Annotated in this window: 100 protein-coding genes and 1 tRNA gene (2 of these 101 only partly in view); 60 read left to right on the top strand and 41 right to left on the bottom strand. The window is 68.1% G+C overall.

From position 1 onward, the window contains the following. A protein-coding gene (locus VEC57_16520) for a tyrosine-type recombinase/integrase (protein HYC00739.1) crosses the window boundary here: on the bottom strand, nucleotides 1–181 show its beginning. 1,028 nt of this gene lie to the left of the window's left edge; the window shows 181 of its 1,209 coding nt (coding positions 1–181); the start codon lies at nucleotides 179–181; its stop codon lies beyond the left edge, outside the window. A gap of 303 nt (nucleotides 182–484) precedes the next feature. Then, entirely contained in the window at nucleotides 485–628 is a 144-nt protein-coding gene (locus VEC57_16525; GenBank protein ID HYC00740.1) for a hypothetical protein, read from the bottom strand. A 32-nt stretch (nucleotides 629–660) separates the two neighbouring features. Between VEC57_16525 and VEC57_16530 the strand changes: the two genes are divergently transcribed. From VEC57_16530 to VEC57_16540, 3 genes are all read left to right on the top strand, one after another. After that, nucleotides 661–1,026 carry a metalloregulator ArsR/SmtB family transcription factor gene (locus VEC57_16530; GenBank protein HYC00741.1) on the top strand — a complete coding sequence of 122 codons (366 nt, stop codon included), beginning with the start codon at nucleotides 661–663 and terminating at the stop codon, nucleotides 1,024–1,026. Further along, nucleotides 1,023–2,117, top strand: coding sequence for an ACR3 family arsenite efflux transporter (gene arsB, locus VEC57_16535; GenBank protein HYC00742.1), 1,095 nt, complete (start codon nucleotides 1,023–1,025; stop codon nucleotides 2,115–2,117). The genes VEC57_16530 and arsB overlap by 4 nt, the downstream gene beginning before the upstream one ends. Nucleotides 2,118–2,309: 192 nt before the next feature. Further along, entirely contained in the window at nucleotides 2,310–2,570 is a 261-nt protein-coding gene (locus tag VEC57_16540; GenBank protein ID HYC00743.1) for a hypothetical protein, read from the top strand. Nucleotides 2,571–2,739: 169 nt separating this feature from the next. Here VEC57_16540 and VEC57_16545 read toward each other — a convergent pair whose 3' ends face one another. The 4 genes from VEC57_16545 to VEC57_16560 all read right to left on the bottom strand — a co-directional run bounded on the left by VEC57_16545 (nucleotide 2,740) and on the right by VEC57_16560 (nucleotide 6,446). Further along, complete coding sequence (locus VEC57_16545) at nucleotides 2,740–3,660, bottom strand: hypothetical protein (protein HYC00744.1); 921 nt, start codon at nucleotides 3,658–3,660, stop codon at nucleotides 2,740–2,742. 128 nt (nucleotides 3,661–3,788) lie between these two features. Further along, the gene (locus VEC57_16550; GenBank protein HYC00745.1) at nucleotides 3,789–5,117 is read right to left on the bottom strand and encodes a DUF1329 domain-containing protein; all 1,329 of its coding nucleotides are present in this window, start codon (nucleotides 5,115–5,117) and stop codon (nucleotides 3,789–3,791) included. Nucleotides 5,118–5,356: 239 nt separating this feature from the next. Then, the gene (thrH, locus tag VEC57_16555) at nucleotides 5,357–5,959 is read right to left on the bottom strand and encodes a bifunctional phosphoserine phosphatase/homoserine phosphotransferase ThrH (GenBank protein ID HYC00746.1); all 603 of its coding nucleotides are present in this window, start codon (nucleotides 5,957–5,959) and stop codon (nucleotides 5,357–5,359) included. Between the two features lie 109 nt (nucleotides 5,960–6,068). After that, on the bottom strand, nucleotides 6,069–6,446 hold the full coding sequence (locus VEC57_16560) for an SgcJ/EcaC family oxidoreductase (GenBank protein ID HYC00747.1): 378 nt from the start codon (nucleotides 6,444–6,446) through the stop codon (nucleotides 6,069–6,071). A 201-nt stretch (nucleotides 6,447–6,647) separates the two neighbouring features. Here VEC57_16560 and VEC57_16565 point away from each other — a divergent pair, with 201 nt between their 5' ends. From VEC57_16565 to VEC57_16575, 3 genes are all read left to right on the top strand, one after another. Beyond that, the gene (locus VEC57_16565) at nucleotides 6,648–7,301 is read left to right on the top strand and encodes an MOSC domain-containing protein (protein HYC00748.1); all 654 of its coding nucleotides are present in this window, start codon (nucleotides 6,648–6,650) and stop codon (nucleotides 7,299–7,301) included. Between the two features lie 50 nt (nucleotides 7,302–7,351). Then, complete coding sequence (gene rmuC, locus VEC57_16570) at nucleotides 7,352–8,635, top strand: DNA recombination protein RmuC (GenBank protein HYC00749.1); 1,284 nt, start codon at nucleotides 7,352–7,354, stop codon at nucleotides 8,633–8,635. Nucleotides 8,636–8,704: 69 nt separating this feature from the next. Beyond that, nucleotides 8,705–9,895, top strand: coding sequence for a cytochrome P450 (locus tag VEC57_16575; GenBank protein HYC00750.1), 1,191 nt, complete (start codon nucleotides 8,705–8,707; stop codon nucleotides 9,893–9,895). Nucleotides 9,896–9,962: 67 nt separating this feature from the next. On the opposite strand, the gene VEC57_16580 is transcribed toward VEC57_16575, so the two are convergent. Together VEC57_16580 and VEC57_16585 are read right to left on the bottom strand one after the other, a co-directional pair. Then, nucleotides 9,963–10,532: a Uma2 family endonuclease gene (locus VEC57_16580; protein HYC00751.1), complete on the bottom strand. Its 570-nt coding sequence runs from the start codon at nucleotides 10,530–10,532 to the stop codon at nucleotides 9,963–9,965. A 127-nt stretch (nucleotides 10,533–10,659) separates the two neighbouring features. Then, complete coding sequence (locus VEC57_16585; GenBank protein ID HYC00752.1) at nucleotides 10,660–11,685, bottom strand: isocitrate/isopropylmalate dehydrogenase family protein; 1,026 nt, start codon at nucleotides 11,683–11,685, stop codon at nucleotides 10,660–10,662. 136 nt (nucleotides 11,686–11,821) lie between these two features. On the opposite strand from VEC57_16585, the gene VEC57_16590 reads away from it, so the two are divergent. Then, nucleotides 11,822–13,999, top strand: a complete 2,178-nt coding sequence (locus VEC57_16590) for a PQQ-dependent dehydrogenase, methanol/ethanol family (GenBank protein ID HYC00753.1) — start codon at nucleotides 11,822–11,824, stop codon at nucleotides 13,997–13,999. Nucleotides 14,000–14,013: 14 nt separating this feature from the next. Further along, nucleotides 14,014–16,167 (top strand): TonB-dependent receptor, encoded by a 2,154-nt coding sequence (locus VEC57_16595; GenBank protein ID HYC00754.1) that lies wholly within the window; start codon nucleotides 14,014–14,016, stop codon nucleotides 16,165–16,167. 67 nt (nucleotides 16,168–16,234) lie between these two features. Here the strand turns inward: VEC57_16595 and VEC57_16600 are convergent, their stop codons facing one another. Further along, nucleotides 16,235–17,482 carry an ATP-binding protein gene (locus tag VEC57_16600; GenBank protein HYC00755.1) on the bottom strand — a complete coding sequence of 416 codons (1,248 nt, stop codon included), beginning with the start codon at nucleotides 17,480–17,482 and terminating at the stop codon, nucleotides 16,235–16,237. 612 nt (nucleotides 17,483–18,094) lie between these two features. Between VEC57_16600 and VEC57_16605 the strand changes: the two genes are divergently transcribed. Together VEC57_16605 and VEC57_16610 are read left to right on the top strand one after the other, a co-directional pair. Next, entirely contained in the window at nucleotides 18,095–20,410 is a 2,316-nt protein-coding gene (locus VEC57_16605; protein ID HYC00756.1) for a DUF4215 domain-containing protein, read from the top strand. A gap of 13 nt (nucleotides 20,411–20,423) precedes the next feature. Next, a complete protein-coding gene (locus VEC57_16610) occupies nucleotides 20,424–23,246 on the top strand; it encodes a hypothetical protein (protein ID HYC00757.1) in 2,823 nt (940 codons plus the stop codon). Between the two features lie 76 nt (nucleotides 23,247–23,322). Here the strand turns inward: VEC57_16610 and VEC57_16615 are convergent, their stop codons facing one another. After that, a complete protein-coding gene (locus VEC57_16615) occupies nucleotides 23,323–23,712 on the bottom strand; it encodes a hypothetical protein (GenBank protein ID HYC00758.1) in 390 nt (129 codons plus the stop codon). Between the two features lie 176 nt (nucleotides 23,713–23,888). On the opposite strand from VEC57_16615, the gene VEC57_16620 reads away from it, so the two are divergent. Next, nucleotides 23,889–25,505: a hypothetical protein gene (locus VEC57_16620; protein ID HYC00759.1), complete on the top strand. Its 1,617-nt coding sequence runs from the start codon at nucleotides 23,889–23,891 to the stop codon at nucleotides 25,503–25,505. 4 nt (nucleotides 25,506–25,509) lie between these two features. On the opposite strand, the gene VEC57_16625 is transcribed toward VEC57_16620, so the two are convergent. The 3 genes from VEC57_16625 to VEC57_16635 form a co-directional block, all read right to left on the bottom strand. Continuing rightward, nucleotides 25,510–26,553 (bottom strand): DUF2804 domain-containing protein, encoded by a 1,044-nt coding sequence (locus VEC57_16625; protein HYC00760.1) that lies wholly within the window; start codon nucleotides 26,551–26,553, stop codon nucleotides 25,510–25,512. A gap of 275 nt (nucleotides 26,554–26,828) precedes the next feature. Then, nucleotides 26,829–26,993, bottom strand: a complete 165-nt coding sequence (locus tag VEC57_16630) for a hypothetical protein (protein ID HYC00761.1) — start codon at nucleotides 26,991–26,993, stop codon at nucleotides 26,829–26,831. 328 nt (nucleotides 26,994–27,321) lie between these two features. Continuing rightward, nucleotides 27,322–28,101: a hypothetical protein gene (locus VEC57_16635; GenBank protein ID HYC00762.1), complete on the bottom strand. Its 780-nt coding sequence runs from the start codon at nucleotides 28,099–28,101 to the stop codon at nucleotides 27,322–27,324. Between the two features lie 145 nt (nucleotides 28,102–28,246). On the opposite strand from VEC57_16635, the gene VEC57_16640 reads away from it, so the two are divergent. Continuing rightward, the gene (locus VEC57_16640; protein HYC00763.1) at nucleotides 28,247–28,495 is read left to right on the top strand and encodes a hypothetical protein; all 249 of its coding nucleotides are present in this window, start codon (nucleotides 28,247–28,249) and stop codon (nucleotides 28,493–28,495) included. A gap of 105 nt (nucleotides 28,496–28,600) precedes the next feature. After that, a complete protein-coding gene (locus tag VEC57_16645; protein HYC00764.1) occupies nucleotides 28,601–29,377 on the top strand; it encodes a hypothetical protein in 777 nt (258 codons plus the stop codon). 49 nt (nucleotides 29,378–29,426) lie between these two features. Here VEC57_16645 and VEC57_16650 read toward each other — a convergent pair whose 3' ends face one another. From VEC57_16650 to VEC57_16660, 3 genes are all read right to left on the bottom strand, one after another. Further along, entirely contained in the window at nucleotides 29,427–30,527 is a 1,101-nt protein-coding gene (locus VEC57_16650) for a ferritin-like domain-containing protein (protein ID HYC00765.1), read from the bottom strand. Between the two features lie 108 nt (nucleotides 30,528–30,635). Continuing rightward, nucleotides 30,636–32,015, bottom strand: coding sequence for a sigma-54 dependent transcriptional regulator (locus tag VEC57_16655; GenBank protein HYC00766.1), 1,380 nt, complete (start codon nucleotides 32,013–32,015; stop codon nucleotides 30,636–30,638). 148 nt (nucleotides 32,016–32,163) lie between these two features. Then, the gene (locus tag VEC57_16660) at nucleotides 32,164–33,657 is read right to left on the bottom strand and encodes an ATP-binding protein (protein ID HYC00767.1); all 1,494 of its coding nucleotides are present in this window, start codon (nucleotides 33,655–33,657) and stop codon (nucleotides 32,164–32,166) included. Nucleotides 33,658–33,798: 141 nt separating this feature from the next. Here VEC57_16660 and VEC57_16665 point away from each other — a divergent pair, with 141 nt between their 5' ends. After that, a complete protein-coding gene (locus VEC57_16665; GenBank protein ID HYC00768.1) occupies nucleotides 33,799–34,272 on the top strand; it encodes a hypothetical protein in 474 nt (157 codons plus the stop codon). Nucleotides 34,273–34,359: 87 nt separating this feature from the next. Here the strand turns inward: VEC57_16665 and VEC57_16670 are convergent, their stop codons facing one another. The 5 genes from VEC57_16670 to VEC57_16690 form a co-directional block, all read right to left on the bottom strand. Beyond that, on the bottom strand, nucleotides 34,360–34,629 hold the full coding sequence (locus tag VEC57_16670; protein ID HYC00769.1) for a hypothetical protein: 270 nt from the start codon (nucleotides 34,627–34,629) through the stop codon (nucleotides 34,360–34,362). A 117-nt stretch (nucleotides 34,630–34,746) separates the two neighbouring features. Next, nucleotides 34,747–36,603, bottom strand: coding sequence for a signal peptide peptidase SppA (gene sppA / locus VEC57_16675; GenBank protein HYC00770.1), 1,857 nt, complete (start codon nucleotides 36,601–36,603; stop codon nucleotides 34,747–34,749). 8 nt (nucleotides 36,604–36,611) lie between these two features. After that, nucleotides 36,612–38,009 carry a hypothetical protein gene (locus VEC57_16680; protein HYC00771.1) on the bottom strand — a complete coding sequence of 466 codons (1,398 nt, stop codon included), beginning with the start codon at nucleotides 38,007–38,009 and terminating at the stop codon, nucleotides 36,612–36,614. Between the two features lie 48 nt (nucleotides 38,010–38,057). Continuing rightward, complete coding sequence (locus VEC57_16685) at nucleotides 38,058–38,807, bottom strand: uracil-DNA glycosylase family protein (GenBank protein HYC00772.1); 750 nt, start codon at nucleotides 38,805–38,807, stop codon at nucleotides 38,058–38,060. A gap of 8 nt (nucleotides 38,808–38,815) precedes the next feature. After that, entirely contained in the window at nucleotides 38,816–39,694 is an 879-nt protein-coding gene (locus VEC57_16690; GenBank protein ID HYC00773.1) for a TIGR03620 family F420-dependent LLM class oxidoreductase, read from the bottom strand. Between the two features lie 118 nt (nucleotides 39,695–39,812). Here VEC57_16690 and VEC57_16695 point away from each other — a divergent pair, with 118 nt between their 5' ends. The 4 genes from VEC57_16695 to VEC57_16710 all read left to right on the top strand — a co-directional run bounded on the left by VEC57_16695 (nucleotide 39,813) and on the right by VEC57_16710 (nucleotide 44,637). Next, nucleotides 39,813–41,030, top strand: a complete 1,218-nt coding sequence (locus VEC57_16695; protein HYC00774.1) for an acyl-CoA dehydrogenase family protein — start codon at nucleotides 39,813–39,815, stop codon at nucleotides 41,028–41,030. Nucleotides 41,031–41,043: 13 nt separating this feature from the next. Further along, nucleotides 41,044–42,129, top strand: a complete 1,086-nt coding sequence (locus VEC57_16700) for an acyl-CoA dehydrogenase family protein (GenBank protein ID HYC00775.1) — start codon at nucleotides 41,044–41,046, stop codon at nucleotides 42,127–42,129. Between the two features lie 33 nt (nucleotides 42,130–42,162). Beyond that, nucleotides 42,163–44,136 carry a hypothetical protein gene (locus VEC57_16705; protein ID HYC00776.1) on the top strand — a complete coding sequence of 658 codons (1,974 nt, stop codon included), beginning with the start codon at nucleotides 42,163–42,165 and terminating at the stop codon, nucleotides 44,134–44,136. Nucleotides 44,137–44,352: 216 nt separating this feature from the next. Next, nucleotides 44,353–44,637, top strand: a complete 285-nt coding sequence (locus VEC57_16710; GenBank protein ID HYC00777.1) for a hypothetical protein — start codon at nucleotides 44,353–44,355, stop codon at nucleotides 44,635–44,637. 68 nt (nucleotides 44,638–44,705) lie between these two features. Here the strand turns inward: VEC57_16710 and VEC57_16715 are convergent, their stop codons facing one another. After that, a complete protein-coding gene (locus tag VEC57_16715; protein ID HYC00778.1) occupies nucleotides 44,706–46,352 on the bottom strand; it encodes an AAA family ATPase in 1,647 nt (548 codons plus the stop codon). A 78-nt stretch (nucleotides 46,353–46,430) separates the two neighbouring features. On the opposite strand from VEC57_16715, the gene VEC57_16720 reads away from it, so the two are divergent. The 4 genes from VEC57_16720 (at nucleotide 46,431) to VEC57_16735 (ending at nucleotide 52,986) form a co-directional block, all read left to right on the top strand. Beyond that, entirely contained in the window at nucleotides 46,431–47,540 is a 1,110-nt protein-coding gene (locus VEC57_16720) for an S-(hydroxymethyl)glutathione dehydrogenase/class III alcohol dehydrogenase (GenBank protein HYC00779.1), read from the top strand. A gap of 334 nt (nucleotides 47,541–47,874) precedes the next feature. After that, entirely contained in the window at nucleotides 47,875–51,021 is a 3,147-nt protein-coding gene (locus VEC57_16725) for an SMP-30/gluconolactonase/LRE family protein (GenBank protein ID HYC00780.1), read from the top strand. Nucleotides 51,022–51,415: 394 nt separating this feature from the next. Continuing rightward, on the top strand, nucleotides 51,416–52,042 hold the full coding sequence (locus VEC57_16730; GenBank protein HYC00781.1) for a GNAT family N-acetyltransferase: 627 nt from the start codon (nucleotides 51,416–51,418) through the stop codon (nucleotides 52,040–52,042). Between the two features lie 107 nt (nucleotides 52,043–52,149). Continuing rightward, complete coding sequence (locus tag VEC57_16735) at nucleotides 52,150–52,986, top strand: CDP-alcohol phosphatidyltransferase family protein (protein HYC00782.1); 837 nt, start codon at nucleotides 52,150–52,152, stop codon at nucleotides 52,984–52,986. Here VEC57_16735 and VEC57_16740 read toward each other — a convergent pair. Together VEC57_16740 and VEC57_16745 are read right to left on the bottom strand one after the other, a co-directional pair. Next, nucleotides 52,983–54,542: a DegQ family serine endoprotease gene (locus VEC57_16740; protein HYC00783.1), complete on the bottom strand. Its 1,560-nt coding sequence runs from the start codon at nucleotides 54,540–54,542 to the stop codon at nucleotides 52,983–52,985. The two genes, VEC57_16735 and VEC57_16740, sit on opposite strands and share 4 nt — an antisense overlap. 96 nt (nucleotides 54,543–54,638) lie before the next feature. After that, entirely contained in the window at nucleotides 54,639–55,253 is a 615-nt protein-coding gene (locus tag VEC57_16745; GenBank protein HYC00784.1) for a 2-hydroxychromene-2-carboxylate isomerase, read from the bottom strand. A gap of 235 nt (nucleotides 55,254–55,488) precedes the next feature. Here VEC57_16745 and VEC57_16750 point away from each other — a divergent pair, with 235 nt between their 5' ends. From VEC57_16750 to VEC57_16850, 21 genes are all read left to right on the top strand, one after another. Continuing rightward, on the top strand, nucleotides 55,489–55,674 hold the full coding sequence (locus VEC57_16750) for a hypothetical protein (protein HYC00785.1): 186 nt from the start codon (nucleotides 55,489–55,491) through the stop codon (nucleotides 55,672–55,674). A gap of 204 nt (nucleotides 55,675–55,878) precedes the next feature. Further along, nucleotides 55,879–57,384 carry an acetyl-CoA acetyltransferase gene (locus tag VEC57_16755; GenBank protein ID HYC00786.1) on the top strand — a complete coding sequence of 502 codons (1,506 nt, stop codon included), beginning with the start codon at nucleotides 55,879–55,881 and terminating at the stop codon, nucleotides 57,382–57,384. 56 nt (nucleotides 57,385–57,440) lie between these two features. Beyond that, the gene (locus VEC57_16760) at nucleotides 57,441–58,520 is read left to right on the top strand and encodes a PA0069 family radical SAM protein (GenBank protein HYC00787.1); all 1,080 of its coding nucleotides are present in this window, start codon (nucleotides 57,441–57,443) and stop codon (nucleotides 58,518–58,520) included. Between the two features lie 66 nt (nucleotides 58,521–58,586). Next, nucleotides 58,587–59,885 carry a diaminopimelate decarboxylase gene (gene lysA / locus VEC57_16765; GenBank protein HYC00788.1) on the top strand — a complete coding sequence of 433 codons (1,299 nt, stop codon included), beginning with the start codon at nucleotides 58,587–58,589 and terminating at the stop codon, nucleotides 59,883–59,885. A 297-nt stretch (nucleotides 59,886–60,182) separates the two neighbouring features. Then, the gene (locus VEC57_16770; GenBank protein HYC00789.1) at nucleotides 60,183–60,500 is read left to right on the top strand and encodes a transposase; all 318 of its coding nucleotides are present in this window, start codon (nucleotides 60,183–60,185) and stop codon (nucleotides 60,498–60,500) included. 403 nt (nucleotides 60,501–60,903) lie between these two features. Further along, a complete protein-coding gene (locus VEC57_16775; protein HYC00790.1) occupies nucleotides 60,904–61,173 on the top strand; it encodes a transposase in 270 nt (89 codons plus the stop codon). Nucleotides 61,174–61,258: 85 nt separating this feature from the next. Further along, nucleotides 61,259–62,020 (top strand): alpha/beta fold hydrolase, encoded by a 762-nt coding sequence (locus tag VEC57_16780; GenBank protein HYC00791.1) that lies wholly within the window; start codon nucleotides 61,259–61,261, stop codon nucleotides 62,018–62,020. Nucleotides 62,021–62,070: 50 nt separating this feature from the next. Further along, nucleotides 62,071–62,322 (top strand): glutaredoxin domain-containing protein, encoded by a 252-nt coding sequence (locus VEC57_16785; protein ID HYC00792.1) that lies wholly within the window; start codon nucleotides 62,071–62,073, stop codon nucleotides 62,320–62,322. A 103-nt stretch (nucleotides 62,323–62,425) separates the two neighbouring features. Next, nucleotides 62,426–63,274 carry a right-handed parallel beta-helix repeat-containing protein gene (locus VEC57_16790; protein HYC00793.1) on the top strand — a complete coding sequence of 283 codons (849 nt, stop codon included), beginning with the start codon at nucleotides 62,426–62,428 and terminating at the stop codon, nucleotides 63,272–63,274. A gap of 1 nt (nucleotide 63,275) precedes the next feature. Further along, nucleotides 63,276–66,653, top strand: coding sequence for a hypothetical protein (locus VEC57_16795; protein ID HYC00794.1), 3,378 nt, complete (start codon nucleotides 63,276–63,278; stop codon nucleotides 66,651–66,653). A 72-nt stretch (nucleotides 66,654–66,725) separates the two neighbouring features. Continuing rightward, the gene (locus VEC57_16800; GenBank protein ID HYC00795.1) at nucleotides 66,726–67,088 is read left to right on the top strand and encodes a hypothetical protein; all 363 of its coding nucleotides are present in this window, start codon (nucleotides 66,726–66,728) and stop codon (nucleotides 67,086–67,088) included. Continuing rightward, a complete protein-coding gene (tadA, locus tag VEC57_16805; GenBank protein ID HYC00796.1) occupies nucleotides 67,085–67,540 on the top strand; it encodes a tRNA adenosine(34) deaminase TadA in 456 nt (151 codons plus the stop codon). Before VEC57_16800 ends, tadA begins: the two co-directional genes overlap by 4 nt. 75 nt (nucleotides 67,541–67,615) lie before the next feature. Beyond that, nucleotides 67,616–67,705: transfer RNA gene (locus tag VEC57_16810), tRNA-Ser, on the top strand. A gap of 302 nt (nucleotides 67,706–68,007) precedes the next feature. Further along, complete coding sequence (locus VEC57_16815) at nucleotides 68,008–68,730, top strand: hypothetical protein (protein HYC00797.1); 723 nt, start codon at nucleotides 68,008–68,010, stop codon at nucleotides 68,728–68,730. Between the two features lie 62 nt (nucleotides 68,731–68,792). Further along, nucleotides 68,793–69,080: a hypothetical protein gene (locus tag VEC57_16820; protein ID HYC00798.1), complete on the top strand. Its 288-nt coding sequence runs from the start codon at nucleotides 68,793–68,795 to the stop codon at nucleotides 69,078–69,080. Next, complete coding sequence (locus VEC57_16825) at nucleotides 69,058–69,960, top strand: DUF692 domain-containing protein (protein HYC00799.1); 903 nt, start codon at nucleotides 69,058–69,060, stop codon at nucleotides 69,958–69,960. Before VEC57_16820 ends, VEC57_16825 begins: the two co-directional genes overlap by 23 nt. An 85-nt stretch (nucleotides 69,961–70,045) precedes the next feature. After that, nucleotides 70,046–70,867: a DNA-binding domain-containing protein gene (locus VEC57_16830; GenBank protein ID HYC00800.1), complete on the top strand. Its 822-nt coding sequence runs from the start codon at nucleotides 70,046–70,048 to the stop codon at nucleotides 70,865–70,867. A 69-nt stretch (nucleotides 70,868–70,936) separates the two neighbouring features. Then, on the top strand, nucleotides 70,937–73,909 hold the full coding sequence (locus VEC57_16835) for a hypothetical protein (protein ID HYC00801.1): 2,973 nt from the start codon (nucleotides 70,937–70,939) through the stop codon (nucleotides 73,907–73,909). Nucleotides 73,910–74,048: 139 nt separating this feature from the next. Further along, nucleotides 74,049–74,690, top strand: a complete 642-nt coding sequence (locus tag VEC57_16840) for an LON peptidase substrate-binding domain-containing protein (protein HYC00802.1) — start codon at nucleotides 74,049–74,051, stop codon at nucleotides 74,688–74,690. A gap of 51 nt (nucleotides 74,691–74,741) precedes the next feature. Then, a complete protein-coding gene (locus tag VEC57_16845) occupies nucleotides 74,742–74,978 on the top strand; it encodes a hypothetical protein (protein HYC00803.1) in 237 nt (78 codons plus the stop codon). A 64-nt stretch (nucleotides 74,979–75,042) separates the two neighbouring features. Continuing rightward, nucleotides 75,043–75,708, top strand: a complete 666-nt coding sequence (locus VEC57_16850) for an HAD-IA family hydrolase (protein ID HYC00804.1) — start codon at nucleotides 75,043–75,045, stop codon at nucleotides 75,706–75,708. A gap of 48 nt (nucleotides 75,709–75,756) precedes the next feature. Here the strand turns inward: VEC57_16850 and VEC57_16855 are convergent, their stop codons facing one another. Together VEC57_16855 and VEC57_16860 are read right to left on the bottom strand one after the other, a co-directional pair. Then, on the bottom strand, nucleotides 75,757–76,164 hold the full coding sequence (locus VEC57_16855) for an OsmC family protein (protein ID HYC00805.1): 408 nt from the start codon (nucleotides 76,162–76,164) through the stop codon (nucleotides 75,757–75,759). Nucleotides 76,165–76,182: 18 nt separating this feature from the next. Beyond that, entirely contained in the window at nucleotides 76,183–77,322 is a 1,140-nt protein-coding gene (locus VEC57_16860) for a CaiB/BaiF CoA-transferase family protein (protein ID HYC00806.1), read from the bottom strand. Nucleotides 77,323–77,638: 316 nt separating this feature from the next. Here VEC57_16860 and VEC57_16865 point away from each other — a divergent pair, with 316 nt between their 5' ends. Both VEC57_16865 and VEC57_16870 read left to right on the top strand, forming a co-directional pair. Next, the gene (locus tag VEC57_16865; GenBank protein HYC00807.1) at nucleotides 77,639–80,584 is read left to right on the top strand and encodes a DUF4215 domain-containing protein; all 2,946 of its coding nucleotides are present in this window, start codon (nucleotides 77,639–77,641) and stop codon (nucleotides 80,582–80,584) included. Nucleotides 80,585–80,822: 238 nt separating this feature from the next. Beyond that, nucleotides 80,823–81,668 carry a hypothetical protein gene (locus VEC57_16870; GenBank protein ID HYC00808.1) on the top strand — a complete coding sequence of 282 codons (846 nt, stop codon included), beginning with the start codon at nucleotides 80,823–80,825 and terminating at the stop codon, nucleotides 81,666–81,668. Nucleotides 81,669–81,786: 118 nt separating this feature from the next. Here the strand turns inward: VEC57_16870 and VEC57_16875 are convergent, their stop codons facing one another. Next, nucleotides 81,787–83,508, bottom strand: a complete 1,722-nt coding sequence (locus VEC57_16875) for a HAMP domain-containing sensor histidine kinase (GenBank protein HYC00809.1) — start codon at nucleotides 83,506–83,508, stop codon at nucleotides 81,787–81,789. Then, nucleotides 83,505–84,452: a PhnD/SsuA/transferrin family substrate-binding protein gene (locus VEC57_16880; GenBank protein ID HYC00810.1), complete on the bottom strand. Its 948-nt coding sequence runs from the start codon at nucleotides 84,450–84,452 to the stop codon at nucleotides 83,505–83,507. Before VEC57_16880 ends, VEC57_16875 begins: the two co-directional genes overlap by 4 nt. A gap of 194 nt (nucleotides 84,453–84,646) precedes the next feature. Between VEC57_16880 and VEC57_16885 the strand changes: the two genes are divergently transcribed. The 3 genes from VEC57_16885 to VEC57_16895 all read left to right on the top strand — a co-directional run bounded on the left by VEC57_16885 (nucleotide 84,647) and on the right by VEC57_16895 (nucleotide 87,779). After that, nucleotides 84,647–85,477 (top strand): enoyl-CoA hydratase, encoded by an 831-nt coding sequence (locus tag VEC57_16885; GenBank protein HYC00811.1) that lies wholly within the window; start codon nucleotides 84,647–84,649, stop codon nucleotides 85,475–85,477. A 132-nt stretch (nucleotides 85,478–85,609) separates the two neighbouring features. Beyond that, nucleotides 85,610–87,169, top strand: a complete 1,560-nt coding sequence (locus VEC57_16890; protein HYC00812.1) for a long-chain-fatty-acid--CoA ligase — start codon at nucleotides 85,610–85,612, stop codon at nucleotides 87,167–87,169. Between the two features lie 10 nt (nucleotides 87,170–87,179). After that, complete coding sequence (locus tag VEC57_16895) at nucleotides 87,180–87,779, top strand: 2OG-Fe(II) oxygenase (GenBank protein ID HYC00813.1); 600 nt, start codon at nucleotides 87,180–87,182, stop codon at nucleotides 87,777–87,779. Between the two features lie 17 nt (nucleotides 87,780–87,796). On the opposite strand, the gene gluQRS is transcribed toward VEC57_16895, so the two are convergent. Beyond that, nucleotides 87,797–88,792: a tRNA glutamyl-Q(34) synthetase GluQRS gene (gene gluQRS, locus VEC57_16900; GenBank protein ID HYC00814.1), complete on the bottom strand. Its 996-nt coding sequence runs from the start codon at nucleotides 88,790–88,792 to the stop codon at nucleotides 87,797–87,799. 78 nt (nucleotides 88,793–88,870) lie between these two features. Continuing rightward, entirely contained in the window at nucleotides 88,871–89,890 is a 1,020-nt protein-coding gene (locus VEC57_16905) for a YihY/virulence factor BrkB family protein (protein ID HYC00815.1), read from the bottom strand. Between the two features lie 190 nt (nucleotides 89,891–90,080). On the opposite strand from VEC57_16905, the gene VEC57_16910 reads away from it, so the two are divergent. Further along, nucleotides 90,081–90,812, top strand: coding sequence for a methyltransferase domain-containing protein (locus tag VEC57_16910; protein HYC00816.1), 732 nt, complete (start codon nucleotides 90,081–90,083; stop codon nucleotides 90,810–90,812). A gap of 4 nt (nucleotides 90,813–90,816) precedes the next feature. Then, on the top strand, nucleotides 90,817–91,179 hold the full coding sequence (locus VEC57_16915; GenBank protein ID HYC00817.1) for a DUF983 domain-containing protein: 363 nt from the start codon (nucleotides 90,817–90,819) through the stop codon (nucleotides 91,177–91,179). Between the two features lie 134 nt (nucleotides 91,180–91,313). Here VEC57_16915 and VEC57_16920 read toward each other — a convergent pair whose 3' ends face one another. From VEC57_16920 to VEC57_16930, 3 genes are read right to left on the bottom strand one after another with little or no spacing between them, the layout of a single operon-like run. After that, nucleotides 91,314–92,981: an MFS transporter gene (locus tag VEC57_16920; GenBank protein ID HYC00818.1), complete on the bottom strand. Its 1,668-nt coding sequence runs from the start codon at nucleotides 92,979–92,981 to the stop codon at nucleotides 91,314–91,316. After that, the gene (locus VEC57_16925; protein HYC00819.1) at nucleotides 92,963–93,775 is read right to left on the bottom strand and encodes an alpha/beta fold hydrolase; all 813 of its coding nucleotides are present in this window, start codon (nucleotides 93,773–93,775) and stop codon (nucleotides 92,963–92,965) included. Before VEC57_16925 ends, VEC57_16920 begins: the two co-directional genes overlap by 19 nt. Nucleotides 93,776–93,794: 19 nt before the next feature. Beyond that, nucleotides 93,795–96,668 (bottom strand): glycoside hydrolase family 9 protein, encoded by a 2,874-nt coding sequence (locus VEC57_16930; protein ID HYC00820.1) that lies wholly within the window; start codon nucleotides 96,666–96,668, stop codon nucleotides 93,795–93,797. A 207-nt stretch (nucleotides 96,669–96,875) separates the two neighbouring features. Here VEC57_16930 and VEC57_16935 point away from each other — a divergent pair, with 207 nt between their 5' ends. Next, the gene (locus VEC57_16935) at nucleotides 96,876–97,505 is read left to right on the top strand and encodes a histidine phosphatase family protein (protein ID HYC00821.1); all 630 of its coding nucleotides are present in this window, start codon (nucleotides 96,876–96,878) and stop codon (nucleotides 97,503–97,505) included. A gap of 10 nt (nucleotides 97,506–97,515) precedes the next feature. Here VEC57_16935 and VEC57_16940 read toward each other — a convergent pair whose 3' ends face one another. From VEC57_16940 to VEC57_16955, 4 genes are all read right to left on the bottom strand, one after another. Beyond that, nucleotides 97,516–98,307 carry an alpha/beta fold hydrolase gene (locus tag VEC57_16940; GenBank protein ID HYC00822.1) on the bottom strand — a complete coding sequence of 264 codons (792 nt, stop codon included), beginning with the start codon at nucleotides 98,305–98,307 and terminating at the stop codon, nucleotides 97,516–97,518. 88 nt (nucleotides 98,308–98,395) lie between these two features. Further along, the gene (locus VEC57_16945) at nucleotides 98,396–99,592 is read right to left on the bottom strand and encodes an LLM class flavin-dependent oxidoreductase (GenBank protein ID HYC00823.1); all 1,197 of its coding nucleotides are present in this window, start codon (nucleotides 99,590–99,592) and stop codon (nucleotides 98,396–98,398) included. A gap of 10 nt (nucleotides 99,593–99,602) precedes the next feature. Beyond that, a complete protein-coding gene (locus VEC57_16950) occupies nucleotides 99,603–100,259 on the bottom strand; it encodes a TetR/AcrR family transcriptional regulator (protein ID HYC00824.1) in 657 nt (218 codons plus the stop codon). Between the two features lie 145 nt (nucleotides 100,260–100,404). Continuing rightward, nucleotides 100,405–100,935, bottom strand: coding sequence for a hypothetical protein (locus VEC57_16955; protein ID HYC00825.1), 531 nt, complete (start codon nucleotides 100,933–100,935; stop codon nucleotides 100,405–100,407). Nucleotides 100,936–101,079: 144 nt separating this feature from the next. On the opposite strand from VEC57_16955, the gene VEC57_16960 reads away from it, so the two are divergent. From VEC57_16960 to VEC57_16970, 3 genes are all read left to right on the top strand, one after another. Continuing rightward, a complete protein-coding gene (locus VEC57_16960) occupies nucleotides 101,080–101,946 on the top strand; it encodes a DMT family transporter (GenBank protein ID HYC00826.1) in 867 nt (288 codons plus the stop codon). 134 nt (nucleotides 101,947–102,080) lie between these two features. Further along, on the top strand, nucleotides 102,081–102,824 hold the full coding sequence (locus VEC57_16965; protein HYC00827.1) for a DUF1043 family protein: 744 nt from the start codon (nucleotides 102,081–102,083) through the stop codon (nucleotides 102,822–102,824). A 79-nt stretch (nucleotides 102,825–102,903) separates the two neighbouring features. Beyond that, nucleotides 102,904–103,527 carry a hypothetical protein gene (locus VEC57_16970; GenBank protein ID HYC00828.1) on the top strand — a complete coding sequence of 208 codons (624 nt, stop codon included), beginning with the start codon at nucleotides 102,904–102,906 and terminating at the stop codon, nucleotides 103,525–103,527. Nucleotides 103,528–103,543: 16 nt separating this feature from the next. Here the strand turns inward: VEC57_16970 and ychF are convergent, their stop codons facing one another. Further along, complete coding sequence (gene ychF / locus VEC57_16975; GenBank protein HYC00829.1) at nucleotides 103,544–104,644, bottom strand: redox-regulated ATPase YchF; 1,101 nt, start codon at nucleotides 104,642–104,644, stop codon at nucleotides 103,544–103,546. A gap of 144 nt (nucleotides 104,645–104,788) precedes the next feature. Here ychF and VEC57_16980 point away from each other — a divergent pair, with 144 nt between their 5' ends. The 6 genes from VEC57_16980 (at nucleotide 104,789) to VEC57_17005 (ending at nucleotide 112,109) form a co-directional block, all read left to right on the top strand. Continuing rightward, entirely contained in the window at nucleotides 104,789–105,634 is an 846-nt protein-coding gene (locus VEC57_16980; GenBank protein ID HYC00830.1) for a hypothetical protein, read from the top strand. 44 nt (nucleotides 105,635–105,678) lie between these two features. Then, nucleotides 105,679–108,198: a TIM-barrel domain-containing protein gene (locus VEC57_16985; protein HYC00831.1), complete on the top strand. Its 2,520-nt coding sequence runs from the start codon at nucleotides 105,679–105,681 to the stop codon at nucleotides 108,196–108,198. A 295-nt stretch (nucleotides 108,199–108,493) separates the two neighbouring features. Next, complete coding sequence (locus tag VEC57_16990; protein HYC00832.1) at nucleotides 108,494–109,015, top strand: DUF4440 domain-containing protein; 522 nt, start codon at nucleotides 108,494–108,496, stop codon at nucleotides 109,013–109,015. Between the two features lie 74 nt (nucleotides 109,016–109,089). Next, nucleotides 109,090–110,241, top strand: a complete 1,152-nt coding sequence (locus VEC57_16995; GenBank protein HYC00833.1) for an acyl-CoA dehydrogenase family protein — start codon at nucleotides 109,090–109,092, stop codon at nucleotides 110,239–110,241. A gap of 5 nt (nucleotides 110,242–110,246) precedes the next feature. Further along, complete coding sequence (locus VEC57_17000; protein HYC00834.1) at nucleotides 110,247–111,050, top strand: enoyl-CoA hydratase-related protein; 804 nt, start codon at nucleotides 110,247–110,249, stop codon at nucleotides 111,048–111,050. A 153-nt stretch (nucleotides 111,051–111,203) separates the two neighbouring features. Continuing rightward, nucleotides 111,204–112,109: a DNA-formamidopyrimidine glycosylase family protein gene (locus VEC57_17005; protein ID HYC00835.1), complete on the top strand. Its 906-nt coding sequence runs from the start codon at nucleotides 111,204–111,206 to the stop codon at nucleotides 112,107–112,109. Nucleotides 112,110–112,145: 36 nt separating this feature from the next. Here VEC57_17005 and pfp read toward each other — a convergent pair whose 3' ends face one another. The 3 genes from pfp to pgm form a co-directional block, all read right to left on the bottom strand. After that, nucleotides 112,146–113,420, bottom strand: coding sequence for a diphosphate--fructose-6-phosphate 1-phosphotransferase (pfp, locus tag VEC57_17010; protein HYC00836.1), 1,275 nt, complete (start codon nucleotides 113,418–113,420; stop codon nucleotides 112,146–112,148). A gap of 74 nt (nucleotides 113,421–113,494) precedes the next feature. Beyond that, nucleotides 113,495–115,033: a long-chain fatty acid--CoA ligase gene (locus VEC57_17015; GenBank protein HYC00837.1), complete on the bottom strand. Its 1,539-nt coding sequence runs from the start codon at nucleotides 115,031–115,033 to the stop codon at nucleotides 113,495–113,497. 33 nt (nucleotides 115,034–115,066) lie between these two features. Continuing rightward, nucleotides 115,067–115,343 carry the 3' end of a phosphoglucomutase (alpha-D-glucose-1,6-bisphosphate-dependent) gene (gene pgm / locus VEC57_17020; GenBank protein HYC00838.1) on the bottom strand. Its footprint extends 1,370 nt past the window's final position, so the window shows 277 of its 1,647 coding nt (coding positions 1,371–1,647); its start codon lies off the right edge, out of view — the gene reads right to left on this strand; it ends in the stop codon at nucleotides 115,067–115,069.

Here is a 115,343-nt window from a genome sequence, read left to right on the forward strand (position 1 = left end):
CCGTCACCTCTCCGACGCGCCCGAGCACCATCAGCCGTGGCTGCCGTCGGTACTTGTAGCGAACGACGTAGGACGCACCTGCGGTCGTGCCGCGAACGCCGAAGCCGCGGACCTGCGTGTCCATCACGAGCTGTCCGGCTCTAACTGCCTCCGCTACTTCCTTCGTGATCGTGGTCTGCATGGTGTGCCTCCCGAACTGTTGCACCGAAGATGCAACGTCGAGTTACACCCCATGTCACACCTCTAGGATGGTGACAAGGGATTACGCATAGGTTGGTTCTGATGACGCCGCGTTGCACGGCGCTGCGACTGCGCAGCGTAAAACAAGGCGTTTGATGTGGTGTTACCGTGCGGCCGAGTGACACCGGATGACGGCTACAGCTACTCTTCGAGCGAGACGCCGAACCTCATGGAGTCACCTCAGCCGTCGGTCTGCTTGAGGCTACCTACCTTCGGCGCGATGACGACCAAAACCGCCCATCGTCTAAAACAGCATGTGACCGCCGATGGTGACGCTCGCGCTGTCTGCGCCGCCCGCACTGCCGCCGCCCGCACTGCCGCCGCCCGCGCTGCCGCAGCCCGTGCTGCCGCAGCCCGTGCTGCCGCAGCCCATGTCCCGTGCTTGCACGGATAAGGACATATAGATATGCGTATGTCGGTATGCCAAACGCCGCCGCCCAACTCGACGTCCGCCCCGTCTCGCGTCTGTTCAAAGCGCTCGCCGACGAAACGCGGATTCGCATCGTCGCACTGCTGTCGCACGGCGAGCTGTGCGTCTGCCATCTGGAAGCGGCTCTGGGCCTGTCTCAGCCGGCGGCATCCCGGCATCTCGCCGTCCTTCGCAACGCCGGAGTCGTCGACACCCGACGCGAAGGTTCGTGGGTCTACTACGGCTTGACGCGGCAAGCCGATCCGGCGTGCAGGCAGCAGCTGGAAGCGCTGGTGGCCGGATTCGCCAGGCGCACGGTGCTGCGCGAGGACGTCAAGCGTCTGCTCAAGGTTCGCGGGCCCGGAGCGTGCCGATGACACGGGCAGTGTCGACCGCCGCCGTCATCGAGCCGGCGCCGGCTCGTCTCGGCTTCCTGGACAGGTACCTTACCGTCTGGATCTTCCTGGCGATGGCTGCCGGCATCGGGGGCGGGTACTTCCTTCCCGGGATCGACGTCCTTCTGAACGAGCTCAGTGTCGGCACGACGTCGGTGCCCATCGCGATCGGTCTGATCCTGATGATGTACCCGCCGCTGGCCAAGGTTCGCTACGAAGACCTCGGCAGCGTGTTCCGCGACTGGCGCGTGCTCGGGTTGTCGCTCGTGCAGAACTGGGTCGTCGGGCCGCTCCTCATGTTCGCGCTGGCCGTGATCTTCCTGCCCGACAAGCCCGAGTACATGGCGGGTCTGATCATGATCGGCCTGGCGCGCTGCATCGCGATGGTACTGGTGTGGAACGATCTGGCGAGGGGAGACCCCGAGTACTGCGCCGGGCTGGTGGCGTTCAACTCCGTTTTCCAAATCCTGTTCTTCTCCGTCTACGCGTATGTGTTCATGACCGTGCTGCCCGGATGGCTGGGACTGCAGGGAGTCGCGGTCAAGGTCACGCTCGCGGAGATCGCGCAGAGCGTGTTCCTCTACCTCGGTATCCCGTTCCTGGCCGGCCTGGCAACGCGCGTGGCGCTGGTGCGGGCGCGGGGCGAGCAGTGGTACCAGCGCGAGTTCATCTCGAAGATCAGCCCGATCACGCTCATCGCGCTGCTCTTCACCATCGTCGTCATGTTCTCGCTCAAGGGCGAGACGATCGTGCAGCTGCCGCTGGACGTCGTGCGTATCGCCGTCCCGCTGCTTCTCTACTTCGTGGCGATGTTCGTCTTCGCGTTCTTCATGAGCCGCGCCGTCGGCGCCACCTATCCGCAGTCGGCGACCCTGTCCTTCACCGCCGCGTCGAACAACTTCGAGCTGGCCATCGCGGTTGCGGTGGCCACCTTTGGCATTCATCACGGGGCAGCCTTCGCCGCCGTCATCGGGCCGCTGGTCGAGGTTCCCGTCATGATTGCTCTGGTGAGCGTGGCGCTGTGGTTTCAGCGTCGGTTCTATCCGAATGCTGCGCCGGCGGCGCGAAGGTAGAGGCGGCCGGCGAAGCCGTGCGCAGCATCCGCGACGAGATAGGTGCCCGCGTGGCGGATTTGAGAGCCTCGAACGGCTGGAGCCGCACCGCCGTGTGATGCGCAACGACGTCGGCCTGTGTTGCGGTCGCCGCGAAACGCTTCCACTGTGGCGCCGATGACCGGCGAACCGCTCGCTCCCCACGTCGTATCCGTGATCGTGGCGCTACTCGCGTCGCTGTCGCCCCTTCGCGCATCGGCCGACACCGCATGCTGGACCATCCAGAACCCCGCCGAGCGCGCCGACTGCCGCGCGCGAGAGAGCAGGAACCCGGGCGACTGTACATTCATCGAGGACCGTGCGCGGCGGGAGGAGTGTCGCGCACGCGCGAGTGGTACCGCTGCCGACTGCAATACCCTGTCCTCGGAGTGGGAGCGGCAGAAGTGCCGTGACGCCGCCGGCGAGCGCCGCTGATCCGCCTGGATGTGTCCGTTCCAAGCATCGACTTCTCCTGGCAGGCACGCCAGGCAGGCCAGCCGCACGATATCTTCGGAGCGCCCGTCTGGTTTCTACTCGGCGGAGGCGTTCTGCGTCTTCAAGCTGATGTTCTTTCGCGGCAAAGACATCGTCGATCTCGACCGGATCACGGCAGGACCTCCCAGCTTCCGTTCGGCGCCTTGGCCACCAGCAGCCGCGGCGGGAAGGCGACGTAGAGCGCTGCGCTCGCGCACATCTGCAGCTCATCGCCCATGATCTTGCCGAACTTCTCCGGGTCGGGCGGATAGTAGAGGCCGCCCTTGGGTCCGCGCACCACCACTGCCGCGCTGCCGGTGGTCGCGAACTGCATCTTGGCGGCATCGACGGCGGCGATGCGCACGCCGGCCTCGTAAGCCTTCTCGAGGCACTTCTGCTTGCGCATCACGTCGGCCTCGAGCGCGGGGTTCTGCTTCAGGAACGTGTAGAGCTTGTCGAAGTCGGGCTTGTAGAGGTCCACACGCGCGGCCACCAGCGAAGCGAGCTCCTTCTTGTCCTCGTCGCTCAGCGAAGCCACTGGCGGATAGTGATGCCACTTCTGCTCGGTGGCGAAATCGGCCTGGAATTCGCGTTCCAGGACGATCCTCCCCTTCGCCTGCCTGGTGTCGACGCCCTCGTCGCTCTGATTGGTGATCGTGCCGTGGCCGAGGTCGCCGGTCCGGGTCTCCTCGTCGTTGACGGAGGCCCAGCGAAGCTCGGCCTTGTACGGCGTTTTCTCGTCGTTGGGAACGAACTCGACGCGGAACTTGTTCTTCCCGCGCCGCACCACCGACTTCGACGACTCCATCGAGACCCACACCGACGGCGCCACCTCGCGCTCGTCGAACAGCACGGGCACCTGCTGCTTCTCGACCGTGTCCTCCGAAATCGGAATGTCGTTGACGTACACGACGGCACGCCCCGGCACCGTCTCGACTTCATCCTTTTTGGTGTCGCCGATGAAAGGCGTGAACTTGAACTCGACGTTGACGACCTTGGCATGGGCCGGGGCCGTGCAAAGCAGGGCCATCAGCAGGGCGATTGTGCGCATCGGTGCCTCCATGTCTGCGCCGCCTGCGCCTCGGCAACGCAAGGCGGCGCGAGAACATAGCCCGCCGCAAGCCGCGGCGGCACCGCTTCCCGTTCTCCCCGCGCTGCGCGCGCGGGAGCCGTACGCGATCAGCGACCCGCGGAGATCAGCGACGGGATGCTGAACCAGCTCACGGGCACGGATTCGGGCGCGTCCATGCCGCGGTCCAGGTACCAGCCGGCCTCGTCAGGGAAGGCCATCCCGGGAATGGCTGCGCGCGTGCCGTGCCCGAGCTGCAGATCGAGCACCGTGAATCCGTACACGAACATGCGCTCTTCGGGATAGGTGAAGTCGACCTTGGGGTTGGGACGGTTCGAGGTGCGGATGTTGATCAGGACCACCTTCCACAGCTCGTCGTTGTGATCGTAGAGGTCGGAGTAGGGAATCATCTGCGCTTCGTCGTCGACGAAGATGACGCGCTTCGAGTAGGCGTACCCTTGCAGCTTGGACCGACCTTCGACGACCCACACGTTCGGCCGCACCTCCCAGTCCTCGCAGTAGGTGACGCCGCCGTCGTTCGGGCACACCTTCGGAGGAAGGTTCTTGCCGTGCAGCGAGGCCAGCATCGGCTTCTTGCCGATCATCTTCCAGTCCGACCAGGGGATCTGCCCGGCATAGCCGCCGAAGCTGTCGAGGTCGATGTCCTGGCCGAACAGCGCGTCCGACCGCTGCGCGCTCGAAAGACGGCGCACGCGCCGGATTGCCGGCGTGTACAGCCACGTGTCGTCCTGACGCGACGGGTCGATGTAGCGGAAGCTGACCGTGCCCACGCCTTTGAGATCGAACGGCTCGATCAGCGGGAAGAAGCCCGCCTTGTTGAAGACCTGGTCCGGGTTGTCCGCGATGATGGGGCGCGGGTCGTGATGCAGGCGGCCGAAGAAGCGCAGGTTGCGGCTCCAGTCGACGATGAAATGGCGCTCGACCTGGTATGTCGGCTTGCCATCCGCGTCCTTGTAGTAGGCGCCGGTATCCGCGTCGGGCAGATGCACGCCGAGGTCGTCAGTGAAGTAGGAGGTGCGGTTGAAGTTCCACATCACCTTGACCGCGGCCTTCGGATCGTTGGGGTCGACGACGGGGAAGGGCCGTCCGGCCACCCAGTTCTTCAGGTCGTTGCGCTCATCGAGCGTGGCCTGCGCCGAGTATTTCTCGGTCGCTTCCTGGTAGGCCTTGGGCACGGGAATCTTCTGATATGGAACGACCCGCAGCTCGCTGCCGTTCTCGACCGACGCGCGCACGCCCAGCGACATGTAGGCCGCGTACTTGTCCACGTTCGACTTGGTGATGATTTCGCCGGGCTGCGGCTCGGCACCGGCGGTGGCTGCCGCCTTGCCGCCTCCGGTCTGGGCCCATGCCCCGCCGACGGCGAGGAAAACGAAGGCGAGGGTGGTGACATGGGTCCACGATCTGGTCTTGGTCATGGGTAGAGATCCGCTCCCGACGGATTGAGGTCCGGTCTGAAATTCAAGGCCGATTGTAGATGGAACTTGTTCCACATCGCCTACGCCAGCCGCGTAGCTGGCGCAACGTGCGGGGTCGCGGCCGGAGCGGCAGGCGCCGTTTCGCTGCGGTGACCGCCAGGGCGCGGCCGTCGGCTCCAGGTCTTGGGGTGGTGCTGCCGCCGAATCAGCTCATCGCGTCCTCCGGCCCTGCCAACCGGTCAATCGAGCAGCAGCCGCATCAGCTCGCCGTAGTCCTCCGTGCGCGGGAACTGCGGGAACTCGTCGGCCACGTTCTGCGGGCAGCGGAACAGGACGCCGCGATCGGCTGCCAGGAGCATGGTCGTGTCATTGTAGCTGTCGCCGCTGGCATGGACGCGAAAGCCAATGTTCTTGAGCGCCTCGGTGGCCTTCCGCTTTCCATCGCGGATACGGAGCTCGTAGCCCGTGACGCGCCCGTCGTCGCTGACGACGAGGTCGTTGCAGAAAAGCGTGGGCCAGGAGAGCTGCTCCATCAGCGGCTGGGCGAACTGATAGAACGTGTCGCTCAGGATCAGGACCTGCGTGCGAGCGCGCAGCTCGTGCAGGAACTCGGTTGCACCATCGAGCGGCCGCAGCGAGGCGATGACGGCCTGGATGTCGGCCAGCTTGAACTTGTGCTTGTCCAGGATCGCCAGGCGCCCACGCATGAGCTTGTCGTAGTCGGGCTCGTCGCGCGTGGTGCGGCGCAGCTCGGGAATGCCGGTCTTTTCGGCGAATGCGATCCAGACCTCCGGGACCAGCACTCCTTCCAGATCCAGACAGACGATCAGTGGCGATGGCACGTTGCTCCTCCGTTGCCGCCGGCGGCGCGCGACCTTAACAGCCGCAGGTGGTTGCGCAACCGTCGCGCGTGGCCGTCGCCAGCTCGTGCGCAGCGACGGTCGCGGCGCATCAACCGCGCGCGAAAGGGTCGTCGACGACGAACAACCAGCTGCCGTCCGGCTGGCGGCGCACGACCTCGACCGCCTTGCCGTGCAGCTCAAGGACCGATCCATCGGGACCGTGTCCGTTCATCGTCCAATCGTTGTACAGGATGGCCAGGCCATCGCCCGCGGTGATCGTGCGTACGACGTTCATCCGGAGTCGCGGCCGCGTCGACACCATCGGTTCGAGCGCGTGACGGATGGCCTCGGGCCCCCGCGCGCAGCTCCCGTCCTGCTGAACCAGGACCCCATCCTCCTCGTAGAGCTGCACGAGCTCGTCGACGTCGCCTTCGTTGACGTACTCCGCGAACAGGGAGTCGCATTCTTCGGGTGTCTTGGCAGACATGGACATCCTCCTGATCCTGTCGCGTTGTAGTGCGGGAGGCGGGCGCGGGAAAGCATTTCCGCATCAGCCCCTCCTGCCGTTCTCAGGTACGGCGGCGGCCGCACACGGTCGAGCCGGAATGCGCGGTGCATTGCGTCATCAACGTTGATGCGACGGACCGGCCCAACTGGACCTGACGCCGCACCCGGGCTAGCGGGCCTGATGCGCATCGTCTCGGTCAACGTCGGCGGGCCGCGCCTGGTGCAGTGGCAGGGGCAGACGTTCGAAACGTCGATCTACAAGTCGCCCGTCCCCGGCCGCATCCCGCTTGGCACGCTCAACCTGGAAGGCGACAGACAATCCGACCTCAGCGTGCACGGCGGCCCCGACAAGGCGGTGTACGGGTATCCGATCGAGCACTACGAGTACTGGAAGCAGACGCTCGAGGTGGCCGAGCTGCCCATGGGAGCGTTCGGCGAAAACCTGACGCTCGAAGGCTTCCGCGAAGACGACCTGTCGGTCGGCGACATCCTGCGCGCCGGCAGCGCCGAGCTGATGGTGACCCAGCCGCGGATCCCGTGCTTCAAGCTCAACGCGCGCATGAAGCGCTCCGACATGGTCAAGATGTTCCTGGCCAGCCGCCGCTCCGGCTTCTACTTCTGTGTCCTTCGCGAAGGCGAGGTCGCCGCCGGCGACGGCGTCGACATCGTGGACAGGGCGACAGAGCGGATGAGCGTGCGGGAGCTGAACGACATCTATGCGAACAAGAGCACCGAGCTTGCGGTGCTGGAGCGGGCGATGCGGCTGCGCGGGCTGGCTCAGGTCTGGCGCGAGCAGATCGGGCGCGCGCTGGCGGCGGCTGGGGTCAAGAGCTAGCGCGGATCCTGGCGGCGTTCCTTACCGTGGCCGCTCAGGTACAAAGCGTCATGGCCGCAGACGTCCAGTCGGTTCTTGGCGCAATGTCGTCCGAGCGCGCGCTCGCCTTGGCCGCCGCGGCGGCACTCCTTGCCATGGCCAGCGCGGTCCTGCTCGTCCTGATCTGGCGGCGCCTGGGCCAGCGCCCGGACCTGGAGCGCACGCTGCGTGAAGAGCTCAGGGCCGCGCGTGACGAATCCGCGCGCCAGGCGCGCGACGCGCGCCAGGAGCTGCAGGCCAGCCTGACGAGCCTGAGAGGCGAGCTGACCGCCAGCGTCGAGATGGTACGCGGCGTGGTCGATCGCCGTCTCGGCGAGATCCGCGAGAGCAACGAACGCCGCCTCGATCAGATGCGCCAGACGGTGGAGGAGAAGCTCCACGATACGCTCGAGAAGCGCCTCGGCGAATCCTTCCGCCTCGTCAGCAGCCAGCTCGAGGCGGTGCACAAGGGGCTCGGCGAGATGCAGAGCCTGGCCGCCGGCGTCGGCGACCTGAAGAAGGTGCTGACGAACGTCAAGGTGCGCGGCACCTGGGGCGAGGTGCAGCTCGGCGCGCTGCTCGAGCAGGTCCTGACACCCGAGCAATACGCGCGCAACGTGACGGTTCGGGAGGGCTCGCGTGAGGTCGTCGAGTACGCGCTGCGGCTGCCGGGGCAGGGCGGGGACGCGCCGCTGTGGCTGCCCATCGATTGCAAGTTCCCGCACGAGGATTACGCGCGCCTGGTCGCGGCCGCCGAAGCCGCCGACGCCGACGCCGTGCAGCGGGCCACGCAGGACCTGCTGCGCGCCGTCAAGAAGTGCGCACAGGACATCCGCGACAAGTACATCCACCCGCCGCACACCACCGACTTCGCCATTCTCTTCCTTCCCACCGAAGGCCTGTACGCGGAGGTGCTGCGCAATCCGGGCTTCGTCGAGGAGATGCAGCAGAGCTGCCGCGTGGTGCTGGCGGGGCCGACCACGCTGGCGGCGCTGCTCAACAGCCTGCGCATCGGTTTTCGCACGCTGGCCATCGAGAAGAGGGCCAGCGAGGTCTGGCACGTGCTGGCAGCGGTGAAGGCCGAGTTCGGCAAGTTCAGCGGCGTCCTGGACAAGGTGAAGCGGCAGCTCGAGACCGCAACTCGCACGATCGAGACGACCGGTGCGCGCACGCGTGCCATCGAGAAGCGGCTGCGCGGCGTCGAGACTCTGCCCGGATATGACGTTGCGCCGTTGAGCGGCAACGGCGACGGTGCAGGGCCGGTCAGTGCCCGGCTCGAACACGAGGCGGGCGAGCCCGAGGAGTCGCCGGCGTGACGGCGCGCGCAGCACGCTCGTGCGCCTGGACGAAGCCGTAGTCCTCACGGCGAGCAGAGAGGCGCTTGAATGACGACCGTCGCATTCGATCCCACCGAGCTCGAGCACGTCGAGGACCCGTACCCGATCTTCGCGCGCATTCGCGAAGGCGGAGCAGTGCGGCGTCTGGAAACCGGCTTCTGGATGATCACCGGACATGCCGCCGCCCTCGAGGCGCTGCACCACCCCGAATGTCGCTCCAGCCCCATCGCGATGCGCTATCTCGACGGCCTTCCGCCCGGCGCTGCGCGCGACGAGATGAGCCATCGCATCAACTTTCTGGATCCGCCCGATCATCCGCGCGTGCGCGGCATCGTGTCGAAGGCGTTCACGCCGCGGCGCATCGCCACGCTGCGACCGTGGATCGAGCAGACTGCGATTCGCCTTCTGCAAGCACTGGACGGGCGCGAGGAGGTGGACCTCCTGCGCGAGTTCGCGCATCAGGTGCCGTCGCTCGTCATTTCCGAGCTGCTCGGCGTGCCGGTCGAGGACCGCGACAGGCTGACGGCGTGGAGCGACGAGGTCGCGCCGCTGCTCGCGCTGCAGGTGTCGCCGGAGCAGAAGGAGCGTGCGATCGCGGCCGCGGAAGATTTCCACGCGTATCTCGGCGCTCTTCTCGATGACCGCGCGCGCCGGCCCGGCGAGGACCTGCTGTCGGCGTTGCTGGCAGCGGAAGCGGAAGGTGAGCGGCTTTCGCGTGTGGAACTGCTCTCGCTGGCGGCAACGCTGTATTCGGCCGGCCACCGCACGACGCGGGACCTGTTCACCAACGGGATGTCGGTGCTCCTGTCGGATCCTCAGCGCTATCGGCGGGTGCTCGACGGTACGTGGACGATTGCGGCGACGGTCGAGGAGTTTCTGCGCTTCCAGACGCCGACACTGTTCGTCGTGCGCATACCGTTTTCGGCCGTGACGATCGGCGGCGTCGAGATCGGTCCTTACGAACCCCTGCTCATCTTCCTGGCCGCCGCCAACCGCGATCCGGCGGCGTACGAGCAGCCGGAGGATTTCCGTCCCGGCCGCGGCGGCCCTTCACCACTGTCGTTCGCGTTCGGTGCCCACTTCTGCCTCGGCGCTTCGTTGGCACGATCCGAAGCCGAAGCGATGCTCGCTGCCGTCACGTCGCATTGGCCCAATTTGCGGCTGGCACCGGACCGCGCGCTGCGCTGGCACCAGCGAGGCCCCTTCCGCGGCCTCGACGACCTGGTCGTCGCCGCGTGACTTCGTTGTTCTGCCTCGTGGCCAGGAAACCGGGACTCCGAACATGCAGACAGACCGACGCGCCGGCTCAGTACCCGGGGAAGAGATCGCTGATCGCGACGCGCGTGCCGGGGAGCCCCGCAAGCTCGACCGTCTCGCCCCGCTCGGCGACGATGACGGCGCGATACGTTGCGCTCCGCCGGTCGGGATGCAGATGAACCTCCACGCGGCGGTCGCGCAGATTGACGATCCAGTACTCGGTGACGTTCGCGCGGGCGTAGATCCGTGACTTCGTCAGGCGATCCTGAGGCAGCGAGGTGTCGGCTATCTCGACGACCAGCAGGGCGGTGGTCGGATGACGGTCGCGATAGCTTGCCGGCGTACCCTCGACAACTGCAAGGTCGGGCTGGGGTGCCGACCGTGAGCCGCCGATGAGAGGCATCTGGATGCGAATGGAAGCCCGATCACCGACGGCCGCACGCACGGAGCGGTCGACACACATCGCAACCGCCGCGTGCAGAGGTTCTCGAGGAGGAGAGGCGACGACGAGCCCCTCCAGAAGCTCGACGTGATCGGTCTCTTCAAGCAGTCCCTGCTGTGCCAGCCGGAAGTACCGTTCGACGGTGTAGCCGAGGTCGCGGTCCGCACGTTCCGACATGCCGCGATCGTAGCAAGGGGCGCGGCGGTCGAGAAGGGAACGGCAGTCCGAAATTACACGTGGGGCATCGCGATGATGTCACGTCGGGACATGCTGCCGACATCTTCAGACGTGACGGGACAGCGCATCACAGCCTGGCGATGACGGCGTCGGCGAATGCGTCGGTCCCGAGGCTGCCGCCTAGATCGCGCGTCTTTTCGCCATCGGAAAGGGCGCGGTTGTAGGCTCCCTTGATGCGCTCGGCCACCTGGCTGCAGCGGCCATCGCCGCGCGTCTCGGCCAGATGATTGAGCATCATCACCGCCGACATCAGCAGCGCCAGTGGATTTGCCACGCCCTGGCCGGCGATGTCGGGCGCCGAGCCGTGCACGGCTTCGAAAACGGAGTCGACGTCGCCGACATTGGCTCCCGGTACGACGCCCAGCCCACCGACCAGGCCCGCGGCGAGGTCGCTGACCACGTCGCCGTAGAGGTTCTCCATCAGCAGAACCTCGAAGCGCGTCGGGTCCTGCACGAGCTTCATGCAGCCGGCGTCGATGATCAGCTCCTCGTACTGCACCTGCGCGAACTTCTGCTCGTGCACCGCACGCGCACAGCGCAGGAACAGGCCATCGGTCAGCTTCATGATGTTGGCTTTGTGGAAAACGGTGACCTTGGAGCGCCCGCGACGGGCCGCGTAGGCGAAGGCATGCTCGGCGATGCGCGTGCATGCGCGCTCGGTCGCGACCTTGAGGCTGGTGACGACGCCCGGCGTGATCTCGTTCTCGACGCCGCTGTAGAGGCCTTCGGTGTTCTCCCGCACGATGACCAGATCCACCCCCGAAAAGCGCGTGGTTACGCCGGCCAGCGATCGCACGGGCCGCACGGCCGCGTACAGATCGAGCGTCTTGCGCAGGGACACGTTGATGGAGCGGAAGCCGGTGCCGACCGGCGTCGTGCAGGGCCCTTTCAGCGCGACGTGGTGCTGTCGGATCGCGTCGAGCGTTTCGGCAGGCAGCACGTCGCCATGCCTGTCGAGGGCGGCGATGCCCGCGTGCCGCTCGACCCAGCGCACCGGCGCGGCTGCGGCCTCCAGCACGCGCACCGTCGCATGCGCGACCTCCGGTCCGATTCCGTCGCCAGGGATCAGGACCACCTGATGAGTCTCTTCCATCGCGCGCCTATTCCGTTCTGACACGAACGACGCCGCGAGCAACGCGATCGCGACCGCCTTCATCGCCGCCTTGCCCGTTTGCGGCTGCGCCGTTACAGTCCGCGACCGGGCGCGGCGCGCCTTCCCAGGAGGTCTCATGTTCGAAGGCGTACGTAGCCGACGGCTGCTGCTTTCTCTGGCCTGCTCGATGCTTGCCGTGCTCATCGCTGCCGGCGCGATTCCGTCCGTCGTGCTCGCCGCCGGTGGTGATGCGCCGCCGGCCGCGGATGCGCCTGTTCCCACCGAGCCCTCCACGCCGCCCAAAGCGCCGGCGCAGCCTCCCTCTGCCGAGGCGGCGGCCGCGCTCGAGAAATTCGCGCTGATCGACGACACCAGGCTCGTCGCGGCCGATGCCGAGACCGGCGACTGGATCAGCCATGGCCGCACCTATGCCGAGCAGCGCTACAGCCCGCTCGACCAGATCAACACCGACACGGTCAAGGACCTGAAGCTGACGTGGTCCTTTTTCACGGGCGAAAAACGCGGCCACGAAGCCACGCCCATCGCGGTTGACGGCGTGCTGATCTTCACGAGCTCCTGGAGCATCGTCTTCGCCGTCGATGCACGCACCGGCGCCGAGATCTGGCGCTACGATCCCAAGGTTCCCAAGGACACCGCGCAGAAGGGCTGCTGCGACGTCGTCAATCGCGGCGTGGCTGCCTACAAGGGCCGCATCTACTTCGGCGCGTTCGACGGACGCCTGGTCGCGCTCGATGCCAAGACCGGCAACCTGGTCTGGGAGACGGTGACCGTCGATCAGAGCAAGCCCTACACGATCACGGGCGCCCCGCGCATCGTCCAAGGCAAGGTCATCATCGGCAACGGCGGCGCCGAGCTGGGCGTTCGCGGCTACGTCAGCGCCTACGATGCCGAGACCGGCAACATGCTGTGGCGCACGTACACGGTGCCGGGAAATCCTGCCGACGGTTTCGAATCGCCGGCGCTCGAGAAGGCGGCGCAGACGTGGAAGGGCGGCAACTGGTGGGAGATCGGCGGCGGCGGAACGGTGTGGGACTCAATGGCCTACGATCCGGAGCTCGACCTCCTCTACGTCGGCACCGGAAACGGCTCGCCGTGGGTGCGTCACATCCGCAGCCCCGGCGGCGGCGACAATCTCTATCTCTCCTCGATTCTCGCGCTGCGTCCGGACACCGGCGAGCTGGTCTGGCACTATCAGACCACGCCGGGGGACAACTGGGACTTCACGGCCACGCAGCACATCATCCTGGCCGATCTCACCATCGACGGACAGCCGCGCAAGGTGCTGATGCAGGCGCCGAAGAACGGCTTCTTCTACGTCGTCGATCGCACCAACGGACAGCTGATCTCCGCCGAGAAGTACGTGGAGGTGACGTGGGCCGAGCGCGTCGATCCAGCCACCGGCCGGCCCGTGGAGGCCAAGGGCGCCGACTTCAAGGACGAGCTGGCCATGCTCAAGCCCACGCCGTTTGGCGGACACAACTGGCAGCCGATGTCCTACAGCCCCAAGACCGGGCTCGTCTATCTGCCGGCACAGGAGATCCTCGGCGTCTATCGCATCGAGAAAGGCTTCGAGTACCGGCCCGGGCGCTGGAACACCGGCACCGACTTCAACGTGTACTCGATGCTGACGCCCGAGCTGGTGTCGGGTCATCTGCTGGCGTGGGATCCGGTCAAGCAGAAGGAAGCGTGGCGGCACCCGTACGCGATGCCGTGGAACGGCGGCACGCTGAGCACCGCCGGCAATCTGGTCTTCCAGGGCACGGCCGACGGCCGGTTCATCGCCTTCGACGCCACCACCGGAAAGGAGCTGTGGGAGGCACGCACGGCGACCGGCGTCGGCGCGGGCCCCATCACCTACGAGGTCGACGGCAAGCAGTACGTGACGATCGTTGCGGGATGGGGCGGCGCGTTCGGCCTGGCTGGTGGTCCGGCTGCCAGACAGGCCAACAACGATCCGCGCGGACGCGTGCTGACCTACTCACTGGCAACGCCGGAGCTGCCGCCGGCATCTGCGGTGGCCGAGCTGCTCGACAAGACCGACGAGTTCGCGCGCGGCGAACGCATCTACCACAAGTGGTGCGCGGTCTGTCACGGGGCCGCCGGGATAACGGGCAACGTCGGCATCCCTGACCTACGTCACACCAAGCTGCCGTACCCATCCTTCGATGCCGTGGTGCGACAGGGTCTGCTGGCCGGCGCCGGCATGCCCGACCTCGGACGCTGGGTCTCGGCCGAGGACACGCGTCTGATCAAGAGCTACCTGGAGAAGCGCAGAGAGCAGGTCGGCGACTGACCGTGGCGCATTCGATGGCCGTGCGCATCTTTCGTGGCCTCCTTTCTGCCAGCGTGTTCGCCGGTTTGGCCGTCGTCGCCGACGCGCAGGAGCCGCCGGGCGCTGCCAGCAGCACACCACGCGCCGCGCAGGAGATGTCCGGCCGCGCGCAGGAAGCCGACATTGGCCGCGTCACCATCACCGCCACGCGCATCGAGCAGGGCGTGGCCGATCCCGCGGCCAGCGTCACCGCTCTGAGCGAAGAAGAGGTGACCGCGTCGCCGGCGTTCACTCTCGACGACATGTTGCGTGTCGTACCGGGCTTCAGCCTGTTCCGGCGCACGAGCAGCCTGGTGGCGCACCCGACGGCGCAGGGGGTATCGCTGCGCGGCATCGGTCCAACCGGCGCCAGCCGCGCTCTCGTGCTGGTCGACGGCGTGCCACTCAATGACCCCTTCGGCGGATGGATCTACTGGGGAATGGTGCCGCTGGAGTCGATCAGCAGCGTCGAAGTCCTGCGCGGTGCCGGCTCCAGCGTCTGGGGCAACTACGCGATGTCGGGCGTCATCAACGTGGCCACGCGTGCACCAGTGCGCGACGACGTTCGCTGGACGATGGAGGCCGGGGAGCGTCACACGGCGAGCCTGCAGGCATGGGCTTCCCGGCGAGTATCCCCGCGCCTGGCGGTCGCCATGGACGGCCGTCTCTTTTCGACCGGCGGCTATCCGGTGGTGCGCGCGGATCAACGCGGCGCCATCGACGAGGCCGCCGGCTCCGAAGACGGCACCAGCAGCCTGCGCGTCGATGTCGCGGTCGGCCCGTACACGACCGCGCGGCTGCAGGCGCGCGGCTTTCACGAAGAACGCTCGAATGGAACGCCGCTGACGCGCAACGAGACGTCGGCGGGAGCGTTCCGTGCCGGCTTCGACAGCCGCCTGCCGGGAATGGGCCGCGTGCAGACCGACGTCTTCGCGACGACGCAGACGTTCGAGAGCACGTTCTCGTCGCAGGCCACCGACCGCAGCACCGAGACGCCGGCGCTGGATCAATTCGACGTTCCTTCCACGAGCGTAGGCGCCGCGTCGATCTGGTCGGGCCGGCCGCTGCCGGGACACGTTGCCGCCGTCGGGATCGATGCACTGTGGATCGAAGGCAAGACCCAGGAGCATTTCCGTTTCCTCGACGTCGCCTTCACGCGCCGGCGTGATGCAGGTGCGCAGCAGTCGTTCGCGGGACTGTTCGTCGAAGACCTGTGGTCGCTGACCGGGCGCCTGGACCTGACGGCCTCGGCTCGGCTGGACTACTGGTCGGTCCAGGACGGCTTCCGCCGCGAACGCGCGCGCGACACGGGCGACGTGCTCGTCGATCGCGACCTCGCCTCGCCCGACGAGCTCGTCATCAGCCCGCGGCTGGGCCTGGCCTACGCGGTCACCGACGATGTTTCGCTGCGCGCCGCGGCGTACCGCGGCTTTCGCGCGCCGACGCTGAACGAGCTGGTTCGCCCGTTTCGCGTCCGCAACGACATCACCGAGGCCAACGACGGCCTCGACTCCGAGAAGGTGCTCGGCGCCGAAGGCGGCGTGGACGTGGCGGCCGGGTCCGTGCACGCGCAGGCGACGCTGTTCTGGAATCAGGTCGAGGATCCGATCTTCAACGTCACCATCGCCGAAGGACCGGGCGACGTGCCGCCGTGCGGATTCGTGCCCGAGGGCGGGGTGTGCCGACAGCGGCGCAATCTCGGCCGTACGAGCATCCTCGGCGTCGAGACGGATCTGCGCGTCGAGCTCGGCGGCGGCTTCGAGATCGCGGCCGCCTACTTGTGGAGCGACGGCGAGATCGTGTCGGCAGCGGAGGCGCCCTCGCTCCTGGGCAACCGCATCCCGCAGGTGCCCGAGCACCAGGCCACCTTCGGCGTCTTCTTCGACCGCGCCGAGATCCTCACCGCGGGGCTGCAGCTGCGCTACGTCGGCGACCAGTTCGAGGACGATGCCAACGAGCGCGAGCTCGGCGACTACGTGGTTCTGGACGCGATGATCGCGCGCGAGCTCCTGCCGGGATGGGAGGTGTTCGTGAAGGCGGAGAACCTTTTCGAGCGCGAGTACGAGACCGGCGAGACGGCCGACGGCCTGGTCAGCATCGGTGCTCCGCGCATCGTCCGCGGCGGCATCCGCTACGCGTGGGCCGACTGAAGCGGCTCGCACACATCACGGTATCGACGATCGCCGCTCGCGTTCCTCGCGCGGCGATGCCGCACCATCACTCGAGGGTGAAATAGAACGTCGCGCCCTGGCCAGGACTCGATTGGGCCCAGACGCCGCCGCCGTGGCGTCGCACGATGCGCTTGACGCTCGCCAGACCCAGACCCTCGCCGCCGAAGTCGTCGGCCGGGTGCAGACGCTCGAACGTGCGGAAGAGCTTGTGCGCGTGCGCCATGTCGAAGCCGACGCCGTTGTCGCGTACGAAGAACGTCGGAACGTCGCTGCCGCGGCTGCATCCGATCTCGATGCGCGCCTGCTCGGTCCCGCGCGTGAACTTGCACGCGTTCGACAGCAGATGCTCGAGCAGCGTGTCCACCAGCGCCGGGTCGCCGCTCGCGCGCAGGCCCGGCTCGACGAGGAGCTCGATGCGGCGGCCGTGCTCGGCGCGGCGCAGCTCCTCGAAGATCCACTCGGCACGCGCACCCAGATCGATCGGGCTGCGCGTGACGGTGCTGCGTGTCAGTCGCGTCAGCTCCAGAAGCCCGTCCAGGAGGCGGCCGAGCCGCTGGCTCTGCTGGCGAATGGCGCGCAGGAAGTAGAGCTGCTCGTCGCTGATGCTTCCCTCCAGCTCCGACAGCAGGATTTCGGCAAAGCCGGACATGATGCGCACCGGCGCGCGCACGTCGTGGGAGACGGCGCGACACAGCGCATCCAGCTCGTCGCTGGCCTGCTCCAGCCGCATCTGGCGCTCGCTGACAGCCGTTCCGGCAGCAGGGACCTCGCCCGCCGCCTGCGCGCAACACCGAACGTCCTCGACGGCCTCGGTCTGCGCGGAGGCGTCGCGGAAGCATCGCCCGCTGCCGTCCAGTTCCTTGATGCGTGTGATGTCGTGGCCAGCGGCCAGGATGAATTGCGGCGCACCGGCGCCGTCGCGCAGCACTACGGCGGTGACGTCGAGCCAGACGATGGAGCCGTCGGGCCGAACGAACGCACGCGCATGCCGGTAGTGGTCCACGTTGTCGTCGAGGATGCTCTCGGCCAGCTCATAGACCGACATCCGATGGTCCGGGTGAAGAAGTTCGACAACCGACAGCTCGCGAAGCTCCGATGGGCTTCGGCCGAGCATCCGGCAGACGGCAGGATTGGCCAGGTGGAATCGACCGTCGAGCAGGAGAATGGCGAGACCGACGGGCGCCGCGGCGAACGCGAGAAGGAGCGGATCCTGCTCGGCCGTCCGTGAAGCGTCTTGCGAGCTGCGCGCGACGCGCATCCACTCCTCCAGGGCCCCCAACGATTGTTCGCGCACCCGCTACCTCCTCCTCCGTACTACCAGGAGACGCCGCGCGGCGGCTGCCGAGAGGCCGCCGCCGCATCACGCCCGAAAATTTTGAGCCCCGGCGACGCCGAGAGGAGCGACGTGGCCAGGGCTCTCAAAATGCCGGAAGGTCGATGTTCCGTCGCGGTCGACGTCTCTGCACCATCCGGTCGTTCATCGGCCGATCGTTCCCCCTTGGTCCTGGCCGCCGTGGCCCAGGGCCGTCGATGCGCGCGTCCCTTCGCCCATCGATCCGGTTCGATCGTCCGCCAAATGAAGAGCAATTCGGGTGCCAGTGCGGAAAGCGCTCGCAGGCACGTGTTGAGCGGGTGAAAGGCGCGCGCAGGTGGTCGCGCGGGTCGCGCGGTGCGGGAGACGTGCTGCGCGGTGCGGTCTCGATCCCGCAGATTGCTTCGCCGCTGCCGCTCCCCTCATTGGCGCACCCCCTGTGTCGGGGCGCACACCTTGATACATCACGAGACACTTTCGCCTTTCCCCACCCATGAGGCGCCCTTGGCCGGAAAAGCGGGGAAAAACGGGACACCCGCCGAACTCGCAAGATTTTTGCAGTACCGGAAGGCCGTCCGGCTAAAGGGGGTCCGAATGATCGACAGTCAGCTCTTCATCCGCGCTGCGAGCGCCGTCGCGGCCGTTCTCGCCGCCGCCGTGCTCGCGCCGCGAGCGCATGCTCTCGACGACAGTGAGATCCGATGCCGCGACCTGCTCGCCACTGCGGCCCGCTACGGCGCAGCCAACGTGATGAAGGCGCGGACCGAGTGCGTTCGCGGGCGGCTCTCCGGGCTGGTCAGTCTGAACGTCGACTGCCAGGCCGATCCGCCCGAGCTGGGAGGCACCGGCACCGGCGATCCCCGGATCGACCTCAAGCTGGCGCGCCTGCAGGAAACGATCGACTCCCATGCCCGTCGCCTGAGCAACTTCTGCGTCAGCGAGGATCCCGACAAACACGTCGATCCGGCGGACGTCCTCGATCCTGCCTCGGCATGCGGCGGCGCCGTCGACTGGAACGAGGCCGTCGAGTGCGCGGTGCTGCTCGGCAAGGCCGCCGCCGACTCCGTCCATGAACGCCTGGACATCGTTCCCGCATTCGCACCGATGTCGGAGGGCGACGTCGAGTGTCTCGGGCAGGTCGCCTCGCAGGCGCGCAAGACGCTGTTCACGCTGAACCTGTGGCGTGCGCGCTGCTTCCGCACCGACGACATGCTCGCCGAAGGCGGCGGCTTCTACGACTGCGACGCCAACATCGCTCCGCCGGGCGCGTTCAATTCCACGGGATGGCTCAAGGCCGACAAGCGTCTGGAAGTTCCCACCGAGACCCTCGGCCTGGTGCTGTACGCGCAGTGCGACAAGGACCTGGCGCTGCTCGGCTTCGACGCGATCACGCCCGACCACAGCGGCGGCGAGTGGGCCGACCGCCTCACGCTCGACGACGTCTTCGATTCTCTGAACGATTCGGTGGTTGCCGCGGTCACCGGCGTCATGGCCGAGCTGTTTCCGGTAGGCAACTTCTGCGGCGACGGCGTCATCGGCGGCACCGAGGCGTGCGACGACGGCAATCACGTCAGCAACGACGGCTGCGACCGCGACTGCTCGCTTCCGTTCTGCGCCAACGGTTCCATCAACGGCGGAGAACCGCCCGACCTGTCTGGCGAGGAATGCGACGACGGCAATACCGCCAACGGCGACGGCTGCAACGAGGCCTGCCTGGTCGAGCGCTGTGGCAACGGCGTCATCAATCCTGCGTGGGAAGAGGAGTGCGACCACGCCGGCGAGTCGCCGGCGTGCGACGATGACTGCACGCTGCAGCAGTGCGGCGACGGCAAGCTCAACGTCAGCGCCGGCGAGCAGTGCGACAGCGGCGCCGACAACGATTCCAACGCGGCCGACGCCTGCGGCGACGGCAGCGGCCCGAGCCTGCGCGGTGCCTGCGAGCTCCCGTTCTGCCAGGACGACGTGGTCGACAGCGGCGAGCTCTGCGACGATGGCGGGGAGACCACCGCCTGCGACACCAACTGCACGCCGGCCACCTGCGGCGACGGTGACGTCAACGCCACGCGCGGCGAGACCTGCGACGACGGCAACGCCAGCGACAATGACTCGTGCCCCAGCAGCAGTCCCGCCGGCTCTCCCTACTGCATCCCCGCCACCTGCGGCGACGGCTTCGCCTGCACCGACGGCGCCTCGTGCACATCGGGACCCGGTGGCGGCCCCGAGGCGTGCGATGCCGCCGGCCCGTCGGCCACCTGCGACGGCGACTGTTCCACCGCGGTATGCGGCGATGGCACGCTCAACACGCAGAACGCGACCGCGCCGGCACGCGCCAGCGGCGAGGAATGCGACGATGGCGACCTGGTCGACGGCGACGGCTGCGACGGAAACTGCACCGCCACCGCGTGCGGCAACGCGGTCGTCACGGCCGGCGAGACCTGCGACGACGGCAACCTGACCAACGGCGACGGCTGCGACGACGCTGCCTCCGGCAACTGCACGCCGACCGCGTGCGGGAACGGCATCGTCACAGCCGGCGAGACCTGCGACGGCGACGGCTCCGGCGCCGGGGGCGAGACGGCGACGTGCGATGCCAACTGCACCGCCGCCATGTGCAACGACGGCACGCTGAATTTCACCGCGGGCGAAGACTGCGACACCGGCGGCAACTCGGCCACCTGCGACGACGACTGCACGTTTGCGGTCTGCGGCGACGGCCGTGTCAACGGATCCGCCGGTGAGGCCTGTGACGGCAACGGGGCGGGCACTGGTGGCGAGACGGCCACCTGCGACGCGAATTGTACGGCGGCAGCGTGCGGCGACGGGACGATCAACGTCAGCGCCGGCGAGCAATGCGACGATGGCGGTCTCGCCAATGGCGACGGCTGCGATTCGAGCTGTCAGGTCGAGTAAGGGGGACATGACGATGAAGACTGCAACCAATCGCTTGCGCCGGATGCGAGCAGCCGCCATCGCGGCGGCGGCCACGGCGGTGATGGGCGCGGCCACGCCGGCTCAGGCCGTGCTGACGGAAGCGCAGATCTCCTGCCGCGACGCCGCCTCGCGCATCGCGCGCGGCGCCATGACCACCGCGCTCCAGATTCGGGTCAACTGCGTGCGCCGCACCGCGTTCGGCTCGTTCGATCCATCGATTAACTGCCTCGAGGATCCCGAGGAGCTCGGCGGTCCCGGCACCGGCGACCTCAATGCCGATCGCCGCCTGCAGCTGTTGGCGTTCACCGGAGAGCGTGCCGGCGACGTGCTGATGCGAAGCTGTCTCGACGAGAACCGGCCCGAGAGCAATGTCCTTCCGAGCGACATCGACATCGACGACGCGTGCTCTCCGGCCTCCGAGGACTGGACCGACGTCGGCCAGTGCCTGGTCGACATTGGCATGCAGGCTGCAAAGATCTACATGGAAGCGCTGAACCTGCCGGGGCCCGGTCCGCTGCCGCCCTCGGCGCTGGCGTGCATGGACGCCATCAACGCCCAGGCGCGGCGCACCCTCGCCGCGCAGGCGCGCTTCCGCGCACTGTGCTTCAAGGAGGATGACCGACGCGGCGGCGGCGTGCTCGATTGCGGCGCCACGATCATGCCTCCGGGGACGGTGGAGACGACGCTGCTCGAAAAGATCGACAAGCGCGTGGGCGAGGTCTACCCGAAGCTGGCGCGTGACATCGAGCAGTACTGCGACGTGCCGCTGTCGACGACGGGCTATGACGTGATCACGCCCGACGTCACCGGCGGCCGCTTCGAAGGGCGCATCACCGTCTGGGACATCCAGGAGCACCTCAACGATCGGCTGGCGGAGACGGTCCACGCCATCACCTTCGGCGATACGGGCGTCGAATCGCTGTTTCTCGGATCGCAGACCGGGGGCTTCTGCGGAGACGGCAGCCAGCAGGCCGGCGAGCAGTGCGACGACGGCAACAATTTCTCGTGTGACGGCTGCGATCGCGATTGCACGATTCCCGCGTGCGGCAACGGGGCCATCTGCGATGACGAGGAGTGCGACGACGGCAACAACTCGAGCGGCGACGGCTGCACCGCCGGCTGCATCTCGGAGATCTGCGGCAACGGCATCCTCAATCCCGGCTGGGCAGAGGAATGCGACGATTCCGGCTTTTCGTCCACCTGCGACGACGACTGCACGTTCGCGGTGTGCGGCGATGCCGTCGTCAACGATCCTGCCGGCGAGAGCTGCGACGAGGGGACCGGACTTCCCGACAACCAGCCGCTGAACACGCCGGCCTGCGACTCGGACTGCTCGGCGCCCGCCTGCCCCGACGGCCATACCAATCCATTCAATACGACCGCCCCCGCGACCGGCAGCGGCGAGGAATGCGACGACGGCGGCGATTCGGTCAGCTGCGACGGCAACTGCACCGCCGCTTCCTGCGGTGACGGCTACAGGAACGCCGTGCGCGGCGAGCAGTGCGACGACGGCAACGTCTCGGACGCCGACGACTGCCCGAGCAGCTCGACGGTGCCCGGCTCCTTCTGCAGCACTGCGTTCTGCGGCGACGGCTTCCGATGCACGGGCGGCGGCTGCAGCAGCCCCGAGGCCTGCGACGACGGTGACGGCACCCTCGGCTCGGCCGAGTCCGCTTCGTGCGACCACGACTGCACGGCCGTGTCGTGCGGCGACAGCAACGTCAACGTCAGCGCGGGCGAGCAGTGCGATGCGGGCGGCTCCAACGGCAACCTCCGTCCATGCACCGCAGGCTGCCAGAACGCGACGTGCGGCGACGGCCTCGCGTGCTCGCATGCAACGTGCACCACCGGCGCTGGCGGCACGCCCGAAGGCTGCGACGACGCCAACGGCAACAACAACGACCCGTGCCGGAACGACTGCGAGATCGCTACCTGCGGCGACAGCGTGCTGTGCAACGACCCCTCCTGCACCAGCGGCCCGGGCGGCGGCAGCGAGCAGTGCGATACCGGTGGACAATCGGCGACCTGCGACGCCGACTGCAGCACCGCCGGCTGCGGCGACTCCCAGCACAATCCGGCGGCGGGCGAGCAGTGCGATACCGGCGGCGCCTCCGCCACGTGCGACCCGAACTGCACGCTGCCGCTGTGCAACGACGGCACGGTCAACATTCCGGCCGGCGAGCAATGCGACACCGGCGGCCAGTCGGCGACCTGCGACGGCGATTGCACGAGCGTCTCCTGCGGCGACGGCACGGCCAACGCCGCGGCCGGCGAGCAGTGCGACACCGGCGGCCAGTCGGCGACCTGCGACGGCGATTGCACCAGCGTCTCCTGCGGCGACGGCACGACCAATGCCGCGGCCGGTGAGCAGTGCGACGACGCCGGCGAGTCGGCGACCTGCGACGGCGATTGCACCAGCGTCTCCTGCGGCGACGGCACGGCCAATGCCACGGCCGGCGAGCAGTGCGACGACGCCGGCGAGTCGGAGACCTGCGACGGCGACTGCACCAGCGTCTCCTGCGGCGACGGTACGACCAACGCCGCGGCGGGCGAGCAGTGCGACGACGCCGGCGAGTCGGCGACCTGCGACGGCGATTGTACGAACGTCTCTTGCGGCGACGGCACGGCCAATGCCTCGGCCGGCGAGCAGTGCGACGACGCCGGCGAGTCGGCGACCTGCGACGGCGACTGCACCAGCGTCTCCTGCGGCGACGGCACGACCAATGCCGCGGCCGGCGAGCAGTGCGACGACGGCGCGAGCAATGGTGCGGGCTCCGGATTCTGCCTGAGCGATTGTTCCGGCATCGAGCCGTAGGAGGAACCGTTATCGGAGTGGAGACCGCGGCGGGTGTCGCCGCTCGACGTGGATCAGCGGCGGAAACGGACGCGGATCAGCGGCCGAAGCGGATGACACCGCCGCGACGCGGCGGCGGTGCTTCGGTGGCGCCGATGCTGCTCCCGGACCAGGCGCCGAGGCCGTCGCCGCGGTAGACACCGAGGCCGTGATCGCGGCCGCCTTCGATGCTTCCGCCGCGCATGGAGCCGAGGCCGCCGCCATCAGAGCCGAAGCGGCGCGTGCCGGTTCCCTGGCCGAGCCGTCCGAGGCCGTCGGAGTGCGCGCCCAGGCTGCGGCCGCTGCGAGTGCCCAGACGGCGAGTGCCGCCGTCATCGAAGCGTTCATCGCTCTGCGCCAAGCTGCCGAACCGCACGGAGTCGTGGTGGGTGGGGCTGTCATGGGCGGCGGCCTGCGTGCAGGCCAGCAACAGAACGGATGCGGTCATGGCCAGAGCGGTTCTCATGCAGGAAGCTTAGTCCCGTCTGCTGGCGTCGGCCACCGTCGACGCCCAGCCCGGGCCTCTTCATCCCTGGCACGGGCCCCGGCCGCGTGCGATAAACGCCCGCGTCGAAAGCCCGGCGCGCTTCACGGGGCCTCGGCTGGGGGAATCTCATGCGTTTCATGCTCGTTCGTCAGGCGCTCGTCGCCGCAATCCTGCTCGGCGTCGTGGCGCCGGCATCGGCCCAGCTTCAGGATGCCGGTCAGCAGAAGTGCCTGCTCGCGACCTCGTCGGCCGCTTCCAAGCTGGCCAAAACCAGTGCGAAAGAATTCGCGAGGTGCCTGAAGAGCGCAGCGTCCGGCACACTCGCCGGCTGTTCCGCCGAGGACTGCGTGGCCTCGGATGCCGGCGGCAAGGTCGATGACGCGCTGACGAAGCTGCGCGAGGCAGCCGCCGACTCATGCCGGGTGGCGCCCGACTTTGGCCACCGCCATCCCTCCTTCGTCGGCAGCGTCGTCGTGCGCGAGACAATCGGCCTTCTCGACGACGTGCTCGGCCCCGACCTGGATGCCGCGACCGTACCAAAGAGCGAGGATGCGCGGGCGGCCGCCTGCCAGGGCAAGGCCGTCAAGGCGGTCACCAAGCTCGGGCTTTCGATGAGCGCCCTCTACGATGCGTGCCGCAAGGCCGCGGTGAAGACGGCGACCTCGGCGGACGATCTGGCCGGATGCCTCGCGGCCATCGACGCCGATGCGCAGGGCAAGGTGGACTCGGCATTGCAGTCGCTGGCCGGCGCCGTCGCCGGCACCTGCGAAGGCGTGGACCTGGCGACGGTCTTCGCAGGCTCGTGCGCCGCTGCGCCCGATCTTGCCGCGTGCGTCGAGGAGCGAGCGCGCTGCCGCGCATGCCGCCGCGCGCGCGGCAGCGACGGCCTCGACGTGGATTGCGAGATCTTCGACAACGGTGCGGCCGACGGCACCTGCAGCGGCCAGACCGGCCGGTGCAACGGCCGTGCGGCGCTATGCGAACGCGCCTTCGATGCCGTCGCCTACGCCACCACGCACAATGCGTATTCGAACGCCGAAGAAAGCTGGACCGCGCCCAACCAGCGCTACGGCCTGACGCGCCAGCTCTCGGAAGGCGTGCGCTCGATGATGCTCGACACCTACGAGTTCGAGGGCGGCCTCTACTTCTGCCACGGCTCGTGCACGATCGGCACGGGCGACAACATCGGTCGCTCCTCGATGGTGCAGGGGCTGGTCGAGCTGCGGCAGTACCTGGAGGCGCACGCAGGAGCGGTGCTCAGCATCATCTTCGAAAGCTACATCAGCGAAGCGCAGACGCAGCAGGCGTTCACGGACGCGGGGCTGATGCCGTATCTGCATGCGCAGCCGGTGGGGCAGCCGTGGCCGTCGCTGCAGCAGCTGGTCGATGCCGGCACGCGCCTGATCGTCTTCACGGACGATTCGGCGGCGTCGGCGCCCTGGCATCACTACGTTTGGGATTTTGCGTGGGAGACGCCGTACTCGTTCCAGAGCGCCGACGACTTCGTGTGCTCGATCAACCGCGGCGACTACGACAACAGCCTCTACATCCTCAACCATTTTCTGACCGATCCGGTCGGGTCGCCGCAGCTGGCCAACAAGGTCAACAAGAACCCGCTATTCATCGACCGCGCCCTGCAGTGCCAGAGCGAGAGCGGGAGGCTGCCCAACTTCGTCACCGTCGACTTCTACGACATCGGGCACGTCTTCGACGTCGTCGGTGCGCTCAACGGCTTCGGCCGGTGCACGCCCTAGGCGCTCACCATTTGGCGTAGTGGCGCTCCATGTAGCCGTACAGGCTTTCGATGGTGAGCGACTCGCCGCCGGCGGTGGTCATGGTGCCCGTGTAGCGTCCGAAGAGCTGCTGGAAGTTGGTCGCGACGACGAGCGCGTTCACGCGCTCGCTGTGGCGGCCTTCGGGCACGAACGTCAGGTCGATGCCGCGGCCGCGCACGCGCCAGGGTTCGGTCAGATCGCGGCGGTCATAGTCGAACGCGACGGTGCCGACCGGATGCAGCACGCCGTCGATCCAGAAGCAGCTTTCGGTGTGGCTGGTCTCGTTGACGCCGCACGAAAGGTTCATGCCTACCACGCGGCCGTCGGCCAGGCGGCCTGCCAGGCAGGCCCAGTTCCAGAAAGTCTCGCGGCGCATGTAGCCGGCGCTCCAGTCGTTGTGTCCGAGCATGCCGAGCTCGGCCAGATCGAACCGGCGGCCTTCCCAGACCGCGGTGCCGCGCACGGAGGCTCCGGCGGTTTTGCGCGCGTAGACCCAGCCGGTCGCGCCGGCGGGCGTGCAGATCCACATCGGCTGCAAGCGCGGGCTTTGCTCGTCGAACAGGGCGTCGATCTCGACGCCGCCGGCAAGCTTCACCCACAGGTGCCGCTGCTGCGGATGGTGCGTGGCCGTCATCGCGAAGTGGTTGCCACCGCTGCGGAAGGTCGTGCTCCCATCCTCGGGACGCTGATCGAAGCGGCAGCACACGCCCAGCGGCGACCTGAAGCTGAACTCGGAAAATCGGCGGGTGGCGGGCTCATAGAAATACACGAACGCGGTCGCGACGTACTTGATGTCGGCGATGGCGCAGCCGAACAGCAGTGCGGGCGACAGCCCACCGAGAAACTGGAACTGGTTGAAGCCGAAATGGCGGGCTACCGCTCCGCGTGGCCGATCATGGGGGCTGAGCAGCGCGAAGTCCCGGTAGTTGACCTCCAGCACCGGCTCGGTGAACACGCCGAAACGTGCGTCGCCGCGCCCGTCGATGAGACAACTCGAAGCCCCCGCGGCAGCTGTGGTTGCTGGCATGCGCGCACCGATACCCGGCGCGCGGGGATTGGCCAAGCGCAGACGCGCCGGCAACGCGGACGTTGCGCACGGCGAAGGTGCCGCGGTATTCGGCGGCGGCGGCAGTGCCCGGTCGTCGGCGGGCGCGGCAGCCGGACAACGGAGACGAGAAGGGGCGAGACGGCTGCTGTGCCTGGCAGCGGCCCAAACACGAACGCCGCGGTCGCTCTAGCGACCGCGGCGTCTTCGGTTGCGACGGTCGCGATGCCGCGGCCGTCTCTGGTCATTCACGGATGCTACGGCGTCCAGTAGCCCGCCGACCATTCCCAATCGCTGCCATTCCACTCCCAGTGTCCTTCGACCCAGCGGTAGGTCGAGGACGGAGGAGCGGTACGAACTTCCGTGCGCGGCTCGGGCATGGGCGGCCGTTGCACCACGATGTCGTGCTGGACCACGGGCATTCGGCTCGTTGTCGTGACGACTTCCCGTTCTCTCTTCACGACGCAGCCGGTGCCAAGAAGAGGAGTCGTTGCCAGGAGCATCGTAATAAGGGGAAGAGGCTTCACCATGATCTCACCATCCTCGTTCGCGGCGCGCCGTGGTCGGGTATGCTCGCGAACTCTTCAGCATCTGCATGGTTACCACGCGGCCTCTCGAGCAGATAGACGAGTGGACGTGCGCGCCGCGGTAATTGTTCGCGCGCGGCCACGGAAGGGGGCTGCGGATCTGCAATTGTGCGCGAGTGCGTGCGCGCGAGATTTGTTGCGCGCAACGCGGTGGGTCTGTTCGTCAGAGAGACGGTCGCTCGAACTTCATCAGGAAACGATCCGGCATGTCCTTAGACGAGCACGCATCGGAGGTACGTGCATCCTTGCTGTTCGCCAGCGCGTCGCTCTGCTCGAGGAAGCGGAAACCGGCAGCCTCGACTTCCGCGCGCAGCGCATCGGCGTGTGATCGGCACGCGGCCGCGGCCTTGGCGGCATCGCTTCCCTTGGCCGCGCGCGCGTCGGCGACGATGTAGAGCCCGCCCGGCGCCAAGGCGTCGAACACGACCCGATGCACCGCCGCGCGATCGATGCCCTTGATGACCATCTTGTGATGCACCCCGATGCTGAACACCGCTTGCAGCCCCTTGGCGTAGTAGGGCAGGGCCTGGGTGACCGCGTTGTCGAGCTCGGCCAGATCGGCGGTGTCGGGGCTTTCCAGCCTCTTCTTCCAGGCCTGCGTCTGCTCGGGCGACAGGAGGGAGGGGTCGTTGTTCGCGAAGATCTTCCCGTACGGGATGACGCTCCCCATCAGGACCTCGGTGACGTAGCCGTCGCCGGCGTGGAGGTCGGCGATGTGCATGCCCTGGCGCAGGCCCGCGAACTGCGCGATCGCCTGCGGCCTTTCCTGCGCGTCGCGTGCGCGGTCCTGCTCACTGCGCTCGGCCGGCCGCATGGCTGCGACCATGCCGGCCTGGCGCGCCGCTTCGTCGGCGATACCGGCCGACGGCGCAGCGGATGCGGTGAACGCGACGAGCAGCCACAGGAGCCTGCGTGGGGTGGAGCCGAGGAGTCGGATCAGCATGAAGACCTCGGCGGCCAATGTAGCCGAACGGCGCGCCACCCGAAGCGGTGCTGCAGCGAGCCTTTACGTCGGCGGCGCCGGGGCGTATTCCGAAAGTACGCAGGGCGGGTGCCGGGCCGCCGCTGCCATCGTCACGGAGGCAACCATGGCCTACATCCAGACCATCTCTCCACGAAACGCCGGTCCGGAGCTGGCGGAGGTCGTCCGCTACATGCATCGGGTGAGCGGCATCGGCGTGGTCGCCAACATCGTGCGCCTCTTCAGTCTTCGGCCCGCCTCGATGCGGCGCATGATCCGGACCTGGGAGCTGGCGATGTGGGCGGGCGAGGAGCCGCGCGCGCGGCGCGAGCTGGTGGCCGCGATGGTGTCGCGGCTCAACCAGTGCGTCTATTGAGAGGACGGCCATACGGCATTCCTGCAGGCTGCAGGAGGACGAGGAAGCGCGGTCGCGGATCTGCTCGAGGGGCGGCACGAAGGCGCCGAGCGCATCGACATCGCATTGGCCGACCTGGTGCGGCGCTGCCACGAGAGGCCGGCGCGCCTTTCGAAAGATGACCTGACTCCGCTGCGCAACATCGCCGGCGATGCCGCGCTCGATTACGTGCTGGTGCTGGGCGGCTTCCACTTCATCAACCGCATGGCCGACCTGCTGCACGTGGACTCGGAATTCGTGCCGGACGCGCTCTCGCGCATCGGTTTCATGCGGCGCGTCGCGATCTTCGTTGCGAGCAAGCTGTTCACGCGCATGGATCTGGTGAACCGGCCGTACGACCGGACGTTCGAGCAGGCATGTCGGGAGATGCAGCCGGCCTTCCGCCGCGCGACCGGCCGCGACCTCGACGGCGACCTCGACCCGCTGCGTGCGCGTCCCAAGCTCGTCGAGGTCCTGCGGCTGGCGCTGGAGGAGCGCGACGTGGCCAGCAGCCTGCCGCGTTCGGTGACGGCTCGGGTGCACGCGCTCGTCGAGGAGTATCTGCCGTCGCGCGCCGAAGAGGCCGACGGCTTCCACGCGCGGCCTGCCGATCCGCTGGAGGCATTCGTGTTCGTCGGAACGCGCTACGCGGCTCGCACGACGCCCGAGATGATCCAGCGCCTGCGCGGGATCGGCTACGACGACGTTGGCATCCTCGATCTGGCGACGGCGGTGGCCGATGCCAACCAGTGGGCGCGCCTGCACCGCCTGCTCGGCCTGCCGCGCGACATCCTGGCGCCGCAGCTTCCGCGCGCCGGGATTGCGCGCGCCGAGCACGAGCCGCTCGCGGCGGCCGCGGATTGACCGAAGGCAGGTCTGCATTCGAGCCAATGCTCGAATGCAAAGACGCTTGTTACGAGGCTGCGGCCGTGGTGGCGCCGGCCGACTGGAACTGCTGGATCAGGCGCACCAGCTCCTCGGGCGGCATCACGTCGGGATCCTCGGTGGAATCCTTCATGTCGGCGAACTCGAGGATGCCGATCTGCTCGTAGGCGTCGCGCACGCGCGGCGTGAGCAGGCCGAGCCTGCGCAGGTTCGGCACGATCTTCGAGAACAGCATGCGGCGGAAGCCCGTCATGTACGGCGTGGTCTTCGCCCAGCCCACCCACAGATCGACGTCCCAGCCCATGCGCTCGTAGACCTGCTCCATCAGAAGCCGGTCGCGCATCAGGTAGGTCGCCTCGATGACGAAGTCCTCGCGCTCGCGCAGCTCGGCCGACGTGAGCTGGTTGCGGTAGATATCCTCGAGCGACAGCACGCCGAATGCCACGTGCCGCGACTCGTCCTGCATGATGCGGGAGGTGATGTCCTGGATGAGCGGCTCGTCGGGCATCTGCACCTTCATCAGCCCGAAAGCGGCCAGCGCCAGACCCTCGACCATGATCTGCATGCCGAGATAGGTCATGTCCCAGCGCGAGTCCGACAGGATCTGGTCGAGCAGGATCTGCAGGTGCCGGTTGACCTCGAAGGAACGGCCCAGCTTTTCGGTCAGGTAGCGGTGATACACCTCGACGTGGCGCGCCTCGTCGGCGACCTGGTTGGCCGCGTAGAACTTCGCTTCCTCGAGCGGAGCCGACAGCACGATCTTGGCCGTGGCCAGCAGCGCGCCCTGCTCCCCGTGCAGGAACTGCGAAAGCATCCAGGCGTTGGTGTTGAGGTTCATCTCGATGAGCTGCTCGGGCTCCAGCGGCTGCGGCGGGGCCAGCAGCGCGTTGACCATGTGATGCACTCCCATGTCGACGCGCTGGCGGATGAACGCGTCCAGATCCACCTTGATCGACCAGTCGATGTCGGTGGCGTTCCAGGTCGACGCCTTGCCCTTCTCGTAAAGCGCCATGAGCTTTTCGCGCCCCAGCGCGTACTCCCAGTCGAAGACCGTGTTGATTTCGGACGGAACGGTCTCGGAAGCCCCGCTCGGGGGCAGTGGAAGGGGATTGCGCTGCGTGTACTGCATGGCGGCGGGCTCCTTTGGATGGCGGCGAACGATCTTACAAGAGCGACAGTAGGCGGAGGCGGCGCGCGTGGCAAGACGTGCAGCCGCGACGAGGGCGAAGACGGCAGCTCAGCCGCCTTCCTTGCGCAGCCGCTTGTACAGCGTCTTGCGATCGATCCCGAGCAGCGCGGCCGCCGCGCTTCGGTTGCCGCCCGTGCGCTCGAGCACTTGCATGATGTGCCGCTGCTCGAGCTCGGCCAGCGTAAGGCCTGCTGTGTCGCTGTCGGGCGTCGAGGAAATGCGGCCGCCGGCCTCCTCGGCGTGGCGGCGAAGCGCCTCGGGCAGATCCTCGACGTCGATAGTCTCGCTGGTCGACAGCGACAGCGCGTGGTCGATGGCGTTGCGGAGCTGGCGGACGTTGCCGGGCCACGAGTAGCCGAGCAGCGTAGACCGCGCCTGCTCGCTCAGCTTGCGCGTGCCGCCGCCGAGCTCCTGCAGGAAATGCGCGATCAGCGCGGCCACGTCCTCGGGACGCTCGCGCAGCGGCGGTATGCGGATCTCCACGACGTTGAGCCGGTAGAACAGATCGGCGCGGAAGCGGCCCGCCGCGACCTCGGTCTCCAGGTTGCGGTTGGTGGCCGAGACGACTCGAACCGAGACGGTCTCGGTCGTGGCCGATCCCACGCGGCGCACGGTGCCGTCCTCGAGCACGCGCAGCAGCTTGGCCTGCAGCACCGGCGACATTTCGCCGATCTCGTCGAGGAAGATGGTGCCGCCGCTGGCCACCTCGAACAGGCCGGCGCGGTCGGCTCGTGCATCGGTGAACGCGCCGCGGACGTGGCCGAACAGCTCGCTCTCCAGCAGCTGCTCGGGGATGGCGGCGCAGTTGACGGGAATGAAGGGGCCGCTGGAGACGGGACTGTAGCGGTGCAGCGCGCGCGCAATCAGCTCCTTGCCGGTGCCGCTCTCGCCCGTCAGCAGCACGTTGCTGCGCGAGCGCTCGAGCTGGCGCACGGTCTCGACCACGCGGCGCATGCCCTTGGAAAGCGCGACGATGCCTTCGATCGCGCTGCGCTCGCCGGCCAGGGCTTCCAGGCGCGCGACCTGGCTTCGCAGCTGATGCGTTTCCAGCGCGCGCTTGACGCGCGAGCGCAGCTCGGTGATCGACACCGGCTTGGTGACGTAGTCGTACGCGCCCGTGCGCATCGCCTCGACCGCCTGTTCGATGGTGCCGAATGCGGTGATGAGGATGACCGGAACGGTCGCATCGGCCGCGCGCACGCCGGCGATCACGTCCATGCCCGACATGCCGCTCATCTGGAAGTCGGTCAGCACCAGATCGAAGCCGCGGCTGAGCGCCTGCAGCGCCGCTTCGCCGTCGTGCACGCTGGTAATCAGGTACTCGTCCTGCCCCAGGCAGTCCTCGAGGAAGCGGCAGAACTCCGGCTCGTCATCGACGATGAGGATGCGCGGCTTGTCGGCGGGCTTGAGGCCTGATGCGGTGGTCATGAGCGTGCTCCTGCAAGAACGGAGGCGGGCGCCGGCGCTGCGGGCGACCGGATGGGATCGGGGTTGCGTGGATTCATCCGTGTGCGCCTGCAAAGACGGCCTTGGGCGCCGGACTTGCTGGCGAAGAGGAGAGCGTGCTTGCGCAGGTTCATCCTCGGGCTCCTGCCGCGGCGGCCACGGGGCCCTGCGCGGCTGCCAGCGGCAGATAGACCAGGAAGCGCGTGCCGCGGCCGACCTCGCTCTGCACGTCGATGTAGCCGCCGTGGTCCGTCACGACCTTGTAGGCGATGGCCAGGCCGAGCCCGGAGCCGACGCCGGCTTCCTTGGTGGTGAAGAACGGCTCGAAGATGTACCGGCGATGCTCGGGCGGAATGCCGGGCCCATTGTCGGCCACCGTCATCCGCGCGAATCCGTGCTGGCCGCGCGGCGAGGTCACCGGCGCGGCAAGCTCGATGTCGAGCGTGCCGCTGCTGCCCATCGCCTGCACCGCGTTCATCACTAGGTTGACCATGAGCTCTTCGATTCGCCGCCGATCCACGACGGCTTCGACCGGCTCGTCGGGGAGCGAGGTGCGAACCGTGAACGGCTTGAGCTTGGGCGCGAGCAGCTCGAGCGTCTCGCGCACGATGTCGCCCATGTCGTTGCTGCGCGGCTCGCCCTCGGTGGTCCGCGCAAAGCCGAGCAGACGTCGCACCGTCTGCGAGATGCGCTCGCACTGGCCCACGATCGTCTCGAGCTGGCGGCGCTGCCCCGGCGCCAGCCCCGGCTCCTCGAGAAGCAGCTGCGCGCGACCCTGCACGACGTTGAGAGCGGTGCCGATGTCGTGAGCGACACCGGCGGCAAGCTGGCCGATGGCCGCCAGCCGCTCGGACAGATGCAGCGAGCGCTCGGCCTTGAGGCGCTCTTCGTGCTCGGCGCGCAGGCTCTGCGTGGCGCTCTCGAGCTCGTCCTGCATCTGGTTGAGCGCGCCTGCCAGTGCACCGATCTCGTCTCGCTGGCGAACATGCACGCGTGTCTGCGGACCCATGCGCCCGCGTGCGATGGCGTCGACGGCGCCGGCCAGACGCGACAGCGGCTTGACGACGAGCGCGTAGGCGAAGAACCACAGCACCGCCGACAGCGCCAGAGCCAGCGTCAGCCCGAGTTGCGCGGCGCGCCGGCGAGCTTCGCTGCGCGCCTGGCGAAGATCCGACCAGTCCTGCACCACGGCCAGACGTCCGATCACCACGTTGCCGCGTCCCTGCAGCGGCGCCACGCGCACGTAGCGATGCTCGCGGTGGAGCAGGAACGCCGGCGGCGCCCATGTGTCGGCGGCCAGCGCGCGCAGCGCAGGCGTGGACTCGAAGGCGGTGCCGACGATGGGGCCGCCCTGACGGTTGAGCACCATCACGCCGATGACCTCCTCGGAGGCCTCCAGGCGCCGCACCATCCGGGCGAGATCGGCGAGGCTGCCGGTGCTGAGCATGTTCTCGACGGCCACGCGCGTTGCCTGCGTGAGCATGTCGAGGCGATTGATCTTGGAGTCTTCCAGGGTGCGCTCGAGGTCGGCGGTCCACAGCAGCGCGAATGCTGCCCCGGCTACGGCCACGACGGCGACGAGGACGACGGTGAGCTTGCGTGCGAGCACCGGCGGCGATTCCACCGATGACTGGGGACGTTGGCAACAGCTCTGGGGTCTTTCTCCCCGAGCGCGTCTGCGCCCAATGCATGGACTCGTGGAAAATCAGGGACTTCGGATCGGCATGCAACCTGCTCTTACGACCGGCGTGGAGGTGAGAAGTCGATGAGTGAGAAGAAGCTCGTGCGATTTTCCCTTGCGGCGCTGTTGGCTGCGCTGGCGGTACCTTCGGCCTCCTCGGCCGCTCAGGCCGCGGCAGCAACGAAGGCCGGCGTGCAATCGGACGCCAGCGCAGCCACCGCCGTCACGGGAGTTCCCGGGCCGGGGGGTACCGAACACGCTCGCTCCGATGGCGTCGCAAAGGCTCCTGCGCGCGCCGTCGCAGCGGGACCGGTGGGAGGAAGACCTGGTCCAGTCCTGAGCGGCCGGCTCGTCGTTCTGGATGCGGAAGCAGGAACTTTCGGGATCGAAGGGAAGAACGGGCTCTTCCGATCGCCGAAGGGAACGGATCTGGCCAGCATCGGCGGCAAGCGCGTGCGCGTGCACGCGAAGGCCACCGGTGAGGTTTCGTCCATCGAGGTCGTAGGCGGAGAGGCAGCGAGCTCGGGAACGAATCCGGCCGAGCCGGTTCAGAACTGATCGATCGAAGAAAGAACAATCCAATCAACCAAACGTCCCGCTAAAAAGCGCCGGCCGGGCAGAATGAGCTGCTCGGCCGGCGTTTTTTTACGGCGCGACCGGTGCGACCTCGATGGTCTCGCTGCGCTCGATGATGCGGCGGCTGCCTTCGTCATCCTCTTCGATCCGCTCCTTTCGCAGCTTCTGCTCGGCCTCGAGACGCTCCTTGTCCATCTTCTGATCGTACTCGAGCTGCTTCCTCTCCAGCTCCATGCGCGTCTTCTCCGCTTCGACCTCCGGATCGTCGGCCAGCGCGTAGCCGGGCGCGATGCACAGGGCGAGCGTGAGCAACACGGGCAATGCTTTGATCGGCGACATGTCGGACCTCCTTGGCACGGGTGATCAACAGATGCGTCAACTCTGACACATCTTCCGCGGCCAGCCAGAAGGCGCGCGCCGGCTGGGGGAACGCGCACGGACAAAATGGGGATCGCGCTAGTGCTGACCGCGGGCCAGGATGAAAGGCAGTCGCAGCAGCACCCGCTCGCGCTCGAAGCTGCGCGCGATCGATCCCACCTGCGATGCCAGCGCCAGCTCCATGCGCGAATGCAGGTGCGAGGCGGTCTCGCCTTCGGAGAGGCAGTCGCTGAGGCTCGAGAAGGACCTCAGGCAATCCAGGATGTCGGTCTCGTAGCCGTAGCGTTTGATGCGATAACGCTTGCTCGTGTCGAGCTCGGCCAGCTCCACGGCCGCCTTGACTGCTTCGGTGAAGCCGCCGAGCTCATCGACGAGACCGAGCCCGTAGGCTTCCAGCCCCGTGTAGACGCGGCCCTCGGCCAGTGAGTAGACCTTGCCCATTTCCAGCCCGCGTCCCTGCGCGACCTTGCGCACGAACGTGTCGTAGGTGTGATCGACCTGATCGGCCAGCAGCTCGGCGTCCTGCCGTGAAGGCGTGCGCGATGGCGAATACAACCCGATGCGATCGGTCTGCGTGACGGTATGGAAGCTCAGGCCCCACTTTTGCGGAAACCCCGGCAGCTTCGGCAATCCGGCCAGCACACCGATGGATCCGGTGATGGTGGTCGGCTCGGCGAGAATGCGAGAGGCCGGAGCGGCAACGTAGTAGCCGCCCGAAGCGGCCGACGCGCCCATGGAGACGACCACGGGCTTCACGCGCGTCGTCCTGCGCACCTCCTTCCAGATGAGATCGGAGGCGATGGCGGAGCCGCCTGGGCTGGAGATGCGAAAGACGACCGCCTTGATGTCGTCCTCCTTGCGCGCCCACTGAAACGCCTTGGCCAGACGCCTGGGCGTGATCATCCCTTCGTCGTCGCCGCCGTCGTCATACAGGACGATCTCGCCTTCGGCCTCGATGACGCCGATGCGCTCGTCGATGCCTGCCAGGTCCTGCGCCTCCCGCCCGCGCGTGGCCGAGCCGTAGCGCGACAGCTTCATCTTCTCCTTGGCTTCCCACTTTCCGCGCAGGCGCATCTCGTGCTCGGCCGAGTACGAAAGCCTGTCGACGAGCCCCGCCTCCAGTGCCTCGTCGGCGGTGAAGAGGCCGCGCTTCATCCAGTCGCGCACCTTCTCGGGAGTCGTCCGGCGCGAGTCCGCGATCGTGTCGGCAAGATGCCCGCGCAGGCTCTCCTCCATCGACTGCATCATCTCGAGCGTGGCCGGCGAAGGCGTATCCGAGATCAGCGGCTCGAAGGCCGACTTGTACTTGCCGGCGCGCACGACCTGGAACTCGACGCCGAGCTTCTCCAGCGCCGAGCCCATGTACATCAGGTGGAAGACCGGCCCCGGCACCTCCAGCGAGCCCGCCGGCGTCATCTCGACCGTGTCGCCGGCCGTGGCGAGGTAATAGGCGTCGGTGTCGGCTTCGGTCAGGTGGAATGCCAGCGGCTTCCCCGCCTGCCGGAAGCGTACGAACGCCTGCCGCAGCTCCGTGATCGCCGCCGGGCTGGCACGCAGATCCTCGATCTCGATGAACAGCCCCTGCACCTTTTCGTCGGTGGATGCGCGCTCGAGCACCTTGACAAGATCGGGCAGGTACAGATGGCGCCGCGCGCCGAGCAGTCGGTTGAAGACCTGGAAGCGCATATCAGGCGCCGTCTCGGCGATGCGCCCGCCGAGTTGCATCTCCACCAGCACGTCCTCGTTCACGCCGGCCTTGGGCGCTTTGGCGATCTCCTCGACGCTGTCGCTCGACAGCGCGATGTAGAGCAGCATCGCCGGCGCGACGGTGACGAACAGGCCGATGGAGGCAAAGAAGAAGCGGCCCGTTCGATAGAGGCCGCGGAGCAGGCGAAAGATCAGGCGGGGTCGGCGGGGCGTGCCGGGCTCATTCATCGGGTCTCCTAGAATTCGACCACTTGCGGCTCACCGCTCTCGACGGTTTCGACGCCGATGGCGCGGGAGCGCCGCCGCGCATAGCGCATCGTCGCTGCGGCCGCGGCAGCCATGACCATGGCGAAGAACGGCAGCAGCGCTCCTGCCGGCACGCGGCGCGCCGAGTTCGACAGCGCCACCCAGGCCAGCGGCAGGGTCTGCAGCACGCCGGCTGCCGCCAGCGCGAGCGCTGCACGGTCCCGAAGGGCGATCAGCACCGCAAGCGCAGCCAGCATGGCCAGCGATGCGGCAACGCCGAGCTTGTCGCGTGGCGTATCGAAGTACACGCGCTTGATGCCGTATCCGGCGCGCGCGATCGCATCACCGATCGTGTGCTCTTGGACGTAGGTGCTCCAGGAATATCTGGGCGTGCCGGGCACGTGGGCGCGCTCGTAGTCGTCCACCCACAGGTAGTTGGGCAGGTAGCCGTGATAGAGCGGATTGCCGGCGTACAGCAGGCGCGGCAGCCAGCTCGGCGTGGCCACGACGATGAACAGCGCCAGGGCGCCCGCGTACAGGCCCAGAGGAAGCCGCGGCAGATGCGCGAGCGGCTCGTCGTCTTCCTCGTCTTCGTCCTCGTTCTCGTCGGCTTCTTCGGCGACGGCGAGCTCGTCGCCCTCGAAATCGACGGCCACAACCGGTTCCTCTTCCTCGAGCTCGCCCTGGAGCTGGCGGCGCACGGTGACCACGTCCTTGGCCACCATCGCCACGGCGAGCGCGCCGGCCAGAAGCAGCCCGTTCGTCCGCGTCAGATAAGCGAGCGCCGCCAGGGCGGCCGTAGCCAGCAGCGCGCCGGAACGGCGCGTGCGCAGGTACACCATCGCGGTGCCGATGCACGCCAGCGAGATCGCAACATAGAGCGGCTCGGTCAGCAGGCGCTCGGTGGCCAGGTCATACAAGAACGTGGACTGGTAGACGACGGTGGCGGCGACGAGCCCGGCAAGGGCGCTGCCGCAGCCGTAGGCGCCGGCTGCAAACGCGATCCACAGCGAGACCACGACGAGCGCCAGCCCGATCTTGGCGAGCGCGGGAGCGCCGGTCAGCCCGGCGGCTTCGCCCGCGGCCAGCAGTGCAGGATACGCGGGCTGGCGATGGGCGCGGTCGGGCCCACCGGTCGGCTCGACGTAGCGCATGCGGAAGTCGCCGCGCGCGAAGTCGTCGGCGATGGCCAGATAGTGCTCGCTGTCGCCGGACACCAGACGGCGAATGCCGACGAGGCTGGAGGAGACGTCATCGATGTAAGTGGAGCCCTGGCTCCACAGCGCCAGCGACAGCATCGCGACGCCCGCTGCGCAGGCGATGCCGTCGCTGCGGCGCCGCAGAAGACGGCGCAGCGCATGAGCACGGCGTAGAATCAGCTCGAACACGACCCGCCCATTATGCCTGTCCGCTCGCCTCACGTCGCCATGCGCGCGTCAAGGAAGTGCAATTCCGAGCGCGCGAAGCTCGCGTTCGGCCGCGCCCGCCCAGTCGCGGTTGGCCGCGGGGCTGGCCGGGCTGGGATGGGGGATGCAGCCGAGGCGCGCCTCGGTGCTCGTCAGCACGCGGAGGATGCGCTCGGTGGCGAAACGACCGATGCCGATCACGTGGCGCGGCGCCAGGCAGGCGACGCTCTCGGCGAGCGCACGATCGCAGGCGGCGAAGAGCGCGATCTTCTCGGCCGGCGGCAGCTTGTCGGGAGTGCGGTTGCGCCCGCTCTTCTCGAGGAAGACCAGCGGACAGTAGTTGAGGACGAAGAAGCGGCCGAAGAAGCGGGCGGGCGTGCCGAAGCGCGTTCGGGCCCAACCCCACAACCGGGCGCCGCTGACCTCCTCGCGCGTGCAGTCGAAGCCGAGGACCGGACGCTTGGGGTGCTCGCGCGGCGGCCTGCCGATCTGCGCGCGGATGCCGAGCCAGTCACGCACCAGCGGCACGTGCCCGAACGGAACTCCGGTCTGCGTCATGCCGAACGGCCCTGGGTTCATGCCGACGAGCACCACCTCCTTGCGGCCGCCGCCGTACCGGCCGACGTACTCGGCGTAACCGGCGCGCGCGTAGGACAGCGGGTTGTAGACGTACTCGACCTCGCCGCCGAAGCGCAGGCGGCCGACGCCTGCGCAGAGCTCGTCGGCGATCTCGAGCAGGCGCGCGCCGCCGCAGTCGCCGCCGCGGGCGTGGGGCTGCACGCGTGCGCTCAATTCCTGGCGGGAGCGAACGCTTCGAGCACTCGCCAATCGGGCTGCGGCAGCCCCAGCGGATGCAGAGGCTGAATGCAGACGTGATCGGCGCCGGCGTCGTGGTGGGCCTGAATACGCGCGGCGATGGCCTTCTCGTCGCCCCACGCCACGATCGCATCGACGAGCCTGTCGCTGCCCATGTTGGAGAAGTCGTCGCCGGAGAAGCCGAAGCGCTCCAGGTTTCGCCGGTAGTTCGGCAGGTCCAGGTACATGGCGATGGCGTTGCGCGCGACGCCGCGCGCCTTGGCTGCGTCTGTTTCCAGCAGCACCTTCTGCTCGGTGCATATCCAGGCGGTGGGGCCGACGGTTTCGCGTGCGAAAGCGGTGTGCTCGGGCGGCACCAGGTACGGGTGCACGCCCGCCGTCTTTTGCGCCGCCAGCGCCAGCATCTTCGGGTGCAGCGCTCCGACGACCACCGGCGCGTTGTCGCTCGGCGGCACGGCCGCGTACGGCGCCTTCTCCATCGCCTCGAGGTAGTCGCGCATCATCGAATAGGGCCGGCTGTAGTCGTGGCCGCGCAGCCCCTGCACCAGAGGCCGGTGCGAAACGCCGACGCCCAGCAGGAAGCGGCCTCCGGACTGCTCGGCCAGGGTGCGCCGGCCCGACGCCATGGTCAGCGCGTCGCGCGCGTAGATGTTGGCGATGCCCGAGGCAATCACCAGCGACCTGGTCGAGGCCAGAAGGAAGGACGCCGACGCGAAGATCTCGCGGCCGACGGCCTCCGGAAGCCACATCGCGCCGTAGCCGAGCTGCTCGACCTTGCGCGCGGTCTCGGCCGCCTGCTCGGCGGGAAGCGCATCGAGGAAGGTCCAGACACCGAGTTTTCCGATTTGCATGGGAGGCCTCCTGCTCGGCGCGAAGTATGGCGCGGCACCGGGCCGGGGCAAGGCTGCCGGCGCCTTTGCGAAATGGAGAAACGTGTTCTAACGCGGGCCACGAACAGCCGGAGCCGCCATGAATCTGACCTACAGTCCTGAGTACGAAGACTTCCGCGCCAAGGTCCGCGCCTTCCTCGACGCCTGCTGGACCGCCGAGGACCGCGCGCGCTACGGCGGCGGCGAGGTGCTGATCGGTCGCATCGCACGGCCCGATGAGCGCGTCACCGAGTTTCGCATGCAGGCCATCGAGGCCGGCTATCTGTATCGCAACATTCCGCGCCAGTGGGGCGGCGGCGAGCAGGCGTTCGATCCGCTCAAGTCGGCGATCATCCGCGAGGAGTTCAAGCGCGCCAGGGCGCCGCGCGAGATGGTGGGGCAGGGGCCGTCGATGCTCGTGTTCACGCTGCTCGAGCACGGCACCGAAGAGCAGAAGCGCCGCTTCATCCGCGACACGCTGCTCGGCAGGCTGCTGTGGTGCCAGGGCTACTCCGAGCCTGGCGCCGGCAGCGACCTGGCATCGCTGCGCACGCGCGCCGAGCTGGACGGCGATCAGTGGGTGGTCAACGGCCAGAAGATCTGGACGTCCAATGCCGACGAGGCCGACTGGATGTTCGCGCTGGTGCGCACCGAGCCGGAGGCTCCCAAGCACGACGGCATCAGCTACATGCTTATCGACATGAAGACGCCCGGCATCACCGTGCGGCCGCTGCGGCAGATGACGGGTGAGAGCGACTTCAACGAGGTCTTCTTCGACAACGTGCGCGTGCCGCGCGAGTCGCTGGTGGGCGAGCGTGGCAAGGGCTGGGTCGTCAGCCGTTCCACGCTGAAGTACGAGCGGGCGCTCATCGGGGACACCGATATCAACCGCCGCACGCTCGATGGCATGGTGGTGCTGGCGCAGGCCGTCGAGCGCGGCGGCCGCCCCGTCATCGAGGACGGCGTCATCCGCGGCAGGCTCATGGAGATGGAGTGCCGCCTGGCGGCGGCCGAATTCCACTCGATGCGGCTGCTGACCATGCAGTCGCGCGGGCAGGACCCGGGCTTGGCGGGAATGGTGCCCAAGCTCTACGGCACCCAGCTCACCTACGACATCGCGCGCCTGGCCATGGACATCATGGGCGACGGTGCGGCTCTGGCGCCTGGCGAATCGAACGCGCCGGCCATGGGAATGTTCGTGCATGCCTACCTGTGGTCGCTCGGCATCCTGATCGCCGGCGGCACCGCCAACATCCAGCGCAACATCGTGGCTGAGCGCGGCCTCGGCATGCCGCGCGATCCTGCGCAGAAGCGGTAGAAGAGGAACGGCGATGGAATTCGGTCTTACGCCCGAGCAGGTGGCGCTGGCGGACACGGTGCGCCGCTATCTTGCCGATCAATGTCCGACCGACCGCGTGCGCGCGATCATGGAAAGCGACAGCGGGCACGATGTCGATCTGTGGCGCGGGCTGATGGAACTCGGCGTCGGAGCGCTGCCCGTGCCCGAGCAGCATGGCGGTATGGCCGCCGAGCTTCTCGATCTGGCGCTGGTGTCCGAAGAGCTTGGCTTTGCGTGCGCGCCCGGACCATTCCTCGGATGCGCGCTGGCAACCGTCGCGCTGGCTGCCGGCGACGACGAGGAGGCCAAGGCGAGATGGCTGCCGGCGATTGCCGCCGGCGAGACCCTGGCAACGGTGGCCATCGGCGAGAGCGGCAGCCGCTGGGACGCGCACGAGCTGCAGGCGCGCGCCGGCAACGGCCGCCTGAGCGCAAGCAAGCCTCTGGTGCCCTACGCCTCGCTGTCGCGGCTGCACGTGGTTGCCGCCACCGACGGCGGCGAGGCCGCGCTGTTCCTGGTCGAGAGCGACGCAGCCGGCGTGGAGATGACGGCACTTTCCGGCAACGACCGGACGCGCCGTCTCGAGGTGGTCGAATACCGCGACGTGCAGGCGCGCCGCATCGGCGGCACCGCCGCGTTCGAGAGGGTGCGCGATGCGGCGCTCGTGCTGATCGCGGCCGACGCCTTCGGCGGCGCGAGGCGATGCCTGGAGATGGCGCGTACCTACGCTCTCCAGCGCGAACAGTTCGGCCAGGTCATCGGTGCGTTTCAGGCGGTCAAGCATCAGCTGGCCAACCTGGCGGTGGACCTGGAGCCGGGGCTTTCGCTGTGGTGGTACGCCGCGCATTCGCTGGACGCGCTTCCCGAGCAGGCGCCTCGTCACGCCGCCATGGCCAAGGCGCATCTGTGCGACCTGTTCGATCGTGCGGCGCGCGATTCGACGGAGCTGCATGGCGGCATCGGCTTCACCTGGGAGTTCGACCTGCACCTGTGGCTGCGGCGGTCGCTGTTCGATCGCAGCTTCTTCGGCGACTCGCACTACCATCGGGCGCGCGCTGCGCGCCTTGCCGGCTGGTGAAAGCTCCGGCGCGACCGGCATGACGGGAGCTGTGTGACCGGCGGCATCGTCAGAGGGGCCGCCGCCGCTCTGCGCGGCCCGCGTGCGCCGTTCGTGCTGGCGATCCTGGCGTGCACGCTGCTTGCCGTCTGGCTCGTCTATCCGGTCACGCGTCCCGGAATGATCGTCAACCAGGACGCGCCGAGGCACCTGCTGCGCACCAAGGTCATGGTCGAGCAGTTCCTGCCTTCGGGCCACGTCGACGGATGGTCGCCGTACTGGTACCTCGGCGCGCAGCTCTTCCTGTTTCAGTCGTACGGCTACTTCGCGGTCATCGGAGCGGCGGCGCTGCTGCTGCAGTCGCTGCTGTCGATGCACGCGGTGTTCAAGCTGTTCTACGTGCTGCCCATCGTCGTGCTGCCGGCTGCGGTGGCGTACCTTGCGCGGCGCAGCGGCCTGACCCGCGGCGGCGCAGCCGTTGCCGCGCTGGCAGCGCTGATCTTCGGAACCAACCTCGGCTACGGAATGGCGGGCCTGTTTCGCACCGGGCTGCTGATCCAGGCCGCCGGCATCGTCGTGTTCGCGCTGGCGTGGCCGGCGGTGCTCGATGCGCTCGACGGCGTTCGCCACGCGCTGTGGAAGGCGAGCCTGCTGCTGGGCGCGATGCTGGTGGTGCATTTCATCAGCGGCGCCTACGCGCTGGCGGCGGCCGGAGTCGTGGCAGCCGCGTTGTCGCTATGGCGGCGCGACGTCGGTGTGCTGATGCGCTACGTCATGCTCGCGGCCATCGTGCTGCTGCTGGCCGGCCACTCGATCTTCCCGGCGCTCGAGCTTCGCGAGTATGGCGGGTTCGCGGTTGGCTGGGGCGAGCGGCGCACGCGCGACGACGAGTTCCTGCGCGGCGAGCTGCTGGGGCCTCGCGTGCTGGTGCTCTGCGCATACGCTGCCGGAGTCTGGGCGATCCTGTTCGACCGCGGGCGCCTGGCGATGACGGCCCTGCTGCTGTTCGGCACCGGAGCCGTGGCGGTTTCGGGACCGTTCTGGTGGGAGCCGGCCTGGCTGCAGCGTGCGCTTTCGACTCTGGTGCGGCCCCGCGCCGTTCCCTACGCATGCCTGTTCGCCGCGCTCATGGCCGGCCTCGCCTTCGAACGCGTCCGCGCCGGGTTCACGGTCCTGGCGCAGCGCGGGCTGCGGCCGCACTGGATGCTGGCCCTTGCGCTCGCTCTGGCGCTGGGCGCCGCAGCGGTCGCGATGAAGGAGGCGATCGTCCTGCGTCGGCACGTGCACACCGAAGCGACGCATCGCGGGCCGGGGCGGCGCGAGTTCCTGCGCGTGGTGCGCTGGCTGCGCGAGCATGCGCCGCCGCAATCGGTGATCGCGGTGGACCGGCGCGCCTTCGACTTTGCGCACCTCGGCGTTCGCAGCGTCATCAGCATGCTCAACCTGCGCACGGGCGTCTACACGCTCGGCGGCGACCAGGCCGAGCTCAGCGCCGCCGCAGCGCGCTCGCCGCGCGGGCCCTTGAACGACCAGGACCAGCCCGAGCGCGTGGCGGAACGGCTGCGTGCCTACGGCGTATCCCATCTGATCGTGACGACTGCCGCCGCACGCGAGCGCTACGACGCCAGCGGCGACTTCAGCTCGGGATATCGGGACCGCAACGCGACCATCTACGAGGTCGAGCGCGGCGGTGTGCGCCTGCACGGCAAGGCGGTATCGGTGCTGCGCTCCCGCTACACCCCCGAGCTGGCGCGATGGACCGTTCGCACCAAGGCCGGCGGCAAAGCCGTTGCGGCGATCAGCCCGCATCCGAACTGGAAAGCGACGGTAAGTGGCCGGCCGGTCGCGCTCTCGGCGGTCCCGGACTCGCTGCTGAGCCTGGAGCTGCCGCCCGGCATGCGCGAGGTCGAGCTCGTGTACGAGCGGCGCTGGAGCGAGCGGCTCTACAATTGGATCTCGCTCGTGACGCTCGTCGGTGTGCTGGTAGCGTGGCGGCGCGGCCGACACTCGCGCGACAGCGTGTCCTAGTCTGAGACAGCGACTTCGCTTCTATTGTTTATTTGTCTTCCTAATGTGTTTTGCGACGGCCGTCGCTGCGAAAAAAAATTTGACGAGGCTCGGCAATCCATGCAGGAAGGATCGCATCCGTACACCTTTCTGCGTTCGACGAACGCGCCGTGCCCGTGACGGCTCGCAGAGGAGTGCCCGGCGCAAAGAGCAATCTCGAAGAGGAGACTTCTTCCGATGTTGGCTGTTTCTATTCTCTCGATCGGACTTCTGACCTGGGTCGCCTTCGTCTATGTGATGTATCACTACGGCGACCGGCCGGTGAGCGTGGCGTGGTATGCGGTGATGGTCAGCCTGGGCGTGCTCGAGTACGGCAAGGCCGTCCTCGGTCTGGTCGAGCTGGGAGTCAATCCTCTTCCCGTCGCGATGATCGCAGCGGCGTGCGCCGGCGGCTTCATCTACTACCGCCAGCGCCGTGCCGAGCTGGGCCGTCCCGAGGGCCTGTCGCTGCTGAAGGCCTAGAGCCGCAACGCTGCGCGGCGGCTAGCGGCGGGAACGTCGCTGCGCCGCGCGCGGCTGTGCCTGCCTCGTCAGCGCATCGTCGCAGCGATGCGTGAGGCCACCTCGGCCGCTTCGCGGCGCCAGTCGGCGCTGCCCATGTCCACCTGTTGCTTCCGCTGCGCCGGCCATTCGCCGGCAGCTTCCATTTCCGCGGTCACCCGCGCGTACAGCTCCGGCCCGGCGTCCGAAGCGTCGGTCCCACGCCGGCTGCGCGCTGCAAGCCGCTCCATCACCACGCGCTCCTCGGCACGCGCCTCGACCACCCATGCCTCGATGCCGCGGGCACGCGCCCAGTGGGCGGCCTGCTGGCGCCAGGCCCGCCGCGCGAACGTTGCATCCAGGATGACGGGCCGTCCGGCGCCGATGGCCGGCGCCGCCTCCTCGAGCATGGCGGCGTAGACTGCATCTCGCGACTGCAGCGCGTACAGCCCCTGACCATGCGCGGCTGCGGCGCGATCGGTGGCGGCCAAACCTGCGCGGTCCTTGCGGACGCGATCGGACGACACGACCACCGCCGCCAGCGCATCCGCCAGCTCCTCGGCCAGCGTCGTCTTGCCTGCGCCGACGGTGCCGGACACCAGCACCAGCACCCGCCCGCGCCGCGGCGCGAGGTAAGATGAGGCAAGGTCGAGGTGGCCTCTGGCGCTTTCGCGGGCGCCGTCGCGCTGTCCGGCCGCGAGCGCCTCATCGCCCGCGACCAGCGCGGCCACCTTGGCGCGAACCATGGCGCGGTAGCTCAGGAAGAAGTCGATGACGCTGTAGAGATGATAGTCGCCGCTGTCGCGCGCGTAGCGGCGCAGCAGCCGCGCCGACAGGTCGGGACGCCCGCGGTACTGCAGGTCCATGGCGAGAAAGGCGATGTCGGAGGCGGCATCGATGCGGCGGAAGTCCTCGCGGAACTCCAGGCAGTCCACCATGAGCGGCTCGGCGTCGTCCGACTCGAACCATACGTGCTCGCAGTGCAGATCGCCGTGCGCGTCGACGACGCGGCCGCGCAGGAGACGTTGCTCGAAGTCGGGCGCATGCTCGGCGGCGAACTGCTCGGCTGCGCGGGCAACCGCCTCCACGCGTACGCGCTCCACGCACGGGCTGGCCAGCTGCAGCAGAGCATCGATGTTGCCGCGCGCCGGCGCGGTCGTGCGGGCGAGCCACGAGGCCACGTCGAACGGCCCGGGAGTGCCAAGGGTGTGCGCGGCGTGGAACGCGGCCATGCGTGCGGCCACGGCGTCGATGTGTCGCGGCTCGATCGCGCCTGCCGCCAGAAGGCTCTTCATGTCGCGTCCGGCCGGCAGCCTTCGCATCACCACGCAGTGCTCGACGGCGTCGCCGCTTGCCGACAGCTGCTCGCCGGTCTCACCGATGAGGAAGCGCGAACCATGCGAGGACGACGGTGAGCGAAGCACCGGGGCGACGCCCAGATAGACGTCGGGCGCCAGCCGTCTGTTGAGGGAGACCTCACGCAGGCAGTCCTGGTTTCGTTCCGACAGCTCGGAGAAATCCAGAAAGGCCAGCCGCACGGGGCGGCGCAGCTTGTAGACACGGGTGCCGGCAAGGAAGACGTGCGAGATGTGCGTGTCGATGCGCGCGACCGTGCCGCTCGCACCGGCGTCGGCGGGAAACGCCCGCGCGTCCGCCAGCGCCTCGAGGATCGCCTCGTGCTCGTCGTCCTGCCTCACCGCCCTCACCCTTGCAGCACCGGTGGCGCGGTTCCAGCTGGTCTTTTCTTCCATCCGATTTTGTCTTACGGGTCCACCATGAAAACGCGCGCCGCTGTCGCTCATCGCTCGGGTGCTCCGCTGACCATCGAGACCGTCGATCTGGAAGGGCCGCGAGCAGGCGAGGTGCTGGTGGAGATCAAAGCCACCGGCGTCTGCCACACCGACGCCTACACGCTTTCGGGCGCCGATCCCGAGGGGCTGTTTCCCGCCATACTGGGGCACGAAGGTGCCGGCGTCGTCGTCGAGGTCGGCGCGGGCGTTACCACCCTGGCCGTGGGCGATCACGTCATCCCGCTCTACATTCCCGAATGTCGCCAGTGCGAGTACTGCACCAGCGGCAAGACCAACCTCTGTCAGTCGATCCGCATCACGCAGGGACGCGGCCTCATGCCCGACGGCACCAGCCGCTTCTCGCTCGATGGCCGTCCGTTGCTGCACTACATGGGCACGTCGACGTTCTCGAACTACACGGTCGTTCCCGAGATCGCCCTTGCCAAGGTCCGCGAGGACGCTCCTTTCGACAAGATCTGTTACATCGGCTGCGGCGTCACCACCGGCATCGGCGCGGTGATCAACACCGCCAAGGTGCGTCCGGGCGACAATGTCGTGGTGTTCGGGCTCGGCGGAATCGGGCTCAACGTCATCCAGGGTGCGCGCATGGCCGGCGCGAACATGATCGTCGGCGTCGACGTCAACCCCGCCAGGAAGGCGCTGGCCGAGCAGTTCGGCATGACCCACTTCGTCAATCCGAAGGAGGTCGAGGGCGACCTCGTCGCCTATATCGTCGATCTGACGCGCGGGGGCGCCGACTTCAGCTTCGAGTGCATCGGCAACGTCTCGGTGATGCGTCAGGCCCTCGAGTGCTGCCACAAGGGCTGGGGGACCAGCGTCATCGTGGGCGTGGCCGGCGCCGGCGAGGAGATTGCCACGCGACCATTCCAACTGGTCACCGGCCGCGTCTGGAAGGGCACCGCCTTCGGCGGCGCCAGGGGGCGCACCGACGTTCCCCGCATCGTGGATTGGTACATGGACGGCAAGATCCGCATCGACGAGCTGATCACGCACACGATGCCGCTCGAGCGGATCAATGACGCGTTCGACCTGATGCACCACGGCGAGTCCATCCGCAGCGTCGTCATGTTCTGAGGCGTGCGCGGCGGCCGCGCGCCGCCTCTCCTTCGGCAGCGGCGCGTGCCGGCGGCGCCATCGTATCCTTGATGACCAGAGGGTACGGCGCCGGCCATCTCCATCCGTCGGTCCGGTGCGCATGGAAGGTTGCTGGGCCGGAGCAGAGGCCGAAACGGCCATTCAAGCATGTGCCGACCGCCCCGGAGCCGCCTGCCATGTCGGGAACCGGCGCGGGCGCAGCCGTCCTGTGCGCAACCGCTCCTGCTTTTCTTCTTGAAAGTACGCCCCTTCTCCCGGCATAGTGGCGCGCGATTTCTGCATTGGGAATGCAGAATCCAACGGGGAGGATTTCATGTTCCGACAGCTTCCGCTCTTCGTCGCCGCGGCCGCGGTGACTGGCGCCGTTTTGACCTTCGGTGCCGGCCCGGCCGGCGCCTTCGTGACCTTCGAAACCGGCCAGGTGCGGCCGGTGGCCATGTCGGAGGATGGCCAGAGGCTCTACGTCTGCAACACGCCCGACAACACGCTCGAGATCTTCGACATCGCCGGCGGCACGCTCAGCCACCGCAAGTCGGTGCCGGTGGGCCTGGAGCCACTGTCGGTTGCCGTGCGCAACGCGGGCGAGGTCTGGGTCGTCAATCACCTCTCCGACAGCGTCAGCGTCCTGGACGTCGCCGATCCCGACGATGCGCGCGTGACTCGCACGCTGCTCGTCGGCGACGAGCCGCGCGACATCGTCTTTGCCGGCGCCTCCGGCAACCGCGCCTTCATCACGACGGCGCATCGCGGACAGAACATCGGGTTCGATCCTCAGTTCACGACGGAGGGAATCGGCCGCGCCGACGTCTGGGTGTTCGATGCCGACAACCTCGGCACCTCGCTCGGCGGCGATGAGCTGACGGTGATCACGCTGTTCGGCGACACTCCGCGGCCGCTGGCGGTCAGCCCCGACGGCTCGCGCGTCTATGCCGGCGTCTTCCATTCCGGCAATCAGAGCACCATCGTCAGCGAAGGCTCCGTGCCCAACGGCGGCCAGGGCAACGGCGGACTGCCGCTGCCGAATACGAACGTTTCGGGCGACCCGGGCCCCGAAGTGGGCCTCATCGTCAAGTACAACGGGTCGCAGTGGGTGGATGAACTCAACCGCAACTGGTCGAGCTTCATCAAGTTCGATCTGCCCGACTACGACGTCTTCGCCATCGACGCGGATGCCAACCCACCGGCGCAGCTGGCCGGCACCGCCGGCCGCTTTCCGCACGTCGGCACGATCCTGTTCAACATGGCAGTCAATCCGGCAGACGGGAAGGTCTTCGTCAGCAACCTCGAGTCCTTCAACGAGGTCCGGTTCGAAGGCCCCGGCACGTTCGCCGGCAGCACGGTGCGCAGCCACATCGCCGAGAGTCGCATCAGCATCATCGATCCGGTGGCGGAGACGGTGGCGACGCGGCACCTGAACAAGCACATCGACTACGATACGTGCTGCAACCCGCTGCCCAATCCGACCAACGAGGCCAGCCTCGCGTTTCCTCTGGAGATGGCATTCAGCAGCGACGGCTCGACTCTGTACGTCTCGGCGTTCGGATCCAGCAAGATCGGCGTGTTCGATACGGCCGAGCTGTCCAGCGACACGTTCGTGCCCAGCTCATCCAGCCACATCGAGCTCAGCGGCGGCGGTCCTACGGGCCTCGTGCTCGACGAGGCCAACAGCCGAGCCTATGTGCTGACCCGTTTCGACAACTCGGTATCGGTAGTGAGCACCGCAACGGGCGCCGAAGTCGATCACATCGCGCTGCACAACCCCGAGCCCGACAACGTCGTCGAGGGCCGTCCGTTTCTCTACGACGCGCGCCTCACCTCCAGCAACGGCGACCAGGCCTGCGCCTCCTGCCACATCTTCGGCGATTTCGATTCGCTGGCGTGGGACCTCGGCAATCCCGACGATCCCGAAGAGCTGAACAACCCGGGCCCGTTCACGCTGCGCGGCAATCTGTTCATCGATGAGGACCATCATCCGATGAAGGGACCCATGACGACGCAGAGCCTGCGCGGAATGGACAACCACGGCCCTATGCACTGGCGCGGCGACCGCACCGGCGGCAACGACGAGCCGAGCCAGCAGCCCGATCAGGGCGCGTTCGACGAGCAGGCCGCGTTCAAGGCGTTCAATCCGGCGTTCGTCGGACTGATCGGCCGCAGCGAAGAGCTCACGGACGAGCAGATGCAGGCGTTCACGGACTTCATCCTGGACGTGATGTATCCTCCCAATCCGGTTCGCGCGCTCGACAACTCGCTGACGCCCGACCAGAGCAACGCCAACGGCCTGTTCTTCAGCCGCATCAGCGACACCGTCGAGGAGTGCAACGGCTGCCACGTGACCTCGCGCACCGGCAACGCGCAGTTCGGCGTCAAGCATCCGGGCTTCTTCGGCGGAGACGGCCGCTCCTCGTTCGAGAACGAGACGCAGATGTTCAAGATCGCCCACCTGCGAAACCTCTACCAGAAGGTCGGCATGTTCGGCATGGCGCAGGTGGCCTTCGTCAATCCCGGCGACAACGGCCACAAGGGCGAGCAGGTGCGAGGCTTCGGCTTCCTGCACGACGGGAGCATCGACACGATCTTCCGCTTCTTCCAGGCCACGGTGTTCAACGACGGCGGCAACACCGGCTTCCAGAGCGACGCCGAGCGGCGCCAGTTCGAGCAGCTCATGCTCGCGTTCGACACCAACCTGTTCCCGGTCGTGGGCCAGCAGGCAACGCGCAGCGACACCAGCGGCAGCGACGTGGAGTCGCGCATCACGCTGTTCGAGGCGCGAGCGGATCTCGAGGAGGCGGACGTGGTTGCCAAGGGCGTAGTCGGCGGCGAGCCGCGCGGCTGGGTCTACGTCGGCGATGGCGACTATCAGAGCGACCGCGCCGGCGATGCCACGATCGACAGCGCGACGTTGCGCGCGCTGGCCGACACGCCGGGGCAGGAGATCACCTTCACGGCGGTGCCGCCGGGCGAGGGCACGCGCATAGGCGTCGATCGCGACCTCGACGGCTTCTACGACCAGGACGAGGTCGAGAACGGCGGCGATCCCGCCGACGCGACCAGCCTGCCGTGCATGAGCACCGACAGCGGCTTCGCCTTCACCAAGGCGGCGTTGCTCGACGACAAGGGCCGCATGACGTTCAAAGCCACCATCAGCCTGACCGAGCTCGACGGCGACAGCCTCGAGCTGAGCGCGGCAGACGGCGGCGGCGCGATCATGGACGAATCGCTGGCAGCCGAGTCGTTCGAGCTGGCGGGCACCAAGCTCAAGTACAAGGCGCCCAAGGACAGCACCGGCATCGTCAAGGCGATGATCAAGCCGCTGTCGACGCCGGGCACCTACGGCGTCTCCCTCAAGGTCAGCGACGCCTGGACGCCGCCGGCGGCCGACGAGACGCCCGCGACGACCACCGTGCTCCTGAACGTGGGCGGTGAGTGCTTCGAGGGGCTCGCGACGACGGTGAAGTAGCGATGGCGCAACAGGCGGCGCCTGCGCGGACGTGACGGCGGCGACGGGGCGCGAGGCATCTCGCGCCCCGTCGCCGTCTGACGCCGCCACGGCAAGGCCTTGGACCCCCGCCACGGGCGGAGAGACGAGCGCTTCCCCGGCGCAAAGCTCGCTCGACACCATTCCTGTGTCGATCCGTTCGTCGGTGGCTGGTATCGTTGGCGCCTGGCCGGCACCGGAAATCCCTTCTCGTCCGCGCGATCGAGAACGGTTCGGACACCAGACCGGAACGCAATGAAAGCGCCCTTACGACAGCCGACGGTCCATCGCCCCGTCCCGACACCAAGAACTCGTCCGCATCTCGAAAGGCCTGCGCCTCAACCGCGCTGCCCGGCTCGCAACGGCAGGTCGTGAAATGGCCACGGTAGGTCGCTGGATTTCGGCTGCGCGGCTCGTGCTGCACGAGGAGGGCACGCGCGGTGTGGCGCGCTACGCGGTCCGCCGGCTGTATCTTCGCCAGAGCTATTTCCTCTACCAGCGCTGGCTAACCGGCGATGAGCGCATTCCGTTTCCCGACGCGTTGACGCACGTGCGGCCGGCCACGCGCGCAGAGCGGAACGCGCTGATTCACGTGCGCGAGGATTTCGGCGCAGCCAGCTACTGGGGAACCATCGAGCCCGATGCCGAGTGCTACGTCGGCCTGGACGGCTACCGCATCGTGGCGGTGCATTGGCTCTCGACCAGGGAGCCGAACAATCTCGTCGAGTGCGAGCCGGGTGACAGCATCATCGGGCCGTGTGTCACCGTGCCCACCCATCGCGGCCGTGGCGTGTATCCCGCGATGATTCGCGCCGTATGCGCGGAGCGCCGCCGCCTCGGCGACAAACGCGCATACATGGTCGTCAGCACCGACAACCATTCCTCGATACGCGGCATCGAAAAGGCGGGTTTCCAGAACCTCGGCCGCGCCGACCTGACGCGGGTCGCCGGCGTCCGGCACATCTCCCGCTGCGACGATCCCGAGCATCGGCTCGCAAGCTGAGGCGCCCGCCAGCAGCTCGTCGACGAACTGGCGCGCCCTCGATCAGCGCCAGTCGCGTCCGAGCTTGTCTTGAAGAGGGGTGGGCCGGCCGATATGAGCGCGCTGGCATGCCCGGCCGGAACCTCGTCCTTGTGCTGCTGCTGCTGCCGGTCGTCTATCTGATCGGGAGCCTGCTCCTGTATGCGTTTCGCAGCCTCGTGCTGCACGACGCGCCGGTCGACGAAGAGCTGGCCGCCCGCGGCCGGTCGGCCATTCTCGGCACGACGATCCGCCAGGGCTTCGCATGGTGCGCGGGCCCCGTCGAGCAGCTCGTTCTACGGCGCGGGATCAGCGCCGATACACTGACGATGAGCGGCTGCGCGGCGTGCAGCACCGGTGCGGCGGTGATCGCGGCAGGCGATCTGACCATCGGCGGCATCATCGTCCTGCAATCGGCGGCCTTCGACTTCCTCGACGGGCGCATCGCGCGCCGTCGCGGCACCGTCGGCCGAGCCGGGGAGTTCTTCGACTCGACGCTGGATCGTTATTCGGACGCGTTCTGCTTCGCGTCGGCCGCGTTCTACTTCCGCGAGCAACCGGCGCATCTGCTCGCGTCGCTGGTGGCCATGGGAGCGGCCGCCATCGTTCCCTACACGCGAGCGAAGGCCGAGGCGCTCGGCACCGATCTGAAGATCGGCCTGATGCAGCGTCCAGAGCGTCTAGTCCTCTTCAGCGGCGCGGCCATGTTCGCGGCCTCGCTGGACACGCTGTGGCCCGGCGCCTTCGCCTACTCTCCGACCTTTGCGCTGGCGATCTGGGTGCTGGCCCTCGGCACCGCCTGGACCGCGGTCGTGCGAACCCGCGAAGGCCGCGTCCGCCTGCGACGTTCCGCGGGAGCCGGCGAAAATTTCCGCCCGACCAGCACGAACGTCGCAGGGCCGGCAGCCGGCGAGCATTCCTCCTAGGGCTTGACCAGCACGAACGCGGTCCCGTCCTGCCGCGCCACCAGCAGCAGCACGGAGGCATCCTTCTTCACCTTGCGCGCGATCTTTTCGAAGTCGTCCGCGCTGCCTACCGGCTTGCGGTCCGCTTCGACGATGACGTCGCCGGGCCGGATGCCGGCGCGTCCTGCAATGCTCGAGCGGTCCACGCCGGTGACCAGGGCGCCTTCCTCGATCTTCTTCGGCACCTGGAAGCGCGCGCGCGTCTCGTCGGTGATGTCGTCGACTCTCAGGCCCGAGAGCACGTTGTCGTAGTCGGGCGCATCACGCTCCTCGGCATCGCTGTCGCTCTCGGCGTCTTCCTCGTCCTCGCCGTTGGGCATTCCGCGCCTTCCCATGTTCTTGGGCTGCGCGCCGAGCTCGACGGTGAACGTCTCGCGCTCCTTCTCACGCAGCACCTCGATCTCGACTTCACCGCCGGCGCCTGCCGCGGCGACAAGGTTGCGCAGTTCACCCGTGGACCGGACGGCGCGTCCGTTGACCGACAGGACGACGTCGCCGCGCTTCAGGCCCGCTTCCTCGGCCGGGCTGCCCTTGGTGACGTCGGCGATGAGCACTCCCTGCCCCTGATCGATGCCGAGGGCTTCGGAGATGTCGCGGTCCAGCGGCTGGATGGCAACGCCCAGCCAGCCGCGATTGACCTTCCCGGTCTGCACCAGGCTGTCCATGATCGAGCGCGCCATGTCGGAGGGAATCGCAAAGCCGATGCCCTGGTTGCCGCCCGTGCGGCTGACGATTGCGGTGTTGATGCCGACCAACTCGCCTCGAATGTTGATGAGCGCGCCGCCCGAGTTGCCCGGATTGATGGCGGCGTCGGTCTGGATGAAGTCCTCGTAGTCGGTGATGCCGAGGTTGGCGCGGCCGGTAGCCGAGACGATTCCCATCGTCACCGTCTGGCCAACGCCGAAAGGATTGCCGATGGCCAGGACGGTATCGGCCAGCCGCAGCTTGGAGGACTCGCCCCAGGGCAGCGGCTGCAGGTCTCCGAATTTGCCCTTCAGTCGGACCACCGCCAGGTCGCTTTGCGGATCGCTGCCGACGATCTCGGCGTCGTACTCGCGGTTGTCCGAGGTCGTCACCTTGATCTCGTCGGACTGCTCCACCACGTGATTGCTGGTCAGGATGATGCCGTCCTCGGAAACGATCACGCCCGAGCCGAGACTCTGGCTGCGCCGCTCACGAGGGATGCCACGGCCCTGCGGCGACTCGAAGAAGCGCCGGAAGAACGGATCGCTGAAGAAGGGGTGATCCTCTTCCGACATCTTCGAGACCTTGGTGGTGGAGATGTTGACGACGCTGGCCATGCTGCGCTCGGCGACATCGGCCAGATCGACGGAGGGGTAGTGGGCAAAGGCGCGCTCGGCCCCGAGCATTTCGCCGGCCGTTTCGGCGGCTCGCGAGAACTCGCGGGCGGCGTCACGGCCGATCTGGGAAGGTGGAATGTCGCGATACACGGCCATGGCCGACGCGCCGACGACGGCGCCGACGATCATGGCGCCCAGGGTCATACCCCTCTGCATCTCGTGTGACTCCTCTGATTTTCTCGCGCTGCCCGCGCGTTCCGGCGCGGGCTCGCAAGGCTGGAATTTGCGCGTAGGACGGGCCGCAGCCGGACGCTATTCACTTTCGGGTACGGCCTCGGTCCTGCCGGCCCAGGCCAGAGCCTGATCGAGCCGGTCGTTGCCCCAGAACATTTCTCTTCCGACCGTGAACGTGGGGGCGCCGAAGATCCCCCGGGCCATGGCCTCTTCCGTGGACGCGCGCAGCGCGTCCTTGACCGCAGGCGACTGCGCCCGCTCACACTCGGCGCGTCCGTCGCGTCCGAGCTGCGCGAGGATGCCGGCGACGACGGAGGCGTCGCCGATCTCGGCATCCTCGGCGAAGTTGGCATGGTAGACGGCGCGCGTGAAGGCGCCGCACCAGCCCTCGGAGGCCGCAAGTGTGGCCACTCGCGCACACAGGAGGCCATTGCGAGGAAAGCGGCTCGGCCGTCGGAACGGCAGTCGCGCCGCCTTGCACAGGCGCTCCATGTCCCGCCACATGTAACGGCCCTTGGCTGGATAGATGTTGAAGGGCGAGTCGTTCCAGCCCTGCGCGGCGAAGACCGGCCCGAGCAGGAACGGGCGCCAGGCCAGCTGCGCCCCGGCTGCCTCGGCAGCGGCCTCGACGCGCATGGCGGCCAGATAGGAGTAAGTGCTCGCGAACTCGTACCAGAATTCCACGACCGGCATGGGGGGAGCATAAGCGGGAAGGACGGTCGCGCAAGCGGCCGCCCGCCGCGGCGTGGCGATTCGTGAACCTCCTTTGCCTGGCCACCCTAAGTCCTCGGTGCCAGAAGTTTTTTGCACATCCTCAAAGGCGCCGCGTGCATTGCCCGCCGCCCCTCAGGTCGGTATGATGACGCCACTCTGCCGCGGAGCAGGGAAATCACACGATCAAACACGATCTCATCGGGGAGAGAGGGACATGGCGGATAACGAAGTACAGCTGAGTGGTAGCGCCAACACGATGGCAGTGATCGCCATGGTCGCGGCGGTTCTCTCCTTGGCGCTCAACTTCTGGAACATGCAGCGCATCAACGAGGTTTCGGCCTCCGTTTCGCTCGACAAGATCAAGGCGGCGCACGAAGCCAGGGAAGCGGCCGGCTCCTGATCGACGTAGCACCGTCCCGCAAGGAACGGTGCCTTTTTTTTGCGGCACGCAGCGCCTGTGCTGCGTGCCGCTTGCCTGCCACGGCACCGCGCCGTTTTGCACTGAGGTCTGATTTCCCCCATCTTCGCGCGCGCCGCGAGGCACTGGGCCAGGTGCGCCTCGCACGCTGCCGCCCGCTTCGGCGACTGCCAATCAGGGAGACTCATGACCAAGCAATCCAGCGTCGTCTTGATCGGCGTGGGCCAGTGCGTGCAGCGCGAGATCGATCCGGCATCCGCACGCAATCCAGTCGACCTAATCCGCGAAGCGGCGCTGGCGGCCGCCGCCGACAGCGGCGTCGGCGCTTCGCTGTTCGACAAGCTCTCGCTGGTCGCAAGCGTCGATACCTTCGCGTGGCAGCCCGCCAATGCCTCGCGCCTGATCGCCGAGTCGGTCGGTGCGCATCCATCACGCGAGATCGTCTCGACGGTCGGCGGCAACACTCCGCAGGCGTACGTCAACTACCTGTCGTGCGAGATCGCCGCCGGGCGCGCAGGCCTGAGCATGATCGCCGGTGCCAATGTAGTCGCCAGCCTCATGAAAGCGCGCGCTGCCGGCGTGCGTCTGGACTGGCCAAAGGGCGGGGAAGGGGAGCCGGAGAAGTTCGGAGAGGAAACCGTCGGTAGCAACGATCTCGAGAACGCGCACGGGCTGTATCTGCCCGTCAACACCTATCCGCTGTTCGAGAACGCGCTGCGTGCGCGGCGCGGGCTCGGCATCGCCGAGCACAACCTCCGCATCGGCGAGATGTTCGCGCGCTTCAGTGAAGTGGCGTCGAAGAATCCGTACGCATGGTTTCCGACGGCGCGATCGGCGCAGGAGATCGCCACCGCCAGCGAAGCCAACCGCATCGTCGCGTTCCCGTACACGAAGTACATGAACGCCGTGATGGCCGTCGATCAGGCCGCGGTGCTGCTGCTGGCCAGCACCGAGCAGGCGCGGGAGCTAGGCGTTCCCGAGGAGAAGTGGGTGCACTTCTGGGGCGGCGGCGAGGCCAGCGAGGATCCTTGGTTCGTCAGCGAGCGCCCCCGGCTCGATGCATGTCCCGCGATGGCGTTTGCCGCGCGCCAAGCCATGGCCAGCGCGGGCGTATCGTCCGAGGATCTGGACGCGTTTGATCTCTACAGCTGCTTTCCGGTCGCCGTCGAGCTGGCCTGCGAGGCGCTCGGCATTTCCGAAATCGATCCGCGCGGCCTGACCGTCACCGGCGGCCTGCCGTACTTTGGCGGGCCGGGCAACAACTACTCCACGCACGCCATCGCCTCGATGGTCCAGCGGCTGCGCGAGAAGCCCGGCAGCAAGGGGCTGGTCACCGCCAACGGCTGGTACCTGACCAAACACGCCGCGGGCGTCTACGCCAGTGCCCCCAGGCCCGCCGCCGACAAGGCCCTCGACATCGCTGCGACCGAGGCGCGCCATCCCGAAGGTCCACTGCCGCTGGCTGCCGAACCGAACGGCCGCGGCCGCATCGACAGCTATACCGTGATCTACAGCCGCACCGGCGAGCCCGAGACGGGCGTCATCGTGGGCCGTCTCGACAGCGGCGAGCGCTTTCTCGCCCACACCCCTGGCGACGCTGCGTTGCTCGAGGAGCTGGTGACGCGCGAGGGAGTGGGCCGGCGCGGATCGGTCCAAGCGGGCCAGCCCGTCAACCTGTTCACGCCCGAATAGCCGGAAAGCTCGCGGCCGGCTTGGCGGCGGACGGTTTTCGCTATACCTTCGCTGGCGTGAAGGGCAAAGACAGCAGCGCCAGGGGCCGCGGCGCCGTTTCCAACCGGACGGGCCGCTTCGAATCGCTGACCGTCGAGGAGTTTGACGACGGCTGGCAGCGCGAGAACGAGGAGCGGGCCAGCCCGCGCACGCACGTCTTCGCCGACACGGCGCGCACCATCATCAACACGAACGACTCGCCCGACGTCCCCTTCGACCGCTCCATCAATCCGTACCGAGGCTGCGAGCACGGGTGCATCTACTGCTTCGCGCGTCCCACCCATGCCTATCTCGGCCTTTCGCCCGGCCTGGATTTCGAGACGCAGATCTACGCCAAGCACGACGCCGCCGACCTGCTGCGCCGGCAGCTGTCGGCCAAGAGCTACAAGCCGCGCACGATCGTCCTCGGCGCCAACACCGACCCGTATCAGCCCGTTGAAGGACGGCTCGAACTGACGCGCTCGGTGGTGTCGGTGCTGAGCGAGTTCTCGCACCCGGTGGCCATGATCACCAAATCGGCCCTGGTCCTGCGCGATCTGGACCTGCTCGGGCCCATGGCCGCCAGGGGCCTGGCGCAGGTTAGCGTCTCGGTGACCACGCTGGATGCGGACATGGCGCGGACGATGGAGCCGCGAGCCAGCACGCCAACGCGCCGTCTGGAGGCCATTCGCAGGCTTTCGGAGGCCGGCGTGCCGGTGGCGGTGCTGACGGCGCCGATGATTCCGGGACTGACGGATTGGGAGATGGACCGCATCCTGGAAGCCGCGCGCGAAGCCGGTGCGGTCACGGCGGGTTATGTGCTGCTCCGGCTGCCGCTGGAGATCGCCGATCTGTTCACGGAGTGGCTCGAGGAGCATCACCCGGCGCGTGCACGGCGCGTGCTGGACCTGATGCGACAGGCGCGCGAAGGCAAGCTGTACAGAAGTGAATGGGGGACGCGGATGCACGGCACCGGCCCGTACGCGGACATGCTGGCGCGCCGCTTCGATGCGGCCTGTGCGCGGCTCGGCTTCAGCGATCGCGGGTTCAAACTGGACAGCACGGCTTTCCGTGTGCCGCTGCCCGCCACCGCTCAGCTTGCGCTGTTCGATCCGTAGACCGCGCGGCGCTCGCCATTTGAGGTGGCCCGGCGCATTCGGTACGCGCCTGGAAGAGCTGGTTCGATGACATCTCCCGACAACGCAGCATCCACGAGCGGCGCGGTGCGCCGAAGCCGCTTCCGCACGAGCATCGCCGGCGTGGCGGTCAAGGACATTGCCGCCCGCTTCGGCACGCCGGTGTTCGTCTACGACGAATCCGTCATCGTCGAGCGCATCCGCAGCCTCGAGTGCTTCGACGTGGTGCGCTACGCGCAGAAGGCGCTGTCCAACATTGCCATCCTCGATCTGTGCCGCCGCCACGGCGTGCTGGTCGACGCCACCAGTGCAGGGGAGATGGAGCGCGCTTTTGCCGCCGGCTACAGCGCTTCCGGAGACCCCGCTCCCATCGTCTACACGGCCGACATCTTCGACCGCTCCTCGCTCGATCTGGTGGTGGCCAAAGGCGTGCACGTCAACTGCGGCTCTGCCGACATGATCCAGCAGTATGCAGCACAGGTGGGCGGCGGCGCCGTCACGTTGCGCGTCAATCCCGGCTTCGGTCACGGCCACAGCAAGAAGACGAACACGGGCGGCGAGCACTCCAAGCACGGCATCTGGCACGAGAGCCTCGCCGACGCCGTCGAGCTGGCGCGCCGCTGCGGCGTGACCGTCAGCGGGCTACACGTGCACATCGGCTCGGGCAGCGACCTCGAACACCTCTCGCAGGTGTGCGGCGCACTGGAGCGGCTGGCGCGTTCCATCGGCGATGACGTCACCACGATCAGCGCCGGTGGTGGACTGCCGGTGCCCTACCGCGAAGCCGAGAGCCACATCGACGTGCCGGCCTACTTCGAGCGCTGGGATTCGACGCGCCGCTCGCTCGAGAAGAGCTTCGGACATCCGGTGCGGCTGGAGATCGAGCCGGGACGTTATCTGGTGGCGGAAAGCGGCTACCTCGTCGCCGAGGTGCGGGCCGTCAAGCGCATGGGCGCCAACGAGTTCTATCTGCTCGATGCGGGCTTCAACAATCTCATCCGGCCCGCGATGTACGGCGCCTACCACCCGATGTCGCTGACGCCGGCGGACGGGAACAACGACCGGCCGCTCCGCGATGTCGTCGTCGGCGGCCCGCTGTGTGAGTCCGGCGACATCTTCACGCAGGGCGAAGGTGGAGTGGTACGCACCGAGCTGCTGCCGCAGGCCGAGGTCGGCGATCTGCTCGTGATCGAGGTGGCCGGCGCGTACGGGTCGGCCATGAGCTCGAACTACAACTCGAAGCCGCTGGCGCCCGAGGTGCTGATCCGCGACGGACGGCCGCATCTGATCCGCGCGCGCCAGAGCCTCGACGATCTGATCCGCGGTGAGCGCATCCCCTCGCTCTGATTGATCCACTGACCCTCGACTGCGACGGCCGCCGCCGGCCGCGGCGCGGTCGTTGGCTTCGATAAGTCGCAGCCGAGCCGCGCCGGGTTGGTCGGCGCGCAGCCACGGCGCAGGCGTGATCGCGCCGCGTCAACGGCGGTGCCGACGAGGCGGCGGCGGCGAAAACGGCCGAGGTTGCCGTGCTGCCGCGCCGCGCGATGCGGTCATCGGCTCCCGTAACCTCGTTGACAGCAGCAGCACGTCCGGTCATTCCCGACGGAAGCCGATTCCGCGCAACTGCGCCGAGGTGAACAGGCAATGAGTTGGGTAAGTGGCAGCACGTCCTGGTGTTCCTACACCGAAGACCAGATCCGCGAGATCGTCCGGCAGGCGGCGCGTGGCGAGGCGCTATCGCAGCTGGCGGCGCGCTACCAGGTGCCCGAGTTCGTCATCCGCGGATGGCAGAGCCGCTATGGTTCTGGCGCTGAATCGGGCGACGGTGCAGGCCGCGGAGCATCGTCCAGCGAGGCGCGCCTGGCGCAGCTCGAAGAGGAGAACGCCCGCCTGCGCCGGATCGTGGCCGACATGTCGCTCGAAAACCGGGCGCTGAAGGAGCGGCTGTCGAGCCGCGACTGATGGCGGCATGGGGCCGCCTGAAGGAGCGGCTGTCGAGCTGCGACTGATGGCGGCATGGCGGCGCATCGGGAAGGGCCTGCAGCAGCCCCGCACCTACCCCCCATCCGGCAAAGTGGCTGACCTCCGTGTAAGCCCGCTGATAGCAACGATCGAAATCCTTAGGCCGTCTTTCACTGCGACCCTCCCGCACCCTGTGCGGAATTGCACATGGCACCAGCCGATATTTCCAAGCTGTTGATTTCGCGACGTGCAGCAACGCTGCCGCAGCATTTTTGGCTCTACGAAAATGCATGTCCGGGGCCCGAGCCGTTATGCGAAAAAGCCAGAAGAGGCCCAGCTTTGCCGTTGCGGGGCCGCAAGAGGAAGTTTATCAGGGGCGGGCAGGCCGGAGTGACATCAAAACATGGGATGGACTCAATACACCGAGCAGCAGATCAGGGAGATCCTGGGCCTGGCCAGGATGGGCATGCAGCCCGCTGATCTCGCACGCCGCTACAACGTGCCGGTCGTGGTCATCCATGTCTGGCAGACCAAGTACGGCGAAGGCAGCGGCGAATCCGACCGCGGCCGCCTGCACCGTCTCGAAGAAGAGATCACCAAGCTCAACCAGCTCGTCGGCGAGCTGACCGTCGAATACCACAACGTCCGCGAGAAAGTCGCGCGCAAGGGCTGATCACGCCCGTACGACGGCCGCGCAGACTTCCCCATCGTAGCGGCGTTGGCGATGCCGGCGCTTGCGTGGCTTCGTGCGTGCCGGCGTGACGCTCCATCACGAGATCATCGGTCGAGGACCTGCGCTGTTCGTCCTGCACGGGCTGCTGGGATCCCTGGCCAACTGGCGCAGCGTAGCGCGCGCTCTGGCCGACCTTCGTACGATCGTTCTGGCCGACCTTCGCAGCCACGGCCGCAGCCCTCATCACCCGGAGCTGACTCTTGCGGCGATGTCGCAGGACGTCGCCGAGCTGATGAGCACGCTTGGCCACCAAAGCGCCGACGTGCTCGGCCACTCCCTCGGCGGCAAGATCGCGATGCAGCTTGCCGTGACGTCGGCGGCACGCGTGCGAAGCCTCATCGTCCTGGACATCGGCCCGCGGCGCGCGCCGGCGATGTCGGAGACGCCGCTTGCCGCATGCATGGCGCTCGATCTGGTCGAGGTGAAAACGCGCGAGGAAGCCGTGCGCCGGCTTCAGGACGCAGTAGGCACCGAAGCGCTGGCGCGCTGGCTGGCAATGAACCTCGAGCGAGAGCCGACCAGCGGCCGCCTGCGATGGCGAATCCCGCTGGCCGCGATCCATGCGGCCTTGCCCGCCCTCTCCTCCGACGTCAGCAGCGGCGTCTATGGGGGACGCGCGCTGTTCCTGCGTGGTGAGCGCTCCGGCTACGTCACCGATGCCGATCTTCCGGCCATTCGCTCGATGTTTCCCGCCGCAACCGTCGAGACCGTGGAAAACGCCGGCCACTGGCTGCACCAGGATGCGTTCGACGCAGTCGTGCAGCGTCTGCGGAAATTCCTGAGTTGATCGGAGAAAGGCTTGCCAAGCCGCATTTGCGCCTTTAGCCTCGCGGCCGCGTGAAGCCGGTTACCGTATACACATTGCGGGGTTGTCCCTTCTGCGTGCGCCTCAAGCGCCTGCTCGACGCCAAGCACGTCTCGTACGAAGAGAAGGACGTCACCTGGGACGGGGAGGAGCGCTCCCGCGTCAAGAGCGTCACCGGGCATCCGACTTTTCCCCAGGTCTTCATCGGCGACACCTTCGTCGGCGGCTGCGACGAGGTGTATCAGCTCGAGCGCAGTGGCCGTCTCGACCCGCTGCTGGGCTAAGCGGGCGAAAAGGCAGCTATACACTGCCGCCGATCCCCATTAGTCTGTGGTCACTTTCGATCGGGGGGCCGATTCCATCGCCTTGTTCCCACTAGGAGAACGTATGCTTGCCGGACTGATTCATCCGATTTCGGGCGCGGCCGAAGGCTGCCGCAGCGTCGCGCGCGTCTTCGCGCTGGTGGCGCTCGCCGCGGCGCTTCTGCCGATGGCGTCGGCGCGCGCAGCCGAATGCGGCGACGACGTCGCGGGTCGGCGCGTGCCGTGTGCTTGCGGCGACATCGTCGTCAGCGACACCGCGCTCTCGGCCACCGATCCCGTCGTCAGCGAGCGCTGCTCTCGCGACGGTCTCTTTGTCGCGACGCCGGCGGGGCAGCACGGAATCAGGCTCGATCTCTCCGGCCTGAGCCTGGTCGGGCAGGGCATCGGCGCCGGCATCCGCGTCGTTCGCGGCGGCAGCGAGGGCGTCACCATCATCGGCGGAACCGATGCGACGCGCGCGCAGATCGCGGGCTTCGAAACCGGCATCGCCGCTTCCGGCAGCACGGCGGTCCGCGAGATCCGCAACGTGGACGTGGTCGCCAATCACAAGGATGGGCTGAAGGTCCGCTCCAGCGGCCTGCGAGCCTCCGACGTCAGCGCCTTGCGCAACGGCCGCAGCGGGCTTCGCGTGACCGGCCACGGCGCCAGGCTGAAGGACGTGCAGGCGGCCGACAACGCCGGCACCGGCATCCGCCTGCACGGCAGCGGCGCCACCGTCGACGGCGTCGTCACCGGGAACGCGGGCAGCGGCGCCAGATTGACGGGACGCGGGCACGACCTGTCGGCGAGCGAGGTCATCGGCAATGGCGGTGCGGGCGTCGAGGCCAGCGGCCGTGGCCACGCCATATCCGGTGCCACCATTGGCGACAACGCCGGCGGCGACGTTCGCGGCAGCGCGGAGGCGGTGAAGTAGCATGCGCATCCGCACCATCGCCCTTGCTCTTCTGGCACTCACTGCGGCGGCGCCGGTCTCTTCGGCCTTTGCCCTCAGCGCCGATCACGCCGACGACGTCTGCGCGCCGGCGGCCAATCCCTGCAACGTCACGACCGAGGTCGACGTCGTCAACAATTCGACGCTCGACTTCGGGACGCGCACCGTCAACGTCACCGGCGGCGGCCGCTTCGACTTCGACAACGGAAGCGGCACGATCCTCCTGGGCAAGCTGCTGACCAATACGTCGGGAGCCGCCATCAATGCGCGTGGCGCGGGCGGGCTGCCGGACACGACCGAAAGCGGCCTGGTGCAGATCGAGGCGCGGCGGGCGTGCTCGAGCGGCTCGCGCGCCTGCGTCGGCGTCAACGACTGCCAGCTCGGTGCGTGCAGTGCGCGGCGCTGCAGCCTCAAACCCACGCGTACCTGCACCGACGACAGCAGCTGCCAGCTCGGCACCTGCATTCCGCCCGGCATGCCCAACGCCCGTCGATGCACGCTGAACACGACAGTTCGGTGTTCGACCAATACGGATTGCCAGCTCGGGACGTGCCCGGAGCAGCTGACGTGTGCGGGAGAAGCGGACAGTCCCGTCAATTGCTCGAGCAACACCGATTGCAATTTCGGCACCTGTTCCGTGGGCGAAGGAACCATGGACATCAATTCGACGATCAATGGCTCCTCCGACCAGCCCGCCATCATCACGCTGCGTGCGGCCGATGACGTGACGCTGCGCAAGATCGTCAACCTGAGCAGCGACGCCCTGGAAACCGATGGAGGCCAGCTCGTCGTCGATGCCATCGATGGCGACATCCAGCTGCTCGGCAAGATCAATCTTCTCGGCGGCGCCGACGGAGCCGGCGGCGCGGTCAGCCTGACGGCCGGCGGCAACGTGCTGGTCAATGACGACATCGACGCCACCGGCGGCGACTTCGACGGCGGCGAGATCGACAGCAGCGCGGGCGTGGACACGACGATCAACGCCGACGTCCTGGTAAGCTCGATCGCGGGCGCCGGTTTCGGCGGCAACATGCTGTTCGTCGCCGGACGCGACATCACGGCGACCGGCGTCAGCGCGGTCAACAAGACGCGCTTCGCGGCAGAGGGACACACCGATGCCACGCTGTTCGCGGGCGACGGCGGCGGGCTCGAGTTCGATACGGGACGCCACCTGCGCCTGAACAGCAACACGCTGATGGAGCTGAACGGCTCGGCGCCCGACGGCTTTGGCGGAGAGCTGCTGGCGACGGTGCGCGGCGACTTCTATTTCAACGGGGAAGTGCAGGCCAAGACCAGAGGCCTCAAGGGCGCCGGCGGTGACATCGAGATTTCGGTCGACGGCGCGTCCAACGTCGACAGCGCCGGTGTCGTCGACGCGTTCGGCGGCGAGGCCGGAGGCGGCAACTTCGATCTTCTGGGCGACGGCAACATCACGTTCTCGGGCCGCGCCGACGTCAGCGCCGGCGGCGGCGGCGCCGGCGGCACGATCCGCCTCGAATCGCGGGCGGATGCGAGGTCGTCGGGCGACCTGACGAGCAACGGCGTCTCCGGCGGCGACATCGACATGACGGCGTGCCGCCTGCGCCTTCTTTCGGGCGCGCTGCTCGACAACGACGCAACCGGCGCCGACAACCTGCTGACCGCGCGCGAGAGCATGCGGCTGGACGCGGGAAGCCAGGTGCTCGCTGCGGGGCAGAACATCTTCACCTATCGCGCGGCCAACAAGCCGCCCGTCATCAATGGCACGGTATCACCGGCGCCGATCCTCATCGTCGACTCGGACCTCAACGGTTGTCCCGTGTGCGGGAACTCCGAGATCGACGAAACCGAGACGTGCGATGACGGCAACACCCAGAATGGCGACGGCTGCAGCAGCGACTGCCAGAACGAGAACTGCATCGCTCAGACTCCCGGCTATCCGGCCATTCCGCTGTGCTCGGACGACAACGGCTGCACCACCGACACCTGCAACACTGCACTCAATGGCGGCACCTGCCAGCATTCGGCCGGATGCAACGATGCCATCGATTGCACGACCGACGTCTGCGTCGGCGATGCCTGCGTCTTCACTCCGGCGGACTCGGCATGCGTCGACGACAACCCCTGTACCGACGGTGTGTGCAACGCGCAGACCGGCTGCTCGTTCGTTCCCAACAACGACTCGTGCGACGACCTCGACTTCTGCACCGTCGGCGACACCTGCTCGAACTCGCAGTGCGGCGGCCTGCCGCGCAGTTGCGAGGACGGCATCGATTGCACCGTGGACACGTGCGACGAGTCGGCGGACGAGTGCGTCTCCACCCCAAGCCACGACGAGTGCAGCGACGGCGTCTTCTGCGATGGTGCGGAGGTATGCGACGTCGAGGCCGGCTGCATAGAAGGTGATCCCGTCGACTGCACCATCGAGAACGATCAGTGCAACGAGGGAGTCTGCAACGAGGCGACCGATTCCTGCGACCCCGATCCGATCAACGAGGGCGAGAACTGCGACGACGGCAGCTTCTGCACCGTCAACGACACGTGCCAGAGCGGCGTGTGCGCGGGCGTGGCGCGCGACTGCGCGGATTCCATCGCCTGTACGATCGACTCGTGCGACGAGGAGCTCGACGCTTGTGTGCACCAGGGAAGCGACGGCCTGTGTCAGGACGACGTCTTCTGCGACGGTTCCGAGATCTGCAACGTCGACAGCGGATGCATGGACGGCACGCCGCCGGACTGCTCCGGCTCATCCGGCTCGTGCGCGCTCGGCGTGTGCGACGAGGTTACGGACGGCTGCGTCGGCGTCCCCACCAACGAGGGCCAGCCCTGCGACGACGGCCAGTTCTGCACCGTCACCGACGTCTGCGACACCGGCGTCTGCACCGGCGACGTGCGCGACTGCTCGGACCTGGACGACCAATGCCACGAAGGCGTCTGCAACGAGGACGCCAACGCGTGCGAGGCGCAGAACGCCAACGAAGGCGGCGGCTGCGACGACCAGGACGCATGCACCGAAACCGACATCTGCACCGGCGGCGTGTGCGCAGGCACCGAGATTCCCGGCTGCGGCGCGGTGTGCGGCAACGGCGAGACCGAGTTCGGCGAGGACTGCGACGATGGCAACACGCAGTTCTCCCCGGGACAGTTCTGCGGCGCAGACTGCCTGCGCGTTCCGTGCGGCAAGCCCACGGATTCGTCCGGAACCAATCCCAATGCGACGGACGCGCTGTTCACGCTCCGTGCGGCGGTCGGCCTGGCGGTGTGCGATCCACGCTTGTGCAACGTCGACAACAACGGCTCGATCAACGCGACCGATTCGCTGCGCGTCCTTCGCAAGGCAGTCGGCCAGCCCGGCGAGCTGATCTGCCCGACCACGGTCTGACCCTGAGCGGCCGAGGGCGCGTTGCTGAATTGCAAAGCGCCCCTCGGCTGCGTAACGTGCGCCTAGACCATCGTGCGACGGAGCTGGGCCTACATCCTCATGATCGTTGCGACCGTCGCTGGTGGCAGCGCGCTGCTGCTGCCGACTCCCACACCGGTTGCCGTCGAGGAAACGGTACGCGTGCCGAAGCCGGCCCCGGCGCCTGCCGCTGCGCGGCCCGAGCCTGCGGCCGGTGCCGCGCGCGAGAAGAAGCCGCCTAGAGCCGCAGGCGGCGCGCCCGCTCCGCCAGCGGCGGCCGCGCCCAAGCCCGAGGCTCCCGGCGTCGTCAAGAAGTTCCCTCCGCAGAACACGGCGATGAAACGGCTCGCGCCGCCGGTGCGACCGGGCATGCAGCAGGAGCCTCTGGTCAAGCCCGGCGCGCCCGCAGCGCAGTGAGCCTGTCTGCCAGCGACGAGCGCTTCATGCGGCTGGCGCTCGACGAAGCACGCGAGGCGGCTGCGGGCGGAGAAGTGCCGGTGGGGGCCGTTCTGGTTCGCGATGGCCAGGAGCTGGCGCGCGGGCGCAACCGCACCATCGCCGACGCCGATCCCAGCGCTCACGCCGAAATCATTGCTCTGAGGCGGGCCGCTTCGGCGGCGGGCGACTTCCGCATCGGCGGCACGCTGTACGTCACGCTCGAGCCCTGCGTGATGTGCATGGGCGCGATGGTGCAGGCACGCGTGCAGCGGCTGGTGTTCGGGGCGCTCGACGCGAAGGCTGGGGCGGCGGCCAGCCTCTACCGCATCGCCGAGGACGAGCGCCTCAATCACAGGTTTCGCGTCGAATCCGGGCTGCTGGCGCAGGAGTCGGGCGAGCTGCTGCGCGAGTTCTTTCGCCGCCGCCGCTGAGTGCCGCCCGCGGAGGATCCCCGCCGGAGCAGGGTTGCGAACGGCCGGTGTCGCGGCTTAAATCCGACTTCTCACGGAGAGGTGTCCGAGCCTGGCTGAAGGAGCACGACTCGAAATCGTGTGATCCGAAAGGGTCCGTGGGTTCAAATCCCACCCTCTCCGCCACTCTTCTCACGCCGCGATTCAAGACAGCGTCGAGCGCGCCGCTCGCCGGCTCGCGGCTTGGGGTTCAAATCCCACCCTCTCCGCCACTCTTCTCACGCCGCGATTCGAGACAGCGTCGAGCGCGCCGCTCGCCGGCTCGCGGCTCGGGGTTCAAATCCCACCCTCTCCGCCACTCTTCTCGCGCCGCGATTCAAGACAGCGTCGAGCGCGCCGCTCGCCGGCTCGCGGCCTGGGGTTCAAATCCCACCCTCTCCGCCAAATACCTGATCGAGTGAAGGAAAGCCGCATGGTACATTCTGCCGATGTACCGTTGGGCCTTGCTGTTCCTCGCACTGCTGTTCGCCGCCGTCGCCGGTCCCGCCGACGCGCAGCAGCACACCTGCGTCCTCACCATCTCGCTCATCGATGACGTGCAGGTGAACAACCTGGACTTCAATCTCTTGTACGGCTCGGCCGACGGCGAGATCGAAGGCAGCGGCAGCAACGCCGATTGCGTGCGGGCGCTGACCGGCAACGGCATCATCGCCGTCAACGACAAGGACGACATCGACCGATTGGAAGTTGCCGTAGTGCAGCTGACTGCGTTTTCCGGGCCCGTAACCATGCTCGGCTGCCGCTTCTTCTACGACACCGAGGTGCCCACTGCGGCCGACTTCAGCATCGTAGTCACCAACGCCGGCGTCGGCGGCGAAGACGACAACGTTCGGCCGCTGCCCAAGGTCAAGGTCACGAACGTCGCCTGCCCGGGCACGCTTCCGCTGACGACCACCACGCTCGGCGAGACGACCACGACCACCACGACCCTTCCATCCAGCGATGTCTGCGGCGTCGTCGTCTCCGGCGGCGTCTCCCCGACCGCCAGCGATGCCCTGGCGGCGCTGGCATCGGCGGTCGGCGTGCGGGCCTGCGACCCCTGCAACTGCGACGCCGACGGCAATGGCAGCGTCACCGCCACCGATGCGCTGCTGATTCTTCGTGCCGCCGTAGGTTCGCCCTCGAATTTGGACTGTCCGCCCTGCGTCTGACAGTTTCTCGCTGCCCGACCTGAACACCCCGCGTCCGAGGACGCACAAGGAGAATGATCGACATGGAGAAGTCCACCAGAGCTCTGATGACGGCTGCCTTCGGCGGCCTGCTGTTGGCAGCGACCGTCTCGACCGGCGTGGCCGAAGAGGCCAAGGGCGGCGACGCGAGCGGCAAGAAGGGCGAGTGCCACGGCGTCAACTCGTGCAAGGGCACCGGCGAGTGCGGCGGCGACGGCCACGGCTGTCACGGCAAGAACGAGTGCAAGGGCAAGGGCTGGATCAGCATGACCAAGGCCGATTGCGAGGCGAAGGGCGGAAAATTCAAGGATGGCGGCGGCCACGCCCACTGATCGCGACGCTGCAGCCGCGGTCAACGCGGTAGGAGTGGGGCTGCGCCCCGTCCACTACCCGTGTCTTCTGGAACGGCCTCGAACCGCGGTGACGTGGTTCGAGGCCATCTCCGAAAACTACATGGACAGCCACGGCCGTCCGCTCCAGGTGCTGGAGCGGATCCGCGCCGATTTCCCCATCGCACTTCACGGCGTCTCGCTATCCATCGGCTATCGCCCGACCGCGCAGGCGGCCGATGCCTTCGCCGAGCTTCGCGCGCGCTATCTTCGCAAGCTCGCCGCGCTGGCAGACCGCATCGATCCTTTCCTCGTCTCCGACCATCTGTGCTGGACCGGCATTGCGGGCGCCAACGTGCACGATCTTCTGCCGACGCCGCTGACCGACGAGGCGCTGGCGTGGATCGTCGAGCAGATCGACGAGGTGCAGGGCGCGCTCGGCCGCAGCATCGTGCTGGAGAACGTCTCCAGCTATCTGACCTACGCCTCCTCGACGTGGACCGAGTGGGACTTCCTTGCCGAGGTCGCACGCCGGTCGGGCTGCGGCATCCTGCTCGACGTCAACAACGTCTACGTCAGCGCGCGCAATCACGGCTTCGACGCGCGTGCCTACCTGGATGCCATTCCGCCGGCCTCCGTGGCGCAGATCCATCTTGCCGGCCACACCGACATGCAAGCCTACCTGTTCGACACGCATTCACGGCCGGTGTGCGCGGAGGTGTGGGAGCTGTTCGACCATGTCATCGCGCGCCTTCCCGGCGTGCCGGTGTTGATCGAGTGGGACGACGACATTCCGGAGTTCCCGGCGCTCGAAGCCGAAGCGCAGCGCGCGGCGGCGATCGCGCGGCGCCATCATCCCGGCGCGGAAGGCGCGGCGGCGTGATGGCCGTGATCGGAACGCTGCGACGATCTGTGGCTGCCGCGTGCGGCGCCCCGAGCGCCGTTGCCGGCGAGGGAGCAGTGGCGGCGTGAGCGCGAAGTCCGAACCGCGCCGGCTCGATGCGCTGCAGTCGGACCTCGCTCGCAGCCTGATCGACGGCACTGCCCTCCCGCTTGCCGGCAGCGAGATCATTCCGGGCGGCGATCTCGATGCCGAGGGAGCGCTCGACGTCTACCGGCGCGGCTACCGCGCGCGCCTTACCGAACAACTCGGCGAGACGTACGAGGCGGTGTGGTGGGTGCTCGGCGACGAAGGCTTCTTCGACGTCTGCCGCCGCTACATCGCGGAGCATCCGTCTTCCTCCTACAACCTGAGCGACTATGGCGAAGGCCTGGCCGACTTCCTTGCCGCCGCGCCCGAGAGCACCGAGATGGAGGCGCTGCCGGACCTGGCGCGCCTGGAGTGGCGGTTCAAGGAGCTGTTCCACGCGCCCGAGCACGCGCACGTGCCGGTGGAGGAGCTTGCCGCGCTCGGCGACCTCTCGTCGGTGCGCCTGGTTCTCGGCGAGGCCGTGGGGCTGATCGAGTCGCGCTTCGCCATCGGCGAGATCTTCGCGCGGCGCAAGGAGCCGCCCGACGCTGCCGCGCCCTTCGACTGGCGCCGACCGCAGCGTCTGCTGCTCTACAAGCTGGACGGGCAGATCTACACCAAGGAGCTGCCCGCAGGCGCGTTCGCGGTCCTCGAGGCGCTGCGAGATGGCGCCAGGGTCGAGGATGCGCTGGTGGCGGCCCTGGAAGCCGATGACGGCTTCGGCGAGGAGCAGGCCAGTGCCGTGTTCGAGCTGCTCGCGCGCTGCGGCCTGGTGACCTCTGCGGCTGCGAGCGCTTCCCCCATTACTTCAACGCCATAATTCCCCGCGCTCCTGTGGCCCCAGCCCCGCAACGGCGGCATGATGCGCCTCGCAAGGGGGATCGACCACATGCTCATGCCACTGTGCCCGGCGCGCCTGCGCATCGCGCTTGCCATCTTCGCCTGCGTCGCTGCCTCGGCGACTCCTGCCCACGCGGTCATCGTCGCCGACTCGGCGAGCGACGTCTGCGCGGCCGCGGCCGATCCGTGCATCGTCAGCCAGGAGGTGGACGTCGTCGACGGCTCCATTCTCGATTTCGGCACACGGACGGTTCAGATCCAGGGCTCCGGCGTCTTCGATTTCGACACCGGAGACGGAGTCATCTCCTGCGGCAGCCTGGTCGCCGCCGTCAGCGGCAACGCGATCAAGGCTAGGGGAAATGCGGATGGCGGCGGCAGCGCCGGCGGTGCCATCGAGGTTCAGGCCCGCCGGCGCTGCTCGCTCGATTCTTCGGTGACGTGCTTCGTTCACGCAGATTGCGCCGCAGCCTCCGCCGGTCAGTGCACGAGCGGCACCGGCACCGTGTCGCTGGACGGCAGGATCCTGGGCAACGCGGATGTTCCGGCGCGCGTGACGGTGCGCGCTGCCGGGGAGATCGAGATTCTCGGGCAGATCACCGTGGCCGCGACGTCGTCGGAGTCTGACGGTGGGTCCATCTCCATCTACTCCGAGCTCGGCTCCATCCTCATCGACGACAGTGTCTCCGCGACCGGCGGCGCATTCGGCAGCGGCGGCGTCGTGGTGCTGCAGGCCGGCGCGGACGTGGACGTCGATGCGGTCATCGACGTCAACGGCGGCGACTTCGACGGCGGCGTCGTGACCATCTTTGCCGCCGGCAACGTCTCGATCACCGAGGACATCACGGCCAACGCGACCAGCGGTGCCGGCTTCGGCGGCGAGATCGACGTGCAGGCGGGCGGCGACCTGGCGATCGTCGGCGGCGGTTCCTCCAACCGGCTCAACCTGTCCACCGAAGGACACCAGTCCTCCGACAATTTTGCCGGCGATGGCGGCCTGCAGTCGTACGAAGCCGGCGGCGCCATCGACGTGTCGCAGTACGTGCGTTTCGAGGCCAACGGCTCGCCGCCCGACGGCTTCGGAGAGCTGATCTCGTTCTTCTCGGGCGAGGAGACCACGATTGCAGGCCAGATCATCAGCAAGGCCAAGGGCGGCCAGGGCGGCGGCGGCAACGTCGAGCTGGCCAGCGACGGTGCCATCACTCTGACTTCGACCGCATCGATCGACGTTACCGGGCAGGCCTCGGGCGGCGGCGAAGTGCGCCTGGACGCCGCAGGCGACCTGGATGTCTCGGGCACGATCGACGCCAGCGGCGGCAACGGCGGCGTGGCCGGACGCGTGCTGGCGGAGTCGGCGGCCAACGCGAGCGTCGGCGGCACGCTGCTGGCAAGCGGCACCAGCTCCTCGTTCTCGCATGGCGAGCTCGTCGTCGAGGCTTGCCGCGTCGTCGTCACGGGCACGCTCAACAACTCGGGCGACGCCGGCGAGAATCTGCTCGTGGGGCGCGAGCGCATCACTGTCGCCTCCACCGGCTCGGTCCTGGCCAGCGGTGCCGGCGCCAGCAACACCTTCCAGTACCGCGACTCTGCCAAGCCGCCTGTCGTGCAGGGAACCGTCTCGCCGTCGCCCATCCTGGTCGTGGATCCGACGCTGGAGGGGTGTCCCGTTTGTGGCAACGCCGAGATCGATCAGGGAGAGAGCTGCGACGACGGCGGCCTGCAAAGCGGCGACGGCTGCAATTCCTCGTGCGAGGACGAAGGCTGCATCGCGCAGACGCCGGGCTACCCCGGTGTGGCTCTTTGCGACGACGGCAACCAGTGCACCGACGATGCGTGCGACGCCGTCGCGCACGCGTGCACGCACACTGGCAACGACTGCTCCGACGGCATCGCGTGCACGACCGATGCGTGCGCCGGAAACGTCTGCACGCACGTGCCGGTAAGCGCGCAGTGCGACGATTCGAACCCCTGCACGGCCGACACCTGCTCGACCAGCGTCGGCTGTGTGCACCCGCCGCAGGAATCGACGTGCGACGACGGCGTGTTCTGCAACGGCTCCGATTCCTGCAGCGGCGGAACGTGCAGCATGCACGCCGGCGATCCCTGCGCCGGCGGCGCCGAGTGCGCCGACGTCTGCGACGAAGATGCCGACGCCTGCCGCACGCCGGCCGGGGTCGGCTGCAGCGATGACGGCAATGCGTGCAGCGACGACGTCTGCGACGGCCTCGGCGCGTGCACCCACCCCGCCAACGCCGCCCCTTGCAACGACGGCCTCTTCTGCAACGGCGCCGACACGTGCGCGGGCGGCACCTGCAGCCAGCATGCCGGCGATCCGTGCGCGGGCGGCGGCGAATGCAGCAACGCCTGCAGCGAGAGCGGCGATCATTGTCTGGCTTCCGGCGGCACCGCGTGTTCCGACGACGCCAACGTCTGCACCGACGATGCCTGCGACGGCGCCGGCACCTGCAGCCATGACGCGAATGCCGCACCGTGCGACGACCTCAACTTCTGCACCATCGACGACGTCTGCAGCGGCGGCTCCTGCGTTGCCACGCCGGCGCCGCTGCTCGACGTGGCCGCGCTGAAGGTGCAGCTGCAGCCGTACGACGACGACGATCGCATGGGTCTCAAAGCCGCCTTCCCGATATCGGCGCTGCCGGACTCGCCGGTGGACGGCGGGATGCGCATCGTCGTCAGCGACGATGACGGCCGGGTGGTTTTCGAGGCCGCCGTGCCGCCGGGCGCGTTCGAAGGCAGCGCCGACGGCAGCGTGTTTCGCTTCAAGGCCGAGTCACCGGCGGATGCAGGCGGCATCGCCAAGGCGAGCCTGAAGGCGACGGCGGCCAGCGGCGAGGTCAAGGTGCGGGTGAAGATCGCATCGGTCGATCTGACCGAGGTGCGCGCTTCCGAGCGTCTAGCCACCGCCATCCTGTTCGGCGACGACCCCGGCAGCTCTCCGTGCACCGGCTCGGCGCTGCTCGATTGTGCGGGCGCTGCCACCAAGATTTCGTGCGCCAGCCCCTGACGGCGTGCGCCGAAGGGGAGGCGCAGCCACCTCGCTCGGCACTTCGCGACGCCGCCGCAGCTGCGCGAGGTCGTGTCATACCCGTGCACGACGGCAGGTGGCGGCTTGCTGCGCGAGCATGTGCTGATAGCGTGGCGGCGTGATCCCGCTGCCCGAGCACATTCCGATCTTCCCGCTGAGCGAGGTGGTGCTGTTCCCCGACACCATGCTGCCGCTGCACATCTTCGAGCCGCGCTATCGCAAGATGCTCGCCGACGCGCTCGACGGCGACAGGGTGATCGGCATGGTGCTCATCAAGGATCCCGATGCCGATCCGCCTGCGGTCTATCCGGTGGGCTGCGCCGGGACCATCATCGAGCACAAGCCTTTCGCCGATGGGCGGTCGATGATCGTGCTGCAGGGAACCGTGAAGTTCCGCATCCGCCGCGAGCTCGATGCCGACGAGCCCTACCGCGTCGTGCAGGCGCAGGCATTGTACGAGGGGCCGCCGCCGATGGATCTGGTGCGAAGCTGGCGCGAGGAGCTGCGGCAGAACCTCATCGATCTGGTCAAGGCGAGCTCCGGCGAGGAAGAGATGATCCATCGCCTCTTCGAGAAGCTCGACCTGATGGCGATGACCAACTCGCTGTGCGCCAGCCTGCCGCTGGACGTTCTCGAAAAGCAGAGCCTGCTCGAGTGCGCGACCATCGAGCAGCGCGAGCATCAGCTGTCCACCCTCCTGCAGTTCAAGGTCGCCGAAGCTCGCCTCGGCATCGACGCTTCGCGCGACGCCGACACCTGAGACGCAACGGGCGGCTTGAGGTGGAGCGGGCAGGCCGGCATAGAGCGGCAGGTGGGGTTCCTCGCACTTCTGATCGGTGCCGCAGCGGCCTTCCGCCTGCAAAGCACGCCTCTGGCGGCCGCCGCCGCCATCTGTGCCGGTCTGCAGGGCGCCGCCTGGATCGCGTTGATCGTCACGAGCCGCGGCGAGCGGCCGGCGCCGCGCCTTCTGACGGCGCTGCATCATGTATGCGCGGCGCTGTCGGGATTCTTCCTGTTCGTCTCGTTCGCGATGGGGCCGGTGCAATGAGCGGCGTTCAGGGCGCAGGCCGCAACGCGTGCAGCGACCGCCCACTGCGCGCCGGGAGGACCGCGTGAGACTGCCGAGGCCCGCAGCAGGGGTGATCTTCGATCTGGATGGCGTCCTGCTCGACACCGAGCACTTCTACACCGAGGTGACGCAGGAGATCTGCGGCGGCTACGGCAAGGTTTTCGACTGGTCGATCAAGCGCAACATGATCGGGCGTCCTTCGCTGGAATCGGCGCAGTATCTGGTCGAAGCGCTGTCGCTCCCGATCACGCCGCAGGAGTATCTGAAGCGACGCGGCGCGCGTCTGGAGGAGCTGTTTGCCGGAGCGCTCGAGCAGCCGGGCGCCGAGCGGTTCACACGCGCGCTGTGCGAGCGCCGCGTGCCGATCGCGGTCGCCACCAGCAGCGAGCGGCGGCTGTTCGAGCTCAAGACCGGCAGGCACGGAGAATGGTTCGGTTGCTTCGGCGCGGTCGTCGTCGGTGACGATCCTCGCGTGAAGGCTGGCAAACCGGCGCCCGACATCTTTCTGGTCGCAGCTTCCGAGCTCGGCATCGAGCCGTCGCGGTGCGTGGTGTTCGAGGATGCGCCGGCCGGTCTTCAGGCAGCGCGCGCGGCTGGCATGATGGTGGTGGCGCTGCCCGATCCGGCGATGGACCGCGCCCCGTACGAGAGCGCGGATCTGGTGATCGACTCCTTCGACCAGATCACTCCGGAAGATCTCGGACTGTAGTGGCCGCGCGAAACGGTCGCGTCCCGACGAAGCGTCTTCGCCGGCGACCTACCGCCAGCGGAACGTGACCGGAACGTCGATGGCCGGAAGAATGCTCAGCCGCACCGGGCAGGTGTGCGCTGCCTGCTCGAGCGCCCGTCGCGCCTCGTCCTCGAGCGCTGCCGGCACCTCGATCTGCACCGCGATTCGCTGGATGCGGCGCGGCGCCGCGGCAGTCATCTCCTTGTCCAGCGTCATGCGCGTACCCTCGATGTTCCAGCCGTTCTTGCGAGCGACGATGCCCATGATGGTCGCCATGCACGTGCCCAGAGCGGTGGCGACCAGATCCGTCGGAGAGAAGGACTCGCCGCGTCCCTGATTGTCGACCGGCGCGTCGGTCTCCAGCTCGGTTCCGGAAGGTGCATGCCGCGCTTCGCAGTGCAGATCGCCCTTGTACTCGACCTCGATCCGTACCATCGCCCGCTCCCTTGCCGTTCAGCCGACGGCGCCGGCCGCGCGCAGCTCGGCGATCTCCTGCGACGACAATCCCGCTTCGGCCAGCACCGCATCGGTGTGGGCGCCGGGAATGGGCGCCGAGGCGGCGGCATTGCCGGGCGTGCGCGAAAGACGCGGCGCCGGTGCAGGCATCATCGCGCCTCCCACGCCGTCGACGAACGTCTTGCGCGCGACATTGTGAGGATGCGCGGCCGCCTCGCCGAGGCCGAGGATCGGAGCAACGCACGCGTCGGTGCCGTCGAAGATCTGCGTCCACTCCTGGCGCGTCCTGGTGCGGAACACTTCGGCGAATCGCCTGCGCATGTCGCCCCAGCTCGAGCGGTCCATCTGATACGGCAGGTCCTCGCCGGCAAGGCCCAGGCCGTCGAGCAGGCGCGCGTAGAACTGAGGCTCGATGGCGCCCACGGACATGAACTGGCCGTCGCTGGTCTCGTAGGTGTCGTAGAAGTGCGCGCCGGTATCCAGAAGGTTGGTGCCGCGCGGCCCGCCCCAGAGCCCCGCATGAAAGAAGCCGAAGACGAAGCTCGACAGATGCGCGGCGCCGTCGACCATCGCCGAGTCGACGACCTGGCCTTTTCCCGACCGGCTGCGCTCGAGAAGCGCCAGCACCACGCCGAGCGCGCACAGCATGCCGCCGCCGGCGAAGTCGCCGAGCAGATTGACCGGCGGGATCGGCTTCTCGCCCTCGCGTCCGAAGAGGCTGAGCGCCCCCGACAGCGCAATGTAGTTGATGTCGTGCCCGGCCATTGGGGCGAAAGGCCCGTCCTGGCCCCAGCCGGTCAGCCGCGCGTAGACGAGCGCAGGGTTGCGGGCCATCGCAACCTCGGGCCCCGCCCCCAGCTTCTCCATCACGCCGGGGCGGAACGGCTCGATCAACACGTCGGCTTTCTCGATCAGCCGCAGCAGCGTGGCCACGCCGCGGGCGTCCTTCATGTTGATTCCGATCGAACGCTTGCCGCGAGCCAGGTAGTCGCGCGTTGGATCGGGCCGGGAGCCGGCGGTCGGGCTGCGGTCGACGCGGATCACTTCGGCACCGAAGTCGGCCAGGATCAGGCCGGCGTAGGGTGCCGGGGCCAGCCCTGCCATCTCGATGACGCGAAAGCCGGAAAGAGGTCCCATGAAAACGTCCTCGGTTCGCTCTGCCTGGCGCTTCGGGCGGCGCCTCGGCGGAACTGCTGATGATTTCGATGTCCGACGCGGCGGCCGCCGTGGGCCCGCACGCTGCAGGCTGCACGAGCCGGCAGCGCTACGTTGCCGCGCTCTCCGAGTCAAAAGAGCGAGCGCCGCAGCCGCCATCGCGAATGCACCAGAAACCCCTGCAATGACGCGCATCTAGCGTTGACTTAGCGGGTGCGAAACGGGCATAGTCCGGCTTCGCTCGGGGGCAAAGCCAAATCTCTCGTGTCTCGCGGGAACCCGGCTGCAAGGGTCACTCATGAAATCAGCACGCGCGTCCGTTCTGGCCACGTTGTTCTTCGCGCTCGCGGCCGTCACTCCGTGGGCAGCCGTCGACCTGGCCCAGGCGCAACCGATCTTCCGTACGCCCGAGCTGGCCTGCAGCCAGGGCATCGGCGCCTCCGGCCGCCGCTACATCGAGCAGGTCCTTGCAGCGCGCATTCGCTGCCAGGCCCGCGCCATCAAAGGCATCATCGATCCGGCCACGAACTGCCGCAGCGGTGAGGGCGACGAGAAGCTTCAGCAGGCGCTGCGGAGCGCGCAGCTCAAGCTGAGCCACTCCCTTCCCGTGCACTGCGCCGGCGTCGACCTGACCAAGCTCGACTTTCCCGGCGTCTGCACCGACTCCAACGGCGCTCCGTTCGATACGCTCGATCTCGAGGACTGCATCGTTGCCGAGACCGACGAGATCGCCGCCGCTCTGCTCGGCATGTACTACCCGCCGATCGACGACTTCTTCCGCGGCTTCAAGTCCATCTGCCTGCGCGGCACGCCGCTGCACGGCTTCAAGATGTTCCGCGGCGACATCCGCTCCCGCGGCGCGTGCACCATCCGCAAGGCGCTGCATCAGCTCGACGAGGACGTCGACTGCCGCAACGACATTCCGACCTGGGGCCCGGGCACCGGCGACGAGCTGGTCGATGCGCAGATCCGCCGCTCCTACCTCCAGCTGCTCGGCGGCATTCCCATCGAGTGCGCCAACTTCAATATCGACGACCTGCACTACCAGGACGTTTGCCCCGACGGCACGGGCGGCATCTTCACCATCTTCGATTTGAAGGAGTGCATCTTCAACGCCACGCGTCCGCAGACGCAGAACGTCATCAATCTGCTGTTCCCCACCGATCCGGTGTGTGGAAACGGGCGCCTGGAGCCGACCGAGGAGTGCGACAGCGGCACCGGCAACTCCGACACGACTCCGGATGCCTGCCGCACCAACTGCCAGGCCGCCGATTGCGGCGACGGCACCACCGACACCGGTGAGCAGTGCGATGACGGCAACACCATCGAGACCGACGACTGCACCAGCGAATGCGTGCCTGGACAGTGCGGCGACGGCGTCAAGCAGGGCAACGAGGAGTGCGACAACGGCGTCAACAACTCCGACACGACCCCCGACGCCTGCCGCCTGAACTGCCACAATCCCTCGTGCGGCGACGGCGTCACCGATCCGAGCTTCGGCGACGAAGAGTGCGACGACGGCAACAAGAGCTCGAACGACGACTGCAGCTCCACGTGCAAGATCGAGTTCTGCGGCGACGGCATCAAGCAGACCAGCGAGCAGTGCGACACCAGCGCGGCGGCCTGCAACGACAACCGCGCCAGCTGCAGCTCGGGCTGCGAATGCCAGCTGCCGTGCCCCGGCTCCGGCGAGCTCACGCTGTTCGCCGGCTATGGCCAGGAGTGCAACACCAACGCCGACTGCCCGGTCGGCACCTGCGACAAGGCGAACTCGGGCCGGTGCAAGAGCGTAACGGCGCTGGACAGCGGCTGGACCGGGCTGGCGCACGAAGCCGACATCAACAATCTCGTGGTCACGCGTGGCTTCATCGAGTGCGACGCCACGTCCGCACCGTGCGGCGTCTGCGAGCTGGCCGGAATCGATCCGGCCAACAGGAACTGCCGCTGCCGCAGCAACAACCAGGCGATCTGCGATCAACCGTTCGAGGCCGATGCCGACGATTGCGGCGGTGAGACGTGCGATTGCTACTTCGGCGCTCCATTCCCGCTCTCCTCGGGCGGAACGCCGGCGTGCATCGTCAATCGCTTCTTCGAGGACGTCAGCGGCACCGCCAACGTCGACCTCGGCGCCGGCGCGATCACGGCAAACCTGCGCACGCAGGTCTTCCTCGGCATCGAAACGGTCATTCCGTGCCCGATGTGCGGTGGCCGCTGCTCGGAGAATCCGTCCCAGCTCTGCGTATTCGACGACGATTGCACAACCGGAACCTGCAACGACGATCCGGTGCGCGACGACGGCGTGCGCGGAGGCGTGTGCATCGAAGGCCGCAACGCGGGAACCGCGTGCGACGTCAACGGCATCAACACGACCTTCCCGGGTCGCGAGAACCAGGAGCCCGGCGGCGCCGGTTACAGCATCGACTGCTTCCCCGACACAGGAAAGAACGTGTCGGGCAGTGGCCTCACCATCCAGCTGACGCAGACGACCGGCGCCGCGGAGCTGGGCTTCGAGGTGCCGTGCGGCAACGGCGACCTCCTGTGCCCGTGCCGCGTCTGCACGTCCGACAACAGCGTCCCGTGCGATTCCAATGCCGACTGCGCCTCCCAGCCCGGCACGTGCCAGGTATCGAACAAGTTCACCTGCGGGAACAACGCGGACTGCGCCAGTGTCGATACGGGGCCGTGCCTCAACCCCGGCATCAAGCGCTGCGACAAAGCCACGTCGAAAACGTGTACGACCAACGCCGATTGCGTCGCGACGAACCTGGGTTCCTGTAACCTCTCGTCGTGCAGCGCCAATGGATCGGGCGTGTTCCCGCAGCCGAACGACTGCGAGGGCAACCAGTGCAACGATCAGGGCAACGGCGAGGGCGAGTGCGCGACGGGCCCGGATACGTTGACGTGCGACGGCATCATCCGGCCGAACGGAAAGGGAATCCTGACCTGCAATACGAACGAGGATTGCAGTCCCGCGGTCGTAGGCAGGGACGTTGGCAACTGCACGATCGTGGAGCGCCGCAAGTGTTTCACCGACCCGATCGTTGCCAGCGGTGATCCCGACCCGTCGGCACCGGTGGGAGCAGCCACGTTCTGCATCCCGCCGACGTCCAATAGCGGCATCAACAGCGTGGCCGGCCTGCCGGGCCCCGGCCGTGTGACCAACCAGGCGCGCTCCAGGACGTTCTGCGAGAGCGATCCGACGCGCCAGTACCAGCCCGGGATCGGTGGCTGCACCGACGACTGATCCCGCCTCTGCCTGAGCATCGGCCGACGGCCCGTTCGCTGCGTGCGAGCGGGCCGTCGTCGTTTCCGGATGTGGGAGACGTCGCGGCCGAGCCGACATTCGCCGTCCTGACCCCGGTCCCCTTGTTCACCGGTCAGGGGTCATGCCATACAAGGCGCTAACCATTGCAGTGATGTGCGAGAGCGCATGGGGCGCGCTCTCGCCGGCGGCCGGCGGCCACGGCCAAGACGAGGCGGACATGACGACCAAGCTTCGGACGACGCTCATCCTTGCCATCGCGACGCTGCCCTTGGCAGTACAGGCGCCTGCCCAGGAACTGACGCGCAAGGAGATGATGTGCCGGCGCCAGATCTCGGAGACGGGGCGCGGCTACATCGAGATGACCCTGGAGGCGCGCATCGGCTGCCAGAACCGCGCGATCAAGGGCCGCATCGACCCGGCAACGGACTGTACGACCGGGGACGGCGACAAGAAGCTGCAGAAGGACCTGGACCGGACCGCGCTGGTGCTCGGGCGCGAGATGCACGAGATCTGCGATGAGGTCGACCTGGGCGCGCTCGGCTATCCGGGCCCGTGCGCCGGCGACAAGGGCATCGTCTTCGACGTCGACGATCTCGAGGATTGCATCGCCGAGCAGGCACAGCCGATCGTCACCACGCTGCTGGACTTCTACTTTCCGCCCATCGACCGCACCTACGGCGGCGACCGCCTGATCTGTCTGCGCCAGACGCCGCGGCAGGCCTTCCGAATGTTCCGCGGCGATCTGCGCACGCGCGACGACTGCTCGCTCGCCGTGATCGCCGGCTCGCTGCCCGGCAACGTCCAGTGCCGCAACGACGTGTTCGCCTGGGGCCCCGGCACCGGCGACGATCTCGTCGACGCGCACATCCACCGCGCCTACGTCGAGCTGCTCAATGCGATTCCGGAGGAGTGCTCGTTCTTCGATATCGACGAGCTCGGCTACCAGGACGTTTGCCTGGACGAGACCGGCGGGAACTTCAGCGTCGTGGACCTGAAGGAATGCCTGTTCAACGAGAATCGCGATCAGGTCCAGGAAGCGCTGAACATCCTGTTCCCGCAATGACGCTCGAGCGGCGGCGGCCGTGTCCCCGGCGAGACGTGGGGTTTCCCCCGCGCTTTCGCCAGGAACATGGCCGGCGCCGCATGCGACTGTCTACGGTGGCGGAGCGTCCATCGTGCGCTCAGGCTGCCGGTTCGGGAAGCGGCGCCACTGCCGGCAGCACCAGCACCATGCGCGTTCCACCTTCGCGCGGCGCCTCGGCCCAGATCGCTCCGCCGTGGTGGCGCGCGACTTCCCGGCAGATGGCAAGACCGAGACCCGTTCCCTTCGGCTTGTCCTTGCCGCCGCCCTGCCGGAAGCGCTCGAACACGACCTCGCGATCCTCTTCGGGAATGCCGGGCCCGGTGTCGGTGACGGTCACGCGCAGCACGCTTTCTCCTTCATGATCGGAGGCGCACGCTTCGACGCGAACGCTGCCGCCGCGCGGCGTGAACTTCATGGCGTTGCTGCACAGGTTGGCGAAGACCTGGATCAGGCGATCGCGATCCCCGCGAATGGCCGGCACGTCGGCGGCCACCGAGAGCTGCAGGTCGATGCCGCCCTCCTGGAAGAGCGGCCGGAACGTCGTCACCACGTGCTCGATCAGCGCGCCCGGATCCTCGATCACTTCCAGGTGCCAGTCGGCCTTGCCGGCTTCGATCTTGGACAGGTCGAGCAGGTCGTTGATCAGCCGCGTCAGCCGCTCGGTCTCCTCCATGATGACCTTGCTGAAGCGCTTGCCGCTCTGCGGATCGCGCTCGCCGTAGCGGTGGATGATCTTGGCCGAAGAGGAGATGGCCGCCAGCGGCGTGCGCAGCTCGTGCGAGACGTTGCTGAGGAATTCCGACTTGAGCCGGTCGTACTCGGTCAGGCGCGTGTTGGTCTCCTGCAGCTCGGCGGTGCGTTCGCGCACCTTGCTCTCGAGCAGTCGCGAGTGCTCCTCGATCTGCGCGCGCAGCTTCTTCTCCTGCTGCGTGGATTCCTCGGCCAGCTGCTTGGCCACCAGCAGCTCGCTCATGCTGGTGCGAATGGAGCGGCGCATCGCCTCGAACTGGCGCGCCAGCAGGCCGATTTCGTCGCTGGATTCGACCGCCTTGATTTCCTGGTCGAGGTCTCCGGTGGCGATGGCGGCGGCGTCCTCGGCGAGCTGGGTCAGCGGGCTCAGGAGCCGGCGGCTCGTCCACACCGATGCCGCCAGACCCAGCACCGCGATCATCGCTGCCACCAGCATCGCCACCGTGATCGAGCGCGCCAGCACCATCTGTCCGCGCTGCATCGCGCGCGCCGCCTGCGTGCGCAGCGGCGTCAGGTCGAAGCCGAGCACCAGCCAGCCCCACTCGCGTCCACCGACGACCAGGGCCTGCGTGATCTCGACGACTTCCTTGCCGTCGCTCTGCCGGACCATCCGCGGCGCCGTCTGCGTGACGGGCGCGGCACGCGTGCCGACCTTGTGCGGATCGGTATGGACGATGACCACGCCGGCGGCATTGACGAGGAAGCAGTGCGTGAGATTCTCGTTCTTGGCCTGCATGGTGCGGACGGTTTCGGTGATGAACGCGAAGTCGTAGCCGGCGATGGCCGTCTCCATGCTGGCCGCCATGCCGTCGGCGAGCAGCACGCCGCGCTCGATCATTCCCTTCTGCAGCTGCACCGAGGCACGCTCGATCTCGCTGTTGAGCACCGCCGAGTGTCGGTACATGAGCGTTGCCGACAGCAGCGCGATGCACGCGAAGAGCGCCACGGCGCCGGCCAGCGCCAGCTTGAGGTGCAGGCCGTAGCCCTGCTGCACGATCTCGGTTATGCGCGTGCCGCCGGCGGCGTGCGCTGCCGGCGCGGCCTTGGCGCTGCTGGCTTGCGCGCTCATCGTGGTCGGCTTGGCATCGACGGCGGTGCGGGCAGGCCCATCATCTCGAGCGGCTGGCTGGCTGCGGCCGGCCTGGCCGTGGCGGGCGCTTCGGGTCGCGACGGCAGCGGCCTGGCAGCCACCGGCCTGGTGGCCGAGCCTCCGTCGGCGAAGGCCTGGTAGCCGAGCATGTGCAGGATCTCGTCTCCCGCATCCGAATCCGACAGCGCGGCAAGCGCGGACGCCAGCCTCTGCCCGAACAATGCGTCGGCCTTGGCCGTGGCGTACAGGGCCGGCAGCGGGATCTCCGGCGAGAACGCCAGCACCTGAAGCTTGTCGGCGACTGCCGGGTTGCTCTGTGCAAGCAGGTCGTACTGCTGAGCCGTCACGAGCGCCGCATCGACCTGCCCGAAGCTCAGGGCCAGCAGTGCATCGACGTCCTTGGTGACCGGCACGACCTTGGCCGAGTCGGCGTCGAGGTGGAAAGCCTCGAGGACGACCCGCTCATTGCCGGGGCCCATCGAATGAACGGTGGCGGCGATGGACCCGTGCGTCAGGTCGTCGATGGAATCGATCTCGGGCCGCGTCATCAGGGCCTTGCGGTAGGTGGAGCGGCCATGCCGGAGCGGCCTGGCCAGAACGCGCAGCGGGAGCGCCGCGCCGTCCCGGGCGACATCCTCGAACCATGCAGGCGCCATCAAGAATTCCGGTGGCGTGTTCTGCACTTGCACGATGAAGTCTTCGTATCGCGCGAAGGCCTGGAAGGAGACGGCCAGGCCCTGGTCGGCGAGCACGGACTGGACGCGCTCGGTCAATTTGTTGAGGTCGCCGGGGCGCCAGTCCGGGCTGAAGAAGTAGAAGCGCGCGGCGCCTTCCTGCGCCGCCGCCGGTCCCGCCATCGCTGCGGCGACGGCAAGAATGGCGAGCAGGCGACGGGGCGATCGGCGGGCGAGCAAAGCGCGCATGGCGGGCGAGTCTATCACGGGGCACCGGGCTGGCAGATGCGTCCGACTGCGGTTAGACAGGCCGGTGCGACCCGCTGCAAGCTGGAAACCGGCGGGCCTGCCGCCTTGCCGGCCGCGCCGGCCGAAGCGCCGCCGGCCTTGCCGGACCGGCCCGACGCTGCAGCCCCCCGTGAAGACGCGGCGAAGGAGGCCCCGTGAACTACCAGCAGATCGCCTACGAAGTCTCGGGCGGCATCGCCACGTGCACTCTGAGCAGGCCCGACCAACTCAACGCCTGGACGCCGCGCATGCAGATCGAGCTGCGCGACGCGCTCTACGCCGCGGCTGCCGATGACGACGTCCGCGCCATCATCATCACCGGCGCCGGCCGCGGCTTTTGCGCCGGCGCCGACATGAAGCTCCTTGGCAGCTTCAGCGGCGCCGGGCGCATGACCGCCGACGCCGACCTGCCGCAGGTCGAGAACGAGCCGCCGCCGGGCCCCATCCGTCCCGACTTCCAGACCGAATACAGCTACCTGCTGTCGATCCCCAAGCCGATCATCGCGGCCATCAACGGCCCGGCCGCCGGCGTCGGCTTCGTGCTCGCGCTGTTCTGCGACATCCGCATGGCGTCGGCCTCCGCACGCATGGGCGCCATCTTCGCGCGGCGCGGCCTGGTGGCCGAGTACGGCGTCAGCTGGATCCTTCCGCGGCTGGTGGGGCTGGCCAATGCCAGCGACATCCTCTTCTCCGGCCGCCTCGTGGATGCCGACGAAGCGCTGCGCATGGGGCTCGTCAGCAGGGTAATCCGAAACGAGACATTTCTCGGCGAAGTGCGTGATTACGCGAACTCTCTCGTCAGTGCGTCGTCACCGCGCTCGATTCGGATCATGAAGCGCCAGATCTACGAGGACCAGCTCTCCACGCTCGAGCATTCGGTGGGCGTGGCCATCAAGGAGATGCACGAGAGCCTGCGCTCGGAGGATTTCCGCGAAGGCGTCGCGCACTTCCTGGAGAAGCGTTCGCCGAAGTTCACCGGGCGGTAGCGGGCCGGCCGTCGCTGCTGGCGGTCGCTGCGCAGCCACTGCCGCGATTGCGGGCGTCGTGCAGACACGTCGCCGGCCGTTCGGGATCCTCGGCCGGCAGTGACCGCCAGGCATCGAGCAGCGGGAGGCAACATGCGCGTTCACGACTACCTCGACTACCACGCCCGGCGCCGCCCGCAGGCGGACTTCGCCGTCGATGCGCACCAGCGGATCACCTACGGCGAGGCGCGGGAGCGGGCCAACCGCCTGGCCAACGCGCTCATCGCCGCCGACCTGCGCGCCGGCGACCGCATCGCCTTCCTTTCCAAGAACAGCGCCGACTATCCCCTCGTCTTCCTTGGCTGCTCCAAGGCGGGCGTGGTCCCGGTGCCTCTCAACTACCGCCTGGCCGGCCCTGAGTTGGCCTACATCATCGGAGACGCCGGCGCGCGCCTGCTGCTGGCGTCGGCCGAGTACGTGGGCCTGCTCGACGAGATCCGGCCCGAGCTGATCACGGTGGAGAGGTACGTGGCCATCGACGCGCCGGAAGCGGCGGGCTGGGAAGACTTCCGCTCGATGGTCGCCTCGGGGTCGGCCGCCGAGCCCGAGCGCTGGATCGACGAGGAGAGCGACGTCTACCAGATGTACACCAGCGGGACGACGGGCCGTCCCAAGGGCGCGATCCTCACCCACCGCGCGGTGACCGCACAGATGGCGCAGATCGAGGCGGTGTTTCCCATGACGCGCGGCGAGCGCTTCCTCGTCGTTGCGCCGATGTACCACGCCGCTGCCGCGGCCACCTCGTTCAAGGCGCTGTCGGCCGGCGCCGCCATGAACATCCACGCCGACTTCAGTCCCGACGCCGTCATCGACGCGCTGTCGAGCCAGGGCATCACACGAGTGACGCTGGTGCCCGCGATGATCCAGGCCTGCCTGCTGACGGTTCCCGACGTGGCCGCGCGCGACTACGGCAGCCTCAAAGTGATCACGTACGGCGCGTCGCCAATCGCCGAGCAGGTGCTGCGCCGGGCGATGGAAGTGTTCGGCTGCGACTTCGCGCAGGGCTACGGCATGACCGAGACCACGGCCGTGCTGACGTATCTCGAGCCCGACGATCATCGCCGCGCGCTCGCCGAAAAGCCCGAGCTGCTGCTGTCGGCCGGGCGGCCGATCCCCGGCACGCACGTTCGCATCGTCGACGAGAACGAAGAGGAGGTGCCGCGCGGAACCATCGGCGAGATCGTGGCACGTGGCCCGCAGATGATGCGCGGCTACTGGAACCTTCCCGAGGCCTCCGCCGAGACGCTGAAGGACGGCTGGCTGCACACCGGCGATGCCGGCGTCATGGACGAGGAGGGCTTCGTCTATCTGCAGGACAGGCTCAAGGACATGATCGTCTCGGGCGGCGAGAACGTCTATCCGCGCGAGGTGGAGAACGTGCTGTTCGAACATCCCGCCGTCGCCGACGCCGCGGTTCTCGGAGTGCCGGATCAGAAGTGGGGCGAGGCGGTCAAGGCAGTGGTCGTGCTGCGATCCGGTGCCACCGCGACGGCCGAAGAGCTCGTCGAGTTCTGCCGCGGAAGGCTTGCCGGCTACAAGCGGCCGCGCTCGGTGGACTTCGTCGAGACGCTGCCGCGCAATCCCAGCGGCAAGGTGCTCAAGCGCGAGCTGCGCGAGAAGTACTGGGCCGGACACAGCCGGCGCGTCTCGTAAGCGCCCCGTCGTGCTGCTCGACGAAGAGAGCATTGCCCTCGAGCTCGGGCGCACCGGCATCGCGGTGCGCGAGCAGTTCCTGACGGCCGATGTCGTCGCCGAGCTGGCGGACAACGCGCGAGCGGCGCACGCGCGAGGACGGTTCGTCGCGGCCGCAGTCGGGCGCGGTGACGCGCGCAAGGTCGATGCAGCGGTGCGCGGCGATCTTACGCTGTGGCTGGATCCGGCTGCGGCCTCGGCCGCCGAGCGCGCCTATTTCGACGCCGTCGAGGAGCTTCGATCGGCGGTCAATCAATGCCTGCAGCTCGGCGCCTTCGAGGTGGAGGCGCATTACGCGCTGTATCCGCCCGGCGCGGCCTACGCGCGGCATCGCGACGTGCTGCGCGGCACGGAGGCGCGCGTGGTCTCGACGGTGCTCTATCTGAACGAAGACTGGGACGGGCGCGACGGCGGCGTGCTGCGCGTGTACCTGGACGGCGATTCCGTGCGTGAGGTCCTGCCGCGAGCCGGCGTCTTCGTCTGCTTCCTCAGCGACCGCTTCGACCACGAGGTGACGGTGGCGACGCGCGAGCGCTGGAGCGTCACCGCCTGGCTCCGTCGGCGCCGGTAGGTTCCGCGACAGGCGTTTCAGCGCAGCGCAGCCGCACGAGCGGCGACATCGGCCGGAATCCGCCATTCGCCGGCGCGAAGCCGCGTCCAGGCGAATTCGCCGATGAGGTCGGACGCACTGCACGCGGCCGGCGTCTCCAGCAGGCCGAGAGACCACGCGAGCAGACCGACCAGCTGCTCGGCGCGAACGCCGCCGTGGCGAAGCGCGCGCAGCGTCAGCGCCGCATCGCGCTTGGAGAGGCGGGCGCCGTCTTGCGCCACCACCAGCGGAACGTGCGCATACTCGGGCCGCCTCGCACCGAGGGCTTCGAGGAGCTGGATCTGGCGCGCGGTCGAGCCGAGGAGGTCGGCGCCGCGGACGACCTCGTCCACCTCCATCAACCAGTCGTCGACCACGACGGCCAGCTGGTAGGCGTACAGGCCGTCGCGCCGCTTGAGCACGAAGTCGCCAACGCTGGTGGCAACGTCTTCTTCGACGGCGCCATGAACGCGGTCGAAGAAGCGGACGACGTCCTGCGCGACCCGGAAGCGGATGGCGGCATCGGGCGCGGCGGCGGCACGAAGCGCCTCGTACCAGCCGCCTGGCAGCTCCGCAGGCCGTGCCGACACGGGGTAGGGCGGCCCTTCCTCGCCCGCGTGCGGCGCCGAAGCGATGCCTGCGAGCTCCTTGCGCGAGAGGCGACACGGAAACAGGCGCCCGCTGTCGTGCAGCATCTGGAGCGCGGCTTCGTATCGATCGCTGCGCTGCGACTGGGTATACGGGCCGAACGGGCCGCCGCCGACGGGATCCTCATCCCAGTCCAGGCCCAGCCACGACAGATCCTCGATGGCGGCATCGGCCATTCCGGGTACCGTACGCGGAGCGTCGATGTCCTCGATGCGCAGGATGAACGTGCCGCCGCGGCTTCGCACCGACAGCCACGCGGCCAGGGCCGTGCGGGCGTTGCCGATGTGCAGAAGGCCGGTGGGCGAGGGAGCGTAGCGTCCGCGCGGCCCCGCAGCTCGCAGCGTCATGCGCGCAGGATAGGCCGCGCACAGCGGCGGGCGAAGCGGGCGCCGCGGGCGCGTCGCGATCGGCGCGAGGCGCTCGTCTCAGCTTGCCGCTCTCTTGAGCGGCGCCGGGTCGGGCTGCCCCGGCGCCTTCTCTCCGGCCGCCTTGGCTTCGGGATCCCCGCGTTCGGCCATCTCGCCCTCGAAAACCGAGTTGATCTCGCCGCCGATGAGGATCGCCGCGCCGCTGAGGTAGAACCACAGCATCAGAATGATGACGGCGCCGAGCGACCCGTAGGTGGCGTTGTAGGAGTTGAAGTACTCGAGGTAGAGCTTGAAGGCGAAGGACACGAGCAGCCACAGTGCGAGTGCGAACACCGACCCCGGCGTGATCCACTGCCACTTCTGGTCGCGCACGTCGGGCGCGAAGTAGTAGATCATTCCGAAGGCGGTCAGCAGGAAGAGCAGCAGCAGGGGCCACTGGATGATCTTCCACGTCAGCTCGAAGACGAGCCCCAGCCCGAACTTGCCGGCGATCGTCTCGGCGATGTCGTGCCCGTACAGCAGCAGGACCAGAGCGGTGATGATCAGCAGCGCCAGCGCGATCGTCAGGGCCACCGCGGTGGCACGCACCTTCCACCAGGGACGTCGCTCCTTGACCTCGTAGGCGATGTTCAGCGTCGAGCTGATCGCGCCCATGCCGTTGGAGGCGGCCCACAGGGTTGCCAGGATGCCGAACGAGATCTTGCCGCCACCGCTGCCCTGCATGACGTCGTTGACGGTGTCGCTGACGAGCTTGGACGCCTCGCCCGGAAGAACGGCAGCCAGCGCGCGAAAGAGCCCTGCTCGCAGCTCACTGTCCTCGCCGGCGATCCAGCCCACCATGGCGGTCATGAACAGGAGCGCAGGGAAGAGGGCGAGCAGAAAGTAGTACGAGAGCTGCGCGGCGCGCTCGAACACCTCGTCCTCGCTGATCTCGTGCCAGACTTTCTTGGCGAATCGCTTCCAATCGAGGCTGCCCAGGCTGCTCAACGATTCGACGCCCGCGGGCAGCGCGATGGCGCGAGCCCTCGTCGGAGTGCGCCCGGGTGTCCTCCAGCTGTGATGGCGACGCATGCTCATGGGAAGCGACTATAGACTGCATTGCTGACGTCAGGGCGTTGCCGTCTGTTCGATGCTGCGCACCTGCGGGTCGGGTCGCGAAAAATCACGGCCGGTGTCATGACGCCCTCGCTGCTGGAGCGCTGCCGGATTCATCGACGCCGACGGCGCAGAGCACGCGCCGACTCGAGCAGACAGCGCGGGAGAGGCAGTGGCCGAGAGCTATCTACAGGACCTGGCGTACATCCATCACGCGGGCTTCGGGGACTTCGCCGTCGAGGCTGCCCCCGGCGTCGTGTCGATGCTGCGCGCGCACGCGATCGAGGCGGGCGTGGTGGTCGAGCTTGGGTGCGGCAGCGGTCTGCTGGCGCGCGAGCTCGCTCGTGCAGGGTACGACGTGGTCGGCATCGATGCCTCCGCCGCCATGCTCGACATCGCCGCGGCCACGGCGCCATCGGCACGGCTCTTCCGCTGCTCGCTGCACGAGGCCGACATTCCCCGCTGCGATGCCGTCGTCTCGCTCGGCGAATGCATCGGCTACCTGCCGCAGCACGACGCCTGCGTGGACCTGCATTCGCTGTTCGAGCGCGTGGCGGCGGCATTGAGGCCAGGTGGCCTCTTCGTCTTCGACCTCGTGCGCGCGACCGATGCCGAGCCCATGAGCTACCGGACGTGGAGGGCCGGTCCGGACTGGGCCGTTCTCATCGAGGTCGAGGAAGACGCGCAGAACAGGAGACTCCGCCGCGGGATCGTCGCGTTCCGCGCGGTCGGCGGCGCGTGGCGCCGCTCGCAGGAGACGCACTGGCTGCAGCTGTTCACGCGCGAGGAGGTGGCGGCGGCGCTGCGTGCCGCAGGATTCTCGGCACGCGAGCTCGCCGGCTACGGGAGCCGCAGCCTGGCGCCGCAGCGAGTGGCGTTCGCCGCCATCCGCGGCGGTGCGTGAACGCATGACACCGGAGCCAGCATCCTCGCCGCCGCTCGTGCCGACGCTGATGAAGGGCCTGCGCCGGCGCTGTCCGCGCTGCGGCGAGGGCCGCCTCTACCACGGCTGGATGACGCTGCGCGAGACGTGCGACGTCTGCGGCCTGCACTTCCAGCGCGAGTCGGGCGACACGTGGGCGTTCGTGTACCTGTCGACCGCAGGGATGACGGGCGTGGTCGTCATCGCCATGCTGCTCGTGCAGCCCGACAACCTTCTCGTCGGCAACACGCTGCTCATCCTGGGTGCGACCGCCGCCATCGTGCTGACGCTGCCCTATCGCAAGGGCGTGGCAGTGGCTCTGTCGTACTGGCTGGATCCGCCGCAGTAGCGATACGGCAGAGGACGCAGCAGCCTTCGTACCTCCGGCGCGACGCGAGCGCTGAGGTCAGTGATGAAGCGATGCCGTCTCGCCCGCCGCGCCCGCCGTCCACGCTCATTGCCGGCGACCGGACAACCGGCCTCTCATCCGATGTCGACGTCCTTCGTCTCGGGAACGAACAGGACGCCCACCACGAACGTGACGGCGGCGACGATGACCGGGTACCACAGCCCGTCGTACATGTTGCCGGTCTGGGCGACGATGGCGAAGGCGGTGGTCGGCAGCAGGCCGCCGAACCAGCCGTTGCCGATGTGGTAGGGCAGGCTCATCGAGCTGTAGCGGATGCGCGTCGGGAACAGCTCGACCAGTGCGGCGGCGATGGGGCCGTAGACCATCGTCACGTACAGCACGAGCACGCTCAGGATCGCTACGATCAGCGGCTTGTTCATCTCCTTCGGATCGGCGGCGGCTGGGTAGCCGCTGGCGGCCAGCGCCTCGCGCACGCCCGCCTGCAGTTCGGCTTCCTTCTTCTTCACTTCCTGCGGCGACAGCGTCGACAGGTCCACCGACGGTATGGTGACCTCGCCGATGGCGATGGTGGCCGGTCCTGCCGTTGCCACGTTCTCGTAGCTCACCGATGCTGACGCCAGGAGCTGCTTGGCAACGTCACAGGAGCTGGTGAACCTGGTCGTTCCCGTGGGATTGAACTGGAACGAGCACTCGCGCGGGTCGGCATGGACGACCACCCGTGCCTGCTCCTGCGCGCGGGCGAGGTCGGGGTTGGCGGCCTCCGTCAGCATCCGGAACAGCGGAAAGTACGTCAGCGCCGAGATCAGGCAGCCGGCCATGATGATCGGCTTGCGGCCGATGCGATCGGAGAGCGTGCCGAAGATCACGAAGAACGGCGTACCGATCAGCAGCGAAATCGCCACCAGCACGTTGGCGGTGGCGCCGTCGACCTTGAGCGCCTGCGTCAGGAAGAACAGCGCGTAGAACTGTCCGGTGTACCAGACCACCGCCTGACCGGCGGTCAGCCCGACCAGCGCCAGGATGACGATCCTGAGGTTGCTCCAGACGGCGAACGATTCGCGCAGCGGCGCCTTCGAGTGCGTGCCTTCCTTCTTCATGCGCTGGAACGCAGGCGACTCGGCCATGCTGACGCGGATCCACACCGAAACGCCGAGCAGCACGATCGAGACCAGGAACGGAATGCGCCAGCCCCAGTTCGCGAACGCCTCCTCGCCAAGCGCGGTGCGCGTTCCCAGAATCACCAGCAGCGAAAGGAACAGGCCCATCGTGGCGGTGGTCTGGATCCAGGAGGTGAAGGCGCCGCGCCGGCCGTGCGGCGCGTGCTCGGCGACGTAGGTTGCGGCGCCGCCGTATTCGCCGCCGAGCGCGAGGCCCTGCAGCAGCCGCAGGACGATCAGGATGACGGGAGCGGCAACGCCGATGGTGGCGTAGGTCGGCAGCACGCCCACGATGAACGTGGACGCGCCCATGATGACGATCGTCAGCAGGAAGGTGTACTTGCGCCCGAGCATGTCGCCGAGGCGCCCGAACACGAGCGCGCCGAACGGGCGCACGATGAAGCCGGCCGCGAACGCAAGCAGGGCAAAGATGAAGGCGGAGCCCGGATCGAGAGGCGAAAAGAACTGTTTGGCGATGATCGCCGCCAGCGAGCCGTACAGATAGAAGTCGTACCACTCGAAGACGGTGCCGAGCGAGGAAGCGAAGATGATGCGCTTCTCTTCGGCGGTCATCGGCGCGTTCTTGCGCGTGGCAGCCGTGCCCTTCAGTGCCGCTGCAGCCATTTCACCAGCTCGTCGCGGAATTTCTTGGTCGTGATGGCCGTGGCTCCTCCGCCCGGCACGACGATGACCGGCCAGTCCTTGCGGGCGTTCTTGAGCGGCGTGATGTACATGCGCCGGACCGGGTCGCGATCGCCGAGGATCACCGCCACCGGCACCTGGATCGCCTCCAGCTCCTGCCTGGTCACTTGCAGCTGCTCGATGCTGCGGATGCACATGCGCGAGGTGTTGTCGGCCTCGCGCACCGGCAGGCGCTCCCACACGCCCTGCAGCCACCCGGAGTCGCGCATCCAGCCCATGCCCGCTACCGTTCCCGACAGCACGCGGTCCGGGTGGTCGACGAGGAAGCGCGTCGCCACCAGCGCGCCGAGGGAATAGCCGACGATGTGCGCCTTGGAGACGCCGACGTGATCGAGCAGCAGCCGCACGTCCTCCACCATCGCCTTGCCATAGGCGTCGGGAATGGCGGGTTTGTCCGATTCGCCGTGACCGGGCAGGTCGAGCGCGAGCACGCGATGGTTGCGCGCCAGCGCCTCGAGAATCCCGGTCTTCTGCCAGCTCTGGTAGGCGGTCGAGTGCAGGCCGTGCAGCAGCACGATCGTCTCGCCGCGCCCGCCGGACAGATAACGCAGCCGCACGCCGTTGGCGTCGAAGAACTCGGAGGCCGGTTTGAACGGGGATGCGGCAGGCTTGGATGTCTTTGCCGCCGCCGCCGTCACCGGCCATGCGGCGGCGGTCACGAGCAGCAGCCCTGCCACTGCCGGCACGGCGCCTGCCGCTGCGATCCGCGTCCGCATTCTCGGGACCGTCCGACGATCAGCCTGCCGGCGCCACCGCAACGATGTGCGTGGGCAGGCAGAACGTCTCGAGCTTGATGGTGTCGGCCATCACGGGCGCGGGGAACTGGTTTCCGGGCGCGATCGATACACCGTTGCCGTCGCTCGTGCGGCGCGAAAGGTGCCTGGTCTGCAGCGGCGAGATCGAGGATCCGGCCGCCATGCCGGTCAGCAGGCCCGCAGCGCCGCTGCCGATCTTGCGCGCCAGCTTGGCCTTGGAGCAGAGCAGGCTCGTCTGGCTCGATGGCGTCGACTCGTCGATGACCGCGGATGTCGTGCGCGGCGGCAGCACCTCGGTCTTGGCGACCGGGTTGCACAGCTCCGCCGACGCGTGCACGTCCAGCAGACAGCTGCCTTCGGCAGCGCTGCCCGCAAAGCCGGGAGAACCTGCCGCGTTCCGAGCACAATCGTCGAACATGTCGCGCGTCAGCGCCTGCGGGCGCGAGGGCCCCGATTCGGTCTTGATGCGATAGCACCGGTAGTGCGTGGCATCCCCCTGGTCGTTGGCGGTGCCGCTCGGGTCGGCGCCGGCGGGCAGCAGCAGCGAGGTCGCCTTGATCGAACGCACCGTGAAGGTGCCGAGGTCGTTCTGCACCGTCCATCGCCGCGGCACGTGCGGCTGCGCCGGCGGAATCGAGCCGCCGGCTTCGGGGGCGATCCCCTCGGCCGCCGGACGAAGCGCGTAACGCACGTAGTGCAGCTGGGCATCGGCCGCCTCGGCAGCGTTGTAGCCGGCAGCGCTCATGAGGCCGAGCGACCTGCCGATGGTGAAGTTCTCGGGGTCGTCGCCCAGGCTCGAGTCGATCGCCTGATCGTCGAGCGTCACGTTCCACGACGCCGGCAGCTCGTTGCCGCCGGCGATCTCGTTGCCCAGCTCGTCGGTGGCGGGCGTCAGGATGCGGTAGCCGACGTAGGCGTCGCCGCTCAGGTCGATGCTGCAGTCGTTCGGGCAGTTGGCTGCGTTCTCGCCCGGCTCGCACACGTCGTCGTCATCACAGGCCGATGCGCCTTGGAAGTACGCAGCCAGTGCCACGTAGGGGCCCTGATAGCTGATGGAGTTCTCGGTGATCTCCCACGTCATCGCCGTCCACTGAATCTGGTCGGCCCAGTCGCGATAGAACTTTTCGTAGAAGACCGACCCAAGCGGCGGCGAGGACGTGCCGCCGTAGTCCTTGTTGGGACCTCCGGGGACGAAACCAGGCGCCGGGCCGTACAGCGAGACCTTGTTGTCGCTGACGCCGTGATTGTCGGTCCCGGCGTAGTAGGGATAGGCCGGCTCGGTGACCGAGGAGGGCTTGCCGAAGTAGTTGGTGCTCGAGAACGAGCTCCACGAGTCGCCGTACCAGGCGTGGTAGAGCTGGAACGACGAATGCTCGCCGCCCAGCGCCGCCATGTTGGTCAGGTACAGCATGTTCAGCGGGTTCTGGCCGTGGAAGAAGCGCAGGAGGTCGAGCGCGTGCTCGTAGCAGTCGCCGGCGCTGTAGGAGCCGGTCTCGCCAAGCGCCGCCGCGCGCAGCAGGAACAGCCCGTAATGTGCGCGCATCGCGTTGGAGCCCCAGTGATAGGACCAGCTCGGCATGCCGTTCCGGTACAGGCTGTCCTCGGAGAAGATGTAGTCGACCTGATCGGTGATGTTGGCGAGCATGTTCGTGACCACCGCGGGCGTGGCGCCCGTCGTGGAAACGTAGGTCAGCGCGGCGAAGGTGTCGTAGGCGCCGACGTTGAAGAAGCGCCCGTTCCACTGGCTCGGATAGAAGTTGTCGACGTAGTCGCGCGCGGCGGTCTGCGTCGGATCGATGCGAAAGATCTCGGCCGCAGCCCACGCCTTGACCGCGCTGCCGCCCTGCGTCTGCAGCCACGTCCATGACGCCAGCGCCGCCGACTTCAGCGTCGCGGCGTAGGATGACTGACCCTCGGCCTCGAAGACGCGTGCGGCCAGCGCCAGCGTCCCGGCGGCCACGGCGCCCGACTCCAGGTTCGGGTTTTGGTAGTAGCGGACGTTCATGTCGGCGCTCGGCGGCGAGTCGGAGGCGAAGCCGTCGACGTGCATCTGCGAGAGCACCGCGCCGCTCGGAAGCTGCATCTCCATGATCCAGTCCAGCTCGACCTGGATTTCGTCGAGCAGGTCGGGCAGGCCGTTGCCCGATTCGGGAATGCCGGTGTCGTCGTCGCGCAGCGAGCCGGGGTTGTCCTCATACGCGCGCAGCATGGAGAGGATGGCGCTGGAGACCGCTCCCCAAACGTACTTGTTGTAGTCGCCGGCGTCGTGCCAGCCGCCGCGCAGGTCCCTGGTGCCGTGATTCGTATGGCCGGCGGCCGGGCCGGTTGCGGCGTCGCCGTCATGGCAGCTGGCCGCGTCATCCCACGCGCTGGCCGGGGTGCTGGTCTTGGGGACGTTGCAGCGCTGCAGATAGAACGTGCGCAGCGCGGCGCGCATCGGCGTGGCGTAGACGTCGCCGCGAATGTCGAAGTCGTAGGACTGCGCGGCGAGGGTGGGGCTGTAGAGCCGGTACTCGCCGACGGTCGTGAAGTCGGAGAGATCGATCCACCACACCGCATCGCCCGAGTGCATGCCGTCGGTGCCCTTGGCGGTGATCGAGCCGCCGTCGGTGGGAATCGTGAAGGCGACGCCGTCGTCCGCGGCCCTGCGCACCTGCACGGTGCCCCCCGGGTTCTGCGTGGCAATGACGATCTTGGTGTCGCCGGGACGGAAGCCGAAGTGGTCATGCTTGAAGGCCTGCGTGACCGGCGCGGCGGCGGCCGGCGAGGCGGCCGCTGCGCAGACGGCGATGGCGATGGGAGCAAGAGCGCGGCGCAGCCGACATGCGCGCGAACAGAATGGTGGCGATGGCATCGAAATCCCCCTCGCCTGCAGGCTAGTTGCGGCCCGCGCACTTTTCCACCGGCCGGTGACGGTGCGGCGCCGAAGTGAATGTCGCAGCCGCCTTCGACGTCGTCGTTGCGCTGACCGCGCCGGCCGTTCGCCAACGCACGCACCGCCGGTCCCCCGCAGTGGAGCTGCCGTTCCACGCCACCGGATGTGGCTGCTAAGACTCGCCGCATGCTGACTCTGCATCTGGCCCGCCACGGGGAGACCGACGCTGCCGCACGCGGCTACTACGCCGGCGACATCGACCCGCCGCTGATCGAAGCCGGCATCGAGCAGGCGCGCAGGCTGGCCGCGTCCGTGGCGACACTCGGGCTTGACGCACTCTACGTCAGCCCCAAGCTTCGCGCGCGCATGACGATGGAGCCCATCGAGCAGGCCACGGGTCTGACAGCCGAGATCGAACCGGGGCTCAAGGAGATCGGCTACGGCCGCTGGGAAGGCGTGTCCGAAGCCGAGGCGCGCAGCATGGACCCGCAACTGCATGCCGCGTGGACAGCGGATCCCGCCATGACCAGCCCACCCGGAGGCGAGACGGCATTCGACATCGTCTCGCGCGCGATGCCGGTGATTCAGCGCATCCGCGAGCGGCATCCGCACGGACACGTGCTCGTCGTCAGCCACAAGGCCACGATCCGCGTGCTGACGTGCGCCCTGCTCGGTCTTTACGTGGGGCGCTTCCGCGACCGCATCGCGTGTCCGACCAGCTCCGTCACCACCTTCGCGTTCGGACCGCGCGGGCCGATGCTGATGCGGCACGCCGACGTCGCGCATCTGGGCGTTGGTCGCAGAGCCGGCGGCTGAAGGGCGAGCGTCAGCCGAGGAAGCGCGTCACGACGGCGAGGAACTCGCTCTCCTTTTCGAAAGGGACCATGTGGCCGCAGCCGTCGATGACGTGCAGGCGCGCGTCCGGGATCAGCCGCTGGAACTTCTCGCCGTACACCGGCGGCACGACCTTGTCGTCGCCGCCCCACACCAGCAGTGTCGGCGCGGTCACGCGCCGCAGGATGCGCTCGAGGCGCGGATCGTGCAGCAGCGGGTTCCAGCCGATCTTTGCGGTGGCGGCAAAGCCGTGGAAGGCGGCGGCCAGCTGCTCGTCGCTCATGTCGGTGAGCGGAACCGACATCAGCTGTGCCAGCGGATGGCTGGTGTCGTGGAACAGCATGCCGGCCAGGCGGTCGGGAAAGCGCGTGTCGAGCGCGAAGATGTCGGTGATGGGACGCTCGGGGACCCAGATGCCGACCGATGCGACAAGCACGAGCCTGGAGACGCGCTCGGGATAGCGCGCGGCGATCTCGGCGGCGATCCAGCCGCCGAGGCTGTGCCCGACGATGGCGACCGACCGCCATCCCATCGCGTCCATGTAGTCGAGGTAGTGCCAGACCAGATCCTCGACGTCGTCGACCTGCTCGATGCCTTCGGAGGAGAGGAAGCCGGGATGGGCCGGCACGTGCAGCTCGTAGCGCTCGGCCAGCGCGGCCAGATGCGGCAGCCACTGCACCTCGCCCATGGCGCTGTGCAGATACAGCAGCGGCGCTCCGGCACCGCCGCGCAGGGTGTACGTGCGCTTGCCACCGACGTCGACATGCAGCTCGCTACGTTCCATCGTCCTCCGGGAGTGGGGTCACTTCCTGCTTTGCAGCATTTTTTTGCAGCGCGTCGAAATGCTCGGATGCAACGCCTGCCCCCGTTCTTCAAGCGGCGGTGGGAAAGGGGATGGGCGCCGGCGCGGCTTCGGCCGGCGGCGGAATGGCGGCGTTGATGCGCGGCAGGACTTCCTCGGCGTACAGGCGCGCGTTCGCTCGCGCCTTGTGCGTCGGCATGTTGCCGAGCTGGAACAGGCCGAGCATGTTGCCGCAGCCGATCTCCCTGGCGTGCTCGATCAGGATCTGCGCCACCGTCTCAGGGCTGCCGCACACGGCAAAGCAGCCTCGCTCCACATCGTCCCACGTCTCACAGCTGCTGATGAAGGTGTGTCCGTCGCGCAGCGCACGGGCCACGCGCAGCGCGGACTTCACCGACGTATAGCCGGGCGGCGACACCGTCAGCCCCGGGATCAGCTTGTTCTTGAAGTACCAGAAGTGCTCCTCGAACTCCCTGCGCGCCTTGGCATCGGTCTCGGCGACGTAGATCGGCATGAGCAGTCCCATCTGCTCGGGATGCGCCTTGTATCCTTCCTTCTCGCAGCACTCGCGGAACATCGCGTAGTTCTTCTTGAAGAAGTCGATGCGGAAGTAGGGGATGCCCATGTACGCGTAACGCCGCCTGGCCACGAACTCCATTGTCTCCAATGATCCCGCGCCGGGAATCCAGACCGCCGGATGCGGCTTCTGCAACGGCTTGGGCCAGGTGTTCACGTAGCGCAGCTTGTAGTGCTTGCCGTAGAACGAGAACGGCCCCGGCTCGGTCCAGGCGCGCATGATGATCTCGTGCGCCTCGGCAAAACGCGTGCGCGCCTCGGCAGGATTGATCGAGAACGAGAAGTACTCGGGCCCGCCGCCGATGACCTGCCCCGAGATGATGCGCCCGCCCGAGATCACGTCGAGCATCGCGATCTCTTCGGCCACGCGCGTGGGCGGATCGTACAGCGGCAGCGCGTTGCCGACCACCGCGATCTTGATGCGCTTGGTGCGCTGCACCAGCATCGAGGCGATGATGTTGGGCGACGGCATCAGCCCGTACGCATTCTGGTGATGCTCGTTGACGCAGACGCCGTCGAAGCCGGCGGTCTCGGCGTCGGCCAGCTCGTCGAGGTAGTCGTTGTAGTAGCGGTGCGCGTCGCGGGGATCGAACAGGTCGTTGGGCACCCACACCCACGCCGAGTCGTGCTTCTTCTCGAAGTCCGCCGGCAGGTCGCGGTAGGGCATGAGATGGAAGAGGAAATGCTTCATCGCGTCTCCTTCAGGACCGCCCGCCGCCGCGGTGGTCCTGGGCGCGGCCACGCAGGCCTTGCAGGAGCAGCGTCGTGCAGAAGCGGGCGGCTTCGACCGCGTCCGGCTGCGCACGCTCCAGGAGCTGGCGCGCCACCATCATGCCCACGCCGATGGAGGCGGCAGCGACGTAGTCGGCATCCACCGGTGCCACCTGCTCGGCTTCGAGCAGGGGCTGCAGGTCCTCGCGAAGCTCGGCCAGAGCCACGCGCGTGCTCTCGAACGAGATGTCGCTGACCAGCGGCGCGATGTTGCGGTCCAGGACCTCGAACAGCCGCCGCTCGTGCACGACCATGTCGAAGAACGCGAAGTACGCATTGTAGATGCGCTCGTCGAACGTGACGCTCGCATCGGTGCGATAACGGCGAAGGCGGGCCCGAAGCTCGCGCAGCGTCTCTTCGGCCACCGCGGCGAAGACGTCGTTCTTGTCGCGGAAGTATTGGTAGAACGTGCCCACGGCCAGATCGGTGCCGCGCACGATGTCCCGCACGGTGGCGGCATCGAACCCGAGTGTGGCGAAAACCTCGCGAGCCGATGTCAGGATGACGGAGCGATTGCGGGCCTTGGTGGCCTCGCGTTTCCCGGGGGAGCTGCCGCGCGACGAGAGCGCGGCCACCGAAGACTGCATGAAGCTGACGCTAACGTCAGGTTCAGCCGCGCGCAAATGCAGTGCGCGCAAAAAAAGCCCGCGCACCGACCGGTGCGCGGGCTGTGGTGGTTTCGACGTCCGGCCCGGACATGCCGGCGGGCATTCCGGTCCCGGGCGCTGGCGTCTACTCGAGCAGGCCCGTCACGCCGTCGGGCAAGGTCGTCGGAACCGGAAGCAGCGTCGTGGTCGTCGGCGGCGCCGGGCAGCTCGGACCCGCCGGCGGGCTCGAGCACGCGTCACAGCAGCTCGCGCACGTGCCGACGGTGCCGCCCTTGTCCGTGCAGTTCTCGGCGCTCTTCTTGGTGCTGCACTTGGTGCTGCCGTCGGCCTTCTGCCGGCAGCAGGTGACGAAGCCCGGCTTGCCGCAGGTCGACTTGGCGGCGCATTTCGTCACGGCGCCTTTGCAGCTCTTGGGGAGATGGTTGGGATCGCTGGCGTCGAGCGCGGAGCGCTCCTTGGCCACGCCGCTGGCGCACTCGACGTACGCGCCGTGATCGGTGGCTTCGTTGCAGACGCACTGCGACTGTACCTGCGCGCGTGCGGCCGCGACGCGCGCGCCGTCCGGGTCCTCGTCGGCGCACTTGGCCGCCGGCGAAACGTTGGCCGTCAGCAGGACGGCAAGAAGCGAAAGGGTTGCGGTCATCGTGTGCTTCATCGGGGTGGACCTCCTCCGATCTGTTTCGGTCAGGCCTAGCCCGCATCCGGCGATGGCGTCAAGGCCGCCGGCGGCGCAGCTGCGCTTGACGCCGGCCAATGCATGAGCGCATGACCCTCGCCCGGGGCTCGCGCCGCTTCACCGATGATGACGCTCACGCAACGACCCGAGCTGCTCGGACGCCTTTGCGTCATCGGCGCCGCGATCTTCTTCTCGAGCGGAGGCGCGGCGATCAAGGCTGCGACGCTGAGCGGCTGGCAGATCGCCTGCCTGCGCGCTGTCGTCGCGCTGGTGATGCTTGCGCTGTTCATGCCGCGCCACGGCGGCCGCCGAACCGGCCTTGCGTTCGCCATCGGTGGTGTGCAGGGCGCCACGATGATCCTGTTCTCGCTGGCCAACACGATGACCACCGCGGCCAACGCGATCTTCCTTCAGTGCACGGGCCAGCTCTACATGCCGCTGCTGGCGCCGTTGCTGCTGCGCGAGCGCGTCACGCGCGCGGACTTGTGGATGATGGCGGCAGTCGCCGCCGGGATGAGCCTGTTCTTCGTCGGCACCGAGCCGCCGCAGGCAACCGCGCCGCAGCCGCGCCTCGGCGACGCCATCGCCATCGCCAGCGGGCTTACCTGGGCGCTGACGGTGATCGGGCTGCGCTATGCGGCGCGCGAGCACGGCGCCGGCATCGACGAGAAGGCGGCGGTGCTGTGGGGCAACGGCATCGCCGCCGCGCTGGCGCTGCCGATGGCACTGCCGCTTCACGACGTCAGCGCCGGCGACGTGGCGGTGATCCTGTATCTCGGCACCTTCCAGGTCGGGGCCGCCTATCTTCTGCTTGCGCGCGGGATGCGCGCCGTGCCGGCGTTCGAAGCCTCGCTGCTGATCCTGCTCGAGCCGGTCCTCAATCCCATCTGGGCGTACCTCGTTCACGGCGAGAGCCCCAGCCACGGGGCCCTTGGCGGCGCCGCGGTCATCGGCAGCGTCACCGTCGTTCGAGCTTTGCGGTCGAGGTGACATACTCGCTCCGCGCGTCTTCGAGGCACGTGTGCGCCTGCGCGACGCGGCGGGCGCAGCGCCGGCTGCAGGTGCAGCGCCGGCGCCGCCGCAGCCGAGAGCGAGACGCGGATGCATCGGAGAAGGAGACCTGGATGAATCCGATCCTGCTGTCGGAGGTGTTGCTCGTGATCGGCGGCGTCGCGCTCGGCGCCGTGCTCGCGTTCTTCCTGCTGCCGGCGCGACGCGAGGCCAAGCGCCTGCGCGCCGAGCTCGAGCAGGCCAGGGCCGAGCATGAGGAATACAAATCCGGCGTCTCCGATCATTTCGTCAAGACGGCCGAGCTGGTGGGCGAGCTGACCAAGAGCTACGCCGCCGTCTACGATCATCTTGCCGGCGGCGCGCAGAAGTTCTGCACCGACTTCCAGGACAAGGCGCTGACGTTTGCCGAGCGGCCCGCGCTCGGCGACGGACGCACGTTCACGAGCACCGCCGAGACCGTCGAAGAGGTGCGCATGGAAGAGGTGCCGGTCGGAGGGAGGCGCGGCTCCGACGTGCCCGCCAGCGCATCGACCATGGCGGCGGCTGCTGCTCCCGCGGCGACGCCGTCGCCCCGAGCCGCGACTTCGCCGCGGCCGGCGGCGGCAACGCCTGGTGCCGCGGCGACATCGCGTGACACCGCGCCCGCCAGCCGGCCTTCGGGCGCTGCGACGGAGGAAGCGCCGATCGTCGAGAAGACCAGCGCTCCGGTCGGCAATGGCATGGAGGAGCCTGGCGCCGTCGATGGCGTCACCGAGGACGACCCGCTGCACGCCACGACCGGGATCATGCCCGAGCCCGGCGTGACCGCCGAGCCTGGCGAGCTCGAAGACGGCGCGCCCGCAGCGCCGAAGTTCTGAAGCTCCTCCCGCTCCTTCGGCTGCGCTCGGACACACCTCCGCTTGGCAATGGTTCCGCCCATGAGCCATCAGCGGCGGCATGACGTGGTGGATCTGGGCAGCCGCCCTGGCCGCGTACGCGGCGTTCCTTGCCTGGTATCGCAACTGGCGTCCGCCGCTTCGGCCTGACGAGATCGAAGCGTTCCTCGCGGCGATCCGCGGCACTCCTTCGGCCGAGCACAACGACCTCGACGTCCTGCGCGACTTCCTCTCGCGCGACGACGGCCGCGAGTTCCTGATGCTCAACCTCGTGCGCGTCGAGCAGGAGCCGGTTGTGCATCCCGCGACGGGCGTCATGACGACCGGCAGGGAGCTGATGCAGGAATACACCAAGGCGTTCCTGCCTGCGCTGCTCCGGCGCGGCGGCCATCCCGCCATCGTCAGCCGCAAAGTCGGCGGCTACGTCGATGCGTGGCACGTGCCTGCCGATCCCGGCTGGACGATCATGGGATACGTACGCTACCGCAGCCGGCGCGATCTCATGGAGCTGGTCAGCGATCCTCGGTTTCTGGCGGCGCACCCGCTCAAGATCGCGGCCACGCCCGAGACGTTCTCGTTTCCAACCCAGCCGATGCTGCGGCTGTACCCGAGCCCGTCGATCTGGGTCGGGCTGCTGCTGGCGCTGCTCGCGGCGCTGGGGCAGATCGCGGTGTTGCCGGGATGACGGGCCGTGCGGCCGCTCAGACGTTGAACCGGAAGTGCATGACGTCGCCGTCCTGCACCACGTATTCCTTTCCTTCCACGCGCAGCACGCCGGCCGCCTTGCAGCCGGCCTCGCCTTTGTGCGCGACGTAGTCGTCGTAGGCGATGACCTCGGCGCGGATGAAGCCGCGCTCGAAATCGGTGTGGATGACCGAGGCGGCTTTCGGCGCCTTCCAGCCGCGATGGATCGTCCACGCGCGCACTTCCTTGGGGCCGGCGGTGAAGTAGCTGCACAGGCCGAGGATCTCGTAGCTCCTGCGGATGATCTGCTCGATGCCGCTCTCGACGACTCCGTACGAGGCGAGAAACTCGGCCTTCTCCGCGTCGTCCAGTCCCACGAGCTCCTCTTCGACCTTGGCCGAGATCTTGACGACCGCCGCGTTGCGCGACGCCGCCCATCGCCTGAGCGCGACGACGTGCTCGTTGTCTTCGCCAAGGCTGCCGTCGTCGACGTTGGCGCAGTAGATCACGGCCTTGCCCGAGAGCAGCCCCATCTCGTCGAGCAGCGCCGCGGCGACGTTGTCGTCGCGCTCGGGGAAGTCGCACGCCGGCTTGCCGGCGCCGAGATGCGCCGACAGCCGCCTGGCGACCTCGAGCTGCGCCGCCGCTTCCTTGTCGCCCTTGGCCTTGCGCGTCAGGCGCTCGATCTTGCCCTCGATCGACTGCATGTCGGCCAGGATCAGCTCGGTTTCGATGACCTCGACGTCGCGCGCGGGATCGACGCTGCCGTCGACGTGGACGATGTCCGGGTCCTCGAAACACCGAACCACGTGCACGATGGCCGCCGTCTCCCGGATGTGGGTCAGGAACTGGTTGCCGAGGCCCTCGCCCTTGCTGGCGCCGCGCACCAACCCGGCGATGTCGACGAAGTCGACGGTGGCATGAACGATGCGCTCCGGATTGGCGATGCGCGCCAGGCCGGCCAGGCGCGCATCGGGCACCGGAACGACGGCCTTGTTCGGCTCGATGGTGCAGAACGGATAGTTGGCCGCCTCTGCGTTCTGGGCCTTGGTCAGCGCATTGAAGAGGGTGGACTTGCCGACGTTGGGAAGGCCGACGATGCCGATACTGAGGCCCATTCGTGCTCCGCGAAGCTGCTCCGAAAAGCGGCCTGAGTAGCGCGGACCCGGGCCGCGGGCAAGGTGGCCGAGCGTCGGGGACCGGTCGGAGAATCTCGCGAATCGACATTCCCAGGCCTCACCCCGTCTGCTAGAGGAAGGCGCGTGAAAGCATCTGCGTTCGGCTCTCTCGCATTGGCTGCATGGCTGCTGAGCGATTCCGCTGCGACGCTCGCGGCGCCGGGAACGCCGGAGGATCGCTGCCATCAGGCCATCGTTCTCGGCATGGCGGGCATCAAGAAAGGCCGCGTCGGGCAGCTCTCGCGCTGCCTCAAGTTCGGCAACTACGACGACTGCGTCGAGACCGATTCCCACACCGTCGAGCATGAAAACGACATGCGGCGGCGAGTGGCCGGCGAGTCCTCGTCCTGCCAGGCGGCGATCGATGCGGGCGCTTCGGTCGCCGACTTCGGCCCTGCGACGTGCGGCAAGGAGTACGTCGGCTGCGACGCCGAAGTCCCGGCCGTCAACAGTCTCGACGACGTGGCCGGCTGCCTGATCTGCCACGAGCGCGGCTTCGATGCGCTGATCCGCGACACTCTGGGCTGGCCGCGACCGTTCCCGGACGATCCCGACGAGCGCCGCTGCACGCGCGCCATCGGCCGCTTCACCGCGCACGCCGTCAAGAAGGCGATCTACGAGACTGCGCGCTGCGCCCTTGGTGCATCCAAGCCGTTCGCATGTCCGGTCGACGCCTCCCCCGAGAGCCGCTTCGGACGCGCGCTCGCGGTCATCGAGCGCAGCGTTGCCGGTTGCGGCGTCGACGATGGCGAGGCGCCGGGCGCGCTCGCCAATCTTTGCGGCGGGCAGGCGAGCGATCAGGCGCAGCTGTCGGCCTGCTTCGTCGGGCTCGCCAAGTGCCTGGCGTGCCGCGGTGCCAACTCGGCGCTGGACCAGAGCGAGGACTGTGCGGCGTTCTCGGGCTTCGCCGGCTGCGACGGCATGTTCTGAGGTCCCCTCTTTTTCGAAACGCGGCCGGCGGGTAGTGTCGCGCGATGGCGCGACGAACCGAGATCGTTCCGGGGCGGTTGATCGGATGGGACGACTCCGATCCGCGCCGCGTCCTGCTTCGCTACGAGCGCATCCTGATCGAAGTCTCGGTCAGCGGCGAGAACGTCGTCCGCCTGCGCGCGGCCGTCGGGTCGGCGCTGCCCGCCGATCCCTTCCTCGCGCTCGGCCGTGATCCCTGGCGGCCGGTGTCGGTCAATGCGTTCGAGCGCGCCGGCATCATCCACATCGACGACGTGCACGCAGGCGCAGGCTGGCGCGTCGACATCGACCCGCGCCAGGCCTGCGTCGCGCTCGTCTGCGGCGGTGCCCGCGCGATGTCACTCGAGCGCATTCTGTTCCGCGCCAGCGGCGGCGCCGCGGTGTCGGCTCGCGTGGCCGAAAGGAGCGTCCTCACCGGCTTCGGCGAGAAGGCCGGGCGGCTCGACAAGCGCGGGGCGGTGCTGAAGATGCGCAACCGCGACGCCGACATGCGCGCCGGCGGCGATCCGCTCTACGTGGCGATTCCTTTCTTCCTGGCCGCCACTCCGCCTCCGCCCGGCGACGAGCGCGCGCCGGCACGTGCGGCCGGCCTGTTCGCGGACTGCTTTGCGCCCTCGCGCTTCGACGTGGCGCGCAGCGAGGCCGACGTCGTTCGCATCGATGTGGAGAGCAACAGCCTGGACGTGTTCCTGGTGCCCGGGCCGTCGGCCGCCGACGTCATTCGCCGCTTCACGACCATCGTCGGCCGAATGCCGATGCCGCCGCGCTGGGCGATCGGCTACCACCAGTCGCGCTGGGGCTACGACAGCCAGGCCAAGCTCGAAGAGGTCGCACGCGAGCTTCGCACGCGGCGCATCCCGGCCGACGTGCTGATGCTCGACATCGACTACATGCGCGGCTTTCGCGTCTTCACCTGGGACCCGCAGCGGTTTCCCGATCCCGCCGCGATGCTCGCGCGCCTTGCCGCCGATGGCTTTCGCGTCGTCACCATCGTCGATCCCGGTGTGAAGGTGGACGCCGAATATCCGGTGTATGCCGAGGCGCTGGCGCGCGGTTACCTGTGCCGTCGCAGCGACGGCTCGATCTACACGGTGCAGGTGTGGCCGGGGGCCTCGGCCCTTCCCGACTTCAATCGCGCCGAGGTGCGGCAGTGGTGGGCGCAGCAGCATCGTGCGCTGACCGATGCGGGCGTGGCCGGCATCTGGAACGACATGAACGAGCCCGCGGGCTGGCAGCGTGACGTGCGCATGGGCCGCCTGATCCTTCCCTACCGCAACCAGAACACCGACGGCGTGGTGCAGGCCGATCCGGTCGACGAGTCGCGCACGCTGTCGCACGAGGAAGTGCGCAACCTGTACGGGCTGCAGGAATGTCGCGCCACGTTCGCCGGGCTGCAGGAGGCGCGGCCGCAGGAGCGGCCGTTCGTGCTCTCGCGCTCCGGCTATGCCGGGATCCAGCGGTATGCGGCAATCTGGACCGGCGACAACGCCAGCCGCTGGAGCGATCTTCGCCAGTCGATCTCGATGCTGCTGGGATTGTCGCTGTCGGGCGTGGCCTTTTGCGGCTCCGACATCGGCGGCTTCTCCCTGTCGTGCCCATCCGAGCTGTACGCACGCTGGATCCAGCTCGGGGCGCTGTATCCATTCTCGCGCACGCACTCGATGTGGCTCGGGCGGCATCAGGAGCCGTACAACTTCGGGCCGCGCGTCGAAGCGGTGGCGCGCGAGGCGATCGGGCTGCGCATGCGGCTGATGCCCTATCTGTACTCGCTGTTCCACCAGGCCCACCGCACCGGCGCGCCGGTGTGGCGGCCGCTCTTCTACGAGTTCCCGCAGGATGCGGCCTGCTACGGCGTCGACGATCAGCTGATGCTCGGGCCCTCGCTGATGCTCGCGCCGGTGCTCGGCAAGCGCGAGCGCACGCGCAAGCTGTATCTGCCGCCCGGGGAATGGATGACGTTCGACGACGCCGTCACCTACACCGGACCGGGATGGATCACCGTGCGCGCACCGCTGCGGCGCCTTCCGATGCTGGCGCGCGTACCCTCGCTCATCCCGACCCAGAGCCTGGTGCAGCACGCGGGCGAGGTGCCCGAGGAGCCGCTGATCGTGCAGGTGTTCGCGGGCTCGCAAGGCCGCCGCGGCAGGTCCTCGCGCGCGGCGACGGCGATGTCGGCCAGCTTCGATGTCTTCGAAGACGATGGCCTCAGCCGCGACCACGAGCGCGGCATCCATGCCGTCACCCGCCTCAGCGTTCATCAATACGAAGCGTCGATCGTCGTCGAGATCGCCGTGCGCGAAGGGGCCTTCGAGCTGCCGGCACGCCAGGTACGGCTGATCGTCCGTGGCGCGGGCGATGCTGCCGAGGTGCGGTGTGACGGAAGGACGATGGCCGTTACGAACGCCCGCGGCGACGGAGGCGGGCAGGGCATCTGGGCCTGCCGCAGCGGCGAGGACCTCGAGATCGGCGTCATCGATGATGGCCGGTCGGCGAGGGTGCAGATCGTGCGCGAGCTCGCCGGTTAGCGCCCCCAACTGCACTCCCTTGTCCACTGACAAAAACGTCGGTCAGTTTGGGTCCCCGGGCGGCAAGACGAAAAAAGGACGCCGGCGTGCGCAAAGGCCGCCGCGCTCATGGCCGCAAAGTGGCGCGCCTTTTTGCGCTGCCGTGCACCGCGCGATTCCACGGCTGTCATTTCTACCCCGATGAGCCAGGTCGTTGTCTTTCTGTCCGAAAGGGCCGCGCCTAGCATCCACATGAGCGCGGGACGGTCGTGCGTGAACGCACGTATTCGCCACCTCCCGAGAGCGCTGACGACACATGCGACGGAGCTCGAGAATTCTCCTTGTCGGCGTGGCCTGCCTGATGCTGGCCTCCCCACTGCCTGCCCAGCAGGACGAGAACGTGGTCGTGGCCTCGCTGCCGGTGCAGCCCGGACAGCTCGACGCGGCTGCTGCCCGCAAGGCGATCGAAGAGGCCAACGCTCAGTGGCTCGAGGCGTTTCGGGCCGGTGACGCGGCAACGATGGCCCGCCTCTACACGGCCGACGCCAGCCTCTTCCCGCCCAGCCCCAGCAACGACATCCTCGAGGGCCGCGACGACATCGTTGCCTTCCTCCAGGAGCAGCGCCGCCAGGGCATGGAGCCGCCGGCCGTCCAAACCTCCGACGTCGTCATGATGGGCAACATCGCCTACGAGGTCGGCACCTACCGCTTCAGCTTCCGCAATGCGGCGGCCGACACCGGCAAGTACTTCGCCATCTGGAAGCATCAGCCCGACGGAACCTGGCGGTATCACGTGGGCATCTGGACCTCCGCCGCCAACGCCACCGTCGCCAACTAGCGACCGCCGATCGCAGTGCGTCTGCGTCGCGGCTGCTGGACCGTTGCAGTCGGCTTCATCTATGGTGCGCGGCCGTGGTGGATGCCGTTTCCAGTGCGCGGTCGCTGTATGGCGAGCTGAGCTCGGCTTCCGAGCGTATCGAGGCGGCGCGGCGCCTGCCCGAGGACGTGGCCGAGCTGCTCAAGCGGTCGCAGCTGTTCCGGCTGTGCGTTCCGCAGCGCTACGGCGGGCTCGAAGCCTCGCCGCGCGACATGATCGGCGCCATTGCCGAGGTCGCCCGAGCCGACGGCTCGGCGGGCTGGTGCGTCGCCATCGGCGCCACCAGCGGGCTGGTTGCCGGCTATCTCGCAGAACAGGACGCGCGCGAGATCTACGCAGATCCGATGTCCGTCGCTGGAGGCGTGTTCGCTCCGCGCGGCCAGGCGATTGCCGGCGACGACGGTTACACGATCGCCGGCCGCTGGCCCTTCGCCAGCGGCATGCAGCATTGCACGTGGCTGATGGGCGGCTGCATCGTCATGCGCGACGGCAAGCCGGCGCTGCTGCCGAGCGGAATTCCCGACTCGCGCCTGGCGCTGTTCCCGGCGGATCAGGCACGCCTGATCGATACCTGGAGCGTGTCGGGCCTTTGCGGCACCGGCAGCCACGACATGGAAGTGGACGCGCTGCGCGTACCCGAGCGCCGCGCAGTTTCGCTGATGACCGATCGGCCCGTCATCGACGACCCGCTCTACAAGTTCCCGGTGTTCGGCATGCTCGCCGTCGGCATAGCCTCCGTCTCGCTCGGTCTTGCTCGGCGTGCCATCGAGGAGCTGGTCACGCTCGCCGGAGGCAAGACGCCCACCGGCAGTCGGCGGCGCCTCGCCGATCGCGCCTACATCCAGATGCAGGTGGCGCAGGCCGAGGCGGCGCTCGGCAGCGGTCGCGCGTTCCTGCTCGAAGTGGTGGACGAGACGTGGACGATGGCATCGACGCAGGCCGAGATCCCGGTGCCGCAGCGCGCACGGCTGCGCCTGGCGGCGTCCAACGCGGTCACGCAGTGCATCCGCGCCGTCGACCTGATGTACGAGGCCGGCGGCGGGACTTCGATCTACCGCAGCAGTCCGCTGCAGCGATGCTTCCGCGACATCCATGCCGCGAGCCAGCACCTGATGGTTGCGTCTTCCACGTATGAGCTTGCGGGGCGCGTCCTTCTCGGCCTGGAGACGGATGCGGCCATGCTGTGAGGCCCATGCACGACATCACGACATCGACGTTCGAATGCATCCGCTTCCGTCGCGACGGCGACGTGCTGGTGGTGACCATCGACCGGCCCGGCAACGACCTCAACGCCGTCAACGAGGTCCTGCACGAGGAGCTGACCAGGCTCTTTCGCGAGCTGCGCCAGGAATCGCTGGCGCGGGCGGTGGTGCTGACGGGGAAAGGCCGTGCGTTCTCGGCCGGAGGCGACTTTGCCTGGTTTCCGACGCTGCAGGACCCGGGCAAGCTCGATCCGCTGCGGCGCGACGCCAAGCAGCTGATCTGGGATCTGCTCGACGTCGAGATTCCCATCGTTGCGGCAGTCAACGGTCACGCAATGGGATTGGGCGCATCGATCGCGCTGCTTTGCGACGTCATCTTCATGGCCGACAACGCCACCATCGGCGACCCGCACGTGCGAGTCGGCGTCGTCGCCGGCGACGGCGGCGTGGCGATCTGGCCACTGGCCGTCGGACCGGCGCTGGCCAAGCAGTACCTGATGACGGGCGATGCGCTGACGGCAGCCGAGGCCGAGCGCATCGGACTCGTCAACAAGGCGGTGCCGGCGGCGCAGGTCCTGGACGAGGCGATGAAGCTCGCGCAGCGACTGGCCGCCGGCGCACCGCTGGCCGTGCGCTACACCAAGATGTCGGTGAACAAGCTCGTCAAGGACGCGCTCAACATCGCCTTCGATGCATCCACGGCTCTCGAGATCCTCACCTTCAAGAGCGAAGACCACCAGGAAGCCCTCGCCGCGCTGCGCGAGAAACGGCCCCCCAACTTCCGCGGCCGCTGAAGAATGGGATCCGGTCCTGCATTGGAGCATCTTCGCGCGCTGCGTCGCGCAGGCCGCGTCCGTGCGATGCGCAGACGACGGAGCGGCGACACCAACCGCATGGCCGGACCCGCGGGCCACGCAGCGCAGCCGCAGCGGCCCTGAGCGCCGGCCGTGCCCGAGCTCCCCGACATCGTCGTCTATCTCGAGAGCCTCGGCCGCTTCGTCGGCGGCCGTCGCCTGCTCGGCCTGCGCATCTTCGGTCCCTCGGTCCTGAAATCGTTCGATCCGCCGGCCGCCGCTCTGCACGGCAGGAAGGTCTGCGGCGTCGAGCGCATCGGCAAGCGCATCGTCTTCGCGTTCGAGGACGATCTGTTCGTCGTGCTGCATCTGATGATCGCCGGGCGCCTGCATTGGAAGAAGGCCGGCGCCAGCGCCAACCGCAAGATCTCGCTCGCGGCGTTCGACTTCGAGCACGGCACGCTGATGCTCACCGAGGCGTCGCCCAGGAAGCGCGCATCGCTTTGGGTGGTGGCCGGGCGCGAGGCGTTGCGCACGCACGATCCCGGCGGTCTGGAGGTGCTGGAGGCGGCGCCGGAGACGTTCGCGCAGGCGCTGCGCAGCGAGAACCACACTCTCAAGCGCGCGCTCACCGACCCGCGCCTGTTCAGCGGCATCGGCAACGCCTACTCCGACGAGATCCTGCATCGCGCGCGCCTGTCGCCGATGAAGCTGACTTCCCGGATCGACGATGAGGAGGTACGGCGCCTGCACGCCGCCACCGTCGCGGTACTGAGCGAGTGGACGCAGCGCCTGCGTGAGCAGACGGGCGAGTCGTTTCCGGAGAAGGTGACGGCGTTCCGGCCCGAGATGGCGGTGCACGGCAAGGCTGGCCAGGCATGTCCCGTGTGCGGAGCCAAGGTCTGCCGCATCGCCTACGCCGACAACGAGACCAACTACTGCGCCGTGTGCCAGAACGAAGGTCGACTTCTCGCCGACCGCGCGCTCTCGCGCCTGCTGCGCGAGGACTGGCCAAAGACGCTGACGGAACTGGAGGAGCGGGTGGCGGCGAAGAAATAGATCCGGATCAGCGACGGGACTGCCGCCGCTCCCGCCTCATTCCACCAGCTTCATCGGCCCCGGCTCGTTCTCCGTCAGATACTCGAAGCGCTCGCGGAACTTGTCGATGCTCATGTTGGCGGCCTTGGCCAGCCCCGCACTCTGGAACGGATCGCTGAAGTCCTCGCGCCGCAGCCGGATCATGTAGCGGCGCGCGATCTTGTAGCGGGTCGAGGCGACGTCGAGCAGGCGCACGCGCGCGCGTCCGCTCTGCGGATCGAGCATGCTCTCGAAGGGCACCGGCACGAAATGCCCGCCCTGAATCGAGATCATCGCGGCGTTGCCGCCTTCGAGCAGGAACTGCGCGGCGCAGTAGCCGAGGTCGCGCGTGTACTCCATGTCGTACGGAACCGGATCGGCGCAGCGCAGCTCGTAGCCGATGTCCTTGGCCACGATCGTGGCCTTGACGCCGAGGTCGGACAGGCACTTGCGCACGCTCTGCTTGAGCAGGTCGCCGATGTCGACCTCGGCGATGCGCACGTGCCCGTGCTCATCGCGCTCGACGTTCTCGATGCCCGACAGATCCTCGGGCTTGACGCCGAGCACGACACCTTCGGCGATGACCGCCAGCCCGTCCTGCCGCCCGTCGGCCAGGCGCTTGAGGATCGCGCCGACCAGCGTGTCGGTCAGCGTCTTGAGCGAAAAGCCGGAGGTGCCGAATTCCTCCGGCACCAGCGTCAGGGTGGCGCCGGCGGCCTTGCCGATGCCGAGCGCCAGATGACCCGCCTTGCGGCCCATCGCGATGACGAAGTACCACCGATGCGTCGTGAACGCGTCGACCATCAGGTTCTTGACCAGCTCGGCGCCCACGGCACGCGCGGTCTGGAAGCCGAACGTGTCGATGTCGGGCGGAAGGTCGAGGTCGTTGTCGATGGTCTTGGGCACGTGCGCGACGCGGATGCGGCCGGCCGCGACCTGCTCGAGCTTGAGCGCCGAGAACGCCGTGTCGTCGCCGCCGATGGTGATGAGCTTGTCCACTCGCAGCCGCAGCAGCGTGGCCACGGTCTGCTCCAGGAGCGTGTTGGACTTGGTCGGGTTGGCGCGCGAGATGCCGAGGATGGAGCCGCCGCGGAAGTGGATGCGGCTGACGTCGTCGATGTCCAGGCTGCGCACCTCGCTGACGTCGCCCTCCATGACGTGCTCGAAGCCGTCGGGGAGGCCAAGGACCTCGACGCCCTCGAGGCGCGAGCGGATGGTCGCGGCGCCGATGACGCTGTTGATGCCGGGCGCGGGACCGCCGCCGACGAGAATCGCGAGCTTGCCCTTGACCATGACCTCTCCTGATGCCGGTTCGGCGTCAGGTCGGAGGATGTCGGCGACCGCACATCTTCCAACCCGAGCCGGCTTCACTCCGGGGCGGGCCCCGGGAACCTGTCGCGCAGGATCCGCTTGAGGATCTTTCCCGACGGATTGCGCGGGATCTCGTCGACGAAGTACACCGCGCGCGGCTGCTTGTAACGCGCCAGGCGGCCGCGCGTGTACTCGAGCACGTCGGCGGCGTCCACTTCCTCGGCCACGACCACGGCGGCCGGCGACTCGCCCCACTTCTCGCTCGGCTGTCCGATCACGGCCGCGTCGCGGATCTTCGGATGCGTCAGCAGCACGTTCTCCACCTCGGCGGGATAGATGTTCTCGCCGCCCGAGATGATCATGTCCTTCTTGCGGTCCTGGATGTAGACGAAGCCGTCCTCGTCGATGCTGGCCAGGTCGCCCGTGTACAGCCAGCCGCCGCGGATCGTCTCGGCCGTGGCCTCCGGCCGCTTCCAGTACTCCTTCATCAGATGCCGGCCCCGTACGATGACCTCGCCGACCGATCCCGGATCGACGTCGTTGCCGTCGGGGTCCACCACGCGCACGTCGGTGTGGAAGAACGCCTTGCCCGTCGACCCCGCCTTGGCCACCGCATCCTCGCCGATGATCAGGCACGACGGCCCGCACGTCTCGGTCAGCCCGTAGACCTGATGGATGTCCATGCCCTGTGCGATGTAGGTCTGGATCATGCTGACGGGCACGGGCGCCGCGCCGCTCATGATCCAGCGCAGCGTGCTGCGGTCGACCTTGTCGCGATTGGGCGCCTGCTGCAGGAATCCCAGCATGGCGGGGACCGCCAGCATGCTGGTGACCTTCTCCTTCTCGATCAGCTCCCACACCTTCACAGGATCGAAGGCGCGGCAGACGATGCTGGTGATTCCCCGGTGCACGTTGGCCGTCAGCGGCGTGAGCGCGCCGACGTGGAAGAGCGGGAGGCCGACCAGATAGACGTCCCCGTAGCGCACTTCGGCCGTGGCGTTGATCGTCTGGCACGCGGCGGCCACGCTGCCGTGCGTGTGCACGGCACCTTTGGGAAGCCCCGTCGTGCCCGAGGTGTACATGATGTAGAGGTCGTCGCCGTCGCCGGCTTCGATCACCGGCGACGCGTCGCTCGCGGCTTCGTGGAGCGACGCGTACGATTGCGCGAAATGCGCGGGCGAGGCCGCTCCGACGCTGAGCCAGCGCCGCACGCTGGTGGCGGCGCTGCCGCGGTCGTGCAGGTCGGCCGCGGCCTGTGCGAACTCCTCACCGTAGATGAGCGTCTCGGCGCCGCTGTCCCCCAGGATGAATGCCAGCTCGTCGGGCACCAGGCGCCAGTTCAGCGGCACGACGATGCCGCCGAGCTTGGCCACGGCGAAGAAGCTCTCGACGAACTCGACGCTGTTCATCATCAGCAGCGCCACGCGGTCGCCGCGACGCACGCCGAGGTCCGAAAGCAGGTTGGCGGTGCGGTTGCAGCGGTCGTCCAGCTCCCGGAACGTCAGCCGCACGCCCTGCTCGGGTCCGATGTATCCGGTCAGCCGCGGCGACAGGGACGCGCGTTTGGCAAGGAAGGCGCCGACGTTGTCACGCATGATGAGGAAACCTCTGCTGTTGCGGCGCGGGCTTCAGCGCAGCGCCTCGTCCACGATGGCCTGGGCCTCCTCGACGATGCGCGCCAGGTGCTCGCGCCCGCGGAAGCTCTCGACGTAGATCTTGTAGATGTCCTCGGTACCCGAGGGACGCGCGGCAAACCAGCCGTTCTCCGCGACGACCTTGACGCCGCCGATGGGGCTGCCGTTGCCGGGAGCGTGCGAGAGGCGGGCGAGGATCTTCTCTCCAGCCAGCTCGCGGCGCTGGATCCGGTCGGGAGAGAGCTTGGACAGGCGCGCCTTCTGCTCGGCA

Source organism: Candidatus Limnocylindrales bacterium (assembly GCA_035626395.1).
In the GTDB taxonomy this organism is placed as follows: Bacteria; Desulfobacterota; Binatia; order UBA1149; family CAITLU01; genus DASPNH01.

Bases quoted from the DNA above. Each gene is read 5' to 3' on its own strand.
- VEC57_16615 (HYC00758.1), bottom strand. From the start codon at position 23,712: ATGACCGCATCCGTTCTGTTGCTGGCCTGCACGCAGGCCGCCGCCCAT.
- VEC57_16730 (HYC00781.1), top strand. From the start codon at position 51,416: ATGGCCACGGTAGGTCGCTGGATTTCGGCTGCGCGGCTCGTGCTGCAC.
- VEC57_16530 (HYC00741.1), top strand. From the start codon at position 661: ATGCCAAACGCCGCCGCCCAACTCGACGTCCGCCCCGTCTCGCGTCTG.
- VEC57_16950 (HYC00824.1), bottom strand. From the start codon at position 100,259: ATGCAGTCTTCGGTGGCCGCGCTCTCGTCGCGCGGCAGCTCCCCCGGG.
- VEC57_16770 (HYC00789.1), top strand. From the start codon at position 60,183: ATGAGTTGGGTAAGTGGCAGCACGTCCTGGTGTTCCTACACCGAAGAC.
- VEC57_16700 (HYC00775.1), top strand. From the start codon at position 41,044: ATGGAATTCGGTCTTACGCCCGAGCAGGTGGCGCTGGCGGACACGGTG.
- VEC57_16965 (HYC00827.1), top strand. From the start codon at position 102,081: ATGAATCCGATCCTGCTGTCGGAGGTGTTGCTCGTGATCGGCGGCGTC.
- VEC57_16870 (HYC00808.1), top strand. From the start codon at position 80,823: ATGACGACCAAGCTTCGGACGACGCTCATCCTTGCCATCGCGACGCTG.
- gluQRS (HYC00814.1), bottom strand. From the start codon at position 88,792: ATGACGCTGCGAGCTGCGGGGCCGCGCGGACGCTACGCTCCCTCGCCC.
- VEC57_16925 (HYC00819.1), bottom strand. From the start codon at position 93,775: ATGCGGACGCGGATCGCAGCGGCAGGCGCCGTGCCGGCAGTGGCAGGG.
- VEC57_16690 (HYC00773.1), bottom strand. From the start codon at position 39,694: ATGCAAATCGGAAAACTCGGTGTCTGGACCTTCCTCGATGCGCTTCCC.
- arsB (HYC00742.1), top strand. From the start codon at position 1,023: ATGACACGGGCAGTGTCGACCGCCGCCGTCATCGAGCCGGCGCCGGCT.
- VEC57_17000 (HYC00834.1), top strand. From the start codon at position 110,247: ATGCACGACATCACGACATCGACGTTCGAATGCATCCGCTTCCGTCGC.
- VEC57_16590 (HYC00753.1), top strand. From the start codon at position 11,822: ATGTTCGAAGGCGTACGTAGCCGACGGCTGCTGCTTTCTCTGGCCTGC.
- VEC57_16595 (HYC00754.1), top strand. From the start codon at position 14,014: ATGGCCGTGCGCATCTTTCGTGGCCTCCTTTCTGCCAGCGTGTTCGCC.
- rmuC (HYC00749.1), top strand. From the start codon at position 7,352: ATGGCCGCAGACGTCCAGTCGGTTCTTGGCGCAATGTCGTCCGAGCGC.
- VEC57_16985 (HYC00831.1), top strand. From the start codon at position 105,679: ATGGCGCGACGAACCGAGATCGTTCCGGGGCGGTTGATCGGATGGGAC.
- VEC57_16640 (HYC00763.1), top strand. From the start codon at position 28,247: ATGGCCTACATCCAGACCATCTCTCCACGAAACGCCGGTCCGGAGCTG.
- VEC57_16865 (HYC00807.1), top strand. From the start codon at position 77,639: ATGAAATCAGCACGCGCGTCCGTTCTGGCCACGTTGTTCTTCGCGCTC.
- VEC57_16710 (HYC00777.1), top strand. From the start codon at position 44,353: ATGTTGGCTGTTTCTATTCTCTCGATCGGACTTCTGACCTGGGTCGCC.
- sppA (HYC00770.1), bottom strand. From the start codon at position 36,603: ATGAATGAGCCCGGCACGCCCCGCCGACCCCGCCTGATCTTTCGCCTG.
- VEC57_16920 (HYC00818.1), bottom strand. From the start codon at position 92,981: ATGGCTGCAGCGGCACTGAAGGGCACGGCTGCCACGCGCAAGAACGCG.
- VEC57_16745 (HYC00784.1), bottom strand. From the start codon at position 55,253: ATGCCGGTCGTGGAATTCTGGTACGAGTTCGCGAGCACTTACTCCTAT.
- VEC57_16880 (HYC00810.1), bottom strand. From the start codon at position 84,452: ATGCGCGCTTTGCTCGCCCGCCGATCGCCCCGTCGCCTGCTCGCCATT.
- VEC57_16915 (HYC00817.1), top strand. From the start codon at position 90,817: ATGACACCGGAGCCAGCATCCTCGCCGCCGCTCGTGCCGACGCTGATG.
- VEC57_16855 (HYC00805.1), bottom strand. From the start codon at position 76,164: ATGGTACGGATCGAGGTCGAGTACAAGGGCGATCTGCACTGCGAAGCG.
- VEC57_16835 (HYC00801.1), top strand. From the start codon at position 70,937: ATGCTCATGCCACTGTGCCCGGCGCGCCTGCGCATCGCGCTTGCCATC.
- VEC57_16795 (HYC00794.1), top strand. From the start codon at position 63,276: ATGCGCATCCGCACCATCGCCCTTGCTCTTCTGGCACTCACTGCGGCG.
- VEC57_16875 (HYC00809.1), bottom strand. From the start codon at position 83,508: ATGAGCGCGCAAGCCAGCAGCGCCAAGGCCGCGCCGGCAGCGCACGCC.
- VEC57_16990 (HYC00832.1), top strand. From the start codon at position 108,494: ATGCGACGGAGCTCGAGAATTCTCCTTGTCGGCGTGGCCTGCCTGATG.
- VEC57_16560 (HYC00747.1), bottom strand. From the start codon at position 6,446: ATGTCTGCCAAGACACCCGAAGAATGCGACTCCCTGTTCGCGGAGTAC.
- VEC57_16815 (HYC00797.1), top strand. From the start codon at position 68,008: ATGTACCGTTGGGCCTTGCTGTTCCTCGCACTGCTGTTCGCCGCCGTC.
- VEC57_16820 (HYC00798.1), top strand. From the start codon at position 68,793: ATGGAGAAGTCCACCAGAGCTCTGATGACGGCTGCCTTCGGCGGCCTG.
- VEC57_16695 (HYC00774.1), top strand. From the start codon at position 39,813: ATGAATCTGACCTACAGTCCTGAGTACGAAGACTTCCGCGCCAAGGTC.
- lysA (HYC00788.1), top strand. From the start codon at position 58,587: ATGACATCTCCCGACAACGCAGCATCCACGAGCGGCGCGGTGCGCCGA.
- VEC57_16635 (HYC00762.1), bottom strand. From the start codon at position 28,101: ATGCTGATCCGACTCCTCGGCTCCACCCCACGCAGGCTCCTGTGGCTG.
- VEC57_16940 (HYC00822.1), bottom strand. From the start codon at position 98,307: ATGGAACGTAGCGAGCTGCATGTCGACGTCGGTGGCAAGCGCACGTAC.
- VEC57_16750 (HYC00785.1), top strand. From the start codon at position 55,489: ATGGCGGATAACGAAGTACAGCTGAGTGGTAGCGCCAACACGATGGCA.
- VEC57_16860 (HYC00806.1), bottom strand. From the start codon at position 77,322: ATGGGACCTCTTTCCGGCTTTCGCGTCATCGAGATGGCAGGGCTGGCC.
- ychF (HYC00829.1), bottom strand. From the start codon at position 104,644: ATGGGCCTCAGTATCGGCATCGTCGGCCTTCCCAACGTCGGCAAGTCC.
- VEC57_16825 (HYC00799.1), top strand. From the start codon at position 69,058: ATGGCGGCGGCCACGCCCACTGATCGCGACGCTGCAGCCGCGGTCAAC.
- VEC57_16580 (HYC00751.1), bottom strand. From the start codon at position 10,532: ATGTCGGAACGTGCGGACCGCGACCTCGGCTACACCGTCGAACGGTAC.
- VEC57_16550 (HYC00745.1), bottom strand. From the start codon at position 5,117: ATGACCAAGACCAGATCGTGGACCCATGTCACCACCCTCGCCTTCGTT.
- VEC57_17015 (HYC00837.1), bottom strand. From the start codon at position 115,033: ATGCGTGACAACGTCGGCGCCTTCCTTGCCAAACGCGCGTCCCTGTCG.
- VEC57_16970 (HYC00828.1), top strand. From the start codon at position 102,904: ATGACGTGGTGGATCTGGGCAGCCGCCCTGGCCGCGTACGCGGCGTTC.
- VEC57_16790 (HYC00793.1), top strand. From the start codon at position 62,426: ATGCTTGCCGGACTGATTCATCCGATTTCGGGCGCGGCCGAAGGCTGC.
- VEC57_16725 (HYC00780.1), top strand. From the start codon at position 47,875: ATGTTCCGACAGCTTCCGCTCTTCGTCGCCGCGGCCGCGGTGACTGGC.
- VEC57_16630 (HYC00761.1), bottom strand. From the start codon at position 26,993: ATGCCCGTGGTCCAGCACGACATCGTGGTGCAACGGCCGCCCATGCCC.
- VEC57_16565 (HYC00748.1), top strand. From the start codon at position 6,648: ATGCGCATCGTCTCGGTCAACGTCGGCGGGCCGCGCCTGGTGCAGTGG.
- VEC57_16905 (HYC00815.1), bottom strand. From the start codon at position 89,890: ATGAGCATGCGTCGCCATCACAGCTGGAGGACACCCGGGCGCACTCCG.
- VEC57_16610 (HYC00757.1), top strand. From the start codon at position 20,424: ATGAAGACTGCAACCAATCGCTTGCGCCGGATGCGAGCAGCCGCCATC.
- pfp (HYC00836.1), bottom strand. From the start codon at position 113,420: ATGGTCAAGGGCAAGCTCGCGATTCTCGTCGGCGGCGGTCCCGCGCCC.
- VEC57_16955 (HYC00825.1), bottom strand. From the start codon at position 100,935: ATGAAGCACACGATGACCGCAACCCTTTCGCTTCTTGCCGTCCTGCTG.
- VEC57_16720 (HYC00779.1), top strand. From the start codon at position 46,431: ATGAAAACGCGCGCCGCTGTCGCTCATCGCTCGGGTGCTCCGCTGACC.
- VEC57_16755 (HYC00786.1), top strand. From the start codon at position 55,879: ATGACCAAGCAATCCAGCGTCGTCTTGATCGGCGTGGGCCAGTGCGTG.
- VEC57_16650 (HYC00765.1), bottom strand. From the start codon at position 30,527: ATGCAGTACACGCAGCGCAATCCCCTTCCACTGCCCCCGAGCGGGGCT.
- VEC57_16625 (HYC00760.1), bottom strand. From the start codon at position 26,553: ATGCCAGCAACCACAGCTGCCGCGGGGGCTTCGAGTTGTCTCATCGAC.
- VEC57_16960 (HYC00826.1), top strand. From the start codon at position 101,080: ATGATGACGCTCACGCAACGACCCGAGCTGCTCGGACGCCTTTGCGTC.
- VEC57_16655 (HYC00766.1), bottom strand. From the start codon at position 32,015: ATGACCACCGCATCAGGCCTCAAGCCCGCCGACAAGCCGCGCATCCTC.
- VEC57_16740 (HYC00783.1), bottom strand. From the start codon at position 54,542: ATGCAGAGGGGTATGACCCTGGGCGCCATGATCGTCGGCGCCGTCGTC.
- VEC57_16585 (HYC00752.1), bottom strand. From the start codon at position 11,685: ATGGAAGAGACTCATCAGGTGGTCCTGATCCCTGGCGACGGAATCGGA.
- VEC57_16605 (HYC00756.1), top strand. From the start codon at position 18,095: ATGATCGACAGTCAGCTCTTCATCCGCGCTGCGAGCGCCGTCGCGGCC.
- VEC57_16545 (HYC00744.1), bottom strand. From the start codon at position 3,660: ATGCGCACAATCGCCCTGCTGATGGCCCTGCTTTGCACGGCCCCGGCC.
- VEC57_16930 (HYC00820.1), bottom strand. From the start codon at position 96,668: ATGCCATCGCCACCATTCTGTTCGCGCGCATGTCGGCTGCGCCGCGCT.
- VEC57_16665 (HYC00768.1), top strand. From the start codon at position 33,799: ATGAGTGAGAAGAAGCTCGTGCGATTTTCCCTTGCGGCGCTGTTGGCT.
- VEC57_16575 (HYC00750.1), top strand. From the start codon at position 8,705: ATGACGACCGTCGCATTCGATCCCACCGAGCTCGAGCACGTCGAGGAC.
- VEC57_16945 (HYC00823.1), bottom strand. From the start codon at position 99,592: ATGAAGCATTTCCTCTTCCATCTCATGCCCTACCGCGACCTGCCGGCG.
- VEC57_16670 (HYC00769.1), bottom strand. From the start codon at position 34,629: ATGTCGCCGATCAAAGCATTGCCCGTGTTGCTCACGCTCGCCCTGTGC.
- VEC57_16890 (HYC00812.1), top strand. From the start codon at position 85,610: ATGCGCGTTCACGACTACCTCGACTACCACGCCCGGCGCCGCCCGCAG.
- VEC57_16775 (HYC00790.1), top strand. From the start codon at position 60,904: ATGGGATGGACTCAATACACCGAGCAGCAGATCAGGGAGATCCTGGGC.
- VEC57_16935 (HYC00821.1), top strand. From the start codon at position 96,876: ATGCTGACTCTGCATCTGGCCCGCCACGGGGAGACCGACGCTGCCGCA.
- VEC57_16735 (HYC00782.1), top strand. From the start codon at position 52,150: ATGCCCGGCCGGAACCTCGTCCTTGTGCTGCTGCTGCTGCCGGTCGTC.
- VEC57_16620 (HYC00759.1), top strand. From the start codon at position 23,889: ATGCTCGTTCGTCAGGCGCTCGTCGCCGCAATCCTGCTCGGCGTCGTG.